Below are 115,343 nucleotides of genomic sequence, written 5' to 3' on the forward strand. Positions count from 1 at the left end.
GTCCAGCACAAAGGATAGCGTCAGCCAGTAGTCGGTTCGATCCTGCACCTGCTTAGGCAAGGTATACGGAACAGCTACATTGGTACGACTTCCTGCTTCTGTATGTGGCAGAGACAGTGTTCCGCTCTGCACCACTTGTCCGTCTGCTGTCACACTCCAGACCATTCTCACGTGCGCAAGCGTACGGAAATCATAGCGATTCGTAATGGTGACAATCCCGCTTTCTAGATCAGTGGCTTCTACGACGATCGGCTCAATCACTTTTTTGTATTCGAGTAATCCAGGGGATGGGGTTCGATCCGGACGAATCAGTCCATCGATGACGAAATTGCCATTCGTCGGGTAATCCCCGAAGTCGCCTCCGTAGGCATAATACTCTCGCCCATCCGGCGTATACTGGCGCAAGCCGTGATCAATCCATTCCCACACAAAGCCTCCCTGCAAGCGTTGATATTTGTCAAACACATTGGCGTAGTCGCGCAAGCCACCGGGTCCATTTCCCATGGCATGAGCATACTCGCACATGATATGCGGCTTTTGCAAATGCTCATTTTCACCGTGCTGGATCATTTTTTCAACCGAGGAGTACATGGTGGAAAATACGTCGCACACTTCTGCTTCGCGATCCTCCTCGTAGTGGATGAGACGAGTCGGGTCCGCTTGTCGGCACCAAGCGGCCATTGCCCGGAAATTGCAGCCGAAGCCGGATTCGTTGCCAAGCGACCACATGATGATCGACGGATGGTTTTTGTCCCGCTCAACCATGCGCTCCATGCGCTCCACGTATGTCTGCTCCCACTCTGGATCATCGCTCAGCTGACTGATGTTGCCGGTTAACTGGAAGCCATGTGTCTCCAAATCGGTTTCGTCCATGACATACAATCCGTACTGGTCGCACAAATCGTAAAAACGCGGATCATTCGGATAATGCGCGGTACGAACGGCGTTGATGTTGTGACGCTTCATCATGAGCACATCTTCACGCATCGTTTCATACGGGACAGCACGCCCGAGATCGGGATGATGATCATGGCGATTCACGCCGTTCAGGCGAATCGCTACACCGTTCACGTAGAAGTTGTTTCCTTTTACTTCGATCCGTCGGAAGCCCACGCGAATCGGGATGATTTCTGTCTTTTCGCCCGACTCCTGCTCAATCGCAAGCAGCAGGTGATACAGGTTCGGCTCCTCCGCCGACCATTTTTTCGGCTCTTGCACGGGAATCTCCAAGGTCACGACCTTTTCCTGTCCGGCTGCCAGCTCGCCTGCCTCGGTGTTAGTTAGCGAAGCGATCAGCGTGCAGGATTGATCCAGCAGCTTTGCGGTCACACTCACCCCGTCATAGGCAGCTGCGGAACTGTTTTCTACATGGACACGTACGCGCAGCACACCATGGCGGAAATCCTCATCCAGATCAGTCACAACTGCCAGATCGCGTACATGCAGCTTCGGTCTGGCAATCAGGGAAACATCCCGAAAAATTCCGCTCAAGTACCACATATCCTGATCCTCTACATACGTACCGTCCGACCATTGGTACACTTGAACAGCCAGGCGATTCCTGCCTTCCTGCAACAGCGCCGTCACATCAAACTCAGATGGCAAGCGGCTTCCTTGGCTATAGCCGACTTCCTTTCCGTTCAGCCACACATGAAAAGCGCTGTCGACCCCTTCAAACCGCAGGATCACCTGCTGATCTTTCCACCCAGACGCTACGGTAAACTCTCGCAAATAGCAGCCTGTCGGGTTATCTGACGGGACATGCGGCGGATCGACTGGAAACGGATAGTACAAGTCCGTGTAATGCGGTTTCCCGTACCCTTGGAGCTGCCAATGCCCCGGCACCTGAATTCGCGCCCACTCCGTCGCATCGTAATCGGCGGCAAAAAAGTTTTCCGGCATACGCAGTGGTGATTCTGCGTAAGCAAACTGCCAATGCCCATTCAACAATTGAAACCACGGTGTCGCGCCTCTTTCATACGTCCGTGCTCCCGATTCTTCCGGGTAAGACAAAAAGTAAGCCCGCGCCGCCAAGCGGTTTCGCTCTAGCAGCTGATGATTTGCCCAGTCATACCGTTGATGCATCGATGTACACTCCTCTTTTTACAATTTCACGGTTCCTTGTTCCCTGTTCGTTGCTTGCAGGGCCAAGGCGCCAGCACCGAGCATTCCTGCATCTGCACCGAGCTCGGCCAAGACGATCTTTGTCTGTTGGTGTACGACATCCATGGCGTACTTTTGTACACTCGCTTGAACCGGGGCCAGTAAAATCTCCCCAGCCCGGCAGACGCCACCGCCGATCACTACCAGTTGTGGGTTGCACACGTTCACCAACACAGACAGAGCCCAGCCCGTTACTTCACACGCTTCGTTCCATGCGCAGGTGGCTACGGCATCACCTTGTTCCACTGCCGTAGCCACCTGCTCAGCCGTAATCCGCTCAAGCTGCCCATCGCACAAAGTAAACAGAGGAGAGGTTTTTGCTTGCCGCGGATTTGCATCGAGCTCCTTGTCCAAGCGTTCACGGGCCAATCTGGCAATACCTGTAGCAGATGCGACCGTCTCCACACAACCGAGCTTGCCGCAATTGCATGGAGCAGTAAGCCCTGGATAACGCACATGACCAATCTCTCCCGCGAATCCGTGACTGCCCCGAACCAGCTTGCCTCCGTTTACAATCCCTGCCCCCACCCCTGTACCAAGCGGCACAAAAATGAGGTGACTTACCTTCCGACCCGCACCGAATGTGGCTTCTCCGAGCGCAGCTGTCCGTAAATCGTTTTCAAAAAAAAGCGGCAGCTCCACCAGCTTCGCGAGCGGTGTCCGCAAGTCTGCCTGATGTAATTGAAAGTTGGGCGAGTGAACCGATATCCCATTTTCCGCATCAAAAGGACCAGGAAATCCGATCCCTACTGACTCTATGGGAACGGGTGATTGATCCCGCAGTTCTTTAATCAAGGCAGCCATTCGCTCGATCAAGATGGGCAAGTTGTTATGGACTTTGGTCTCCTTGGCAGCCCGGAGGAGAATTCGCCCATTCTCGTCCATGACCGCCCCTTTCATTGTCGTACCACCGACATCGAGGCCAATTACATGGCGCATGCTACTCCTCCCTTCTAAACCAGCTATTTTACTCGACTCGCTCCACATGCATCGGTTGACTTCTCAACCTCTGCACATCGTCGGGCGCGATCATACCCGCTCCAAACGACCGTGTATTCGCGGCGCCGCATGCCATCCCCAGCCAAATTGCATCTGGCCAAGCCAAGCCTCGCAGCCTTCCGACAAGGACACCCGCAAGCATGGAATCACCGCAACCCACTGTATTTTTCACTTCGGCATCTGCTAACGGGATCGCGGAAATACGCCACGTCTCCTTTCCATCGCCAAACCACGCGCCCTCCTCCCCTAACGAGAGAAGGACTCGCTGAGCACCGCGCTCACGTAGCTCTCGTATCGCTCTGCATCGTGCCTCCTCGCTATCCAGCGAAAATCCGAGAATCGCTTCCGCTTCCGGTCGATTGGGCTTGATGAGCGCGGGTGTTGCTTTTAATCCTTCCAGCAGGCCCGAACCGCTCGTATCGAGCACGCATGCGGTTCCTTTCCCGGCGATGCTTCGGATGAGCGCAGCATATGTTTCCGCTGGAACGCCACCTGGCAAGCTTCCGGAAAAAACCATGTACTGTGCGTGGTCCGCAAGCTCGATCAAACGCGTTTGCAAGCGAATGATCTCCTCTTCACTGGGTTCAGGTCCCTGCTCAAGCACTTCTGTCACTGTTTTTTCCTGTTCATCGAGAAAAGCGAGACACAATCGGGATTCTCCGCCCGTTTCGATAAAGGAGGACGTAATCCCCTCACTTTTGCAGCCTTCCTCGATGAACCTCCCGTTGTGACCGGCGACAAAACCGCTTGCGACAACATCCTGTCCCAATGCTTTTGCTACACGCGCTACATTTATCCCTTTTCCTCCGGGCAAGCTCAGTACATCAGCCGTGCGATGCAGCTCCCCAGAACGAAAATGTGAGAGGCGATACGTCTTATCGATGGCCGCGTTCAGTGTTACCGTTACGAGCATGCTATCTCACCTGCACAGTAACGAGCGGCTGCCCCATTTTTTGTTTGAACAAATTGATCACTTCTACCGGGGTTGGATCGACGCCGCGAATTAGAGCAGCGTACAGCGATACGAAGTCAGCCAAGTACACAATCGAAAACAAGCGAGCCATTCGGGACACGCCGTGGGAATGAACTACCCTTACCCCACCAGCGCGCTCACGCAAAATGTCAGCACTGATTTCTACACGTTGGGTCGTCTTCTCGCTGTCCTCCTGATCGCGAATGAGTGTAAAATGAACGCCCTTCAGCAGCGCGGACGGCGAATCCCACCCCACAGCCTCGTCGTGGTGAAGGCTCGGTATGGCGTTCCAAAATGCCATCAGCTTGCTGTTTTCCCCGAGCTGGTTTTTCCAACGCCATGCAGGAGCATCGAAAAACGGTAGCGTTCCGTACACGACAGGTATCAGTCCATCCATCTCGATGGCGATTTGTTTGGCTGCATTTTTCTCGATCGGAGAATCGGTTCCGTAGATGTGCTTCCACTCCTCGAACAGGGTAATCGTCTCCTCTACCTCCGCACGCTTGTCGGAAATCAGCCCGAGCTTCGTCAGGATGGCGAGAATCGGCAAGAAAATGTAGCCCAATACGATTCGCGGCATCATTCCACCTGGAACGAGCAAGCACGCATGATTGTGTTCACGAGCCATCTCCAATACTTTTCCGCCCGCCGTAATGACGGCGATCTGTGCTCCTTTGGCAATAGCCGCTTCGTAGCCACTGACGACTTCTTCTGTATTGCCGGAGTGGCTAACGACAATGACAAGCGTTTTCGCATCCACAAAAGCCGGAATGGTGTAGCCTTGATTTAACTGAAGTGGCACTTGCAGCTCGTCAAACAAATACGACTTGATCAAATTGACGCTCGCAGCCGAACCGCCACCAGTGCCAAGCACGACAATATTTTTGATTTTAACAGAAATATTCGATACATCTAAATCATCAGATAATTTTAAGCCTGTTTTAAACTGTTCATCGTAGCTTTCCGTATCTTGCAGGGCAGAAATCGTGTCCAGTTCGCGCAACGCTTTGGCATCATCGAGGTTTATACGCATGTAAAATCGTCCCTTCCTGTCTTTTTTTCGTTAACGTACATTCGCTTTTCCGATACAACCACACATCTCCATCTTGGCGAGCGCGACTTCTTTGACCGCCTGCTTGGCCTGCTTCATATAGGTGCGCGGGTCGTTTTCCTGCGGGTTGTTGTCAAAAACGCCCTTGATCGCTTGCGAAAACGCGATACGCAGCTCTGTCGCTACGTTCATTTTTGCCATGCCGAGCTGAACCGCCCGCTTCACCTGCTCCTCGGGAATTCCCGAGCCGCCGTGCAACACGAGTGGTACAGAAACACGACGGGCAATCTCCTCGATGCGAGCAAAATCAATGCGCGGCTCCCCCTTGTAAATCCCGTGAGCCGTACCAATCGCCGGTGCCAACGTATTCACGCCAGTCAACTCGATAAATCTCTCGCACTCGATCGGGTCAGCCAGTGCAGCATCTGCATCATCGACGACAAGATCGTCCTCCACACCCCCGACCTTGCCGAGCTCTGCCTCCACATTGACACCGCGCTCCCGAGCCAGCTCCACTACACGCCGCGTCATCTCCACATTTTCCGCAAAAGGATGCATCGATGCATCAATCATGACCGATGTGTAACCCGCTTCGATACATCGCATAATCAGTTCCTCTTCATGACAATGATCCAAATGCAGGGCAATCGGCACCCGGGCCTCCTCTGAGGCTACCCGGGCAATTGCTGCTACATACTCCGGTCCGAGATGCCGGACCGTACCGACTGTAGTCTGTAAAATGAGCGGTGCGTTTGCTTCGCAAGCCGCCTCCACTACTGCTTGGAGCATTTCCATCGTGTGTACGTTGAATGCCCCCACACAATATCCTTGCTCCCTTGCTGTGCGCAGCATCTGTGTCGATGATACCAACGCCATATCGATCCCTCCGCTTCCTTTCTGATCTGGTAGTTACCTGCTCACAACCTGCAAGCTCGCCAGCTCCAGGTTGATGCCCAGCTCCGCATACTTACTGACAAGATGCTGTGCCGCCGCATCCGTAATAATCCGATCGACATCGGACACCCCGGCGAATTTTGCCAAATGCGTCTCTCCGAACTTGCTATGGTCAGCGAGCACATAGACTTTTCTGGCGCGTTCCATCATGACTTGGTTAATTTGCGCTTCGGCCAGATTGAGCGTCGTCAGTCCATTTTCCGGATGAATTCCATCTGCTCCGATAAAGCATTTGAATACAGAAAGTCCTCGCAAATTGTCCGCTGCGACAGAACCAACGAGCGCAAAGGATTTGTGGCGCATCTCTCCACCGATCAAGATGACGTGATGCTTACCTTGACTGTTCAGCTCCATCGCGATGTTGACCGCATTCGTCACGACCGTCAGATCATTCAGGCCGCGCAGCAGCTTGGCGAGCTCCATCATCGTGGTCCCTGCCCCGAGAATAACCGTGTCCCCCGGCTGTATGTGCGATAGCGCCTGATGGGCAATCGCTTGCTTTTCTTCACTTCTCTCTTCCAGCTTCTCTGTAAAACTGCGCTCCAATGGCAAGAAATTCGTAATCGTCGCGCCTCCATGAATGCGCGTCAGCAGACCATCGTTTTCGAGCTTGATCAAATCTTTTCGGATCGTTACTTCCGACACATCCAGCGCCAGACTCAATTGGCTGACGGTTACGCTCTGTTCTGCTTTCAATTGTTCGAGGATTTTGTTGTGCCGTTCGGCTGCCAGCATATGACTTCACTTCCTTACGATATTAAAATATATAGTTTCGTTTTATTTCTAATTACCTTTCGTTTACTTTCATTTCGATCTTAGCATTGTAGAAAAACGAATGTCAAACAACTTATGAAATTTTCCAAAAATAAAACCAACCTGCTCTGGTTCTCGACCAAAACAGGCTGGTTGGTTGGTTGCCTCTTTACCCGATATCTCGACTTTCCAGCATGAGATCAATAAACTTCTTATGCGCACGTGAAAGCCATTTGTTTTTATGGTAGGCAATTTGCGCATAGAACAACAGCTCTTCCTCGCACGCTATCATTTTCACTTTTTGCTCATTCAACAAGGCTTCGACGCTAATATACGGCATCAAGCTCACGCCTAGCCCGTTCGCCACACTCTGCTTGATCGCTTCCATACTGGAGAATTCCAGGTGATGCTTCGGCTTGATCTCCCTTTTTTCCAAGAAGCGTAGGAAAAACCGCCGCAGAGCACAATGCTCTCCGCTGAAAATCATACATTCCTCGCCAGCATCCTCTATTTTTTCAAACGAATGATCGCGCCCACCGATAAAAACCAGTCGCTCGGTAGAGAACAGCTCCACGACCAGATTCGGATCATCGAGCTTTGGCTCCAGCGTGATCACGATATCCAATAGACCATCATGCAGCTTTTCCCGCAGTCGACTACAGTCGTCCATTACAAATGAAATATTCACCCCCGGGTAGCTCGCTCTGTACTTGGACAAAATGTCACCCAGCCGATAGATCGTAATCGTCTCCGAGGCACCGATCCGTAACTCACCTTGCAACGATTGCTCATTCGCCGATATATCCTTGATCTTGGCATAGGAAACCAGCAGCTCCTCGACATACGTGTACAGCTCCCGGCCATAGGCGGTTAACTGAATCTTCTTTCCCAGTCGATCAAACAGAGGGACACCCATCTCTTCTTCCAGCTGTTGAATATGGGAGGTAATCGTCGCCTGTGAATATTGCAGCGCTTGTGCCGCCTTCGTAAAGCTGTTGAAATCGACGACTGCCTTAAAGGTTTGAAACTGGCGAATCTCCATCCTCGCTCCCCCTTGCCCGCATGTTTTATTATTAGAAATCCTGAAGATCATCTTCAGAACTTTCATTTTTACTAATAACTAATGATAGCATATGATTCTTGGTAAGTACCGGTACGGCTTGAACGATTCGAACAGGGGAGCTGATTTTCGATGAAAAAAGTGTGCTTGTTATTACCGAATGGCTTTGAGGCAGTAGAGGCTAGCGTATTTACAGACGTAATCGGCTGGAACAAGGAAGAGGGCGACGGAACAACAGAGCTGGTGACGGTGGGCACGCGCAAGGAGTTGAAATGCACGTGGAATTTTACCGTGATCCCCGAAATGGTGATCGACGATGCGGATGTAAATGACTTCGATGCACTGGCACTGCCTGGCGGTTTTGAGCAGGCGGGGTTTTATGAAGATGCTTATCGCGAGGACGTTCTCGCTTTCATACGTGAATTTGAAAAGCAAGGCAAAGTGATCGCCTCCATCTGCGTTGGCGCATTGCCCCTCGGGAAAAGCGGGATTTTGCAAGGACGAAACGCAACGACCTACAACCTGAACAACCAGTTGCGGCAAAAGCAACTAGCTGCGATGGGCGCCAATGTCATCCCTGACCAATCCATCGTCATCGACAACAATATCATCACCTCTTACAATCCATCGACCGCTTTTGATGTGGCATTCACCTTGCTGGAGTCGCTGACATCCCGCGAAAACACCGACCACGTGAAACGCTTGATGGGGTTTCTTGTATAACCGAGTGTGAGAATAAGAACGCTTTATCCATCACACCCTACTGGCAAAAGGAGTGGTGAATCATGGAGAAAAAGCAAGGTTCTGCCGAGCACGAGCCAACAGTAGCGCCAAGCATGTACGGTCATGATCCTTTGGAAGAAAAGGCGACGGAAACAGAAGTGGAAAAAGGGGATTACACAAAGGTAACGCGGCTGTTCCTGGATCGAACGCCGGAAGAGTAAAGACGGGATTTCTCCCGTCTTTTTGTCATCTATAGGATATTCTCGGTTCTCGCCAGCTCAATTGCTTCTTCCCGGTTGCTGACACCGAGCTTCGAGTAAAGAGTGGAACAGTAATTCCGTACCGTTCCCTCCGATAAATATAGTTTGGTGGCAATCGATTTGTAGCGAAGCCCATCCGATAAAAGCTGTAAAATCTCCCTTTCCCGTTTCGTCAATCCATACGGATCATTCGGGCTGTACTTCTCTAATTGCTCACGTTGGCGCTTCATCTCTTCGAATACGCGCGTAGCGATCAACTGATCAAGCCACGTTCCCCCGCTATAGATGAGCTTCAGCGCTTCCATCATCTCTTTTGGACGAGTAGACTTCAGCATATATCCTTCCGCCCCGTGCTCCAACGCTGATGCTGCCTGTACCGAATCCTCGAACGTTGTCATGACCACAATCTTCATGTTCGGCCAGCGTTCTTTCATTTGAAGGATGGCCTCCAGTCCGTTCATCCCTTGCATGTGCACGTCCATTAACACGATATCCGGCTGGTGTCGCTCACACTGTTCTAAAGCTTCTTGCCCATCACTCGCTGTACCCACAACGATAAAGTTGTCCTGCTGGCTTAAAATTTGCTGTAAGCTGTCGGCAATCATCACCTGATCATCAACAATAAGCAGGCGGATACTTCCCTTTCCAGCTTCTGCCTGTATGGGAACATTCCAAATGACAACGGTTCCTTGCCCCGATTGTGAATGAACGGACAGCGTACCTTGCTGTTGCTCAAGCCGTTCTTTTATTCCCTTTAGTCCTAAGCCGAATTCGATGGACTCTAGTCCGTTTCCATTATCTTCAATTTGTAAACGAAGTTGCTGACTTTCGAAATACAGATCAACAGCTATCACACTTGCTTGGCCGTGACGAACCGCATTTGTGAGCGATTCTTGCAGGCAACGATATAGACAAATACTCATTTTTTGCATAACGAGCGTCTCACTGCCGATCACACGGAAGTTGACCGTTACACCTGTTGACTTCATAAAGTCTCCCGTCAGTTCCAGGAACGCCTCACTTAATGACTGGTTGAACCGAGCACGAGCATGAGAAAGCTGATGCAAATGCTTTCTGATATCATCCAGGCTGCCCTGTGCTATGGAGACAAGTTTATCAACTCGTTCGACCTGTGAATCAGGAACCGAGGATCGGAGCGACTCAACGCCAACAATCAGAGAGGTTAGCGAATGGCCAATCGTGTCATGTAACTCATGTGACAGCCGATTACGTTCCTCGATCAGTGTCAGCTCCTCGATTTGCTTAATATGCTGCTCCAATAATCCCTTCTGTTCTTGAATGATACGACCTTGCTTATGAGACTCAATTAATATGCTAAATGCCATCCCAATCGCAAAACCAAAGCTGCAACTAAACATGAATTCGTACGGGGGACGATTGGTAATCAACCCGTTTAAAACCGGAAAAATAATCCCACTAGAGATTCCCGTCCACATATACGTTCGGCGACTACTGGCCACACCAATAATGATTACTAGTAAAACGAAAGGCCAAGTCAATCCAGGCGCTACAAAAGCCACAAATAGATAAGAAAAGCCTGTCATTACGACTTCGACTGCCAGATACCAATCTTCTTTTCTATATTGAACGATCAATGGAATGGCATAAACCAAAAGGGCAATAAGGATGATGACTCCGAACGGAACGGCTATCATTGCCGGATACATAATATCTGCGATGACGATGATGACTAGCCAAATCGTTCGTAAGGCAAAAATCACCCAATTGTACCAGAACCATTTTTTTATGTTGAATAACATTTTTCATGTACTCCTGCTCATTTGAATGGTAAGGAATTTCCCGAATGTTTCTGACTCATCATGCCTCACCAATTCCCGATCCGTCAAGAAAAATGCGCCGTGTCATATAGCCTTTATGACATTCTATCATGCCGTAAATATGATCAGTTAACACGATGTCATATATAGATCGAACGGTATTGTCACTATGTGATTTTACAGCCCTGAGAATAAGGTGGATGTGTAAAGACAACACATTTCAACTTACAGGAGCGATGAGAAATGAAACCATTCCCTATGCAAAAAGGAGCGTCCCTTACGTTATCTGCACTATTAATAGGGACACTAATACTTCCTACTTACGGTTGTGCGGAAGCAAGTGTGGATCAGGCAATCACGCAACAACAGGAAACGGATCATACAAAAAAACCATCCACCCCGGATCAAGCAGCTCAAAAACATGGGGAAGAAATGAAGAACTTCATTGATGAGAAAGCAAAAAGCGAGGCAATCCCTGGAATAATTGCTGCTGGGTTAAGAGACGGAGAATACTGGTCTTATGCAACGGGTGTAGCCAACCTCGATCATAAAAATCCGATGGAACCAGACTTTACTTTCCGTATTGGCAGTGTCACAAAGGCGTTTGTTGCTACCCTTGTCTTACAGTTGGCTCAGGAGAAAAAGCTGAATCTGGAAGACTCGGTAGAAAAATGGCTCCCAGGTGTGGTAAAGGGTAATGGGTATGATGGCAACAAAGTCACGATTCGTATGTTATTGAACCAAACGAGCGGGATTGCAAGCTATACGAGTACAGACATGCGATACGCTACCTCATTCCCTCAATATACCGTTAATGACCTTGTACGTATGGGATTGGCTAAGCCGCCAGTATTTCAACCAGGGGCAGGCTGGGACTATTCGAATACAAATACCGTACTAGCTGGTCTTGTTATTCAAAAGGTGACAGGAGAAACATACGATGTGCAGATGAAGAAACGGATCCTCGACCCGCTTCACATGACAAATACCTCCTTTAGTGGTAGTAATCCAAAAATCCCGGGCCAGCATGCCACAGGCTATAACATGAATAAGGAAGGTAAACTGTATGATTTCACAGAGTATAATCCTTCATGGGCGAATGCTGCGGGGGAACTGATCTCGACAGGGAAAGATTTGACCACCTTTTTTAGTGCCCTTTTGAGTGGGGAACTATTAAGTGACGAGATGATGAAGCAGATGACAACAGGTGTGGAATCGCCTATTGGCAAATATGGACTCGGACTTTATGAGGTGACACTGCCGAACGGAAAGACCTATTGGGCTCATGGAGGCGGCATACATGGGTTTGAAACGTTAGCGGGTGGTACCTTAGGCGGGAAGGATATTTTGGTGACGAACATCAATGCGGTCGGTCCAGAACCTGTCGTCGCTAATAAAGCCATGTTCGAAAAGGAATTTAGCCGTTGAGTTAAAAAGGAAAAATGATAGAAGGCTTTTGCTTTTGGAAATCCAAGAGCAATAAGCCTTTTTCCTATTCAATTATTATCTATAAATTTATTTATGGTTATGCTTTTAAAACATAATTTGTTTTATCGATAACTCGACCTTAGAATATCAACTGTACCCCAATCAAAAAATACAGGAGGCAATATAGATGGCAAAACAAATCTTGATGGTAGTCACCAATCATACAGACATGCAGGAAGGCAAAAAGACAGGAATCTGGCTGTCCGAGTTTGCGGAGGCTTATCTGGCCTTCGAAAACAAAGGCTTTGAAGTCACCGTAGCAAGTCCATTGGGCGGAGTTGGTCCGATTGACCCTGGCAGCGTGGACGACCAAACACCTCAAGAAATCTTGGACGCCGCCAAGCATCTGGAAAACACCAACAAGCTGGATGACGTAACAGCAGACGGCTTCGAGGCCATTTTCCTTCCTGGTGGTCATGGCACGATGTTTGACCTGCCAGATAACCAAAAGCTCCAGCAATTACTGCGAGATTTTTATGAAGCAGGAAAAATCGTAGCCGCTGTTTGCCACGGTCCTGCCGGGCTCGTGGGTGCGACCTTGTCAAATGGTCAGCCGCTGGTCGCAGGCAAGCGCGTGAATGCTTTCACTGACAGAGAAGAAGTAGCGACAGGCTTGGGGTCCTACCTTCCGTTCCTTTTGGAGAGCAAAATCCGCGATCTCTGTGCCATTTTTGTGGCGGCACCAAACTGGAGCACCCATGTAGAAGTCGACGGCAACCTGATTACTGGGCAAAATCCCCAATCTACACTCGCTGTCACAGAAGCAGTAATAAGCAGATTAGGTGAATAATACACGTGAGGCTGATAGACGAAACACATATCAGCCTTTTCTTTAAACGAAAGGAGGGCTACTTACAGTGGCAACAGAAAATATGACCCGTCACTATGAACAGGCACAGGCTACTCGCAAAGGGTCAACTCTCGCCTTGTACGCTCTGACTCTTGGAGCATTTGCGATCGGGATGACAGAGTTTATCATTATGGGGCTGCTCTCTGAAGTGGCCACCAGTCTGAACGTTTCCATCCCGATGGCTGGATTCCTGATTACCGGATATGCATTGGGTGTCGCTATCGGCGCTCCCATCATCACGATGGCAACACACAGAATGCCGCGCAAAGCACTTTTGCTATTTCTTATGATTCTATTTATCGCGGGAAATGCGTTAGCCGCTCTCGCACCGAACTATACGGTTCTGATGCTGGCTCGCATCCTGGCTGCTCTTACTCACGGATCGTTTTTCGGTGTGGGTTCGGTCATTGCCGCTGAGCTGGTTCCCAAGGAAAAACGCGCGGGTGCCATCGCGATCATGTTTACCGGACTGACACTGGCCAATATTTTGGGTGTACCGATTGGAACATTTCTGGGGCAAGCGTACGGCTGGCGCTCTACCTTCTGGGCGATCACGATTATCGGGATCATTGCATTAATCGGAATCGTTATGCTCGTTCCGAAGGTCACCAGTGCAACAGCTAGTCTGCGGCAAGAGCTCGGCGTGCTCAAACGCCCAGCAGTTCACATCGCGCTTTTGATGACCGTATTCGGATTTGGTGGCGTATTTACTGCGTTTACGTACATTTCGCCAATCCTGGTGGATATCACGGACTTTTCCCCTAGCTCTGTTTCGTACATCCTCGTCCTGTTCGGCGTAGGGATTACGATCGGGAATATTTACGGAGGAAAATTGGCAGACCGCAGGCTGTTTCCTTCCTTGCTCGGGATACTTGTCGCACTGGCGCTCGTTCTCGCCGTGTTCAGCTTTACGGATCAAAATAAGATCCTCACCTTGATAACCGTATTCCTTCTGGGGATTGCTGCATTTGGTACAGTTCCTGGCTTGCAGCTCCACATGCTGAACACAGCCAAGGAAGCACCTACGCTCGCCTCGACACTGAACATCGCGGCCTTCAATCTGGGAAATGCGCTTGGTGCCTATATTGGGGGCGTCGTGATCGATTTTAACTTTGCAGGAGGTCTTTCTGCCGTTCCTTGGGTCGCTTCACTCGTGACGGTCATCGGAATTTTGTTTACGATATGGGGAGCGCAGCACCAGAAACGTCACAGGTAAGAAAGGATAGCCAACATGGTGGACTTTGAATGGTACCGAAGCTTTATCAGCATCTATAAGCATAGCTCTGTATCGGAGGCTGCCAGAACGAGGATGATGACACAGCCAGCCATGAGCCAACATCTGGCCTCCCTTGAAGCAGAGGTTGGGGAGCCATTATTTACACGAGCTCCTCGAAAAATGATTCCTACCGAGAGAGGAAAAGCGCTCTATACACAGGTAGTTCCGCTCATCGAAGCTTTGGAAGAAACCACGCAAACTCTCAAGACGAACGCGGCTACAGCTCTACCCGTTATTCGGATCGGATCGGCGCATGAGTTCTTCCGGGAGAAGCTAGCTCCGCACATCGGAAGCTTCCAAATGCGTGTCATCGCCTATCTCGGTGTCGCTTCGAAGATACTCGAATTCCTGCTGGAGGAAAAAGTAGACCTCATCGTCATGTCGCAAAAGCTTTCCGCGCCAGGCGTCGAATATATTCCGTACATGCAAGAGGAATTTGCTTTGGTGGCACCTCCCGATTTCGGGGAACCAACGTTTGACGACAAGGATTCTTTTGAAGCGTGGTTATGCTCCCAGCCATGGATCAGCTATGATTTGGATTTGCCGATCATCCGCCGTTTTTGGCGCGAGCATTTCCAAAAGCGTCCACAAACGCATCCGACACACGTCGTACCCGATTTGCACGGTGTACTGAAGGCTATTGAGCACGGCGCAGGCATCAGCCTGTTGCCTACGTTCATGCTGGATGACCATTTATCCAGAAACAAAGTAAAGATCATGTACCCGTCCTATACGGTTCATAATGACCTATACTTGGCCTACCAGGTGAAAAACCGGAATCTGCCTCATTTGAAAACATTGATTGAAGCGCTGAAAAAGGCGGTTTAATCTACACTTTCGTCCAAGCTAGAAAACAAGGCTGTCGTCCTTTCCTGGATAACAGCCTTCTTTTTATCTCTTTTCTTCAGACAAACGAAACGCTTGCCTTTTTATCAATTGAGTAGTAAAGTGATAATAAGCTCAGCGAAGGGAGGCAAACTAACATGCGTAATAACACCATCGGCTCATTAATCTGGTTACGCTTGATGCGGTTTACCACCCAAAGCAACCAGCTGTCAAATGAGTTTCTCAAACGCTTCGACTTAACAACAGCGCAATTCGATGTTCTGATGCAAATAAGCGTCTACCAGCCTCTCACCCAGTCGGAGTTAGCTGAGAAGGTAACCGTTACACAGGGTGGTATTTCCCGGATGCTCGTAAGACTTGAAAAAGAGGGCTACATTGTACGCAAGCAGGATTGGAAAACGAAAACGATCAGCCTTACCGAAAAAGGGGAAGCCGTACTGGAACAAGCCTTTCCTGAACAACTAGCGTTTCAGTCGTCATTCTTTGATGAGGTACTAAGTGAAGAAGAACAAAAAACGCTTTACTCCCTAATGACACGCGTCCATAAGCATAGCCAAAAAAAGGAATTACCGCCTGAGTAATTTTTTTTAATCATTCACTTGATTAGTCAAGTTAAACGAGGAGGAACTGCCATGCACACCATTCCAGGCCATCACCATGTATCTATGTTAACCAAACATGCTCCATCGAATAATCACTTTTACCAAAACGTATTGGGACTGCGCAGAGTGAAGAAAACCGTCAACCAAGACGATCCGTCGATGTATCACCTGTTTTATGGAGATTTGACAGGCGGTGCCGGAACAGAGTTGTCGTTTTTTGAAATGCCGATGGTAGGAAAAACCGTACGCGGCACGAACGCGATCACTCGAATCGGACTGCTCGTTCCGTCACTGGAGAGCTTGACCTTTTGGAAAAAGCGCTTCGAGCAACTAAATGTTCACCATGGCGACATTACCAAGTACGCTGGCCGCGATGCCTTACATTTTGAAGACCCGGAAGGCCTGCGTCTGATTTTGATCAATAACAACGGCGAAGGAGTTCCATCGAATTGGGCTCCATGGGACGAATCCGTGGTCGAAGAAAAGCATCGCATCTTGGGAATCGGCACGGTTGAGATTACCGTCCGCTCCTTGGACAAATTAGCCAATCTGTTAACAGATACATTCGGTTATACCGAAGTATCACGCTCAGAACAAGAAGCCATTTATCAATCCGTCCCAGGGAAATCCTTTGGAGAAATTGTCATCAAGCAGGAAGATGGCTCACCTGAAAAACCCGGTCGAGGAAGCGTTCATCACTTGGCGATTCGTGTGAGCAACGATGACGAGCTGCAATACTGGGATGACGCCGTTCGAAATCGCGGTTTCCGCTCAACAGGGATCGTGGATCGCTTCTACTTCAAAAGCTTGTATTTCCGTGAGTCAAACGGCATCTTGTTCGAAATTGCAACAGACGGTCCTGGCTTCACAGCAGATTCAAATGTCGAGGAGCTCGGAAAAGCTTTGGACTTACCTCCATTCCTCGAAGAACGCCGTGCAGAAATTGAAGCGAAATTGACACCGATAGACTAAAAGGAGTGAATCAACATGGAACAATATCGTATCGACGCCAAAAAGGGACTTGAATTCGGCTTATATTCGATTGGCGACCATGTCCCGAATCCACACACAGGCTCCAAGATTTCTCCTGAACAGCGCATCAAGGAATTAATCGAGGCAAGCAAGCTGGCAGATGAAGCAGGACTTGATGTATTCGCTGTCGGCGAAAGCCACCAGACGTATTTTACGACGCAGGCGCATACCGTCATTCTGGGTGCGATCGCACAAGCTACGAAGAACATTAAAATCGCTAGCTCCGCCACTGTATTGAGCACATCCGATCCGGTCCGCGTGTATGAGGATTTTGCTACCTTGGATCTGATCTCCAATGGTCGGGCAGAAATTGTTGCGGGACGCGGTTCCCGAGTAGGAGCATATAGCCTCCTCGGCTACGATGTGCGCGACTATGAGGAATTGTTTGAAGAGAAGATGGACCTTCTTCTCAAGCTAAATAACGAGGATCGCGTGACCTGGGAAGGGCAGTTCCGTGCACCGCTACAAAACGCTACCATCCTGCCTCAGCCTTTACAAGGACGTCTGCCCATCTGGCGTGCAGTAGGAGGACCACCTGCAAGCGCAATTAAAGCCGGTCAAGCTGGCGTGCCTATGATGCTGACCACACTTGGAGGTCCAGCCATCAACTTCAAAGGCTCCGTCGATGCTTACCGAGAGGCTGCGAAGCAAAATGGTTTTGACCCAGCTACCTTGCCAGTAGCAACAACGAGTTTGTTTTATACAGCCGACAAAACTTCGGATGCGCTTCGCGAGTTCTATCCGCATCTAAATGGTGGGTTTATCGCATTGCGTGGCGGTGGCTATCCGAAGCAACAGTTTGCACAATCAGTCGATTATCGTGATGCATTAATGGTAGGCAGCCCTGACGTCATCATCGAAAAAATGCTTTTCCAATACGAAATGTACGGACAACAACGCTTTATGGCACAAATCGATTTCGGCGGTGTACCTGTTGATAAAATCGCGAAAAACATTGAACTGATCGCAACGAAAATCTTGCCAGAAGTGAAAAAGCATACCACCAAATCGTAGTAAAAAGCCTATGAAAATCGTCGTCTTCAGTGACGGTTATCTCAAATTAGAGACACTCGCGAAATCTTCCAAGACGCAGCTCTTCTTCTCACAAGGAAAGAAGATCTGCGTCTTTTTTATTTTTCCACGATAGTTAAAATTATCCGCAGTGGATTATAATCATGAAGCAACAGATGAATCACACGTAAAAGGTGGCGTGACGACTTGTGAATATTTGGAGGATACTGGACATTGATCCTACCGAAGATATTTCGACGATAAAAAAAGCCTATGCGAAAAAGCTAAGGCTGCATCACCCGGAAGATGATCCAGAGGGTTACCAACAACTGCGAGAAGCATACGATCTGGCTATTAAAATGGCGAAGCAGGGCCAGGGAAAACCGCGGATGGAGCCAATTCTGGTCGATCCTTCTTCACCAGCCGAAGAGGAAGTCGAAGAAGTGGTGCCCACCCAGACTGTTAAGCGCGTATTGTCCATTGACGACGTTCACGAACAACTTGATCGTAATGATCATCAGGTGGACTCAATCGACAATTTTATAGAGCAGGTACAAGCTTTGTACGACGACTTTCCCGCTAGAATCAATCCCGAAAACTGGACGAGACTGCTTCATTCTGATCTGGTTTGGGATATCCAACAGGGTCGATTTGTACGTGAGCGCCTGTTTGACTTTTTAGAAGAGCATCATCATTTGCCAAAAAGCGTGTGGGTGAAGCTCGAGGAATGCTTTCATTGGCGAGAACTCATTGAAAAACCTTACTATATGGACGAGCATTCGGAAGAATTTTGTGCTTATTATCGAAAACAGCTAGACGAGCCCGGATTGCGTTTTGACACTTTACTACAAGCAACCGATATCGATCACGATTTATTTCTATCTTATCGCGATACAGCTTATCAAGCATTGAAAGAAAATCAACTGGAGCTTGCTAACCCCTCACTCAACGCGGCTATTGCTTTATTTGCCGATGATCCCGATTTGCTTCGACTGCTGGGGGAGTATTGCCAGCGCATCGGCGACATGGATGGTGCGATAGACGCTTTTTCCCGTATCATCAGCCTTCAGCCTGACACTATCGACAACTACGTGGCTCGAGCCTATATCTGGTACAATCATCAGCACTTCACCGAGGCTCTGAATGAATGTGAATACATCTTATCGCAAGTCCCAAACCACGCAGAAGCACTCAGCCTGCTTGGAAAATGTCAATTGGAGCTGGGTGACGCCGCTTTGGCCAAAGCCACTTTTCAGCAGCTATTGGCAGCCAATCCACACGACTATCAGGCGCTTATCATGCTCACGCAGCTTCGTGCAGACATGGTAAAGCAGGCGAAGAATCTGCCAGCAAAAGAACGGGACCTTGCCTTGCAACCGCTGATTGCTGAGCTGGGAGAACGAAAAGGCCTGCACAAACAAACGAAGCAAGCTCTTCGCTTTCAAGTAATCTACACAACGGTGGTCCTTGCCCTCATCGTGCTTTTCCATTCTCTTTTCTCAGGGGCGTTTGAGGATCATACGGGATTGGGGCCCATCTCCTACGTTAAGCATGTTGTGAATGGACCTCTCCACATCACATCGGCATACGAATTCGACCGAATGGAGCCTGACCAATTCATCACTACCAGGATAACGGATGCCCATCCTCTCGGTATTTTTCAGTATCAGCAAAAGGATGCAGACGGAAACAGCACCACTACGTATGAATCGTACATGTCGGTCGCCAAAAAAGGCTCTACTGTTGCCCCCTCAGCCTGGGCGTACATTGGCCACTTGGATGGAGCACCGGTCATACTCTTGGCTACAGCAGAACAAGCGGTAAAGATGAATGAAACCAAGACGCTTGAGATCGTGCAGGGGAAGATACAAGAAATGCCAAAAGAAGTACTGGATGACGCAGAGGAGATTCTACAACAGCCTGGCCTTAATTCTACATACGATGCCACATCTCTCGTAACCGATCATCTAATCGATGCGAAGCAGCATAAGCTCGCGTGGCCGCCGTTTTCCGCCGCTTTCTGTGGGATCATTCTTCTGCTCTTGTATCGCGTCTTCTTTCGTACCCTTTACAAGATATACCTCCTCACTCGATTCTGAAAAACAAGGAGTGAACTTTTCACACATGTTCATCTTTACCAGTAAGAAGGAAAAACAATTTACTCTATTTACCCACAGTATGCATGCGGCCATTACGATCGGAGCTGGAACTCGTTTAATAGATATAAAGGATAACTACACCAAATGGGGTATGAAGGACGCAACAAGCCAGAGATCCAGATTGACATGGATGCTGCAAGAAGGGGAGCGAAAAGAGTTTGCCCGGCTTCACCATTTCATGACTGCCTTATCGGAGTCAGGGCGAAAGGAATATATCGACTCCTTGGAATCAGACCAGGAACGCATCGCCAAGGCGAAGGTTGTTCAATTTTATATGCGTAGGCTGCCCGCAGAAGGGATAGCCGCCTACGATTATACCTGGGCTTCTTTTCTAAGTCGTCGGAAAGGGGACTACGGCTATATCAGCAAAGAAGAAGCGAGACAGTTTAAGCTACAAGCCACCCGACAAACCCAACAAGCCTATAACAATTGGGGCGAGTTTTTCACGGGATATATCGCTGGCTATCAATTTATGACTGCTCAGACATCGCTGGATTACCTGCGCGAAAATGAGTGGGAATTTACCCGCTACTTTGTTTCCAAGCACAGCTCGATTGTAAAAACGGATTGGCATACAGACTTTTCCGATCTTTAAATCGAGTAGGAGGGAGTGACTAACTCCCGTCCTCTCACACCACCGTACGTACCGTCCGGTATACGGCGGTTCATCAAGCTTGACGAAGAACAGAATATCGTTGTACTAAACTTTTCAGCCCTTGTTGTTGCCAGTATGCAACTCCGAGGGCTTTGTGTATTTGAGGAGTCTTTGTGGAACGCCACGCACCCTTTCGGGTGTTTGCAATTTCTATTGCTTGGACGTGTGATAAACCCAGAGAACGAAGTTCTCGATATCGGGTTTTTATTCGCTTCCACTGAGACCACAAGCAAAGTCGGAGTCTGCGCCGTATCCATTCTTCGATGGATTGTAGAATTTTCTTTGCATCTGCAAGGGCGAAATATCCAACCCATCCCATGAGATACTGGTTTAGCTTCCCAATCCTTTCATCCATAGAGATGCTCCATACCGGATTTGTGATGAAGCGGATTTTCTCTTTCAACTTCAGAAGTGATTTTGGATGAAGCCGAATCCTTGCTTGCTTTGCGTTAGTGAAACTGAAACCGAGGAACTTACGTTTCCAAGGTCGATCCACTGCACTTTTCTGCTCATTTACTTTTAGCTTAAGTACCTTCTCCAAGTAGTTTTGGATACTCTCTTTTACCCGTTCTCCCGCCCGCTTTGTTTTCACGTAGATGTTGCTATCGTCTGCATATCTACAAAAGCGATGTCCTCTCTTTTCCAGCTCTTTATCCAAGTCGTCAAGCAGGATGTTCGCCAATAACGGACTAAGCGGGCCACCTTGTGGTGTGCCTTCTACTGCCGAGAGGCAGACTCCATTGATCATGATGCCTGCTTGTAAGTATGCGCGAATAAGTTTCAACAAAGCTTTGTCTTTTACTTTTCGGGCAACCCGACTCATTAAAATATCGTGATTTACCCGGTCGAAGAATTTCTCTAAGTCCATATCTACGACAAAGCGATATCCTTCGGAAATATAAGATTGTGCCTGTCTCATAGCGTCATGCGCACTGCGATTCGGTCGGAATCCGAAACTCGATTCTGAAAAGTGGGGATCGAATATGGGAGTAAGAACTTGGAGAATGGCTTGTTGGATTAAGCGATCTATCACGGTAGGAATACCTAATAACCTTACCCCTCCGTCAGTTTTCGGGATTTCGACTCTGCGGACAGGGGAAGGTTTATAGGTTCCTTTCATAATCTGTTCTTTAATGGTTAACCAGTGTTCACGGATATAATCGCGCAGTTGTTCGGTTGAAACACTGTCGATTCCCGCCGATCCTTTGTTTCTCTCCACTCTTTCGAGCGCCACTAATAGATTTTCCCGTGATAGGACTTTCTCCAACAACTCCATGACGATACCCTTTCCTTCGCACGCATCCTTCTAGTCTTGTCGGTCAATACTCAGCCCTCTCTTGTACCCTCAGGGCTTCACCCTTATTCTCCAAGAGTAGTTCCTTACGGAATTCTGCTTCACAGTATGATCACGAAAGTGATTAGCGGATGTGTTGACTTAATGTTCAGCCCTTCCCCGTTCAAGCGTCCTTTATTTGGGTACTATGGCTTCTGCTGACTTCTGCATGTTCAGCGACTCCTTACGGAGACGGTTACCAACATTTGAAGGCACTTCATGCAGACCTCCCCAGGTAAGAGCGATAACTTTCATCCCATGTACCTGCCCAAGTTTACTGCTGTATTCCTTGGCTGTATAGGGCTTCGTCTTGTTCAGCAGACTCGCCCGAATACAACAGCCTCAAATTGGATTCGTGTACCTCAGGTCGGGACTTTGCCGCCGGCTTCCTCCAGATTCCACCTCACGGTAGACACCCTTGCCTTGAGCTAACGGTTGGTACAGCCAACCCCCGTTCGGGACTTACACCCTAGAGTTATCGCCCATGCTGGGCGCACTGAAAGAAAAAGCTCTTCCCATTTTGGGTGAAGAGCTTTTTTACTTTCGTCCTACTTCTGCTTCTGCCCCACCAGCCCAAAGAAAAACATATCCACCCATTGCTCCATACTTAGCGTTACTCGCTCACGATCCGATGCTTCCCAATGACGTCCCAGCTCATTTTTGTACATCGTAAAGTACATCATCATCATTTCTTCTGTCAGATCACCCTGAATATAACCTTCCTGCTTCCCAAGCGCGACAAACTTCGTAAAAAAATGCCTGATTTTTTGCTCGTATTCACTTTCGATTCGTTGCAGCAAACCACTTAGTTCAGAAAAGGGGGCGTTCTGAAGCTCGTCCGTGAGGGTATGCAAATTCTTGGATTCCAACAGCATGATGTCCTTTGTCTTTTCAGGAAAAGAACTCCCCGAATCGAGAATCCTCTCGTACTGCTCCAACTGCTTGTCCATCCAGTTCATTAGCATGTCCGCGTAGAGCTGTTCTTTTGTCCCAAAGTAGTTATAAATGGTCGCCGGAGAAACCTTCGCGTTCTGCGCAATTTCATTTACGCTGACTTTTTGGAAGCCATGCTTGGAGAACAATTGAAAAGCGGCGCTGTATATTTGATCGATTTTGTTCTGTTTTCGTCGTTCGAATCCATTCATCTTCTCCACCTCTTTCTGTAGTGTAGTTCAGGTTTTAGAGTATTTCAATAAATTAACTACAAAATGATTGAAATGGGGTGGTTTTGATAGTTATAATTATTTTGTAGTAAATAAGTATATTCACTACATATTTTTAAGGGATAGGAGTGAATTTATCATGAAACAAATACGGATCCCCGCTTTTTTGCATGACGTCTTCGGTGAAAAGCAGAGCATTGGCTCGATCGCAGCCATCCTGCTGTTCGGCGGAGTGCTGACCACTGCTCTCTATTTGCGATTCCCAGAACTCACGGAGAGCTTGCCCATTTGGCGCAGCACGCTGGCACTGTTGCTTGTATTCGATATATTTTCTGGCTGCCTAGCTAATTTTACGATCTCAACCAGCAATTTTTATGCCGCACGTAAAAAAAATCGCATCGTCTTCATTGCCATTCACGTCCATATCATCCTGGTTGCCCTTCTCTTACAACAAAACCTCGCGTATTCCATAGGGGTATGGGCTTATACGATTGTAGGAGCTTTTGCTGTGAATGCTCTTTTTGGGAATCGTTCGCAGCTGTTTGTCGCAGGCATTCTCCTGTCCGTTGGCCTTGGCTGGATACCATTGCTCCCGGGGATGCATCCGTTTCTGTTGATCACCTGCTTATTCTTTATGGTAAAAGTCTTATTTAGCTTTGCTGTCAATCATTATGGGAAAGTAATCGATGACACAGGTACAGAAAAATGAAGACTTCCTACCGCCTTTCCAAACTCACAAAGTCGGATAAACCCGCATTCGTATCACTCATGAGCAGGGCATTTTCGCGTGATCCTTTCTTTTTGCACGTATTTGGGGATTCAGAGCTCGATCATACAGCAAGAAAAAGCGTTACAGCCTTTCTATCTTTTCTGTTTGATAAGAGCTTTCTGTTTCACGAGGAAGTGTGGGGCATTTTTGACGAGGACAGCTTGCTAGGCACTTACGTCGTCGAGAAACCACAAACAAACAAGCATTCGAATATAAAAGGGGGGCTCCTGTTAATCGGTAGATTGATCCCGTTAGTATTTCAACTTTCTGGAAAAACGCTGATACTCCTTAATTCCTATATGCGCATCACACGTTCTGCCGCTCCTCCATGGAATCATCACTACCTCATTATGATTGGCGTAAAACCGGAGGCTCAAGGCAAGGGAGTCGGCAAAACCCTGATGCAACACCTGTTTCAAACCATAGAGGCTGACCACGAATCGCAGGGAATCGCACTGGATACGGAAAAGAAAGAGAATGTGGGTTTGTATCAAAAGCTCGGATTTACGTTACAAGAACAAACCAAAATCGATGATATACCTGTGTATTGTATGGTCTATCAAAAAAATCGATAGAATGACGGATACATGCTGCCGCCACTTCGCATTATGTTACAATTATTGTAAGAAGTATGCACATCGATGGAAGCGAGTTGATCTTATGAAAAAGAAAGTGATCCTGGCTGGCGGCACTGGCTTTATCGGCAAGTATCTGACAGACAAATTCAATCAACTTGGCTACGAAGTAAGGGTCATCGCAAGAACTTCCCCTCATATCACATGGCACAATCACGCGAAAATCGTAGAAGCTTTGGAAGATTCCGAGCTGCTCATCAACCTGGCGGGCAAATCCGTCAACTGTCGTTACCATGAGAAGAACAAGGAAGAAATCCTGAAATCCCGGACAGAGACCACTCACATACTCGGCGATGCTGTTTTGGCTTGCAAAAACCCGCCCTCGCTCTGGCTCAATTCCAGCACAGCCACCATCTATAGGCATGCGGAGGATCGTCCCATGACGGAAGAAGGCGGAGAGATTGGAACAGGCTTTTCCGTCGATGTCGCCAAGGAGTGGGAATCTGCCTTCTTTTCCTTTGATTTGCCGAATACGAGACAAGTAGCCTTACGCATGGCGATCGTGCTGGGCGAAAACGGTGGGGTTATCGATCCATACAAAAATCTCGTTCGCTTTGGACTCGGGGGTGTACAAGGGTCTGGGAACCAGCGTTTTAGCTGGATTCATGTCGAAGATATCTTCCAGATCATTCTCTTTTTGAAAGAGCGAACTGACTTAAGTGGCGTATTCAATTGTTCGTCTCCCCATCCCGTCACAAACCGTGAATTCATGCAGCATTTTCGCAGCGTGATGAATCGGAGCTTCGGACTTCCTTCTCCCAAATGGATGCTGGAAATGGGGGCCATGATGATCGGAACGGAAACAGAGCTGGTGTTAAAAAGCCGCTGGGTCATTCCAGAAAGACTTGAGCGTGAAGGATATCAGTTCCGTTTTGCCCATATCGATAAGACGTTGCAGGATATCGTGAAATGACCGACAAGCCTTCCAGGAATTATGTTCTTCACGCAAAAAGCAAGCAATTTTACTGGGAAGGGGACGGGCAGCTTTCCATTAAAACATTTCGTAATGGAAGGGCACATTACAAGACGAGTAAAGGCTTTTTTGCTGTAGATGAGGGTAGGTATCTCTTGCTGAACGAAGGGGAATATACCATTTCCATTGACGAAGATGAGGATGTGGAATCGCTTTGTATTTTCTTCCGGCATGGTTTTGGCGAGGAGATTTTAAGCACGTTCGTGGATTCAACCGACCTCCTTCTCAGTGATCCGTATAAGGAAACGGCTTCGATCGGTTTCTTTGAAAAAACCTATCATACGAGCCATACACTGGCATTTCAGTTAGCGGCTTTGAAAGAGCGTCTCACCATCCTTGATCCGGAATCCATCGGTTATGAAGAACAATTTCACCAGATTATGCGGACCTTATTGCTCGGGCATCTCGATGTAAGAAAAGAAATGGACGCTTTGCACGCGCTTCGGCAATCAACGCGCGAGGAGCTATATCGAAGAATCAGTACCGCCCACGATTATATACGGGCTTTTTATGATCAACCAATCAGGCTCGATGAGATCGCACAGATTGCTTGTTTATCCCCCAACCATTTATTGCGAGCGTACGCCCAAGTGTATGGAAAAACGCCCCACCAGCATATTTCGGAATACCGGATACAACGAGCCAAGCAGCTGTTAGCCAAACTGGACTTCAGTATGACCGACATCGCCTTTGAGGTTGGATTCAGTAACCCTGTTTCCTTTAGCAAAATGTTTAAGCAGCATGTCGGGATTTCTCCTCTATCATTCAGAAAAAAAGTGATTTTGGATAAGAAATAATCATTGGATTCGTTTATGCTGATAAGGAAACGCGAACAAAAGGGGGACTTTATCATGCAAACGAACCTGATTCAAAAAGTAGGGCAAATCGGCATCCCTGTCAAAAACCTAGAAAAGGCCGTCCATTTTTACAAAGAGCAACTCGGGCTCCCTCTTTTGTTTCAGACAGGCAATATGGCGTTCTTTGAATGTAACGGCCTTCGCCTCATGCTGAGCCTACCGGAAAAAGAGCAATTTACACACGCCAGCTCCGTCCTTTACTTTCAAGTGGATGACATTCAATCCACTTTTGAAGATTTTAAAAAAAGGGACGTTACGTTTATCGACGAGCCACATCTCGTAGCCAAAATAGGGCAAACGGAAACGTGGATGACCTTCTTCAAAGACACAGAAGAGAATACGCATGCCTTCGTGAGTGAAGTACAAGGAGAGACCGTTTCATTCTGAACGGTCTCTTTTTTCTTAACAAGAAGAAAAGCCTCCGAATGCTCGGAGGGGAGGTTCCTATCTACCCTTTCACTGTAGCAATCGGCGCCACTTCGGCCACAATCTCAGCCATCCCATGATCCACATGCGACTGAATCACCGGAGTAATATCTTTATAGGCATACGGCGCCTCTTTTTTCAGCTCTTCTTCCCATTTCTTCAAAATATCGCTCCGTCCACGCAAGTCCGCCCGCTTCGGGTCAATCGGATTGATCACGCGGAAGTTGGCAAGAAACTCGCGAAACCGGTCATCGTCCACTTTCACAGCATCGCCCCGAGAAAGCGCACGACCTGCGCCATGGCTTGCGCTATACAAGCTGTCCCGATTGCCTAGCCCCGCCAAAATAAAGCTGTGCGAGCCCATCGAACCGGGAATAAACACAGGTTCGCCCGTATACTGAAACGGCGTGCCCATCATTTGCTCAGCCGATTTCGCCGTACACGATCCTTTTCGATGCAAAAATCCGCCCACCTGCTCGAGCTGTTCTTCCCACAAATAATTGTGGGGCGCATCGTACAACAGCCTGTGTTCAAAATCGCCCAACACATCGGAAATCGATTTGTACATCATCAGCCCCAGCATCAATCGATTGGCAAATGCAAAGTTCGCCGCATTGTGAAGGAGGCTCCAAAACATTTTCCACTGTGGAAGGGAACGCTCCGAAAGAGGCAGTGGATACATGCCGTTATCTGGATGCTTCAAGGACGTCGGGTACATCTTTTTCAGCATCTCTTTGATCCATGCCCCGCTGTGATAACCAATGGAAACAGAGCCAGTATGAATCATGAGAACGACTTGCCCTTCTTTCAGCCCCCATTGACTGGCGATAGAGCCCTGATGCACTTTTTTGACCACCTGAATTTCAAAAAAATGATTCCCGCCGCCAAGCGATCCGATTTGTGCATCCCGGGAAAGCTCGGCAGGACCGAGAAAGTCATCAAGTCCAATCGTCGATTCCGCGATAAAGGACCCCATTTTATTGACATGGTTCAAATCGAGCTCCTGCTGCTTCTCGTTGTAATAACGCCAAATTCCCTCGCCATTCGCTTCCTTGTGACTGTCCAGTATGCCGATCAGGCCTTCCTTGAACATTTTTTCGCGCATCTGCCGCGTCATGGGAATATTGCGGCCCCCTTCGAAAAAAACATGGCGCACATTCCGTTCAATCGCATCCAGATTTGTGCGAATCTGCTCCTCGGACAAATCCGTGACATACAGACGCATCCCGCAGTTAATGTCGTTGCCAATCGCTTGCGGCAGTACAAACCCACGTGTAAACAGCGTCGTGCCTACAGGGATGCCGCTTCCCTTGTGAAAATCGGGCGTAATGGCTACTTCCAAAACCCCGGTATTGGGATCGTCAAAATAATCGGGTGAATGCTTTTGCAGCGTTGCAATTGTTTCATTCACCTCTAAAAGTCGATGAAGCTCCTCTACCGCATTGTTTTCCACTTTTACTTCCGGATTGATGAAATATTTGATCGGCGTGTTGCTCAAAAGAAGACCACCTTTATTTGTTTTATAGGAACGTATGTTCTTTGTTTTTCAATAGAAAAAGCCGCTTTTATGCTCATTCCTTCCGTCTGGATGAAAAAATGCAGCATGGTATCGCAGCCTTTACGCTTGGGGCTATTCAGTTATCGTAGGGGCGTTATCCGCAGTCTATGGGAAACGGAGTTGGCTCACCCTTCAACAGCGCAATTGCGTAAAAGGCATACCTATGGAGTTGGATTTTATCGCTACATTGTTTGTTTCAGGCTTGATTACGTATGCGAACATGTTTAATCCTCCTCCTTTCGTTTCTTGCTCACGATCTTACCATTGGATAAATTTTACTGTCAAGCCCCCGAATTATCGAGGGCCCTTGTGATCTTTTCCTTTTACATCGAATCTAATTCGCCTTCCATAAACTTGATCAGGTACACCTCCGGCTGCGCAAGAAATTCCGTAAAACTGCACAAGTCCGCATACTCCTTATGCTCCTCATCATAGCAGCCGATGCTCCCTTTTTTCTTCGGATTCCACACAAGATGCAGATGGGAGTAGTTGTCGATTTCGGCAGACAAACGCAGCAGCTTTTGCCGACCGATTTTCATCTCAATCGTATCGGTCAATGTGAAAAAGTCGATATACGCGATGTCATACTCATTGTCCGCCAGCTCAAGACGCAGCTCTTCTCTGGTAAGTAAGCCCATCAGTTCTTCGGTCAGTTTATATTTTTGCAGCTCGTACTTTTTGTTCTCCACATCATGCAGCTCGGCAGGTTCCATCGATTTCAAATACGTAGCCAACTCCGTATTTTTATTGCTGACCGCGATGGTATAAGGCCGCTCGCCACCCTTTTCCGCAACCATAACGTCCGCACCGCGTTCAACCAAATACTTAACCATGGCGACATTCCCCAAGCGCGTAGCCACTGTTAATGGGGTCGCTTGATACGGATACACCATATTCGGTTTGTTGTAATTGATGTCCACCCCATGATCGAGCAAGTAGGCCGTGGTCGTAAGGTCATGATCCGACACGGCTTCACGCAATACATCGCCGCCATGCAGTCTTATATCCAGTCCCAGCTCTTGAATGAGCGGGATGTTCTTTTTGTTGCCGTAGTAAGCCTCCGAATATGCGCCGGAGCGGACCTGATTGACCATGTCTAGCTTGGCTCCTTGCGCTGCAACATAACGAACGAGCTCTTCCTTGCCATAACGTACGGCCTTCAAAAAAGCCGGTTTATTTTTGACATTCAGATTAACGCCATGCTCTACCAGCAGCTTAACAACTTCTAGTTTCTCCGATACAAGTGCCAGATCTAACGGACTTATCGTCGTATATTCGCTTAGCACGATGCCCTTTTCTATATCCCAGCCTGCCGCAATCGCATCTTGCAAAGCCGGGACATTTCCTTGATAAATATGCATCGCGATTTCTGGCAGCTCTTCGAAACTCCCGATATCTTTCAACTTGATCATCGATTATCCTCTCCTGACCTATGTCTTATGAAAAATATAGAAAATAAATTGGCAAAAAACAACAAATTTCTACTATATTCTCCTTGATTAGATTGAAAATACAGTTTGTTTTGTCGATTTTTGACGAATTTACCCGATAAAAAGCTTTTTCTCAATAAAAGGAATAGTCTTACGAGAAGAGAAATACTTATGCAAATCGTCTTATACATATTTTTTAAGGAGAGTGGACTGATGAAGAAGATGCGTACTCTCGCTTCTCTTACGCTTGCAGCAGCACTCATGCTGAGTGGCCTTCCTTACAATGCACTGGCAGCGGCGGAGTTTAGTGAACAGGATTGGGAAAAAGTAAACGAGTATACCAATGCGGAAGTAGAGATTGGCTCCGAAATCTCGAAAATCTCCCCCCTGCTGAACACCAGTTCTAGCAAAAACGTCAGTGTCATTATTGAGCTGCAAAGTGAACCTTCGATCACAGCTAAACATAGTGAAGGTTCAGAATCTTCCGTTATATCGTTGCGAGCGAAAGTAGAGGATGAACAAGCCTCCTTCCTCGATGAAGCAAAAGACAACAAGGTCAAATTGAAGGTAAAGCGCAAGTTTGAGCATGTATTCAACGGAATGGAAGTAACGGTGTCAGCCGACGAGCTGGAAGAGCTGGCTGCACTGCCACAGGTGAAACGCATTTATCAAAATACGTATTATGAGCTTCCCGAAATTGATGCCGTCAGCGAGAAAGCATCGTCCACCAAATGGGATCAGGCCCCTCTCCAACAAATTGGCGTGCTCGATATGTGGAAGGAAGGTTTGACAGGGAAAGGATTGAAGGTCGGCGTCATCGATACGGGTGTCGATTACAAGCACCCTGATCTCAAGGATGCTTATAAAGGCGGATATGACTCCTTCGACAATGACAAAGATCCTTATGAACAAGCGCCAATCCCTGTGGAAGAGGACCGCGATGGAAAAGGATATGAAGGCTCCAGCCATGGAACTCACGTATCCGGCACGATCGTAGGACGCGCCAAAAACAAAACCTCAGATGTACAGGTAAAAGGGGTTGCCTACGGTGCAGACCTCTACGTCTACCGCGTATTGGGCCGAGGCGGCGGTAGCTCCGCTCAGGTCATCGACGGTATCGAAAAAGCGGTGAAAGACGGCATGGATGTCATTAACCTGTCGCTTGGCTCCGCTTTGGAAAAGGACTCTGACTCTCCAGATGCCATCGCTGTGAATAACGCGGTGCTGTCTGGTGTGATTACGGTTGTATCGGGTGGGAATTCGGCCGACGATGAGCGCGGCAGACATTTCTACACGGCTGGCTCCCCTTCTGGTGCGAGGCTGCCGATAACAGTTGCAGCGGTAGACTCCCCTACCGTGCAATATGACGGCTCAGCAACCTCTTCCTTCGGAGCTAATTACGAATTTCCTGTGATGGCATGGCAGGTCAGAAAGGATAACTTCGCCTCCATCATTGGAACCAAACCGCTGCCAGTCGTCTATGCCAACCTTGGCTCTCGCAGCGATTTTGAAAAGGCAAATGTAAAAGGCAAAGTCGCTCTCGTTTCCCGCGGTTCTCTCGGCTTCACGGAAAAAATCGAAAACGCCCGAAAAGCTGGTGCTGTCGCTATCGTGGTCTTTAACGGTAACGACATCGACGGGGATGGCGTAGCTGACCTGGATATCCGTGATCGCGAGGGCTACGTCAGCACGATCCTGGGTGACCAGATCGAAGCAATCCCTACCTTTGACATGAAGGGTCTGGAAGGCCGTACACTGGCAAAAGAGCTACTGGCTAACCCTGAAAAAGCGAAAACACTGACGTTCACGTTCTCAGAAAAATACCCAAGCACAAATGACCCGGGCGACCGCATCGCCGGCTTTAGCTCACGCGGTCCAATCATGGGCGACGATTACAGCATCAAGCCGAATCTGGCTGCGCCAGGTGTAGCCGTTCTTTCCAGCTATCCATCTTGGAGCAAGCTGATCCCTGACGCCAAGTACGACAAGGCATACGCTCGTCTAAACGGTACAAGCATGGCGGCTCCGCACGTTTCCGGTCTTGCCCTGCTGATGAAACAGGCACATCCGGACTGGACACCTGCCGATATCAAGGCAGCGCTCGCGAATACCTCAAAACCACTGTACAGCCCAGATGGCACACTGTACGATGTGTACTCCCAAGGTGCAGGCCGCGTAAACGGCCATGCCGCGTCGAAAACACCTGCTGTTCTGACAACAGTAGAGCAGCTCACCATTTTGGGCGAAGATTTTGAACCGAAGACCATTCCGTATTATGCGGATAACGTTTCCTTTGGCTTGCTGAAGGCTGGTAGCAATACCGTTACGAAAACACTCCAGCTGAAAAACCTGTCCAAAAAGGATGTTTCTTACGATGCAAAAGTGATCATGCATCCATCCGTCACGACAGATCCGTACAAGCCAGGCTCCAAAACGCCAGATGTGGATGACATCGATGTGGAAATCTCCGACAATTCCATCTCCGCTAAAAAAGGCGATGCGACCACATTTGAGCTCAACCTGTCCGTTGACTCCGATGCAAAAGACGGCGTGTATGAAGGGGAAGTCCTGCTGACAGCGAAAGGAAACCCTGACCTGCGCCTGCCGTTTGCTGTACACGTGGGAGACAAGCGTGAGGATACCAACTTTGGTTTCGACAACCTGAAGCTCTCCGATACGACAATCACGCCTGATGGCGATGGCAATGAGGATTCGTTCACACTCGAAGCCGAGCTGCAAGCCAAAGACGTGAACCAGATCTCTGTTGAGGCATGGAGCTTGGACGATAAATACGTCGGTACGCTCGCATCCGTGTTCAACAATTACGCGTTGATCACGCCAGGCCCTATCACCTTCTCTAATCTCGATGGTACCTACTACGATGGTGGCCAAGTAGCGAAGAAGCTCGATCCAGGCAAATACAAGCTGAAGCTCGTCGGTCGAGTCGTTGACCAAAGCAAGCCGAAGGGTGAACAGATTGTAAAAGAATACGAGGCTTGGAAATCCTTCATGATTAAGGCATCTAATAAAAACGCGGTCTTGTCCAAGGTTGTAGAAGAAGCCGAGGAGCAATTCGAGTTTGAGGTTGCGAACATTACAGAGCTGGATCATCCAGTGCTTGCCCTGCCGAAAGAAAGCGATGATGTGACTTATCAGGTGACGAAGAGCTCTGATGAGGCGCTTATCGACGATGAGGGGATTTTGAAGGAGCTGCCTGCCGAAGGTGAAGAGACCGTTACGCTGTATGTAACGATTACTTCTAAGGAAGATGAGTCGGTTACGCGGACTGTGAAGGTGGATGTGACATTAGAGGCGGTAGTAGAGTAGTGTTGGTTTAACGTTTTTAGATAGATGAATGAAAGGCTCCGCCACACATCATGGCGGAGCCTTATCATTTTGCCAACTATACCGGCCATTACAGCTTGTTTAAAATTTCCTCTTTGATAAAGGCTCTGATCTCTTCGCCGCTCTCCAGAGTGAGGACGTGTTGTGCTGTTTCCTGTAGCGACTTGTAATCCAGCTTTCTCAGCAAATCGCGGGCCCGGAGAACGGAAGTGGCACTCATGCTGAATTCATCCAGTCCCAACCCCAGCAGAATCGGGATCGCCAATTCCTCCCCGGCCATTTCTCCGCACATGCCGACCCATTTGCCTTCCTGATGGGCTGCCTTGATTACCTGATTCACCAGCCGTAAAATGGCGGGATGGTACGGATCGTACAAGTAGGCGACCTGCTCGTTCATTCTGTCCGCTGCCATCACATACTGAATCAAATCATTGGTCCCGATGCTGAAGAAATCGGCTTCCTTGGCGAGCTGGTCTGCGATCATCGCGGCAGCTGGCACCTCGATCATGATTCCTACTTCCAAATGATCGTTAAACAAAATGCTTTGGTTGCGCAGCTCTGCCCTCACTTCGTCCAGGATCTGGTTCGCTCGACGCAGCTCAGCTATAGTGGCGATCATTGGATACATGATTTTGATATTGCCGTATATACTTGCCCGGAGCAAAGCTCGTAACTGCGTCTTAAACAGTTCCACGCGGTCCAGGCAAAGCCGGATGGCTCGATAGCCTAGAAACGGATTCAATTCTTTCGGCAGATCGAGGTAGGAAAGCTCCTTGTCCCCGCCGATGTCCAATGTTCGAATGACAACTGGTCGATCCTTGCCCATGGTTTCTGCAACTGCTTTGTAAGCCGCAAACTGCTCTTCTTCCGTAGGGAACTGCTCCCGCCCCATATAGAGAAATTCGGTACGAAACAGTCCGATCCCCTCGGCGCCATTTTCAACGGCCTGCACGGCGTCCCGCGGATTCCCGATGTTGGCTGCCAATTCCACGCGGTGCCCATCGGCGGTAACACTTTCTTCATGAACCAGACGAGCCCAGTCCTCTTTTTGTTTCCAATATGCCTGCTGCTTGGCTTCATAGGCTGCGACGACAGCTTCGTCCGGTCGAATGTGCACCTCGCCCTCAAGGCCGTCGACGATGACCAGATCCCCGGTTTGCAGCTGCTCTGTAATGTCCGACATGCCTACCACCGCCGGGATTTCCATGGTGCGTGCCATGATGGCGGAGTGAGACGTGCGGCCGCCTATATTCGTTGCAAATCCTTTTACCTTTTCCCTGTCCAACTGTGCCGTATCGGATGGCGTCAGATCGTGTACAACCAGCACCACCGGCTCAGTGAAATCCGCTTGCAACTGATCGTGTATGCCGAGCAGATTCTTCATCAGACGCTGGCTGACATCGCGCAAATCCGCCGCCCGCTCCCGCATGTACTCGTCATCCATGCTCTCAAAAATGGCGACAAAGCTGTCACGAACCTCCTCCAGAGCTGCTTCCGCATTCACTCTTTCGCATTCCAGCTTCTCCTCAATGGCACCAATAAACTCCGGGTCCTGCAAAAAAAGCTGGTGGGCTTCAAAGATTCTCGCTTCTTCTTCGCCCATCTCGTGGCGGACCTTCTTCTTGACTTGCTCGAGCTCCAGATCTGCCGCTCTCACACTTTCCCGAAATCGCGCAAGTTCTGCGGCCACCTCATCTTGGTCAAGAATGCGTCGTTCATACCGAACCATCTCTTCCTTTTGTACAACAGCTCGTCCAATCACGATTCCGGGAGCTGCAGCGATCCCTTTTTGCAGCATTACAATCGCTCCTTATCGAAGCCGCACCCCCTGGTGTCCAGAGGGGGCTTCCTGTCATGTTACCCGTGAACGGACATGAGCAATTTGCCAAGCTCCTCCATTGCTTGCTCTGCCTGTTCTCCAGTGATTTCAAGGGTGATTTGCTCCCCCAACTTCGCACCCAGTGTCATCAAGCCCATGATGCTTTTGCCATTGATCTTTTTCGTGCCCTTGATCACGTTTACCTCACAAGGAAACGAGGTAGCCTTTTGTACGAATAACGTTGCCGGACGGGCGTGCAGTCCAGTCGGATTTTGAATGGTGAAAGTTTTGGTCAACATCTGGTTCCAGCTCCTTTTACTCTACCGCATCTTTTTTCAGAACTTTTAGCATGAGTGCCGTAACCATTGTTCCGGCAAGAATGGAAACAAGGTAAAGCGGCCAGTTGCCGATTACCGGCAAAACGAATATTCCGCCATGAGGGGCTGGCAATGTGCACCCAAACAGCATCGATAACCCGCCAGCTACGGCAGAGCCAACTACGAGCGAAGGAATGACGCGTGTCGGATCAGCCGCCGCAAACGGGATCGCCCCCTCCGTAATGAAGGATGCTCCCAGGACGTAAGCGGTTTTACCCGCCTGCCGTTCTTCCATGGTAAATTTCTTCTTGAACAAAGTAGTCGCCAAAGCGATTCCGAGCGGTGGAGTCATCCCTGCCGCCATAATGGCTGCGTGAGGGGTATAGTTTCCCTCAGCAATCATCGCAATCCCAAACGTAAATGCTGCTTTGTTGACAGGGCCACCCATGTCAAAGGCCATCATTGCACCCAAAATCACACCAAGGATGACGGCGTTACCAGTGCCCATGTTTTTCAACCAGTCACCCAGCGCTGTATTGGCGGCAGCGATTGGGTCAGATACTACGTACACCATGACAAAGCCTGTAAGCAAAATCCCAAACAGCGGATACAACAGCATCGGCTTGATACCCTCTAACGATTGGGGTAGTCCAGCCAACACTTTTTTCAATCCGACCACAATATATCCGGCCAGGAACCCTGCGATGATTCCTCCGAGGAACCCCGAGCCGGAAGTAGCCGCCAACAAGCCTCCTACCATACCGGGAGCAAAACCCGGGCGGTCAGCGATGCTCTTGGCGATAAACCCAGCCAATACCGGGATCATCAGCTTGAACGCAGTTCCTCCACCGATATCCATCAGGACTTTAGCCAGCGGATGGAAGGACGGATCGTTTGGATCAAACGCCTTGATCCCAAACATAAAGCTTAGGGCAATGATAATCCCGCCACCCACGACAAACGGGAGCATGTTGGATACACCGTTCATCAGGTGCTTGTAAAAAGCAGGCTGCTTCGCTTTTTTCTCCGCCTTTGCTTCTTGGATATCGTCCTGATAGCTGGTCCCGCCTCCGCGGTAAATGCTTCCCTTTTGCTCTACTGCGCGCTGAAGCAGTTCTTCGGTATTGCGTATCCCTTCCGCAACCGGCACTTCAATGACGATCTTGCCAGAAAATCGCTCCATCTCCACTTGCTTGTCAGCAGCTACAATCACCGCTGTCGCTTCCTCAATATCCTGCAAAGAAAGCTTGTTTTTCACACCCCCGGAACCGTTCGTCTCTACCTTGATGGCAATCCCCAGCTCTGCTGCTTTTTTCTTCAGCGCATCGGCGGCCATGTAGGTATGGGCGATCCCGGTCGGGCAAGCGGTTACCGCAACTACTTTTATCGGCTGTTTCTTTGAGGTCTCTTGTCTTTCCTGTTGCTCTTCTAGCTCCTTGCTCTCTACAACGCTTTCATTTTCGCCCTGGATTTCTTTTTCTTTGCGCGTGATAATCTCGAGAACCTGTTCCTTGGTTTCTGCGCGCGTCAGCTCCTGACGAAATGCTTCATCCATGAGCATCTGAGAAAGCAATGCCAATGTTTCGAGATGGGCCTGGTTGGCGTTCTCAGTAGCCGCAATCATGAAGAAAAGATGTGCTTTTTGGTTATCCAACGAGTCAAAATCAACACCCTCTTTGGAAAAACCGTACGCAATGCTAGGAGTTTTGACCGCTGCTGTCTTGGCATGCGGGATGGCGATTCCTTCTCCAATTCCGGTGGAGCCTTGTGCCTCGCGGGCGAGAATGGCCTGCTTCATTTCTTCCTTGCTGTTGAGCCGTCCAGCTTCGTCCAATTTTTCAATCAACTCATCTAAGACCGCTTCCTTGGAGGAAGCAGACAGAGGGAAAAGAATCGTTTCAGCTTTTAGCAAATCGACAATGCGAATCTCGTTATTCATCGTTGAACCCCCTTTATCAAATGGCGGTTATTGTGATTTCCGGAAGAAATGCTTTTATCTTTTCATGTGTACAGAAGTCTTCCGACAGGGCAGTCGTGCTCCCCGCGGCGACGGCAAAACGAAACGACGCTTCCGTATCCATTCCCTGCCTATAGCCATAAAGGAATCCGGCAACCATCGAGTCTCCGGCACCGATCGAATTGACTGGTTTGCGCTGCGGAATCTGGGCGACATAGGCCGCTTGCCGATTGACAAATACAGCACCCTGACCAGCCATCGAAACGATGACGTTCTGTGCGCCCATTTGCAACGACTTACGCGCCATGTCGATCGCCTCTGCTGGTGTGGCAATCGTCACCCCAAACAGTTCCCCCAACTCATGATGATTGGGCTTGATGAGAAACGGCTCTTCCGACAAACCGGTTTCAAGCGCTTTCCCCTTTGCATCGAGGAAGATACGTACGCCCTTGCCACGCAGCCGCTTCATGATCGTCTGGTACATATCAGACGGCAAGCTTTTCGGCACGCTTCCCGCGAGTACCAGATAATCGCCGCTCTGCAAGCTGTCGATCTGTTGCATCAGCCTTTGGAGCGCTTCTTCCGGGATGTCCGGTGAGACACCGCTGATATCCGTTTCGGTCTGCGCCTTTATTTTTAAATTGATTCTGGAATCCTGTCCGATTTGAATCAAGTCATGAGAGATGTCGGCTTGCTCGATCTGCTGTTGAATAAACGCTCCCGTAAACCCACCGACAAACCCCAGCGCCGTGCTGTTTTCCCCGAGTACGCGGAGAACCTTTGATACATTTATGCCTTTTCCGCCAGCGACCTTCCACTCTTTTTGGGCCTGATGAATAGTTCCTTGCGACAGAGCAGTAATCCACAAGTGGTAGTCAATCGATGGGTTCAGGGTTACTGTGTAAATCATGCTTTCACCACTTTAAGAGTTGATAATCTGCCGTAAACTTGTTGTTCCTCTTCGCTCAATCCGTCATCCGTGATTACCGTGATGCCTTGCAGGTCTCCCACTTTGGCAAAGGTGACCCTGGAAAACTTGTCAGAGTCGGTCAAGACAAATCGCTCGTCAGAAAACTGCAAGGCCAGCTGCTTGACGTATGCCTCATCCGGGTCAGGTGTGGTCAGACCGTGATGCTGGTCAATGCCGTTGGTCCCGAGAAAGCATTTGTCGAATCGGTATTGACTGAGCGCAGTGATCGCATCACGCCCCACCATCGACAGTGTAGCCGCTTTCAATTCTCCGCCCAGCAGGATCGTCCTGATATTTCGCTTGATAAGCTGAAGGGCAATGTCCACCCCGTTGGTAACGACCATGATATTTTCGTAAGGTAAATAGGGCAGCATCTGATACGTCGTAGTTCCCGCATCGATGAAAATAGAGTCGTGTGGTTTTATCAAACTGGCGGCATATTTGGCGATCGCCAGTTTCTCCCGCTCATGTTTGACCGATTTTTCCAGAATCGTCGGCTCTTCGATTTTGCTCTGTAGCACAGACGCCCCTCCGTGCACGCGTTTAAGCAAGCGCTGTTCTTCCAATTCGCTTAAATCTCGCCGGATCGTCGATTCCGATGCCCCAGTCGCTTCCACAAGCTCATGAATGCGCACAATATCTTTTTCTTCCACTAAAGCTACTATCAGTTGATGACGTTCAGGGGTTAGCATCGTATCCTCCCTTCTCCTAGTTGCACCAGGATTGATTTTGATTATACATTCAAATTCAATCAAAAACAATCATTAATAGTCATAATCAGTCAGTGATCGTTCACTCCTTCGGATAACAGACAAAGCTACCTCAAATCATCGGAGTGGCTTCCATATGAATCTATCCTAAACTTAGCTTGCCGAATGAACGCGACCGCGACTTACTCTGCTTTCATTTTTTCAAGGACAAGCGCTATCGATTTCTCCTTGATGTGGGGGAAATCACTGATGATCCAGTGAGGAACGACATATACATGATTGTTTTTGACTGCTTTTAACTGCTGCCATAAAGTGCTGTTAGTTAACTCTTGGAATCTCTTATCGGATTCTTCGTCTGGACCCTTGGCTGGATTTCCAACCTGAATGAAAATATGATCTGGATTCAGCTCCGGCAATTTTTCCATAGAAATAACTTCAAACTTTTTCATAGCTTCCATTGAGGGAGCGGCTTCAATCCCAAATCGCGGGCAATCGTCGCGGCAAACAGTTGATTCGGTCCGTGAACCCGATATTCTTTTGCCATGGCATAGGGCTTGATGCCAAGAGCGTAAAGAGAGTCAGCCGGCCGATAATCAAGCACTGCAATTTTCTTCGGCTCCCCTTTTATGGTGGTTTTTCCGGAATAGTGTTCAATGACCCGCTGTGCGGATGATTGATTGTTACGTGCAGTAGACATTTGTTCCTGGCTAGCACCGCAGCCGATGAGGAACAAGCAGCTTACCAGAATGAAAAAAAGAACCTCCAATCCAAAAACGGATCGAAGGTTCACTGTAAGATTGCCATTAACTAATTAACTATAAGCCAGTTCCTTCTCGCTTAGACCCAGCGCCTCGTCAGTCGAACGTTGAATCTCGTGGAGAAGCTCTTGGTTTTGCATGAGTGACACGCCATAAGAAGGAATCATTTCTTTGATTTTCGGTTCCCACTCTGCCATACGTTGTGGGAAGCATTTTTCTAATACCTCAAGCATAACCTGAACAGCTGTAGAAGCACCTGGAGATGCGCCGAGCAATGCAGCTACGGAGCCATCAGCGGCACTAACTACTTCTGTACCAAATTGAAGGGTACCTTTTCCTGCTGGTGTATCCTTGATAACCTGCACGCGTTGGCCCGCTACCACGATACCCCAATCCTCGCTTTTCGCATTCGGAATGAACTCCCGTAGTTCTTCCATGCGTTTTTCATGCGATAGCATAACTTGCTCGATCAGGTATTTGGTCAATGCCATTTCTTTTACGCCTGCCGCCAACATCGTGATGACGTTGTTCGGTTTTACAGAAGTGATCAAATCCAAATTGGAACCTGTTTTTAAGAACTTTGGCGAGAATCCCGCAAAAGGTCCAAACAGCAAGGATTTTTTGTTGTCGATGTATCTGGTATCCAGATGCGGTACCGACATTGGAGGAGCGCCGACCTTTGCTTTACCGTACACTTTTGCATGGTGCTGCTCTACCACTTCCTGATTTTTACAAACCATGAACAATCCACTTACCGGGAAACCGCCGATATGTTTGGACTCTGGAATACCAGTTTTTTGGAGCAGATGCAAGCTACCGCCGCCACCGCCGATAAAGACGAATTTGGCAATATGCTCTTCGATGTTGCCGGTGCCCATATTGTACACTTTTAATTTCCACATGCCGTCGCTCGTACGTTTGATATCCTCAACAGCATGTTTGTAGTTAATCGCGACGTCTTTCGTCTTCAGATAATCAAACAACATACGTGTCAAAGCACCAAAATTGACATCCGTACCAGAGTCTATTTTGGTTGCAGCTATTGGTTCATTCGTTGCGCGGCCTTCCATGATGAGCGGAATCCATTCCTTCAGTTTTTCAGGGTCATCGGAGTACTCCATCCCTTGAAAGAGAGGATTGTTTGCCAGCGCTTCAAAACGCTTTTTCAAAAAGCTTACATTCTTTTCACCTTGCACCATACTCATATGAGGTATTGGCATAATAAAGTCTTGCGGATTTTGGATGAGATTGTTTTTTACAAGGTAAGCCCAGAATTGTCTGGACAGCTGAAAATGTTCATTGATTTTAATCGCTTTGCTAATATCTATAGACCCGTCAGCTTTCTCGGATGTATAGTTCAGCTCACAGAGTGCCGCGTGGCCAGTACCCGCATTATTCCATTCGTTCGAGCTTTCCTCGCCTGCTTTTGCGAGTTTCTCAAAAACTTTGATTTCCAACTCCGGTGCCAATTCTTTTAGTAATGCTCCCAGAGTTGCGCTCATGACACCTGCACCAATCAAAATAACGTCTGTTTTTTGCTGTATGGAGCTCATATTACCCTTCCTTATCTACTGTTTTTGTAAAAAAGAAGTAGTAGCTCCTTGCCCCGTTGCAAGACGCTACGAAAACATCTTACCTTTCACAACTATAACTATATCATAGAAATTATTTATTGATTCAATTATCTATTATAATTAGAGGATTAATAACTATTTAATGTTGGTAAAACAGGGAGGATTCCGCAAACGGTACCTGAGGAACCCATAAAAACCATTGTCTTATCTCAATTTCTTGCAGGGATGAAGGATTTGGTTTGTTATTACCAGTGAGGAGATTAGCATATAAATTCCGCTATGACCATGGTATATACTGGAAATATCTCATATCTAAGGAGAGATGGAGATGAACTCTTTGACCCACCTGACAAACAACATTCCGTGGCAACGTTTGACGACAGCCTATGGCAGAGGGACGGACATTCCGCAGCTTATACAGACCGGGCAATATGAGGAATTGGCCAATCTAATCGAGCACCAAAGCACCTTGTGGCAGACGACGCCTTGGGTGCTGCTGATACTCCTGCAGAAGCTTTCCAAACAAAAACCAGAGCAAGTCTCTTTGCAGGAAATTCAGTTGTACACGGCTGTAGCTTCTGCTATAAACGTGGACGAAATGGATTCACAAAATGCGGTTGAGACCATGAACGAGCTACTGGACGAAAAGTACTTGTGGCCAGAGGACGAGGAAGACGATGAATTATGGTGGGAAGAAGAGGAGCCGCGGGGTTATGAGCAGGAAGCATTTTTCAGCTATTTTTCTTACAGTTATTTGCTGCTAAAAGACGCCATTCCCGTTTTCACTGCGATTATGGAAGAGAATGAGAAGCTCGCTCCCGCTATTCAAGAGCTGCTGCTTATGCTCCAGTCAGAAGGGGAACGTGCTGTCGAATAGGCATCGGTGTCTCCTATGATAGTCCGTACCCACCCACGTCTCCTTATGACGGGGCGGGTATTCCCAACTGCTGTACGTAATATCGATGGGCAACTTCTGCAATGCGATCCTGGTCTTCCCAGAAGCTCTGATCAAGCTTATCCAGCCGTTCTGCCTCTTCCTCAGTAAGAAACTGTGGAATATCCCAAAGTTGGGTGAGGCGGTTGTCCTCTGACAAATGCTCGATGCAGGCATATCCGGACTGGACGATTTCGAGTGCATGGACTGCCCCGATGGCTTGTAAGGCCCGTACCGCGTAGATATATGCCTCTTCTCCCCAGTTGCAAAAAAACTGCAAAAACCCGCCGTTATATACATCAGCTTCCAACAACCATAATGCGGCAATTTCTTGTTCCTGTGAGGTCAGTGTGTTCCAGCCCGAAGCATTCTTTTTCTGTACAAAGGCTGCGGCAAAATCGAACCATACATCATGGATATCCATCTTACTCAATCCCCTTCTAGATCAGCTATGCACAAACAACACGAAATAAATTAATCTTATATGAATACATAGTCGTTTGGTAGATGGTGGTAGCTTCGCGTGGCTGGCATCTAAGAAAAAGAATCGTTTAGGAGGTTTGCAATGGATCAGGTACTTATCGAACAATTGAATCGCTGGCATGAAGAAGACGAACAGCAGCGAATTGTGGACTTGCTGTTAACCGTTCCCGAGGAGGAACGAGAGTATGAGGCGGTCAGCCGACTGGGCAGAGCTTATAACAACCTGGGACTTTACGATGAGGCGCTCAACCAATTGAAGAAAATTGCTGAAGCAGGTCAACAAGATCCAATCTGGCACTTTCGAGTAGGTTTTGCCCTCTATCATTTGAAAAGATATGAAGAGGCGACTGAGGCATTCCGCACCTCAGACAAGTTAGAAACCGGCAATCAGAATACTGAATCATGGTTAAAGTGGAGCTTGCAAAAAGCGGAAAAGCAGCAAAGACAGGAGCTTCGGATGGCAGCCAAAAGGGCAGCGGCTGTTGAGGGTTCAGCATCGGAGGAAGTTCCTTTTTCGAACATGTCGTTTGAAGACTTTTGGGACGACAGCGAGTACGCGAAAAAGGCATATCAATCCGCGCCACCCACGGATGAACTGATCGCATCGATCGAGGAAGAGCTGGGATACAAGCTCCCTGCCTCCTATCTTGCACTCATGAAGCAGCAGAATGGCGGCATTCCGAAGAACACGTGCTTCCCAACAGAGGACCCTACCTCCTGGGCTGAGAATCACATTGCCATTACGGGTATTTTAGGCATTGGCCGCGAGAAAAGCTATTCGCTCTGCGGAGATCTCGGCAGCCAGTTTATGATTGAAGACTGGGGCTATCCCGACATTGGAGTCGTCATCTGCGACTGTCCTTCAGCAGGTCATGACGTAGTGATGCTAGATTATCGGGCATGCGGGAGAGATGGTGAACCCGAAGTCATTCACGTCGATCAGGAAAGCGATTATGAAATTACTTTCCTGGCTGAAAATTTCGAGGCGTTTATCAGAGGCTTGGTGAGCGAAGAAGAATACGATACCTCCGAGGAGGACAAGGAAGTGGCTCTTTACAAAGTAGCCCACGGAAAGTTTTCTTCCTTGCTGGAGGAGCTGTGCACGCCCGTATCGGAAGTGGAACAAATCGATCAGAAAATACGCAGCATTTGTACACGAATTGTAGAGGAAAAAGGCTTTTTCTCTTTTCATGCGGATGAACTCTCGTATCTGATGTACGATGTGCAGTTTTGGCTTTACACGAAGTCATATCCCGATACCACTCGCGAACAGTACCTGGCTGTCTATGAGAAAATGATCGCCTTTGGCGGAGAATTCGGGCAAGGCGGATATGCTCCAGGATGGATCAGCGAGTGGCTGGATCGTCGCAAGGAGGAAGGTCGGATCGTACAGGAAAATGGACACATCCGGTTTACAGATCAGTTCGCATCAGAAGTGATTCAGCAGCTTCGAGAAGCCTAAAAAGCATGCAAGCAACAAAGAGCCCACGTCGTCGCGGGCTCTTCTTTTATTCAATTGACTGCTAGGCCGTACTACTCATGAAAATCGAGTCCCGATCTGACTTCTTTCACATACCCTGCCCGAATGACGAAATCTCCGAAGTGTTCGCCTTCTTCGCGTTCCTTCGCATACCGATTTAAAATTGGCCGCAGTTCATTCAATATTTCTGCTTCTCCGATGTTTTCACGATACAGCTTGTTCAATCGATTGCCAGAGAAACCGCCGCCCAAATACATGTTGTATTTACCGACAGCCTTCCCAATAAAAGAGATTTCTGCAAGTGCAGGTCTTGCGCATCCATTTGGGCACCCTGTCATACGAATGACGATCTCCTCATCGCGCAAACCCGCCTCATCCAAGATCAACTCGATCTCATCCAGCAGTGTAGGCAAATAACGTTCTGCCTCAGCCATCGCGAGTCCGCAAGTCGGCAACGAAACACAAGCCATGGAGTTTCTCCGGAGTGCAGAATAGGTAGCTCCATCGGTGAGCCCGTATGCTTGAATGATCTGTTCAATTTCCGGCTTCTTTTCACTGGTGACATTCCCGATGAGGAGATTTTGATTCGGCGTCAGGCGGAAGTCCCCTGTATGCACCTTGGCAATCTCTCGCAAGCCGGACTTCAGGAGGTAGTTGTCCTCGTCTTTTACACGGCCATTCTGAATGAAAAGGGTAAAATGCCAGTTATCGTCGCTCCCTTTTACCCAACCGTAGCGATCGCCATTATGCTCGAAGTGATAAGGTCGTACCTGCTCCAATTCCCAGCCCAGTCGCTGTTCCAGTTCATGGATAAACCATTCGATTCCGCGGTCGTCGATCGTATATTTGAAGCGAGCATGCTTCCGCACCGCACGATCTCCATAATCTCTCTGGATCATGACCGTTTTCTCGGCGACTTCCAGTACTTGTTCCGGTGTAACGAAGCCGATCACCCGCGCCACCTGCGGATACGTCTTCGGATCACCGTGGGTCATTCCCATTCCGCCCCCGACCGCTACGTTGAAGCCCAGCAGTCGACCTTCCTCATGAATGGCGATAAAGCCCAAATCCTGCGAAAAAACGTCAACATCGTTGGCAGGAGGTACGGCGATGCCGATTTTAAACTTGCGCGGCAAATAGACAGGCCCATAGATCGGTTCTTGCTCTACTTCATCCCGACTGTCGACGACTTTTTCTTCATCCAGCCAGATTTCATGATAGGCGCGAGTCCGGGGGTCCAGATGATTGCTTATTTTTTTGGCCCATTCGTACACCTCTTGATGAACTTCCGACTCGTACGGGTTCGGGTTGCACATAACGTTGCGGTTGACATCCCCACAAGCAGCTAGTGTACTTAGCAAGGCTTCGTTTACTTCTTGAATCACCTGCTTCATATTCCACTTAATCACGCCATGCAGTTGAAAAGACTGACGAGTCGTCAGGCGAATCGTTCCATTCGCAAACTGCTGGGCGATATCGTCCATCATCAGCCATTGTTCTGGTGTGACAACGCCACCAGCGGCACGCACGCGGACCATGAATTGATAGGCCGGCTCCAGCTTCTGTTTACTCCGTTCATTGCGAAGATCCCGATCATCCTGCATGTAGCTGCCATGAAATTTCATCAGGCGGTTATCATCCTCAGGGATAGAGCCCGAAATCCTGTCTTCCAGCGTTTCCGCCAGACTTCCCCGCAAGTAATCGCTTTTGCGTTTAATGTCCTCTACGTCGCTGTGAGGAGCACTGTTTGACGAAAGCAAATGATTTTCTGACATGGTTCCTATCTCCCCTCTCATTCTTTCTCGAAAATCAGTAGACATCTCGCTGATAGCGTTTTTCCTGCTGCAACCGTTTCAAGTACGCAACGACCTCCTCTGAATCAAGTCCACCCTCTTGTTGGAGAATGGTGACCAGAGCTGCGTGAACGTCATGCGCCATCCTTTTCTCATCTCCGCATACGTATACGTGCGCCCCATCCTGTAGCCATTGATAAAGCTCCTTACTCTTCTCAAGCATCCGGTGCTGAACATACACTTTTTCGCTCGTATCTCGAGAGAACGCGACATCCATATGCGTCAGTACGCCCTGTTTGAGCCAACGCTGCCATTCGAGCTGATAGAGAAAATCTGTGGAGAAATGCTGGTCGCCAAAGAAAAGCCATGTCTTGCCCGTCGCCCCAAGCTCCTCCCGTTCCCCCAAAAACGCACGGAATGGAGCGACACCCGTTCCGGGACCAATCATGATCAACGGGGTGTCCGGGTTGGCTGGAAGCTTAAAGTTGGGGTTATGCTGCACAAATACTGGCAGCGTATCCCCCGCCTCCAAACGATCCGCGATATAGCTCGAACAAACGCCGTACCGATCTCGACCATGAGCCTGATAGTGAACATTGCGAATTGTAAGATGAACTTCGTCTGGGTAGGACTTCAAACTGCTTGAGATCGAATAGAGACGAGGCGGCAGCTTTCTAAGGATGGAAACAAATTCTTTGGAAGACACGCCCTTCAAATCGTAGTCCTCCACCAGGTCTAGCAAATCCCGATTTCGAACATACTCGCGAAGCTTTTGCTCCTGTCCTTCCGCAAGCAGTTCCCGCAACCCGTTTCCTGATGATAGCTTTACGGCTTGTTCCAAGAGAGGCTTGGTGAGAACCGTGATTTCAAAATGACTGGATAAGGCCTCTTCCAACGTGCGCTCTTCCCCGCTTTTATGAATGGGAACAAGTTCTTCCGGCTTCCAGCCCATCGCGTCTATCAGCTCACGGACAAGGTCAGGATGATTTTTAGGATAGATCCCCAAACAGTCACCCGGTTCATACTCGAGACTGGAACCCTCAAGGGAGATTTCCAGGTGGCGAGTTTCCTTATCTGATCCCCGTCCGTTCAGATTCAAGTTCTCCAAGACCACAGCCTGAAAGGGATTCGACCGTGAATATTCGGTCTGTGACGCTGACCCGATCACTGCGCCGCCCACGATTGCGCTTGCCGCAGCAGCCTGGGTTGCCGAAGTTTCACTGAGAGAAGCCAGGACCTGATTCATCCATTCGGAGGCGTGCTCGTCGTAATCCACATCGCAATCAACCCGGGGAGTAAGACGCTTGCCGCCTAACTCTTCCAACCGCTTGTCGAACTCCTTGCCAGTTTGGCAGAACCATTCATAAGAGGTATCGCCCAATGCCAGCACAGAAAAACGCAGGCCCTCCAATTGCGGTGCTCTTTTGCTGTGTAAGAATTCATGGAAGGAAATGGCGTTGTCCGGTGGTTCACCATCTCCGTGTGTGCTTACCACAACAAGCAGGTTTTCAACCTTTTTCAACGCATTCGTCTTGAAGTCGCTCATAGAGGAAAGTGTTGCGTGGAAGCCGTGCTCCTGAAGCTTTCCGGTCAGCACCTTGGCAAGCTTTTGGCTGTTCCCGGACTGAGATCCGAAAAGCACTGTCACCTCTTTGGAAATGACTGGCCCATTCGTAGCTGAAGTGGCTTGAAACCCAGCGGCCATCGGTGCTTCCACTTTGTGAAAAGCTGCAAGATATCCGCTCAGCCAAACCTTTTGCACTTCTGAAAGCGTGGGCAGCAACTGATTTAGGAGCTCTACTTGTTCCTGACTAAAAGGACTGTCTGTCACCTTAAGTACCAACGATATGCACCTCACACGAGAAAAGTTAATTCCGAGTAATCTTATATGATTATTTACTTTAAGCTACCACAGTGAGTAGAACCCGAGCAATTGGAATTCGTTATTGTCATCATAAGTTTTCCTAATCGTTGGAAAACAACAAAGAACCCCGATCCTACGATAAGGAATCGGGGTATTTTTCACTCAAATTCTTACTATTCAACTTGTTGCGTACATGAAAAGTTACCTTTGTCCCTGTACCTTGCGTACTTTCGATATGAAGCCCTGTTCCGAAATGCCGTTTTAAACGCTGATCGGTATTGATCAATCCGACTCCTGACCTGCTATCTGCTTTTCTTTCTAACAGTCGTTGTATTTGATCTTCGTCCATTCCAATCCCATCGTCTTCAACGGTTATTTCCACATGCGTTTCCTGAACAGAAATCCGAATCGTAATTTCCCCCCCACGAATGCGGTTCATCACACCATGTTTGATCGCATTTTCAACGAGAGGCTGGATCGTAAGAAAGGGGATTTTTACGTCCTCACAGTCATCTATCTCCCAAACAACTTGCAGTCTTTCTTCAAACCGAACCTTTTCAATATACAAGTAAGAGCGCACCAGACTTAGCTCCGTTTCGATCGGAACAAGCCCGTCCATATCTTCAAATTTGAATTTATTCCTCAAAAAATTGCTAAACTCGTAAAGCAAATCGCGCATCTTATCCAAATTAATGTCACTTAAAGCTGTTACCGCGCTCAACGCATTAAATAAAAAATGAGGCTGGATTTGCGCTTGTAGCCATGCAGCTTCTAATCGCAGTTGTTCCCGGACAGATTGTTTAATCGTAGTGAGCGCCTCGATCCGCGATTTTATTTCCATTCCCTCTATTGGTTTGGTCACGTAATCGTTTGCTCCCGCTAAAAAACCACTTTGAATATCTTTTGGTTGGCTTCTTGCGGTAAGGAGCAAAACAGGGAGCTCTGTGAGTGTAAACCGCTCGCGGATCATTCTTGTCAGCTCATAACCGGACATCTGCGGCATCATAATATCGGAGATGACCAGATCCCATTCCCCTGTACCCAATATGGCTAATGCTTCCTTCCCACTGGTCACCATTGTTACCTCATATTCGTCTGGAGGCAGTATGGCTTCCAGCACCTGAAGGTTAACAGGGTCATCATCCACAATTAACAGGCGCGGACGATCGCGATTTACTTCCAATAAAGTTGTTGGTTTCGTAGCCCAAGAGCTCTCCGCTTTATCCTGAATCGGCATAGGTTGTACGACTGACGGTTCGAATGACCGAGAAACAGCTACCCCTTCCTCCGCTTCCATATGTGCCCATTGTAACGAAAAGGTAAATGTCGAGCCTTCCCCTAAAACGGAGGACACATCAAACGTACCTCCATGGAGCTCAACCAGCTGCTTGCTTATACTAAGACCCAACCCAAAGCCACCTTCAATCATGGTCTCGCTCGTGCTGGCTTGTTCATACGGGTGGAACAGGCGCTTTTTCATGTCCTCGTCCATTCCGATTCCTGTATCATGAATCTCAATAAAAGCTCTTCCGTCCTTGGCAAACGCTTGAATGGAAACGATCCCTTCATTCGTATATTTCACAGCATTGTGAAGTAAATTGAAAACGATTTGAATCACCCGGTTCTCATCCGCGTGTACGGGTGGAAAATCTTCAGGGATTTCATTTACGATTTTTACAGACTTCACATCTGCGTTAAATTGCAGCATATCAAGTACCCCAGTCACGATGGGCTGAATCCATATGGCTTTTTTCTGTAAGCGCGGGTTGCCTTCCTGTAAACTCATCACATCAATTAAATCATTTAATATCAAGGTCAGCCGTCTTCCTACAGATAAAACCGTTTCAAGCTCCTTGATACTCCTTTCCTGCAACAAATGTCGCTCCCGATTTAAAACGGATTGTGACATATTCAGAATGCTATGGAGTGGATTTTTAAATTCATGTGAAGTGTTGGCCAGAAATTGATCCTTATGGTCATTCATTCTTTGCAAGGTTGCAGCAATTTCTTTTGTGTTGGCATGCATGATGAAATAACCCTTAAACCATACAGTGGCTAAGCACCCCATCGAAATAATCAGATCAAATGGATAGTAGACAAGACTCATACCGCTTTCCCGCCAGATTAACGACCAAATAAAATGGTGAAGCAACGCAAGAAATGAAAAAAGCAGTAAAAGATTGCCCTTGATGTCTTTGATCAATTTCCTAAGGATGGTTATCAACGTGATCACTGCAGCAATACCGGCCACCAGAAAATAAACTGGAAATAACATCGTCACCTGATCAGGGTCTAAAAACAACGTAATGCCAGCAATCCCAAAATTCATCACCCTGTATACAGGATACACCCTGCTCCAATAAGGAAGTTCGCGATGATTCATACACTCCAACAAAGCATAGGCCCCAATGACGAGGGCGAAATTCGTTAATCGAAAATCCCACTCAATGCCGATGTAAAATAATTGGTGGAACAGCTTCTCATCATTGCTTAACACGCTAGTTAGCGCTATACAAAATGTCAGCAAAGAAAAATACAGCAGATTCTTTTTCTTATCTCCCAGTAAAAATAAAATAAACGCATAAGCAGAATGTATGAGAAATATCATGGCTGCCAGAAGCTGCGTAGAAACGGAGACTTTTATTTCCTTTGCAATGGCTTCTTCTGAACCAAATTTAATGGATCGAACAATGCCGCTGCTTCGACCATCCACATAATTTGCCGCCTGAATGACGATGTCGATTACGCCGTTTTCATCTGCCGTAAAGGTTGAAGAATAAGGCAGATTCTTCGCAATATATTCATCCTCCGACTCGCCCACCTGCCCGGATTTCGCAAGCAAACGACCGTTTACATATAATTCCGATGCCGTGCGCACGCTGGGTACACGAATGCTATAATTCAGGTCCTTTTCTGGATCCACATACAGACGCAAGCGATAAGAAGCAAATCCATAGGGAGTTGACTTGTCTGTATGCAAAGCTTCATTCCATCTTCCCGGAACCTGAATAAGCGATGGCCCCTTCTCGTTTACACCTTGTTGCCGTCTGCCATCCATCAGCCATTGAGAGGGATAAAACTCCCACTCTCCATCTAGCAAGAGAGTGTCGCCACCTTCTGCATTCCAATCACGCAAATCGAATTGCCCATTCTTAATGTCCGCTTGTTGATCACGAAACGATTCCATCCACAAAATCCGCGCACCGGATAAGATGATAAGTAATAACCCGAGTAATAGTAGGATATGGCTCTTTTTTATTTGGTATTTGGGTGAATGATTTACCAAGAAGTATTCCTCTCCTAGTCAGTTTCTTCTCTGACATTCAAATAGAATCTTTCCATAATTTAGCATATAGATTATGACAGAGAAATACAGTTGCCATAGAAAAAGCTACGTTTATCTGAAAGACAACGTAGCTTATCAATAGAAGTTATCACTCTATGTAGTGGCTATCAGGAATTCTTCTCCGCTTGGCAGCGAAAGACCATCGGTGCGGCCGGTAAAGTAGCGCTGGTTAAGTTCTGCCGAGGATACATGCTGGACTTTTCGGAAACCAGCTTCGCGGGCCAATGACAGCATCTCCGGCGGTGTGAAAAAGCTGATGAAAGGCGTGCCGCTTGACCGCGCTCCCTTTTCTGCCTCTTCAACTTCGGGACGTTTCTCCGTTTCTGTAAAGGTAAAGGGGAGCAAAAACGTCATAGCCAGCGTGGAGCCTGGAGCAAGCGTCGCTACTTGGCGCAGCGTAGCCATAATCGCATCCTTCGTAAGGTACTGGGTGACGCCAGTGGATGCTACCACCGCTGGTCGGCTAGCATCAAAACCGGAGTCCTTTAGTTGCTCCCACCAGGACCAGCCTGCCTCGAAGTCAACGGGTACGAGTCGTAACCACTCGGGGATGCCAAAGCCCAGCTCGTTCAAGCGTTGCTTCTTCCAACCCTGCGTGTCTGGCTGATCGACCTCGAAAATCCGCATCTGAGAGGCGATTTCCGGTCGTCGCTGAGCAAAGGTGTCCAGGCCAGCGCCGAGGATAACGTACTGGGTGACGCCTTGTCCGAGCTGTTCGGTGACCAAATCCTCAATAAAGCGAGCACGAGCCACGATAGATGCTCGAAACCCGCTGGTGCTCTTTGGGTCCATGTCGGGACGTTGGCGCCAGTCGTCTTCCGGAGCCACCAGTCGCAGACCGATCTCGTCTTCTAGTACATGCGGTGGAGAATCGATCTGTGCGTGCAACGCCCGCCACAACGCGACCCGCACCGCCGTGTGGTCTGGCACCGTAGTTTGCTTATCATGCATGGCTGCTCTCTCCTCTCGATTCGTTTCCTTCTCGTTTTCGATACAAAATGACTTCATTTTAATATGCTCCCATTTAATAGGACCATCCTGACAAATAGCAATTCAATACTTCTAGACCACTCTCCTCCCTAGACTTAGCTTCACCTAGTCTCAGTTGCATCGATGAAAGGTACTGTCCGCACCATCACCTTCACAGGAGTTCCCGTTTTTAGTCCTTTCCTGCACTGCCTTTTACACGCTGTTTTATGTGGCCTCTGGAAGGTTAAGACCATTTCCGAAAATGAAAAAAGGCCATTCCCCCGGCCGTTTGGCCGATGGGGAATAACCTTCTTAGATAAAAACCTATTCTTCACAACCAACTGTACCTGCAGGAGGAATTGCAATTTGTTGTGTAGCAGCAATTAATAACTGTTGTGTTTGTAACACTTTTACAGTAAGGTCTAGGACAATTTTTTCAGTCAGGCTATTAAACGTTCCCTCAGGTGTTGCTATAACCGGTGAAAAATCAAGTTCATAGAAGTTAGCAGCTACCAACTCACCAAATGGTTGTTCGTTGTATTTCACAAGATTTTGGAAGAAATTTTTATCCAAACGTGGAACCTGGCCATCCGTCTCATTAAGGAAAAATGCTTTACTCGCCTCAGAGATACCAATAATTGGCCTTGTTAAAAATGTTGTGATATCAGCAAAACCTGTAAAAGGAACATCCGCAATTGTATCTAAAAGTGCTCCAGTACATGCAGCAGAAGCATATTCAATATTTTTGCGAATGAATCCTCCTACAAATAACTTGGCTCTTGTAACATTGAAAAAGTCTGTAGTACCAATACGCGTAAATGCGACAGGAACAAGTTTAACCTGATTGAGGAATACATTTTTTACCACTCTCTTAATCTCAGTTGCTGGTGGGTTAAGTGGAATATTTGCTTCTACAACGATTTGAAGAGTTGGCTCTACAAGTACAACTGGAACTTTAATGGTTGGTACAGCTGCTTGAGAAATGATCGTAGTTGGTTCGACGGTTAATGGAATTTGTTCTGTCGAAATCACTGGACATGCGGGGGTCACTTGCTCTGGTTTGATGACGCTCATAATTGGAAATCAACTCCAATTTTAAAATTTGAGTGTTTTAAACTCACTATCACTATATTCCGCATTCCTTTTTTAGTAAGGGCAATTCTCTTAGATAACATAACCATTTTACATGAGTAGGTGTTTGATTACGTTATCACTTAAATTTTAGTGCCATCACAACTAATTCGAACTGATTGAATTTGTAGTATGTGAACAACTAATTTTCATGCTATTTTTTGACGTAATTGGTAAAAATTCATTACTGCCTCTTTTTGAATTGTAGTACCATTTGCTTTGTCAGCGACAGAATACTCGATATTTTGATGCATATATCCCTCCAGGAACAAATTCCCCCCGGGCCTTTCTTGTTTTTCCCCCTAATAATGGATGCAATTAGGTAGGATAGGATATATTAGCACCGGTTCTGCTACTACCTGTTCACGTTTTTTTCCATTGTCTGTTCATCAACTTCTTATTTTTTGCATACAAAAAGACTCACTCTATCTACAACAAATAGAACAAGCCTTGATTACAGCATTGTTATTCCTTGTTAGAAACCGATGGTGTAGAATCAGCTTCTTAAATAGTCTTTCGTCCCTGTTAATTCCGACCATCTGGCTGAAAGAAACTTCGCATAGTTTAAAGGAGCGATTCCATATGTCCCTAAAGAATGACCATCATTAATCTCCACCAGCTTCATATTCCCATCTCGATCAATTCCAAAATCTAAACCATAGGCAGCTGGCGCATCAATAAAATCATTAACCGCACTTTTTATAATACGTAGATCTAATTTTGAATCCCAAACACCTTTGTACTGCCTAATATCAAGTATTTCTCCATATCGTATGAAGCAACGCCATTCTGTTACAAAATTAACGATTTCCGAACACCAAATTCTCGTATCCTCATCCTGTTCAATCAATCCGATAAAATCTTTATATTCTTTTACCACTTTTCCAGCAAATTTTTTTGTTATGTCTTTCGGTTTTATAAAAACGTTCCAATCCTGTTTATTTTCAAAAAGCTGTTGAATCGTTGAAGTCCATATTTTCCTGCCAAAATAACTAGATAAAGAATCTGGGTAATCTATCTCTCCTTGGCTTCTTTCTATCCCCAATATTTCAAGACGTTTTCTCACGTTGCCAATACCGCCAACTACTATGTCTTCTGGATTCTTTTCTTTTATTTCATGAATATCATGGAACTTAATGATCTCCCATCCTAATGAACTGAAACCTTCAAAAGCAATAAATGCATTTACATTGTAGAATTCTCCACTTTTGTTTGCCTGTATATACGCTCTCATTCATATCACTCCATCATTTCATACGGGTTTTTCTTTCTCCATCGCCTGCTTGAGCCATCAACTTCGTTTTCATAATCTGACCATTCCATAATGTCATTTTCGAAGCCAGCAATATCAAACAACTCACTTTCCATCCTAATGCGCTCTGATACGCCTTTGCATACTCCGCACGCTAAGGCAACGAGCTCTTGTTCCATTTGCTTCACCCCCATCCTTTCATCTTGCCAATCCCGTCTCTATGAAATAGCGTTGCTTCATGCTAAACGAGACTCGTCTATCAGATCTTTTAACTGTTCATCAGTCCCCGTGTTCTCGATTGGTGTATATACTCTCATCACGAAGTCACCACTTTCGGGCAAGGCAAAAGAATGGTAACGAAAACTCAACAGGCCAGCTTTAGGATGCTGTATCACTTTTTCCCCTTTCGAAGTCCCGGATACATCATGTCTTCGCCACCACACTCTAAACTCCTCACTCTGTTCACACAATTTGTCAACGAATTCCCGATACCACGAATCATTCATGTACAAAGCGTATCGGCTTCTAAAATGAGCCAACAGCATCGTGGCGACGTTTTCCCAATTCACAATGCGAGCCTCGGTCTCCTTCATCATGAAGACTCTCCAAAGTATATTTCTCTCAATCTCTGCTATCTGATTAAAGTCTCCGCAAAGCGTACTTGTCATTTTGTTCCACGCTGTTACGTTCCAGTGTCTATCGATGACATAGGCAGGGTAGCTCCCCATCCTGTCGAGAATTTGTTGCAGGGCTGGAGAATTTGATTCGCCTACTGTGACGTATGGAACTACAGAACTATTTGCCAATACAAACAAATGATTGCGCTCGTCATGGCTGAGTTGGAGCGTCCGCACCAAACTCTCCAGCACTTGTTCTGATACCTGAATATCCCTCCCCTGCTCCAGTGCCGTGTACCAAGGCAAAGAAATCCCTGACAGAGTCGCCACTTCTTCCCGCCTAAGACCAGGCGTACGACGACGTGCATTTTCAACAGGTATTCCCGCCTCTTGCGGGGAAAGACGGGAACGACGGGTCCGGAGAAAATCAGCTAGCTCCCTTCGCCTTCTTTCATCATTCATACGATCATACACCTCAATATCCTACTAGGATTTATACTACTTTTCCGAATCGTACTGTAAATACAGAGCTGTTTGTCAATTTATGAAGCTGATTATAATCGACTCATCACCTATAGAGAAGGAGGACGATCTTATGGGAAATCTGGAACTTTGCAGCAGTTTGAAAGGCAAGCGTGTTATCCTGCTCGGAGGAACTTCTGGAATGGGATTTGCGACAGCGGAAGCCGCTGCGCGTGAAGGGGCATATGTTGTTGTAGTATCCAGTCGAAAAGAGAGAGTGGACGATGCTGTCTCGCGTCTCCCCAAAGGTACGGAAGGATATGTGGTTGATCTATCGAATGAGGAGCAGATTCGCGTATTTTTCAGCCGTATTGGTGAATTCGATCACTTGGTTTTCACCGCTGGAGAGCCATTTCAGCCCGAAAATCTCAACACGGTAGACATGGACAAGGCACGCCAATTCTTTACCATCAGGTACTGGGGTGCAGTTATGGCAGCGAAATATGGCTCAGAGAAAATCAGGCAGAATGGTTCCATGATTTTTGCTTCCGGCACCGCTTCAGTTCGGCCTCCAAAAGGATTGACGATCGCAGCCAGCATTTGTGGTGCTATCGAGTCTCTGACAAGGGCGCTAGCCGTCGAACTGAGTCCACTTCGTGTCAACGCCATACGTTTCGGATTCATGCGCACTGAGTTATGGGACAATATTCCTGAAGAAGAACGAAACACCATGTACGAGACTGTCGGGAAATCCCTCCCCGTTGGCCGAGTGGGCGAACCCGAGGACGCGGCCGAAGCGTTTCTCTATTTAATGCGTGAGAAATACTCAACCGGTCAGGTCATCGTCGTAGATGGCGGTTCTTCGCTGGTATGACAACGAATCCATTCAGCTTTCATCGGCGAAATGCCCTCTTATCGAGGGCATTTTCCATGTCGGTCATCCCCCCTTATGATATGGCTCACTGGGTTGTCTGTAACAACAGCACTTGAAAAAAAGAGTCTCCGGTTTGGAGAGCCGTGCAAAATACTCTCTATCTTGAAAAGAGACGTTCTCTTTTGGAAATTTTCGGTCCGTAGAACCTAAAAAATGGAGGCTACCTCATGCTGAGGTGGCCTCCATTTTGGCTTGGAGTTTTATCATTCGCTTTACATTTACTGTAAAGGCAGTTAATATGGCTTGGATTTGCATACGAAAGAGACCACGGTACTTGGCCCTGGTTAATCCATGATACCTTTTTAACTCAGCATTTTTATGTTCAATAATCGGTCTACGACGGATACGCTCTTGGAACACTTCGCTGTTCTCAAATTCGATATGCTCCTTGTAATGTTCCGCCATAATCCTGAAGGAATAGGTCTTGTTCTTTGCACCCGGTTTTAAACAGCCTTCTTTCAGCGGACATGCTGTGCATTTGTGTATATCAAAGTAGAACACGAGAGAACGACTATCGCCACTTTTTTTGCTGCCTTGCACAGCTTTACGGACACTGTTTTGTCCTGCCGGACAAATAACAAAATCTGCATCTTTGTTGTATGTAAAACCCTCTTGCCTTGATCCGCCATTATGGACGACAGGGTTTAAAGGAACTACGGGTTGAATCTTTTTAGATTTCATTTCAGCTAAGTTGTCTTTACCTGAATATGCAGTGTCAGCAATGATTTCATGGACTTCTATTCCTGTGGATATCGTTTGACTTAGAAGCTCTTTGAATTGCTTTCCATCATCCGAACTTCCCCCAGTAACTTCTACAGCCGTAATGATCTCTTCCTCCGTCATGGCGATATGTTCTTTGTAACCAAAAAAAGATTTCGTATAGCTTTTCCATCCAAAGCGTGCGTCTGGATCAATAGCCGACAGAATCCCTTTTTGGGAAAGAAGGCGCTCGTCTTCTACAATCCTCTTGGCGATCTGAAGTTTTTCTGAGATAGAACCCTCATGATCAGGTATTAGCGTCTCGACAGCTTCTCCCAGCTCCGCTAAGTAATGTAGCATGACTTTTTCCGCATTTTCCTGTTCTTTCTTTATCACTGGCATCCGAGGAAGTTTCTTTTCAAGTTTGGAATGCTTTTTTACAACGACACGAAATAGACGTTTTGCCGCATCTCGTAAAACGCCAAGTGGCTTTTGTTTTTGCGAAGCTGCCAATGTATGAGTAGAATCCATGATAATCGTCTTCGACTTGACGAGTCCTTTCTCGATGCACTGGCGCACAACTGATCGAAGCACCTCATCCACACCCGCTGCTCCCAATCGATGGTTACGAAATCGGGATAATTGAGAAGGGGCTGGTAGCGTGTCTTCTGGATTAAGGCCAATAAACCACTTGTAAGCAAGATTCACCTGAGCTTCTTGAATCATGCGCTCATCCGAAAGATTGTACAGAACTTGCAAGAATAACAAACGAAACAGAAGCTCTGGCTCGTTGGCAGGTCTACCGTAATATTCACAGTACGAAGAACGAACCAGATCATGAATGAACGTGAAGTCGACGACTTCATTTATTTTACACAATGGATGATCTCCTGGAATGAGTTTGTATAATTCGGCATGGAAGGACGCCGTCAATTGTTTGGCAGGCTGTAGCACTAGTCCCAGCTTCTTTCGTTTTATGTTTATTATACAACGAGACCCAGTACCTAACGGTACTGGATCAGTCTTTTTACATATTATAGGAGTCGTTTTGCACGGCTCTCGGTTTGGAGACCTCTTTTCGCTTCCCATACTTTTCTCGGGTCCAATTATTCGCTTCTCAAAATGTGCTCGATTCGCTTTTCCGGCACGACCCAAATCGCGGCAACGAGTACGTAAAAGAAGCCGGATACCCATGGACCCACATACGCGGTCAATATCGCGAGCAAATAGAGAACAGGCGATATTTTCACCTTCCAGTCTCTGCCCATTGACTTCACGAATGCAGAATCTCCAGAATGCTGGCTAATGATTGCGAGCTGAAGCATTCTGTAAGAAATCGCTGCAAGCAGAAGGATAATCCCGTACAATGCCATCGGAGTGGGCGCAAACTGGCTTTCCCCCATCCACGCGGTCGTGAATGGAATAAGGGATAGCCAGAAGAGCAATTTCAAATTCAGCCACATGAGCCGCCCGTTCATTGTGCGAACCATATGCAGCAGATGATGATGGTTGTTCCAGTAAATGCCGACATAAACGAAACTGAAGATATAACTAAGAACTTTTGGGCCTAGTTCGATTAACGAATGCCAATCGTGGCCTTCTGGTACTTTGAATTCCAGTACCATAATCGTAATGATAATTGCCAGCACGCCATCGCTAAACGCTTCCATCCGGTTTGCTCTCATTTGGTGATCACCTATTTCCCGCTTCTCGCGCTGAATTGATCGAATAGATATCCATAGTTTATTCTAACTTTTCTTCATACTGTCAAGCACAACCTTTCCCTCATTCGGGATCGTTTTAATGGACCTAATGGATTCATTTATTATGGGAACTAGAACATTTACATATTATGTATCTCTTTTGCCAAAATATATCTATTGATGTAAGATTGTAGAATAAACGTATAAGTGAGAAATTTGTCGATGGAGGTAATAGAATGTCATTTTCTGGCACATTTACGAATTGGCTTAAAAACACACAAGCATCCTTGCGAGACCAGGTAAAGAAGTTTCAGAATCGTGACTTCATGGATGCAGTCGTTGCCGGATGCGCATTGGTTGCCGCCGCTGATGGACACATTGAATCCTCTGAAAAGCAAAAGATGGCCTCTTATATCAATCGAAGTGAAGAATTGAAAGTTTTTGATATGAACGATGTAATTAGCCGCTTCAACCATTTTGTCAGTGGATTTGAATTTGACCACGGCGTCGGGAAGATGGAAGCACTCAAGGCAATCGGCAAATTAAAAAATAACCCAGAAGCAGCGCGAATTCTTATCGGCGTCTGTTGCGCAATCGGTGCCGCTGACGGTGACTTTGACGAAAAAGAGAAAATAATCGTTCGGGAAATCTGCCAGACCGTTAATTTGAATCCAGCTGATTTCCAGTTGTAACAAGCGAGATTGCCTCGGGCCAAGGGGGCAGTCTTGTTTTTTATCAATGGCGAGTTGGGATGAAGAGGGGAGCCGTTTCTTTTATGAGGCATTTTGATTACTTGCTCGAGAACGAAAAAGAAGAATTATTCAGTGTACACCCCCTTCCTATCAATCGAAACACCGAGAAGGAAGTGCTAGCCCACGCGTTGGGAGCTACACTCTACATGCCCGCCATACGAACCACCATCTCTCATGATGTAATGACGCAAAAGCACGAGGGCTTGGTCTCCATGGTCATCTGCCTGGAAGACGCTATCGGCGATCATGAGGTTACTGAGGCAGAGCAATCGCTGATTCGGCAGGTCCGTGATATTTCCAGCCGTCTACGAAACGGCTTGATCCAGCAGGACGATATACCGATCATGTTCGTGCGTGTCCGGGATGTCCACCAAATGAACCGGCTTGTGGAAGAACTGCAAGAAGATTTGATCAGCCTGACTGGGTTTGTGTTCCCGAAGTTTACGAGCCGCAACGCTGAGGAGTATCTGGAAGCGCTGCAATCGTGCAACCGATACGTTCCTTTCCCTGTGTACGGCATGCCGATTCTGGAGTCCGCCGACATTATTTACAGAGAATCCCGAACAGCCGAGCTGCTCTCGATCAAAAAAATTTTGGACAAATACCGGCACCTCGTCCTGAACGTGCGCATGGGAGCAACCGATTTTTCCAGCCTGTTCGGATTGCGCCGTGGACCGGATGTGTCTATTTATGAGATTTCCACGATTCGCGATTGCATTGGCGACATTGTGAACATGTTTACACGACAGGGCAGTGAATACGTCGTATCTGGTCCAGTCTGGGAGTATTTCAGCAACGGTGAAAGGTTGCTCAAACCACAGCTCCGCCAGTCTCCGTTTGAACAAAAGCTGGGCGGCGCATCAGGGCGCAGACTTCGCCAGCAATTGTTGAATCAATGGCAAGATGGGCTGATCAAAGAAGTCTTGCTGGACAAGGAAAACGGCCTGACCGGCAAAACGATCATCCACCCAAGCCATATCAAAATTGTCCACTCACTTGCCGTGATTACACGTGAAGAGTACGAGGACGCCAGGGCAATCCTGCAAAGCCAAACAAACGGAGTAACGAAAAGTCACTACGCTAACAAAATGAACGAAATCAAGCCACATACGAGCTGGGCGAAAAAAATAATGATCAAATCAAAAGTGTACGGGGTGTTCCATGAGCATAACAACTTTATCAACCTGCTCGCTCGAACAGCAAATATCCAGTTTCAATATTCTCGGTGATTTGAATATCACCATCCACGTTCGACAAAATCCGTACCATCTTCCATTGGAAGCGCTATTCCAAATGGCTGCCCGAATCAATAAGAAACGAAGCTTCCTGTTTGTCAGCAAGGTTCTGGGAAAGCATTTGCCCGTGCGGCCGTCAGCGTCTGTGCTAAGCGGTATGGCATTGGCGGCACGTCTCCTTGAAGAGTTTTATTCTCATGAAGTCAGTGATCTTCCAGAGATCGTGCAAGGTATCATTCAGCAGGAGAAGAGCGAAGAGATTCTTCACAAACTGCTGCAACATCCCCTCGAATTACCCGAGCCCTTGTTATTCATCGGATTTGCCGAGACTGCCACTGCACTTGGACACAGCATGTTCAGCGCTTTTGGCACCAAGGCAGAATACATCCATACAACAAGAGAACTGATCAAAGAGGTTCCGTCAACAATTGATTTTGAAGAAGAGCATTCTCACGCAGTAGCCCATCACTTTTATCCATTGGATAAAAACTTGCTACATTCTGCGTGTCCGATCGTATTAGTAGATGATGAGATTACGACAGGGAAAACAGCGCTTAACATCATTCGCGAGATTCAGCAGCATTTTCCGAGAAAGCAATACATCGTTGCTTCCTTATTGGATTGGCGCTCGCCTGACGATCACCGCAAGTTTCTGGAGCTTGAAGCCGAGCTGGGTATCGAGATCACAGCCATCTCTCTAATTAAGGGAGAGATTGAGGTGAACGGCGTTCTTGACGAACAGCAGGCTGAGCAGACGAAGCCTGCCTTTGTCGAACCAGAAGCTGAGCCGACTGTCATCACGCTGGAGACCGCTGCGCTAACCAAACTGTCCTTTTCTTCCATCGATCAGACAGGCTTTGTGAATACCTTGCCGTATTTGCAGCAAACTGGACGCTTTGGCATGACTTCCGAGCAGCAGCTTCAATTGCATGACACACTTCGGGAGCAGGGCCAGTTTTTGCAGCAATATCGTAAGGGTACGACCTTGTGTATGGGAACAGGCGAGTTTATGTACGTGCCGATGATGATCGCCGCTTCTATGGGCGATGGGGTTTGGTATCAATCAACGACGAGAAGCCCGATTCATCCGGCAACAAAGGAAACATATGCCGTTCAAAATGCATTTGCGTACGAAAGTCCGGATGATCCCACTGTTCGCAACTTTATGTACAATATCCCGGAGCAACGGTATGACGAGCTGTTCCTGTTCCTTGAACGCGGGACAAGCGTGGAGCGGCTCAATAGTCTTTATGCGGCCTTGGCCCAACTGCCGATTCCGAACAAGTATCTCGTAATGTTTCGCTAACTGCAGAGAGGGGTAAACCGAATGGAGCAAGGCTCATTATACACAGCAGAACTCATGCAGCCGATTAAAATGGGGAGCTACCCTGCAGAGGATGTTACATTCCTGTTGAAAGAAATCAGCGGATTGATGGAAGAAACCAACACGGAGGACCGGGAAGAATTGATTCAGGCGGGGACACATTACTCCGAGATGCTGCCTGTTGAGTATCAGCCCTCCGCCGAGTACATCTCATTGTTTCATCAGGCCTTGCAGACGACAGCACGAAAAGTGGCGCTTGCGTCAGGAGTAGTGGCTGAATCCATCCTTGCACGCAAAGGCAAGGGGGTTGTGCTTGCCTCGCTTGCAAGAGCAGGAACGCCGATCGGTGTTTTGATCCGCCGCTATTTGAGACAAATTCACCAGCTGGATACGCCGCATTACAGCATCTCCATCATTCGCGGCAAAGGTATTGACGAGAATGCCCTGCGCTATATTCTTGAGCATCATCAGGGCAAAGGAATTCAGTTCGTAGATGGTTGGACAGGCAAGGGCGCTATTACATCGGTCTTGCACGAGTCGATCTCCCGCTTTAACCAGAAATTCCATACGCGGCTTGATGCCGATTTGGCTGTTCTCGCTGACCCAGGGCATTGCGTGCAGACGTTTGGCACTCGCGAAGATTTTTTGATCCCGAGCGCTTGCCTGAACTCGACCGTGTCCGGTTTGATCAGTCGTACCGTGCACCGTGACGACCTCATTGCGGCTGGTGAATTTCACGGAGCCAAATTTTATCGGGAATGGGCTGACGAAGATGTTTCCAACCTGTTCGTCAATACGATTTCGGCGTATTTTACGGATATTGCCGACGAGGCAAAGGTAAAAGCAGCTGAATTGATCAGCCACGAGGACGACCACGTGCCGACCTGGAAGGGAATGCGCGATATTGGGCGGATTCAGCAAGAGCTGCAAATTGATGATGTGAATCTAATTAAACCGGGAGTTGGCGAAACGACACGCGTGCTTTTGCGCAGAGTCCCCTGGAAAATTCTTGTCGATTCAGTCGAAAACCCTAACCTTGCTCATATCATCATGCTTGCCAAGGATCGTGGTGTATTAGTGGAGGAACGTTCGGATATGAGCTATTCCTGCTGTGGTATTATCCGATCGATGGGAGGGGAAAAACAATGATTTTTGCAAGTGACCTAGACCAGACCCTCCTATACGGGAAACGATTTCTCACGGACGAAATGCAGTCGTTTCAGGTAGTCGAAGTGCTTGAAGGCGAACCAATCTCGCACATGTCTGACAGGGCAATCGAACTTCTTCATGAAGTCCATCAAAAGTCTCTGTTTATACCCGTGACAACAAGAACGATTGAGCAGTATCAGCGAATTTTGATTTTCCAGAATGAGCTTTTACCTCGCTATGCAATTACCAGCAACGGCGGCAATGTAATCCGTGACGGACGAATAGACGAGCAGTGGAGTCGTCAGGTACATAGCCGAATGGTCAACGAATGCGCGCCGTTTCCCGACATGCTGGCCGGTTTCGCCCAGATTAGCAATGACAGTTGGGTGATTCGGGAGAGAATGGCAGAGGATCTGTTCTTCTACAGCATCATTGATCGAGAAAAAATGCCTGTCGACGAGCTGCGCGACTTCGAGCGCTGGGTGGCGCAACAAAACTGGAGCATGTCCATTCAGGGCCGAAAGCTCTACCTCGTGCCCCAGGCGGTCAACAAGCGCGATGCGACCTTGTACGTGTGCGAGCTGGAGCAGGATGAGCAGCTGATCGCAGCTGGTGATTCGCTACTGGACCTTCCTCTGCTGGAAGCAGCGCAACTGGCGATCGTTCCGCCGCATGGGGAGATTTATCAGATTCGTAACCATGGTGGCGCTGTGGGCAACTTCCACTTTACGCAGGCGTCGGGAATCAGCGCTGCAGAAGAGATTTTGCAAACCGTTCTGTCATGGTATCACCAACTGGTCAAAGCAACATAAAACGAGTGGAGAACTTGCGGCACTTTGATCCTGAGAAATGAAAAAACACTCCCGCTCATAAAAAGACACAAAACTGATGTAATTTGTTGTTTTTTGCAAAAAAATGTAGATTTTATTGGATAGCAATGGAATAATCGAATTGTAATCTGCAAAATACTGGGGTATAGCCCGGACAGAGTAGGAGGGTGACATGTCAGTTATCAGTTTGCAAAAAGGGCAAAAAATTGACCTGACCAAAGGAAATGCCGGCTTGAGCAAAGTGCTGGTTGGACTTGGCTGGGACCCGGTAAAAAAATCCGGCGGACTACTTGGTGGACTGTTTGGTGGTGGACAAGCCAACATCGATTGCGATGCGTCCGTAATCATGCTGAACGAAAATGGAAAATTTACAAAAGAAACAAATCTCGTCTATTTCGGAAATAAGCGAAGCGGTTGCGGAAGCGTCAATCACTCGGGGGACAATCTTACCGGTGAAGGGGAAGGCGACGATGAGCAGATATCTGTCGAGCTTTCACGTGTCCCTTCCGATGTTCACAAGCTGATTTTCGTGGTCAATATCTACGATTGTGTCAGTCGCCGTCAGGATTTCGGAATGATTGGCAACGCATATATCCGCATCATGAATCCATCTTCTCGTCAGGAACTGTGCAAGTTCAATCTGACGGAGAATTACTCAGGGAAAACCTCACTGATCGTGGGTGAACTGTATCGCCACTCAGGTGAATGGAAATTTGCTGCTATTGGTGAAGGAACAACCGATACGTCGATTTCCCAGCTGGTCAGACGCTACACATAGCACCTATCAGATTATCCTTACTACAATAAAAAATCCAAACTTCGGGAGGAATAACACATGGCAGTATCTTTGCAAAAAGGACAAAAGGTTGATTTGACAAAAACGAACCCTGGCTTGACCCAAATCAAGGTAGGTCTTGGCTGGGATACCAACAAGTATGATGGCGGCGGCGAATTCGACCTGGATGTGTCCGTATTCCTGCTGAACGACCAAGGCAAAGTGGAAGACGACAAACATTTCGTATTTTTCAACAATCCATCCAGCCCTGACGGCTCCGTTGTTCACTCCGGTGACAACCGCACTGGTGATGGCGACGGTGATGACGAAGTGATCGAAATCGACTTGTCCAAAGTTTCCGCGAATATCCAAAAGGTTGCTTTCACCATCACGATCTACGATGCGGCTACCCGCAACCAAAACTTTGGTCAGGTTTCCAATGCGTATGCGCGTGTACTGAGCGCAGGCACTGGCGAAGAACTCATTCGCTACGACCTTGGAGAAGATTTCTCCGTTGAAACCGCTGTTGTAGTTGGCGAACTGTATCGTCACGGCAGTGAGTGGAAATTCAGCGCAATCGGATCAGGCTACAAAGACGGTCTTGCTGGTCTGGCGCGTGATTTTGGTGTTAACATCGGCTAATTAACCAGTACGAAACGTGGAAAGGATGAACTTACCATGTCAGTAATCAGCTTATCCAAAGGTCAAAAAATTGATCTGACGAAAGGCAATCCGAATCTGACCAAACTGATCGTTGGACTCGGTTGGGATACGAACAAATATAACGGTGGATTTGATTTTGACCTCGACGCAGCGGCGTTTTTGCTCCATGCAGACGGCAAAGCAACTAACATTCAGCACTTTGTTTTCTACAACAACCTACAAGGCGGCAACGGTTCCGTTATTCATACTGGTGACAATCTGACGGGTGAAGGCGATGGCGATGATGAACAGATCAAGATCGACCTGACCAAAGTACCGTCCGAGATTGAAAAAATCGCCATTACGATTACGATTCACGATGCAGAAAATAGACGCCAAAATTTTGGACAAGTCTCCAACGCATTCGTTCGTGTCGTTGATGAAAATACGAACCAAGAAGTTCTTCGTTACGACTTGGGCGAGGATTTCTCCGTTGAAACCGCTATTGTCGTATGCGAATTGTATCGCTACCAGGGCGAGTGGAAGTTTGCTGCGGTGGGCAGTGGTTTTTCCGGCGGCCTCCAAGCGCTTTGCAATAACTTCGGATTACAAGCAGGTTAATTCGTACAAGCCAAAGGATGCTAGTTTGATAGTAGGGACTAGCATCCTTCCTTCATTTTTTCGGCAAGACGCAACCAAGGCAACGCCACGGACTTGGCGGAACCGAGTTTTCTGAAATAGGTGATAGTGATGACGATGATGGTTGTTAAGGGACAAAAGGTTGATGTAACGAAGCAGTTTCCAGGGCTGACCAAGGTGATTGTCGGCCTTGGCTGGCATACCGGTAGCGAACTTGATCTGGATGCATCGGCATTTCAGTTGGGCGCAACCGGGAAAGTGAATCGTGAGGAGGATTTCATATTCTACGGAAATCCTAAATCAACGAACGGAGCTGTCTCCCTGCGGGACGGCACTGGAGATAAACAGCAATTCGAACTGGAACTTTCCGCAATTCCGCTTAACGTAGAAAAGATCGCCTTTACGATTACCATTTACGACGCCATTTCACGTGGCCAAACGTTTCGACAGGTTTCCGATCTTTATTTGCGAATCTTGCATCCTGTCACATTCACTGAAATGATCCGATTTCCATTAGTTGATTTTTCTACAGAAAATTCGATCGTGACAGGTGAATTATACCGCTACAATGGCGAATGGAAGTTTAATGCGATTGGAAGCGGCTTTAACGGTGGACTTACTGCCTTATGCGGTAATTTCGGCGTAGAGGTGGCACAGGAGCAAGCCTCTTCACCACAACCGAGTCCAACCACTCCTGCGCCACCTCCAAAGGTTGAGCAACCACCGGCACCGCCGATCAATCTATCCAAGGTTGAGCTGACGAAAAAAGGTGAAACGATCAGCTTGCGAAAATCAAGCGGGGCGTTGGGGCAAATCAGTGTGAACCTAAACTGGAATAGAAAAGCCAAGAAATCAGGCGGTTTTTTGGGCTTTAATAAATCCGATGGCATCGACCTTGATCTTGGATGTTTGTATGAGATGTCAGACGGGAATAAAGGTTGTATCCAAGCGCTGGGCCGACTTTTTGGTGAATATCTCCATTTTCCGTTTATCGAGCTGGACGGTGATGACCGTACAGGATCCAGAACTGATGGGGAAAATCTCCGCATTAACGGCAACCACTTGAGAGAGTTTAATCGTGTCCTTATCTATGCCTATATCTATGAAGGTGTAGCAAAATGGGCCGAAACGGATGGCGTTGTCACGATCAAACAGGCCGACAACCCGGAAATTGTGGTCCGCATGGACGTGCACGACCCTCGGAAGATTACGTGTGCCGTTGCCATGATCGAGAGAAAAGGAGATACCTTCGAGATCAAGCGTCTGGTTGAATATTTCAACGGACATGTACAGATGGATCGCTACTACGGTTGGAACATGCGTTGGGGCGCAGCAGGCAGCAAATAACCTAGGAGGAAAAAAGAATGGAGTTTTTGAATGGGCTTATTGAAACCTATTCAAGTTTTTTTTCATGGGAGGTTTTGCAGGGGGTACTGACCAATCCTGCTAACTGGACAATTATTCTCTCATTGGTCATCCTGGAAGGATTACTTTCAGCTGACAATGCACTGGTATTAGCAGTAATGGTAAATCATTTGCCAGAAAAGCAAAAGAAACGCGCATTGTTTTACGGCTTGCTCGGTGCCTATTTATTCCGTTTCCTGGCAATCGGTTTAGGCGTTTTCCTGGTCAAGATGACCGCGATCAAAGTAATGGGTGCACTCTACCTGCTCAAGATTGCAGCAGACCACTTCTTTGGCCATAATGAAAAAGCGCAAAAAGCAATCGATTTGCTGCTATACCTGGGAATGGCAGCGTGCTTGTACTTTATCCCAATCCCGGTTGTACAAATTCTCGGTGGATTGCTTATCGTCTGGCTGCTCTACCGCTTATTCAAGTCTGGTGGGGAAGAAGAAAACGAGACCGAGAACAAAGGAAAAGGCTTCTGGCAAACTGTACTTGCAGTTGAAATGATGGATATTGCCTTCTCCATCGACTCCGTTTTAGCTGCATTTGGTGTCAGCAACCAAGTCTGGGTTCTGTTCCTGGGCGGAATTCTCGGTGTCCTGATGATGCGGGGGGTTGCTCAAATCTTCCTGAAACTGATCGAGCGAATTCCGGAATTCGAAACAACCGCATTCGTACTTATTGCGCTCATCTCCGTGAAAATGTTCTTGGGCGCAGCAGGCATCCACATCGAGTCATACCTCTTCTTCGGCGTTCTGGTTCTCACCTTCCTTGGTACCTTCATCGTGCATAAGATGAAAAAAGGAAAACATGGGGAACAAGAAGACTCGAAGGAAAACGTTGCGTAAATAGCATGAGGTAAAGGAAAGCGAGGTCGAACAGACACTCGCTTTTCTTTTCGAATAAAGGAGGGCAACCAATGAGAAAACGGATTTGGTTCAATCGAACGTTCGCTACGGCTTATCCAATCGTCGAAATGATTCGCAATAACCCGGATAACTTCACTTTCGAGATCTATGTAACTCACCCGAAACGTCATAGTGTGATGCTACAAATCGCCGACTATGCTGAACTGGAGCCCACGCTGGATGTGCCAGAATACATCGACTATTGCCTGTCGTTTTGTAAAAAACACCGGATCGACGTATTTCTCCCCAACTATCGATTGGTGGAAATCTCCAGGCATATCAAAGAGTTTGAGCGGCAGGGCACGCAGGTTATGATTGCTCAGGAACATCAGTTGCTGGAGGATATTTCGGATAAGGGGAAGCTGTTTCAACTGTTTCAGGACGTACCGGAAGTACCGATACCCGCCTATGCGATTGTGAATACAGCTGAACAATTCCAAATCGCATATGAACAACTGAAACAAGACGGAAACAAGGTTTGCTTCAAGCCCGCCCGAGGCGAAGGCGGAGCAGGCTTTTATATTGTGGAGGAGCAGCTTGATCCGATTGACCGACTGTTTCGATCAACCCACCAGCAAATCACGATAGAAGAAGTAGTCCGCACACTGTCCACACGGGAGACGTTTGAGGATATAATGGTCATGGAGTATTTGGACTCGTATGAGTACAGCATCGATTGCCTCGCCTATGAAGGGCAGTTGCTGGCAGCGGTGCCCCGCAAGAAAGTAGAAGGGCGTATTCGCGAGCTTGAGGACAACGATGAACTGCTACGAATTGCCGAAGCCGTGCAGCAGCGGTTGCAGCTTTCCTATTTGTTTAATGTGCAAATCAAATACAAGGAAGGTATCCCCAAGCTGCTGGAAATCAATCCGCGAGCTTCCGGTGGCATGTATATCTCTTGCCGGTCCGGAGTGAATTTTCCTTACTTGGCACTAAAACTGCTATTGACTGGAAAGGCGGACGTTCCTGTTCCAAAGCTTGATATTTTAATGACCCACGTTGAACGAGAGAGAGACTTGACTAGAATATTGTAAAATATAGGAAAAAATAAAATTTATCAAGGGAGAAACCCTCCCTGCCCATGTGTGGGGAAAGTACAAAAAACGTTGCCTAGTATATTATGAAGGGGTAGGGTTTCGTTGAAAACAGCGAGTGAGATACTTTCGATAATCAGTCATGACAGTTTCTTAGAGAATGTCTTCCATAAAGACGATGATTGGGACGCTAAATTAGACGCTAGGGATGCTGTTGAATTTGATGTAGCCTGGATTTCTAGTTACAAAAAAGTTGATCAAATTGCCCCCTCTGAAAATACGGTGATCAGAGAAATTAGGGAATTTGTGTTCAAAGAAACTTTTCGGATAACCCAGAATTCGGAAGTAGCAGGGTATGCATCGGACGACTTTGGCCTCATTTCCAAGGCGTTTGAAAACAAGATCAATATTGAGTTTATCAATAAACTATGGGATTCCTACCTGCAAGGGGAATTCCCCGACTCCAGTATATGTGAATGAATCTTCATACGTTGCGATTATGAGAGTAGTCGAAAAAGACCGGAGAAGCATATAAAATATGCACTCCGGTCTTTTTGGATTAGGAAAGAGAGTTCCCTTTACTTTTTGGTTGCTGCTTCAATATCTTTGTACGCCCAATGGGTTGGAGGTACTCCGGCCAGCTTTGTCCAGTTACCGGACTTAACTGTTCATGGTTCAGCAAACGATTGATAATAGTGACTGTTTCTGCTCGAGTCAATGTCTTTTGGGGATGGAATGTACCATCTGGATAGCCGGCCAAGTAGCCATCTTTACTTACTGCCGCAATAATCTGAGTTGCCCAGTGATCTGCTGGTACATCGTAGAAGTTGTTCGGCATACCGTCTCCATTTAATCCCAAATACTTATATACAATGGTCGCCATTTCCGCGCGCGTGATTCCGCCTCCCGGATTGAACGTGCCATTCGCATAACCGTTCATCAGACCTGCTTCATTTGCTCTTCTAATCGCAACTGCCGCCCAATGCTGGTCGGCTACGTCCATAAACATTCCGCTTGCGGATGTAGTCTTGACCATTCCTGTGTTTACAAGAATCATGGCCATTTCTGCACGAGTCACTTGGCGATTTGGATCGAAGTTTCCGGTTGGATAGCCGTTCATGTAGCCTGTTTGGTCGTTTTTCTCTTTTGCTGGCTCACTTGGCTTCGGTTCTACATAACTGGAGCTGCCTCCAGTAAAGAACGGATTTTGAACTTGATGAGTGTTTTTCCGATCTTTTTTCCGTTCTTTATCTCGGTCTCTGTCTCGTTTATCGACAGATTCTAAATCTCTTCTTGCTTTTTTAAGCTCAGCCAGTGCTTCGTCTACCTCTTCTTGGGTTGCGTCAGGATCTTCTAGTACGTCTTTTGCTCGCTTCAATGCTTTTTCGAGCTTTCTCCAACTTGAAGATGTATAGTCATCTTCATCCAAATCTTCATCGTCGATTTCATCTACTTTTGCTTGCAGCTTTGATTTGTCGACGGTAGGTGTAGGCTCAAGAATCAACCGCCTGCACGCCTTCTGCTTGCACTAGCGCTAACAAAAGCATGAGCGCCAGTGGGACGCTTCCACCAATTTTGTAGCTTCGCAATTTTTTATAGCCCTTTCTTCCTCTCCCCTCGGATTCTGGATATTTTGTTGAAACTATCTATTTTTCAATAGACTTCCATCCAATATGTCATCTTAACAGGGACACCTCTACATAACCTCTACAGCTTCCCTAGTCTACCTTGATATATTCTTTTTAAGAGGTGTCCTGAATATCTTGTCGAAGAGTATTCATTATGAAAAAATTGATATTCTTCGGATTTGTGAACTAACAATCTTCTTACTACTATTCATTGAGGGTAATCATTAATATGAAAACAGTCGCCTGGAAATGGACGAAAATGATCGTTGTTGCTCTACTAGTGGTAACAGCCGTTCGCTTACTCTGGATGAGTTTCCTTACCACCTTTGACTACGCTGAAAAACCAGTGGCTGTACAAGGTGTGCTTGATTTACGCGGATGGGAATTCTCGGAATACCAAACATTACGGTTGGATGGGGAGTGGGAGTTCTTCCCTTCTCAGTTCATAGAGGGAAACGGTCTAAAGAAACCTGAGGGACAGACATACCTTCAAGTACCCAATAAGTGGGATGAGGCATTTGTTCATGAGCAGGGTTTATCGGACTCTTTCCACTTCGGCACCTATCGACTACGCATCTTGCTTGATCCGGAACAGGAACAGACACTTGGTTTCAGGATCAATGAGCTTCGAACTGCCTCGACCGTCTATGCCAATGGGAAATTAGTGGCCCAGGCGGGACAACCGGCAACCAGCAACATAGAGCATCAAGCACGCAATATTCCCTATACTGTCAAACTGACACCACAACAAGGCCAAGTAGAGTTGCTTATCCATGTTTCCAATGATGCCGGGGCAGGAGGAATTACAAAACCTATTCGCTTCGGTACGATAGAAGCTGTACAGATGCGGACGATCCTCTCCATCAGTTTGCAACTATTATTACTCGTCGTGTTTCTGATCCATAGTTTATATGCCTTGCTCCTGTACTTCTTGGGTGCCAGAAATAAAGGCTTGGTATATTTCTCATTGGTCATGGTTTGTGGAATATTTACCGTGGTGACAGCCGATGACAAGTTATTATTTGTCTGGTTGCAGTTCGATTATGATTGGACAGTTAAGTTGACGTATCTCGTCTATGTTGGTGCAGTCGCCTTCATCCCTCCCTTGTTTCATCATCTGCTTCCTGCTTATCTAAACAGAAGGATTTTACAAGGTTTCAGTGGCTTGTGCAGCTTATACGCCATCTTCATCCTCCTTGTACCTGCTGGAACTATCTTAGCGATGATCAGAATGCTCTCTATCGTGCTGCTCCTATCCGTCATTATTTCTGCTTACATACTCTGGAAGGCCATTCGGGACAAGGAAGACATTATATTTCTCCTGCTAGCTTGCTTGTTTGTAGGGGTGAATGTGATCTGGACGATCGCTTATAGCATATTAGGATGGGAATTTATTCACTACCCCTTCAACCTGATCTTTGCCGTACTTGCTTTTGCGGCATATTGGTTTAGACGATTTTTCCGGGCAACGACTGAGACGAAACATCTTGCTGAGAAATTACAGCAAGAGGATAAGCGCAAGGACGAATTTTTGGTGAATACTTCCCATGAACTGAGAAATCCATTACATGGCATCATCAATATCACACAAGCGATTATCGAGGATACAAACAATCCCCTTCATGAAGAACACAAAAAGCGTCTGGATATTCTCCTGCATGTCAGCAGACGTCTGACACTCATGCTAGATGATTTGCTGGATGTAACCCGATTAAAGGAGAACAGCATTCGCCTGCATGAGAAAAAATTAAACCTGCAGTCTATCTTCGCTGGTGTTTTCGATATGGCGAAACTAATGCTGGACGGAAAACCGATTGCTTTACAAGTGGAAATAGACGATTCGTTTCCTGCTGTTCGGGGAGATGAAAACCGGCTGATTCAAATTCTTTTTAATTTGGTGCATAATGCCATTAAATTTACAGATGAGGGAACTATCACGATTCGCGCGACAACGTCTAACGGATTTGCGCAGATCCAAGTAGAGGATACTGGGGTCGGTGTCGAGGAAAAGGCTCTACAAACTATTTTTCAACCTTATGAACAAGCGGAACTGAATGCAATCAGAGCTAGTGGCGGATTCGGGCTTGGCTTACACATTTCCAAACAGTTAGTTGAGCTGCACGGCGGTACTCTATCGGTTCAGTCCACCCTGGGAAAAGGCTCTGCCTTTACTTTTACACTCCCACTTGCTTCAGATTCCGTTCTAATAGAAGAAAACAGCGCTCAGACATGGATGCAGACTTCACTAGAAATGGCCGCTGCAACGACTGATCGAATCATTACATCGACAGAAACCGTTTCTTCTATGAATAGAAGAGCAAGAATTATCGTTGTAGATGACGACAGTATTAACCTGAACATCCTTAGCAAAATGCTTGAATCAGATCAATACGAAGTAAGCACGGCAACCAGCGCTCAGCAAGCCCTGTCCATACTGGAACGTAACCCGGTCGATCTGGTCATCTCAGACGTCATGATGCCTCACGTATCCGGCTATGAACTTACACGCATCATTCGGGAACGATTCTCTGTTTTAGAACTGCCTGTCCTGCTCTTGACCGCGCGCAGTCGTTCCGAGGATATTATCGCCGGCTTTCAAGCAGGGGCGAACGACTATGTTAAGAAACCCGTCGATGCTTGGGAATTAAAAGCAAGGGTAAAAGCCTTAACAGAGTTTAAAATATCCTTCGATGAACGTTTGCGTATGGAAGGAGCATGGTTACAATCACAAATTGAACCTCATTTTTTGTTTAACGCATTAAATTCAATTGCCGCCTTGGGACTTCAGGACTTCACGAAAATGCAGACACTGCTTGAAGAGTTTAGCAACTATTTGCGTTTGAGCTTTGACTTTCATAATTCTGAACCCGTTATTTCGCTTCACGATGAACTTGATCTTGTTCGATCTTATTTGTATATCGAGAAGCAACGATTTGGCGATCGCTTGCAAGTGGAATGGGATCTGGACCCTGATCTCGATTTTTGCTTACCACCCTTATCCATACAACCGCTAGTCGAAAATGCCATCAAACACGGCTTAATGCAACGCACAAGTGGGGGAACTGTCTGGATTCACATCAAAGACAACGAGGAGTATTTCGAAATCTCAATCCAAGACGATGGGGAAGGCATAGCAGAGGAAGATCTGAATCAACTATTCAGCCAAACAAGGCATGGCAAGAAAAGAGCAAGCGTAGGTCTGCGAAATATTGAACGGCGACTAAGACAACTATATAACCAGGGATTAACGATTAATAGCTCACCTGAACAAGGTACGATCGTCACTTTTGGAATCCCCAAATAAGGAATAAGCCACTTGGTTTATTCCTTATTTTTCTGCTTCCAAAGTTGATACCATTCTGTAATTGCCGGATTAGGCTGTTCTTGCAATTCGTTCCATAACACACTCGTTAAATGATCGTATTGCTTATGAACCGAAGAGTGCCTACCCGTGTCAGCAAATATTTTCATAAGGAAAAAATAGGCTTCTTCCTCGAGCGGATAACGCTGACAAATGTCCAAACATAGCGTGATGGCTTTGTCCCATTCATCATTGGCGTAATACCAATCCACCATTTTCAAAGCGGTTTGCACCCATTGCAGTTGTAATCTTTGACGCTCGCTTTCTGCCCATATGTAATTATGCTCTTGCAAATAATCTCCTTTACACAGAGCCATGGCTTGTTCATACTCGTCAATTGTCTCCGCAGTTAAGGATAAGTCAGAGCGAAAAAAACGCTCAAACTGATCTACATCTAAGATGGTTTGTTCTAGTTTTACCTTGTACCCTTCTGATGTATTGCTAATTTGAAAGTATTTGCTAAATGGCGCCAAGGTTTTGCGAATATGATAGATAGCCGTATACAACTGATGATTGGCTTTTTCCGGTTCAAGCTCTGGCCAAAGCAACTCAATGATCGCCGTTTTATTAACCGTAGTTCCCCTGTGTTGAACCAAATATAAGAACAACTGCTGCACCTTGGCAGTTCGCCAACGAAGTGGGATTTCCTGGCCTCCATCTACAAACGTTACTTGTTGAAACAGACTCATTTGTAAATTCTCCGATTTCTGAGGGGAGAAGGTCTTATGTTCCTCCATCATCGATTGAATTCGTTTCATGGTATTTTGCAGACGTTTCTTGCCAACCGGCTTTAATACATAGTCAAGGGCGTTCAGCTCAAATGCTTTAATCGCATATCTCTCATATGCGGTGACGAAGACAATTTGCAATTGAGGTTTCACTTCCAAAAGCTGTTCGGCCAACTCGATACCGTTTAGCTTTGGTGTTTGAATATCCAAAAAGACAATATCAATCTCTTTTTTTTCAATCTCTCGTTTGCCGATCATCGGATCCGTAAACTTGCCAACAATTTCAAAATCGCCGATATTTAATAACTGATGCTCCAAATAATTTAATGCCAACTCTTCATCGTCGATTAAGATCGCTTTCATACTGTTCCCCACTTTAATATTCTATCTATTCTCTAAACTATTCCCTCCCTGAACATTTGCTCAAACATTCCCGCTCCACTACTTAGGTTACTACTCAACTTACCTTTAACTCTGCTCCCCTTGTATCGTTGGATTTTCATTAAGCCGCGCTTTATAAGACTCGCCCCATACTTTCATTGACATAATGACCGGTTCAAGAGTCCTTCCAAGATCAGTAAGGGAGTATTCCACTCTTGGAGGAACCTCTTTATATATTTCGCGATGAATGATGCCATCCCGTTCAAGCTCTCTTAACTGCAAGGTGAGCATAAACTGCGTGATTCCCGGATTGAGGCGCCTGAATTCATTGAATCTTTTCGTTCCGTTTAGGAGCTGATAGAGAATGATCCCCTTCCACTTTCCACCAATAACATCCAGCGTTGTTTCAACCGGACATGCTTGCATATCTGGACTCACTCCATATTTATTTCTTCGGTCTCCCATCAGCTTACCCCCAATGGTTTGATTTTTAATACTATACCATAAAAATATGCGTACTTACTTAAAGTAATTGAATCGTTTTACAATGCAACTGTACAACATTTCCTATTTGAGAGGATGGATACCCATGAATAATACTCACCAAAAGATGAAAGCTGTCGGTGCTTACCGATACCTCCCTATATCTAATCCGGAAAGCCTTATTGATTTGCACGTGGATAAACCGGAACCTACAGGCCGTGATTTGCTTGTACGTGTAAAAGCAATCTCCGTCAACCCTGCAGACGTAGGCGTCCGCGAAAGTCATAACTACGAAGCCGATTCACCGAAAATTCTTGGTTGGGATGCTGCTGGAATCGTAGAACAAGTTGGTCCTGACTGCCAATTGTTTAAACCTGGGGACAAGATCTATTATGCGGGCAGTGTGTCCCGACCAGGCAGCAACAGCGAATTTCACTTAGTTGATGAACGAATTGTGGGAAATATGCCGCGAAGTTTGGATTTCGCTGCCGCTGCCGCATTACCGCTTACCTCGATAACTGCATGGGAGGGTCTTTTTGATCGCTTAGGAGTTAGCGTAAATACAGGTGAAAACAAAAGCATACTGATTATCGGTGCAGCTGGAGGAGTAGGATCGATTGCTATTCAACTTGCAAAATTAGCAGGTTTGACGATCATCGGTACTGCTTCACGTCCAGAGTCAATTCAATGGGCTAAAGGTCTCGGTGCGGATTTTATCATAAACCACAACAACCCTTTTCTCCCTCAACTCAAGGAAGTTGGTATTGACGCCGTCGATTATATCCTTTGCTTGAATGATACGGTTGAACATCTTGAGAATATGGCAGAAGTCATTGTCCCCCAAGGTAAAATTTGCGCTATCGTTCCTGCAAATAAGGCTACCTGGGCAGGGAGCTTGAAAATGGACTTGCTGTTTTCTAAGAGTGTAACGTTTGTATGGGAGTTCATGTTTACACGGTCCTTGCTTCAAACCAATGACATGATCAAACAACACGAATTGTTGAATGAACTGGCGGATTTAATCGATGATGGAAAAATAAAGACTACGCTGACTGAACGACTGGAGCCCATCAATGCAGCAAACCTGCGTCTCGCGCATGAGAAGTTGGAATCTGGGCGGACCATTGGAAAAATTGTTTTAGAAAACTTCTGATACGATGAAGGCGAAGTAGGTATGTTTGGTTCCAAAAAGTGTTAATGTGAATAAATAGCTCTAAGGCCCCTGCTAATATGGGGCCTTTACATCCACGCCGTTCCTATTGTCCTATCAACCTGTTGCCTCTCCATAAATGTTCTGCTGCAAGTAAGCTCATGCTTCTCCACTTTCTAGATCGCGGTCCACTTGATATTCTGACTTCTCTATATCCATAAGAGCAACTCTGCGCTGGTAAGAGGATCCATATGCGCGCGACCTAGTCAACAATATTAACACCAGGAATTATTTGCAAGAGCGCACGTATTTCGCTTAAAGATAACCCGCTTTCCTTAGCCAACACACTCGCATCACCAATTATAGCGACACATTCCCGATCCGAATCCGTATAAATGTCCAAAGTCAGACCGATTTTTTTCGGCCATTGTTGTGAGATCACAAAATCCCGAGCTTCAGCCGGATTCAACAAGCAAAAGCATGGCCATTTGGGAATAAGAATTCCCTTCATGTCACAATTCAACAAACGGCAATCTTGCAAACGTGCAGATGAAAAATCGCACTCTGACACGGATGATCTGTCCATGTCTTCCCAGTCGCCAAAATCACAGCCAATATACTTGCCCATAAACCTGACGCGTAAGAAATGTACACCCTGAAAATGAAAGTTCCTTAAGGCTTGCTTTTGATCGAAAATACCTCCATGCATCCTCAATCCAGCAAAAACCATTCCTTGCCCATCGGTATCTGAAATGACGGTGCAATTATGCAGTTCCAGTTTCGGACCCAAAATACTTACCTGATCCCTTTCAAGCTCAATCGTTTGACTAGAAAGCACTTGAGAATTCATTTTCACCTTGTTATCTTCCTTTCAATAATCTTGCTCCTCTATTATTGGGATTCTAAGAAGAAAAGTCAGCCACACAGATTTCGTTAAATATCAAATCGAGTGGCATATGCTCCACAGCATCAGCAATTTCGTCATAAGGCTGAGGAATTACAAAAGAAAATTCAAAGTCATCATCAATGATCAGCGATCCATTAAAAATACGCTGCCTGGATGTCAGCCCGATTATATCCCTCATGGATTGCCCGGCAAACAAGCACTCCTTATAGCGCCCCGTATAACTTTGATTGCAACCAATCGAGACAATCAGGCCACTAGAATCCACTACAATTGTCAAAGTGCCATCCAATGTATACGCAGATCTTACCTAAGGTCGGCTTATGCGCGCGATTAGAAGCGCGCGAATGCTCTCCGACTACACCATTTTTCAGACAATAAGTAACAGTTTTTCGCCGTCACTTATACTACGGTTCCCCGCATTGACTGTAACGGCAAGCAGAATGGGCTCCAACTTTCATCCCACGCTCTGGTCCGTCTGAGGAAACCGCAGGACGATTCGTGTTCCCGATCCCTCCCTGGATTCCACTTCAATTCCACCCTTATGAGCAATACTAATCGCCTTGGCGATACTCATGCCAAGTCCCGCGCCGTCCGTTCTATCCTCCGTATGCGTGCCCCGGTAATATCGTTCGAACAAATTGCGCCTCGTCTCTTCATCCATCCCGATCCCATTATCCTCCACGATAATGAGAGCATCGTCTCCTGCAGTTTCCGTTCTCACCGTAATCACTGTTCCAGGGGGATTGTGCTTGATTGCATTCGAGATCAAGTTGTCCAACATCCGCTTAAACCATTTCACACTCGCTTTCACAACCAATTCTTCTTTCGACTCCTCAAATGCAAAAGTCACATGCTGGATCGTCACATCGTTCACATAACGCAGCACGACCCTGCGCACAAGCTCATTCAACTTACTATTTTCTAATGAAAAGCTGATGGCGTTATTTTTCAATTGGAACGTGAGGGAGAAATCCTGCAGCAATTCAAGCATGTAGTCCCCTTTTTCCCGAATCATCTTGCCCATCCCCTGAAGCTCCGCGCCGGTCCACTCGTATTGACTGCTCTCAAGCAGATGCCCATACCCATGAATCGTAGAGAGCGGGGTTCTAAGATCATGGGAGATTCCCGTCATCCATTCCTCCCGTGTACTCTCCAGGCGCCTCCGTTCCTGCTCTAAAGCATCGAGCCTTGCAGCCATTTCGTAAAATTCGGCAATTACTTCCTTATACAGTCGGTAACGCAAGCGGATTTTGCCGTTTTTGCGGAACACCTTTTTTCGTTCTTTCTCCGTTAAAGCCTCATCATAACGCCCTTGTCCCATTCGATCAAACCAATCGACAAACAGTTGCAGTGGCTCACCATACCGATATCCATGCCAAAGCGAGAAAGCAAATGTCAGCAGCAGCATGACAACTCCCGTAACAATGAGCACTATGATGAATTCATGAAGAATCGGCTGGTTAACAAAGACGATTCCTTTCTTGGTCGTATGTAGAATCCATGTATTTCTGGATGCCGGCTCATAATTGATGAAAATATCATTCGGATAAATGCCGGGCTCCATTCGCATTGCGATCATTTCAAGCGGACGGTATTGTTCCTTGGGCGTAGAATTACCGATAGACTGGACTATCCGCCCGTTTTCATCCATTATCTCCAGGTATTCCTTTGATCGTTCAAGCTGCTGTTCCAGCTCTTTCACTGCAGTTGGACGGATCAACCCTTGTGTTCCTAGGGAGCGATTCCATTCCTTCAACCGGACCGCCCCGCTGTCTTCAACTCCCAGCATATAAAAGAGAGGCGTCTGATCCGTCGTATCCAGCATCGTTATTACTCGAAAAGATTCATAGCGTCCAGTTTCCTCAATCTGCAGCAGTTCGTTCGCACTGTAAGACGATTTCAGCAGGCTAGGGGCGTTCACCGAATAAACGACTTTTCCCTTGTCGTCCACAATCTGCAGCCAGTAGCCGCCTTCCGTGAGCTGTTCTATCCACCTCTGAGGTATCGTCAGAACCCCGTCTTCTTTTGTGGTTTCCACGGAAATGTTATCCAGGGCGCTTAGGGGGAAATTTTTTTTCATATCCTGATTCGTGAAATATTGAATGAGCAGAAACAGGACGGCAGCCAAAATAACAAAAATAAATACCCCCTGCAGGAAAAACCGATACGTGAAATGAACCGCAAGCCTTCGCCGAATTCGGTTCATGCGTCCTTCTCCTTGATCAGCTTATAGCCCAGCCCACGTACCGTTACAAGATAACGGGGTGCCCCCAGGTCCGATTCGATACGCTCACGGATTTTATGGATATGAACCATAACCGTATTATCGTCCCCCATGCCATCGATACCCCAAACCGCTTCATACAACTGCGCTTTGGAGAACACCATGTTCGGATTCTTGCATAAGTACAGCAGCAGTTGATACGCTTGTGCCGGACATGGCACCGCCTCCCCTCCCACCAACAGTTCGCCCTCGTACTCATCCAGCACAAACCCTCCGAAATCATAGCGGCGCCGGGTTTCCTCCGCATGCTGCACAGGCATAAGAACGCCGCGGCGCAGCCCGGCCTTGGTTCTTGCTACAATTTCAAGCGGATTGAATGGTTTGGTCACATAATCGTCTCCACCGATGGCAAACCCGGACAGCACATCCAGATCCGACGCTCTTGCCGTTAAATAAATGATATACGCAGATGAGATCTCCCGTATTTGGGGGCATAGGTCAAACCCCGACTGATCAGGGAGCATAACATCCAATATGATGATATCTACTTCATTTTTGGCTAGCAGCCGTAGCGCTTCCTGGGCCGTGCCCGCTGTGTAAATATGACGGAAGCCTTCTTTTTTCAGCACCGTTTCAAGCAATTGGATAATCGATTTTTCATCGTCAACAATCAAGATTTTCGAGTTATACATCCAATCCCCCCTTTTGCTATCGTAACAAATCAACTTTAATTCCAGCTAAACATTTCCAATTCCGTTAAGTAAACATTAAGGCAGACTTTAAGTGGATTTCAATCGTCGGTGCTACAATCGCTTTTGAGGTGATCGAATTTGGTTGGGCAACAACAACATTTGCACGACAATCTTTTATGGCTACGGGCTTGGAAGGTTCGGCAAGCTTGGCGTATTGGCCGGCTGCGGACTGACGCTTGTCATTTACACCGCGCAACTCTTCGCTAGCCACTGGTACTTTCGTGACCGAAGCACAGGCCACTTTGCTTTACTTGGGCTTAAAGAAGATCAGAAAAATGGGAGGTAGTTATGATGAAAAGCAGAGTCTGGATCGCGTTACTTATCTTTCTGTTTGCTAGCGTATCGGGAGCGGGTGCATACACTTCATCCAATGTGAACCAGGGGAAAGAGGCAAAGCCTGCCGTTGATGGTGCCAAGCGACAGCTTTGGCAGTCGAGAGGGTACGGGTGCATAATGGAGATAAACGGGAAGTCGGTTACTATGTACAACTACACGCGTGACAGCCTGCTGCTGTTTGCGATCGGTGATCTGGATGAGCAAGGGAACCTCAATCTGAAATTCCAGCTCGGCGACTCCAAACAGTTACCGGAAAGTGCGCGGGAGCGAATTTGGATGGGACGCTTTCAAAACGGCAGCCTGACCGACAAAATGGGTTATGTGAAACAGTTTAAGCAAATCAAGCAATTTCCCGCAGTGAAGGTAAAAGAGCTCAGCAAGGACCCGGTCGCCAATTTCGAGGTGTTCTGGCAAACCTTCGAAGAGAATTTCAGTTTCTTCCCGCTCGTAAAAGTAGATTGGAAAGAGGTATACAAGACTTACAGACCAAAGGTAACCGCGGCCACTTCCGAGAAGGAGCTGGAGAACATCTTCAAGGAAATGCTCGGAAAGCTGAAAGACGGGCATACCAATATGATTACCAACGAAAACTTTTTCTCTGCCATGCCTAAGATGGAGCGGGCAGAATTTTATGAAATCAATCTGAAAGCCATCCAGGGTACCATCGAATCAAACTATATGAACGGAGCGTTAAAGAGCAAGCTCGAGGGACGCATCCAGTACGGCCGGACGAAAAACGGTGACGCTTATATCCAACTGCGCGAATTTGACGTGTCTGACGAGAAGCTGATTGACGAAGCCCTTGCCGACATGGTGCAAGACCTGGCAGACTGCCGGAACTTTGTGATCGATATGCGCTTCAACAGGGGTGGCGATGATATCTTCGGGTTGAAAGTCGCCGGACTGTTCACGGGCGAAAAAAGGCTGGCGTATAACAAACAGGGCAGAATTGGCGGATACGATCAATTTTCCGAGCCGACAAAAATTTTTATCGAGCCGGGAGCCAAGCGTTTTACAGCCAACAAGATCATCGTCCTATCCGGGCCGTTGACGGTAAGCGCGGGAGAGACGGGCACGATGGCCTTGAAAAAACTGGACAAGGTGACGGTCATCGGCGAAAAGACAAGTGGATTCTTTTCCGACGTGCTGTTCAAAACGCTACCGAACAATTGGGTAATCATGCTCAGCAATGAACGTTATACTTCTCCCGAAGGCATCAATTACGAGCAGCTCGGTCTGCCACCGGACGAACAGATTATACTGAAACAAGCCGATGTGGATGCCCACAAAGATTCGGTAATCATCCGGGCTATGGAGCTATTGAAAGTGGCGAGTAAATAAGGATTCAACAAGGAAAGAGCATCCCTGCTCCTGGGAATCGAGGTGCGGGGTGCTCTTTCCTTGTTATTTTGGTCTGTTGCAGGAGGGGTATCAGCGAAAAATCCGTCACACACTTGGCTACCGCATGAAAACACAGTCAATTTTGACAAATAAAGTGAGTGAATGGTAGATTCTTCTTATATTAAATTCTTTCATTTGGGTGGGCTTATGAGAAAAAAATTACAAATATACATATCGTCTACTTATTACGATCTTATTGAAGAAAGACATACCGCTGTTGAAGCCGTACTTCAAGCCGGTCATATCCCTGCTGGAATCGAGCAATTTTTCAAGGAAAGTCCAATGAAAATGAGGAAGAGATGGATCGACGAGTCCGATGTATATATCCTGATTCTCGGAGGATTCTATGGTTTAACACTTCCTGATGAATCCATGAGCTATACGCATTGGGAATATGAGTATGCCGGAGAAGCAGGCAAACCTAGATTTGCTTTTGTTGTCACAGATGAAGCATTGAGACAACAGCCATACGACTTCACAGCAATTGAATACTATCAGAAGTTTCAAGAGTTTAAGCAATCGGTCATGGAACAAGTTCCCACCTATTATGTTGAAGATGTACGGCACATTAAAATGGTACTTCGTGATCAATTGCCGGAGTATGCAGCAAGAGACGATTTGTATGGCTGGTTTTCCGGCAAGGATGTCCCGGACGTTCAAAAGCTGTTGGAAGAGAATGCAAGATTAAAGGCGGAGTTGGAGAAAAAGAAATGAAAGAGGGGCTGGCACAACCAGTCCCTTTCTTCCGTCTTCCATTAATATTCTCCTTGAATGACAATATTGCGGGTTTTTGGGGTAGTGGATATAATTACCGATCAACCTGCTAACGAGACGATACGGTACACCATGAATAGGGACTTAGATTAGATTTCAAGCAATTCCGCTATCGTTTCACCGAGCACTCTTCTCTCGACCTCTTTGCTCGGTGCACAACGTTGAACTGCGATTTTTGCCAAGTAAGGATCGCCGTATGGATGGTCCGAACTAAACAACGTTCTGTCAGGAAGCTCTTTCATCGCAAGGCTCAAGGCAAAAACCGTATATACCGCTGAGGTATCCAAAAAAGCATTGTCTATGTCCTTCGTTAAGTTGATTGTATCCAACCAGTTCAAGCCACCCAAATGTCCGAAAATGACTGGCACATTCGGATTCTTTTGAACAAGATAGGCAAGGTCCCGAATATCTACCATTTTTAATGGTTCGAACGTATGAACCCAAATCGGGAGGCCATGCCACTCGTTCGCAGCCTTGAATACGGGGTCGAGCAATCCGATCTGGCCTGACCCCAACGTAAATTCACCAAACCCTCTCAACCCGTTGTTGACGATTTTGGTTTCCACCCATTCCATCGTTTCCGTCTCGGAAAAACCGAGCGGTACGCTTCCGAAACCGATAAAGCGATCGGGATATTGCCGCACCGTCCGAATCAATTCGTCCATTGCCTTTATACGTGCCTCTGAGCTATTTATCCGATTGGCCAATATGTTTGACAATTTTCCCATCTCTTCAACAAACTCAGAATACGACTCGCTTTTTTCCGGATGAACAAGCGTCGAGAACAAAACTGTTTTATCGATGTTCGATTCGTCCATGATATTCAAGTGAGATTCTACTGACGAATGAACGTGTGAGTGGCTGTCAATAATCATTCGGAGCCCCCCTTATTTGATTTTGTTTTTCGTTCTGCAAACACTTCTGCAGCAACGGTCAGAATCGAATTTAAAGCAACAGGAAAACCAGCGTAAATTAACATTTGCATCATGCACTCCACAATCTCTTCTTCCGTCCATCCAAGGTTTAATGCTCCGTTAATATAAAACCTCAACTGCTGCGTATTTCCCATCGCCGTCAGACCTGCCACTGTAGCGAGAAGCCTAGATTTCAAATCGAGACCTGGACGGGAAAATATTTGGCCGTAATTGAATTCTACAGCGAGCTGTCCCAAATCTGGGGCCACTGTGTCTTTAAAACTATCAACAATGCTCTGGTAATGCTCGCTATCTATTTTTTTCAGGATTTCCATTCCTTTATTATAGGTATCATCATGAATTTGCATTTGTATTTTTCATCCTTTCAATTTTCGTATGGTTTACATTTTTTATGCCCGCCGATGTACTCATTCCGACAAAGACCATGATCAATCCAACCACGCAAACACCGGACCACTGCCAGTTGCTCCATGCCCACACTCCCACATAGGACCCAAGTGCACCCCCTATAAAGGTGAAAACCATATACAACCCGTTCAATCTGCTTCTAGCAGCAGCAGAAAGTTCGAATATTTTCGCCTGACAGGCAACCTGATTTGCTTGTGTGGAAACCGTTAGCAACAATGCGCTGCCAATCAATCCCGGCAGCCAATTAGCGGCAACCGCGGAGATCAGGAACGAAGCCATAGCTGCAAGCATGCAAATTTTATTGGCGAGTGCTGCCCCTTTCCTGTCAATGATCAGTCCAATCAATGGAGTTGCGACAGCGCCTCCGATTCCGACCAACCCAACCAATCCAACAACGGCACTGCCGTATTCGTACGGGGGTGATTGAAGCAAGAATCCTATAGTAGTAAAAAAGACACTAAACGATCCAAACACCATACCTTGACTCAAACAGGCGCTCTGGAGTGCTTTTTGCTTCACGAACAGAGGCCCCAACGAAAGCAACAACTGGCGGTATGGTAATGCTGTCTCACCTTGGCTTTGGGGAAGCCGAAACCGAATTAGGAGAGTAAGCAACAACATGAAGCCAAAGGAAATCCAATACATCACTCTCCAGCCCCATATGCTATCAACAATGCCGCTAACTATCCTCGCCCCCAATATTCCGCAGACAAGACCGATCGCCACTGTCCCTAGTAACTTCCCCCGATTGCGATCATTTGCCATACTGGCAGCTAATGGAACGATAAGCTGCGGTATAATCGTCGTTATGCCTATCGCAAAATGACTCACGATTAACCACGTTAAAGAACTAGATAATGCGGCCGATAAGAGCGACAATGAAACCGCCAACAACAAGAAGACAATCATTCGACGTCTTTCAAACATGTCTCCCAAAGGCACTAGCAGGAGATTCCCGATTGCATAGCCTACCTGGGTAAGAGTCGTCACACCTCCTATCTCTGCTACGGTTGAGTCGAATGTTTTCGCCATATCGACTAGTAAGGTCTGGTTTAAATAAACGTTTGCCACGGTAAACCCGCAGGTTATCACCATAAGAGCGATCAGACCTTTCGATGGACCAGATCTGATTAAGTCCTCCAGAACGATCACCTCCTTGTCTTTATTCGTAAACCTTACAGTTGTAAGATTAAAGTGCGAACAAACCTACAAATAGAAGCCTATTAATCATAGTATTAAAAGTAACAGGATTAGGCGGAGGGATTAGATGAACAACGATAAGGACAAGCGAAAAGAATTGGGGTTGTTTTTAAAATCGCGGCGTTCCCGGCTTTCTCCAGAGCAATTTGGCTTGTCCAAAGGTCCAAGAAGGAAGGTCCAAGGCTTACGGAGAGAAGAATTAGCGCAGATTGCTGGGATCGGGCTTACGTGGTATACGTGGCTGGAGCAGGGAAAAGACATTCAAGTATCGACCCAGGTGCTTGATAGTCTTGTGACGGTAATGAAGCTCGATACTGAGGAGCGAAATCATTTGTTTATGCTCGCCCACGGGCAACTGCCTGTTGAACAAACAACCTCATTTGAAGCAGGAATTACAAAGATCATGCAAAACTTCATGAACGATTTCGAAATGTGTCCGGCTTATGCAACGGATCAGCGGTGGGATATATTGATGTGGAATAAAGCTGCACAGTTGGTGTTCGGGGATTTTGAAAAAATGAATAAGAAAGAACGTAACGCAGTCTGGCGATGTTTCGCGTCAACCGACTATCGAAAACTTATGGGCGATTGGGAAAGCCACGCCAAACGTCTTCTAGGGCAATTTCGTTCTACCAGTACACCGTTCGTCGGGGAGGACTGGTTTAAAGAGCTCGTCGGCGAACTGATGGAACTCAGTCCTGAATTCAGAGAATGGTGGCCGCGTTACGATATACAGGGTACTCCCATCGGGACAAAACAGATCAATCATCCGACTGCGGGTACAATGACGATGGAGCATATGACATTTCGGGTGTACGATGCCCCCGAGTTGAAATTAACCATTTATCGCCCTTTGAAAGAGAACGATTCAATAAATAAATTGAACCTCTTGATGAATGGTGGGTAAAGTCTGTGCCTCACCAAAAGATCGGTGAGGACATCCAATTTGGTACATTGTAACAATTAATTCAAATTTTACACAAAAAAGTCTAATTTTTGTAAACCCTTATACCGATACACTGAAATATAAAGATAAATAAACAAATCTGGATGGAGAGAATTCATTATGGCTGGAGTGGACATTAAAAAAGGGTTTCAGTGGAAAATCGGTCAAAAATTATTTGCGGTTTTTCTCATTTTGGTTTTGGTCCCAAGTATTCTGATTGGCTACTTCTCGTATCGTTCAGCTACTCAAACATTAGATGTTCAACTACTCAATTCAGCTAATAAACAGGTCGAAAACCTCAGCACGATTATTGATCGTGTAGTTGTGCCCATCATGAAAGACACAGATGTTCTAGCAAGATCACTGCCTCAAAGCGTTTATCAAGACATGATAAAGGATGAAAAGACGAATTTGGCGTCAAATCAACAGGTGCAATCGACCCTTAAGCAGTTTAAAGCTGTGCATACCGATGATACCGAAGTGATTGGACTTGCCACCGAAGATGGACGCTTTGCGATGGAGCCGCAAAGTCCATTATCAAAAGAGTATGATGCTCGCACGCGAGAATGGTACACAAAAGCGATGGAACAGAAGGGTCAAGTGATTATTTCCAAACCCTATGTATCAGCCGCCTCTAAAAATATTGTGGTATCGGTAGCAAAAACTACGGACGATGGCCATGGAGTTGCCGTAGTAAATTTATCGTTGAAAAAGTATGTGACTGATACCGTTAATGCGGCAAAAGTAGGGACGCAAGGTTTCGCGTTTATCCTGGATGAGAGTCAGAAGGTTATTACCCATCCAACCATTGCTGCTGGAGAAGTGCCTCAAGATGACAGCTACAAATCATTTTATGAGCAGCAATCGGGAGTACTGTCAGCCCAAATCGACGGAAAACCTTCCCGGATCGTCTTTACCACGAACAAGATAACCGGCTGGAAAATAGCCGGCGTGCTTTATGACAGCGAACTTGACGAGCTGAAGAAGCCAATTATTACACAAACAGTTGGGATGATTATCAGCTCCGTTTTATTGTCGCTTGTCATTTTGTACGTGATCAACCGGATTTTTGTACACCCGTTAAAACAAATGACGCGTTTATCCAAGCAATTGGCAGCAGGGAACCTTGCAGAAACCCACATTACTGTGAAAAACAGAGATGAGTTGGGAGATTTGGCGCAAGCCTTCAACTCTCTTGCCCTCCAATTGCACCAACTCATCGAAGACCTGCTGAAAAATGCGCAAAATCTTAATCAAGTTACGGACGTGTTAAATTCGGAAGTGACTGAGGTTGCCAATGCCTCCTCAAAAATCGCTGAAATGAACAGCCGGGTTACCAAGGGTTCGATGGATCAGGCCCAGGGAATTTCGGAGATATCCCGGACGATGCAAGAAAGCGTGCTTGCTGTGAGCAATTTTGCCGAAGTAGCTTCAGAAATCGGCGAAATTACGGAACAAACGCATCAGAGAGCAAAAGAAGGAACTTCGATTGTCTCAGATTCACTGAATCAAATGAGGACAATTAATTCGGCTGTTTTGCACTCTTCCAATCTCGTGGAAACACTCATGCAAAAAACAATGGAAATTGATAATTTTGCCACTGTCATTAATGAAATCGCCAATCAAACCAATCTCTTGTCTCTCAACGCCAGCATAGAAGCAGCGCGTGCGGGAGAACATGGCAGAGGTTTTGCCGTTGTTGCTGAAGAAGTGAAAAAGCTTGCCGTACAATCCGCTGATTCTGCTACACAAATTACCAATCTGATTTTGGAGATCAATAAAGAAACCAGAAAATCTGTGGAATCGTTGACGATGGTGCAGCAGGAAGTTGAAGACGGATTGAACCTAAGCTCCAAAGTGGAAACCCTGCTTTCCGATATCATTGAAGATATGGCTAAAATCAATGATGAAATACAAAATCTAAGCAGCATTTCGGAAGAGGTTGCAGCGGGTTCCGAGGAAGTGAGCGCATCGGTTGAAGATCTTTCGAATATTGCCAATTCCAACTCCAGAGATTCCAGCGATACTCTGTCCAATATTGAAAAACAACAAGAATCTTTGCATGAATTAATGGAACAAGTGAAAATTGTCCTGGATACCGCACAACAAATCAGGAATAATGTGCAAAACTATAAACTTCGTTAGCAACAAATTTTATATATAAAGGTGGAGTGAAAAACATGAAAAAAAATATCATCACTTCTATCACATCTCTGGCTCTCGTTGCCGGGCTGTCTTTGACTGCTTTTGCAGCTACAACGGCTACTGTACCAGCACCACCTGCCAAGCAGGAATCCAAACCTGTGGTTGCCGCTAATCCGGCACCAAAAAATGTACTGTTTCAATACTCAACGATCAATGCACTCATGCTTGGACAGTTTGAAGGGGACTTGACTTTGAAAGACCTGAAGCTACGAGGCGATATGGGGCTTGGTACCATCAATGATCTCGATGGAGAGATGATTCAGATGGGTACAAAATTCTACCAGATCGACAGCACCGGAAAATTATCCGAGCTGCCAGAAAGTGTGAAAACTCCATTTGCGGTTACTACACATTTCGAGCCGAAAGAAAAAACTACATTAACCAATGTGCAAGATTACAATCAATTAACAAAAATGCTTGAGGAGAAATTTGAAAACAAGAACGTCTTTTATGCCGTAAAGCTGACCGGTACCTTTAAGATGGTAAAGGCTAGAACAGTTCCAAAACAAACCAGACCTTATCCGCAGCTGACTGAAGTAACCAAAAAACAATCCGAGTTTGAATTTAAAAATGTTAAGGGAACCCTGATTGGCTTCTATACGCCAAATTATGCAGCAGCCCTGAATGTTCCCGGATTCCATCTCCACTTCATCACAGAGGATAAAACAAGTGGCGGACACGTATTAAATCTGCAATTTGACAACGCGAATCTGGAAATTTCTCCGATCCATGAGTTTGATGTACAATTGCCGCACACAGATGATTTTGCCCACTCTGATCTGACACAAGTTACTACTAGCCAAGTACACCAAGCTGAGTCAGAAAGAAAATAAAGCAGCCTCATGCGAGAAATTTAGCGAGGACATGAAAAAGCTGGCCTATTATAAGTGCCAGCTTTTTCATATCTAGGAGTCCCCGACTTCTGCCTGGTAATTGGTGCTCTTTCCTGTACCAATAGTGTTTTTCTAATCCTGAAACTTCAAATCTCTATTTTTGTCTCCAAAAACTCAAGGTATTTTGGGTCATCTTCCATAAAGATCGCAATCCCGGCACCCATGTAAGCCCGGGTCAGCTCGTCTGCCGCTTTTTCAAGGTTGTCCTGTTCGTAATACAATTGCCCTAACCGAAGATGAATGTAAGGATTCCCCAGCCCCTCCGGACACTGTACAGCATTAAAGAAACACTTGAATGCCTTATCGTAATTCTTCATTTGAAAATGGACATCCCCAATAGCCACATATATCCACGTTGCGGCCTCCCATTCTCGATGATTTTCCGGCAATAATCGGAGAGCCGCGACGTACTTATTCTTGCCCTCCTCAAGATTGCCTGCTTTCACCAAATCATCGCCTTGTTTACACAGCACGGTAATTTCGGCATGGGTGGAATCTGAAAGTTGCATTGTCGATCTCTCCTATCCTTCTGCGATTTGACGCCGCCGTAGGTATTCGCCTCTTTACCAGCCACGCACTATTGTTTTTTGACTTTCATCAAAAATGATTGCGCTTGGTATTTCCGCCAAATAGTCTATCGCCCAAATGATATGATTCGTGAATTCCCGTCCTTCATCAGGCGAGAATACGAAGCGGATGCGTTCGGTACAATCTGTGATTTCAGGCGGGCAATCCTTGATGGTGCTTGCAATGTAATTTACATCTGCGGCTACATTACTGCCAGTTTCAAAATGAGCTGTAAAATTCCATCCCGGCCAACGGAGAATCAAGTATTTCTGTTTCGTAAACGGATTTGCTGATGCTCCTATTTCCAGTCCATTCTTTGTTTCAAAATCAAAGTAGGCGCTTAACTCAGAAGCAAGACGCTCATGGGAGTAAGGATCGGACGACTTCGCAAGGTAGGCATGTATTACGGACATAATATCTCCCCAATCGTATTGGATGTTCTCAACCGCCAATCCAATTCTGAAATTCTTGAGCAAGTTCATTTCGGTTCAATCGGGCAATCCAATCACATTCCAGTGCATTTGTATCATCCGATACAGTAAAGACTAATACTCCCGATTCGCTCATATCGGAGAAAAAACCTTCCTTTTTCAGTGATTCAAGAGCAGCCACGCAACACTCATAAACCTTCTCTTTATAGTCCCTGTGTCTTTCCGCCGACTGCATACTCATCACTTCGTTATACAATAGATTGGATATATCTTTAAAACATTCAGCACCTTCAAATTCATGATCCCATTCCCCTGGACTCCAGCGATAATAAATCGCATCATCAGGGTCTCCGGCAATCATTTTGTTCAAGTGATCGGTAGAGTTTACCGCCGGACATACGGTGATTGCATCCGAGTCGGAATACAAGGCGTAACCGCAAAAGCTTTGTCCTGCATATTTGTTTCTTACTTGCTCGAATGCAGCCCTCGCAGCCGCCTCGATTTTTAATTGCAGCACTTGAAAATCCATGTTCTCTCCTTTGTCCTACTTTAGTCGAGCATGTAACGACAGGATTGGAGGAGACTTCCCCCTCCGGCTTCGAGGCAACTCTCGCGGTTAAGGATAAAAATTTCGCTATTACTTGTGGTATGGTCAGCTTAACGGTGCCAGCTCATCTGCGATCATTTTTTCCTTTTCCGCAAGCTCTTTCATATCATCCACCGGAACAAGCTCGGCTAATTCGTAAGCCAGCGGATCACGGGAAAACTTGTACAACTCATCCCGAAGCAGGTTCCTTTTTTCTTCGGAGGCATCTATATAAAGTTTGCGCGACTTCCTATCCTCATCCAAATCATGCAAATCGACATAGCCTGATTTTTGAGATTCCAACACAATGGCTGAAAGATCGATTAGAGCTGAGCAGGCAATATCAAGTTCTGCTCGAAACGTACCGTTAGCATTTTTGATATCAAATCCAATACTTCCACCGCTTTTCAAGTCTCCCTCGGAAAGCAGGACATCCAGACCCAAGTCCTTTAAAATCTGATTGAGCGTCACATTCGTTGAGTCCAATTGTTCCAAATAGTCGACTAATGCCAGCGAATCATCGGACCCGCCAATTAAATCTCCCCACCATTTGCTTATGTACATGTTCTTCTCCCACTTTCTTTTAAGCATGGTAATTATGCAAATAAGATCGTTTCACTCAAAAGCATACTTATCAATGCGGCTTTCACCGAGCCACCGTCAGGCTATCCCCACCGACTTTTGCAGACGAATGATCAGCTCCTTGCGCGATCCCTCCGCCTTTCGAGCCAATACAGCCAGCTTCTCCACCTTGCCCCAGATCGGGTACAGTACCCGCTCGGCCTCGTCATCTGACAGAGTCTCTATTTGCTGTACGAATAACGATAGCTTGTCTTCGCTTTCCAGCTCCGGCTGAATCTTCAGCTTTAGCGAATCGTGGGAGCGCAGCAGGCAGGCGATCAAGGTGGGAGTCGAGCGTTCCGTTATGCCATAGGTTTCGGCAAAAACGGCTGTGAACTTGTCATGCACCAGTTGATGCTCATCATCCACTAGGTTCATGTAAGCTTCAACAAGCGGAAAATACCGTTCGGACGAAAGCCCCAGCCCGAACACAGCATAGCTGCCCGGCATTACGCTTTTTTCGCTTTCCGTATCCTCGTACCATTCAAACTCTTTCATCGCCTCACGAGCATATTCCTCCAATAAAGGATGTAGCTCGGGATAAGCCAGAGCATTTGCAAAAAAACGGTGCGTGTCCGATTTGGCTAGCCCTTTGATGGGCAAATACTCCTTCACGCTGGATTTCAACTTGATTTTGTAGCTTTTCGGGAAGTCCTTTCGGAGCAGGGAGAGAATAAACGAAATTGCCCGCTCGTACGCCCCGGCTTCTTCCTTGCGAATAACGATTGTGAAAAGGGAAAAAACATCGTTAGCCTTGCATTCGACCAATTCATGGCGCAAATGGACGTCTTCTTTCGAGAAGCTATCGCTGCCATCCTTCAGCATACGCGCGGCTTTACCGCTGCCAAGCTGCTTCGCCATCTCCAAAAAAGTCTGACCCTTGAGTTTGTTGAAGTCCGGCTCGTAACGAATAATCATTACCGCTCCGTACAGCAAAAGGTCAATAGGCTGATTCGGCTCATCCTTGTCCTCAAAAACAGCATCTGGCTTGATTACATACTCATTGGTCCTGTATTCAGAACGAGTGACATCATAGTAACGCGGCAAAAATACATTCTCGACCCAGTCAGTCAAAGCCCTAATGATATCTCTTCGATGCTCCGCGAGAGCCTCAACCTGCTCTTTATTCAACTCCTGAATCCGGTCAAATAAAGCTATCGTCTTTGCGGCTTGCAGTTCGGGGAACAAATGCGGATCGAGTAGATGACGCGCCAAAAAGAAGGTTTCCAGTCTGTTTGTCGGGTTAGACCCCTTCTCCAGTTTTTCCTCCATATAGGACTGAATTCGCTCCAAAAGCTGCCGCTTTTTCTCTTCATATACAGTCTCCAACACCGTTAATTCCACAAGCCCGTCCGTCGTTGCGAAGGTTCCTTGGAAGGTAAAACGGTAGTTGATCAACGGTGACGTTTCCAGCTTGTCCAGCCTCTCCCTAACGATTTCCACCAGCAGGGGCTGAACCTCATGCAATATCTGCTCCTGGGTAAAGGGTGAGGCTTTCATCGACTTTTTTCCTGCGGCACTTCCCACAGATTTCGAAGTTTCAATCCTAGTCCTGCCCGGCCGATAATCTAGCGTGACAAAGTTAAAGATGCCTACTTGCAGCGTGGTGCGTAAGACTACGTCCTCCGTGTCCTTTCTATTTTCTTGTTCGTCAAACCATTTATGAATCGCCGTTTTCATCTCTTCCAGCGCTTCTATTTGTAATTTGTTCATTGTCTCCCGCCTTTTTGCTGATCCATCTTAGCTCAATATAATCATACTATGAAAATGGGAAAGCTTGTTGGAATTGTATACGTCTGCCTGAAATCGACCAAAGCAAGCCTTAGCCCGTTCCTTTATACGAATATGCGAAGAAACTTAAGAGCGCAATGCCACTCATATGACCGTGGAATCAATTTGCTTGGGTGAGGCTTATGCACAAACGGAAGATAAGTGGGGCTATATAATAAGAAGAATCGGGATTGAAAAAAACACATTATCATCCCCGCAGAGCAAAAGGGAGAACGCCATAGAGGCCGTTCTCCCTTTTACGATTTTCCAAGCCTTGTATTCGCTCAGAAAAAGCTGTGTTAGACTTTGCAATAAAGCAGCTTTCGGAAAGAATGAATTCAATGTCTTCCAGTCGCAAACTTGTTCAATTTCGTCTCTGCAGCAAGTATGACAGCGGCAAGAACATTTCCGCGGCTTCCCTGTCCTCTTCTGAAATAGAGACTACGCAGAAAATTTTTACTATTCACACGGGCGATCGTCTGAACGTAGTTTCTCTGCCAGTCGACGCATTTTGTCAAACCGCTTATCCAGTCAGCAATCTCCTGCTGTGGAAGCAAACCCTCTTCAATCATGGTATCCACGATACTGGCGATCCGCTCATCATCCTCATCGCTAAAAATTTGTTTCCCATTATGGAGCATCCCCTCAATAGCAGCAAGTACTTCAAGCTGTACCGCTGTATCGCTCTCCGGACACTTGACCAGCTCCAGCAAAGCATCCGCACCGTGTGACGCACCATGAGCCCAGCCTCCTTCAGGCAGATAGCCGCGCAGATCCTTTTCCTCCTTATAATAGCGGAGCAGTGAATGCTTGAGATTTTGGAATTCAGCATAATCCAGAAAAGGCTTCTTGCTGTGAAGCCGTACTATTAAAGCAACTGGTAGAACAGAGAACGTCCTTGTAAATACAGACTGGTCACCTTCGCTACCAATATGATAGAACAAATGATGCTCATCGGTCAGAATGGCCAGAAGATTGCTCAATTCCGTTTCCGTAAACCGATTGTCTTCATAAATCCATGTATACAGTGTCGGATAGATCAGTCCATCCCGTAATTCCGGTTGAGGATCCCCGATAAATTGCAGCATGAGAGTTAAAAAATCCTGAGTCCGCTCACCTTCACGAAGCTGGTAATGTTCCTTCTCAATTCTTTGCAGGTCTATCATGAGTTTCGTCCTTGTATTGCTCACTATCTCATCCCCTTGAATAAACGCTATTTCCGGACTACTTACACCCCTACTATAAAACAAAATGACTGACACCTGTATGTCAGTCATTGTATGGTAGTAATATTGTTTTTATATATTCTTGTAATTCATTTCTCAAATAACAGGGCTCCACTATCTCGCATTCCTTACCAAAGCTTAAAATAAATTTCAGTAATCCCTCCTCATATGGAAATTGATCCACAACGATATATTGATTGTTAGGTGTTTTAGTTATTTTCTCTTTTTGAAAATACTCCGTTAATTGCTCTCCCATTTTATGAGTAAACTTTAAGGTAACAGTTATGCCTCGCGTAAGATAGCTATTCCTAATGACTTCCTCGATTTCTTTATTTGAGATATCCTTTTTTTCGAAGTCCTCACCCATTTTCAAATTCTTGATCCGTACTAGTTTGAACCTTCTGTAGCCATTTCTTTCTTTGCAAAAGCCCACTAAATACCATTGACCGGCGGAAAATGTAATTTGAAACGGTTCTACTGTTCTTTCTAGATACTCCATACTTCTGTTGATATATTCGAATACCACTAGCTTATTTTTTTCAATAGCATTGTTTAATAGAAGCAGGTATTCCTTTAATTCATTTTCCATACTGAAATGAGACAGATTAATGTCTAACTTGCTTGTATTCTTTTCTTGTTTAAGCGTATTCTCGATCTTTAAAACAATATCATGAAACGTTGTATTTTTCCCAAATAGAAAACTTAGATTATTCATTATCGCCATGAAAGTAGAGGCTTCATCTTTGTTTAAAAAAAGATTGTCCACATTATAGTCTTCCATAATGTAATAGCCCCCACCTTTACCACCAATGGATGCGATTGGGATACCTGCTTCACCTAACTTTTCTATATCTCTGTAAATTGTTCGTATGGACACCTCAAAATGTTCCGCAAGCTCTTTGCCTGTAACCGTACCTTTTTTTGAGATAATCAGTAACATGGATAGTAATCGATCTACGCGCATTTATATATTACGTTGATTTGCAACGTATCCTCTCTTATTCTTTTTTACAATGGTGTTAAATGGCCAATTCATATTATGTATTCAAATGACCGAACGGAGTCTTCCTTGCCCACCTCCGGTCATTTTGTTCTTTTCTCAAGTAAATACTACTTTCTTATCTGATTCAACTGTACTTCTAGCTCGATCCACTACTTTACCACTATTTGTGATAAGGTTCAGCTTAACGGGTCTATCAGCGAATTTATTAGGAAAACCTGACAGACTCCAACCCTCTGAGCAAGCATCGTCGGAGAAACACCCTTTTCATATTTACAAATCTATAAAAATAGATATAATGATCTATATGGAACCTTCATTGATTTATAAAGCTTTGTCTAACGAGACTCGTAGTCAAATTATGCAATGGTTAAAGAATCCAGAGGAATTCTTTGATGAAAAGCTCTATTTACAACAAGGCCTCAATTTTCGGATTGGTGTATGCGTGGGAGATATTCAGGCAAAATCGGGACTTGCACAATCTGTTATCTCGAGTTATTTGTTGACTATGCAAAAAGCTGGTTTGCTAGAATCCGAGCGAATTGGGAAGTGGACGTACTATCGTCGGAACGAAAAGATAATACAGGAATTTTCCGAGTACATCAAAACGAAACTATAAACGGAAAGGAGCTCTTTTTTTGTTTATTTATATCTATAATTCTATATATATGAATATAATCGGAGGCTTACATTTAACATGAAACAGGTTAACCCTTTGCTTATTATGATTCTGGCTTTAGGCGTATTCGGCATTATTACAACGGAAATGGGAATTATAGGTGTTTTACCCCAGGTCACTCAAAAATTCAATATTTCGACCGCGCAGGCCGGATGGCTTGTAAGCATATTTGCGTTAGTTGTTGCCATTTCAGGTCCATTCCTGACATTACTCGTTTCTGGTATTAATCGTAAAGTCATTTTATTAACCGCTGTGCTTATTTTTGCGATTTCAAATATTGTTTATGCCTTCACAACCCGGTTCGATGTGATGCTAGTTTTCCGTATTCTCCCTGCTATTTTTCATCCCGTCTTTTTCTCGATTGCCCTTGTGACCGCAGCCAAACTTGTCCCTCCGGAAAAAAGCAGCAAAGCGGTCACAAAGGTTTTCGCCGGAATAACGGTCGGATTTGCTTTTGGCGTGCCTTTGACTTCTTATCTCGCGGACAAGATATCGTTAGAAGCTGCTTTCCTATTTGGAGCTGTTGTAAGCATGATTGCCTTTGTAGGAATACTAGCTTGGCTTCCTTCCATGCCTGTTACGGAAAAAATGTCTTACGACCAGCAGCTTGGTATATTACGCAAACCTCAATTGTGGTTAACGATCGCGACCGTTATTTTTATCTTTGCAGCTATGTTTTCTGTGTACAGCTACTTTGCTGAATATTTAGGACAAGTAACACATATGAACGGGTCATGGATTAGTATCATGTTGATGGCCTTTGGAATCATCATGATTTTCGGAAATTTTTTATTTGGGGGCTTTTTGCATAAAAGCATTACAAAGACCGTTATCTTGTATCCTCTGCTCTATGCGGTCATTTACTTATTCACTTATTATTTAGGTTCTTCTTTCTTTCCAATGGCTGTTATCGTATTCCTTTGGGGGACAGTGCATTCCGGAGGGCTTATTGTCAGTCAAGCATGGTTAACAATTGAGGCAAAAGAAGCTCCTGAATTCGGCAACAGCTTGTTTGTCTCATTTTCCAATCTTGGAATTACTGTAGGGACTTTTATCGGCGGTTGGTTTATTTCTCACTGGGGCATACATCAACTCATGTGGAGCGGCATTACGTTTTCACTTCTAGCTTTCTTATTGATCATGGTAAAAATAAAAATTTCCAAATCGAACGCAGAGGAAGTAAACGTTCGTTAAACGAGCGGAATCGATCAATATAACGTGGCAGTCTAGAACATTGTTTCCGTGTTCAGGACTGCCAAACGGCAAACAAGGTACTCCAAGATCATTCCCTCGGCTAGTTGCCGCACTGTGCCAAGCCGTTTATCCAGTCAGCGATCTTCTACTGCGGAAGCAGACCTTTGTCAATCATGGTATCCACGATGCTAGCGATCCACTCATCTTCCTCCGCTAAAAATTTGTATCCCGATATGAAGCATCCCTTGAATAGCGCCAAGAACCTTGAGTTGCACCGCTGCACCACTCTCCGGGCAATGCTTCAGGTGCTGGAAATCAGCTTGATCCAGAAAATGCTGCTTCCTGTGATATTGCATAATCAAAGCATGTATGTTTGTTCGTACTAAAACTGTTGCCATCACTTATGATAAGGCTCAGCTTAACGGAGCCATCGGCGAGAAATGCGAAAAGAGCTGCCGCGGCGCATAGTCTCTCCTACATTTTCCGCTTGGCCCAAGAGCTATGATTATGCCTTTATAAACATGCAAAGAAGGCCACCAAAGTATTCGGCGGTCTGATTGTCGGTGATTCAACTATCGTACCCGTTAGCAAAAACACGAATGCAGCCTGGCACCTACTCCACAATCGATTTTAGAGCTTCTGCGGCAATTATCTTAGCTGCCTCGTTGTCTTGCGGTGAGCTTTCCACAATAGTTTGGAGCGCTTTCTTTGCGATCTCCAGCTGTGTGGTTAAACGGTCAGCCATTTTGGCGATATAGACGGTAAAGTCGTCTGTTGACTCGCCATTGCCTATTAAGACGACCGCAATAAATTCAAATCTATTCTTCACTTTTGTTCACCTCCCTCAGCTTGATTTCATTGCGGTGAGGTACCCTACCCCAATTATTTATTATCTCTTCACGTGTAACACTGGGCTTGTTCAAATCATATTTAGCATTGAAATGACGTTTGCAAGCCCAACAACATGGCACCCCCAGTCAAATCCCCTCTTATCCAACCAGTCCATCCAATGTTAATCTGGGTTTTTGTTGGCATAGTTTTTGAAGTGTCAATCATTTGCTTGCCTCGTATCTTTCTTTCTCCGCTTCGACATAAGCCTCCAATAGCGGCCATATATCAAAATCGATATAAAGGTATAGACTGCCAGCCAGTTCGTCTATTTTCTCACTGTCAAGGTCACTTTGATAGATTTGGTATATTTGAGCCAGGGTTTCAGCTTCTTTATCCGCTGAAATATGGCGCAACGCGTCGATCATTTTGTCAGCATAGCGCCCGGTGCTGTTTTCCAACAGACCGCCAATCCCATTCATCGCCAACTCGGTGTCCATGTCGATGATCCAAATAATATCCTGTATGAATTGTGGATAGGCGGACAGCGCGTCACGGTCAACCGGTTCATCGTAAATCCGGGACATAGACTGTATCACATCGTTCGCACTCATGACACTAATATTGCTCAAAACTTCGTCAATAAAGCTCATGTGGTGCTCCTTTTGTTATGCCACGCTCTCAATCCAGCTGGCGCAACGCTTTTTCGATTGATTCCCTAACATCATTATTTTTCAACTGGGGATAAATTGCTTGAAGCTCAGAACGGAAGGATTCCGTCTGTACATCCGATAACCCTTGTGGATGATATGCAATGCCCATCTCATTAAGAAATCTATCAAGTCGCTTCTAATTTTTTGTAGAGTTGTATCTTTGGTCTTTTTTTCGTTATTTTTCACACGACTTCTTGATTGCGAACTTCACTAACAACCAACATTTTTCGCCGTCACTTATGATAAGGCTCCCCCCGACTAATCCGAAACGCTCGATAAACCTGCTCCAACAACACCAACCGCACCAACTGATGCGGAAACGTCATCTTCGAAAACGACAACAACGCATCTGCCCGCTTCAACACCTGATCAGCCAACCCCAACGATCCGCCAATCACAAATGCCACCTGACTGCGCCCATGCAAAGCCAGTTTGTCCATCTCCGCAGACAGCTTCTCCGATGACCACATTTGCCCATCAATCGCCAGCGCGATCACATACTGATCCTGCTTGATCTGCGCCAGGATACGCTCGCCTTCCTTGCGCTTCACCTGCTCCATCTCCGCCGCACTCATCTCTTCTGGCGCCTTTTCATCATTGACCTCGATCACTTGAAGCTTGCAATAAGCAGACAGACGCTTGCTATATTCATCAATGCCCTCACGCAAATATTTCTCCTTCAGCTTCCCTACTGTAATAATCGAAATTTGCATGCCCTACATTCCCTTCTCTTTCAAAAGCGCAATCTGCGCTGGCTCTCCACATTCCCGACAACGCTTGTCTACTCCATCGCCCTCAACCGCCTGTGCCGCATACGTATCCGGGGCGGCCTCAAAATCGTTTACGTAATCATCCAACTCCTGCTCCAAATGCTCCATGCAAGCAAACCGCACCGGATATTCCGCCAACAACTCAACTTCTTTCCCTTCTATTTGCAAGCTTTTCATCTTCATGTCCATATCAAATGCCTCTTTTCCGTTCATAATTGTCGCTTCTATTCTACCCCAGAACCGCAACAAAACAAATGAATCCACCAAAAAGACCTCGATGAGTTTACAATCATAAGCCTTTATATTTTATAGCTTTTATTTTGAAAACCTCGTCGGACAGTGAAAGCTGTAGAGAGAAAAAAGAAGAAAACGGCGAAAGTCTTTGGGATACCATCCGAAGCGCAATGGAAAAAGGGAAACCTGCCTTTAGCGTCCACCTCTGAGACACTACGTAGCTGCGCGACTTTGGACGCGGGTTTCACTTTTTCCACCGTGTAGGAAAGTTTAACTACTTCATTGTGAACACGCTGTTATGCTTAAACTTTCTGGAACGCATAAAAACTTTCCTCTAAAACGCGGTCGCTCCTCCGTGAATTAGCTTCGTATAGGAGTTTTTTTATGGAGCTGGGCAGAACCACCTCCAGCAGGTATCCCAAGAACTTGAGCGTTTTCTTCTTTTTTCTCTCCTCCACCAAAGCCCAGTCAACGAACAAAAAAAGAGAGCGCCGTATCAGCTCGGCGCTCTTAAGAAGGGATCTATTTAAAATAGATAGAGGGGGGGAACTTAGATACTGCATATATGCAAACGGGACAAAATGCATCCCGGAATTGCCCGTCAACGTTTGATTCCTTCACATGCCTGCCCACAAAATGGTCAGTGCTTCTTACTGCTGTGGCGGAGCGGTCAGCTTCACTTTGGCAGTCTTCAGGAGACCGTCACGATAGTACGTAACGTCCATCGTATCGCCCGGCTTTTTGTTCATCGTCAAATACTTCCGCAGCTGAGCGCTGGTGGAAATGTTCTTGTCATCCAGCTTGACAATGACGTCGAGTTGTCTCAAGCCCGCTTGACCCGCAGGAGAGAATTTGCCTACGTCAGTCTGAACGACAACGCCACTTTGCACTTGATCAGGCAGATTCAAGGTTTCTTTCCATTCGTTGCGCGGCACATTGGCCAAGTCGAGTGGCTGCACACCGAGGTAAGAACGTTGCAGCGTGCCTTTTTCCATCAGCTGGTCCACGATTACTTTGACATCATTGATCGGGAGGGCAAAACCTAACCCTTCGACACCTGTTTTGGAAATCTTCAAGGTGTTAATCCCGATGACCTGTCCCTCAATGTTTACGAGGGCACCACCGCTGTTACCAGGGTTGATTGCTGCGTCTGTTTGAATGACGTCCAGCTCCCAGTCGTCCTGGCCATCTTCGTTAAAGTCCATGGGCATGGAGCGTTCTTTGGAACTGATGATACCTTGTGTAACGGTCCGGGAGAACTGCATACCCAATGGGTTCCCGATAGCAATGGCCGGTTCGCCCACCTGTAAGGTAGAGGAATCCCCAAACTCAGCAACGTCCGTAACCTTGGAGGCGTCGATTTCCAGTACAGCCAGATCGGCGTAACCATCGGCGCCGACTACTTTCGCCGATACTTTTTCACCTGTTGGCAGGGCGACCTCCAGCTTTTGCGCTTTATCGATTACGTGGTAGTTGGTAACGATGTAGGCTTTTCCGCCTTTTTTCTGAAAGATGACACCAGAGCCTTGGCCCTGCTCTACATCCGTCGAGTTCTGCATCCAACTGTTTCTGCGCTGACCGATGTTGATTACACCAACGATCGCGTTTTCTACTTGTTTCACCGCCTCTACTGTACCCGATCCTACACTCACAGATACTGGCTTAGCAAACAGGCTAGAGGCGGAGGAGGCATTGCTGCTTATCGCATTTTCTGTTCCAGGCTTAACCATATTAATATATCCCGCATTGGAGAGAGTCGGCAGCGTGAGCAGGACGACCATCCCCCCAATTACCGCGGATGTTACCGACGTCACGACCATACGTCCAATGTTAGAACCGCGTTGTTTTTTTCGCTCCACGTGAGTGAAATCATCATAGAAACCCATGATTCATACCTCTCCTTTCTATCTTCTACTATTAATAGCTTTGCAGGTTTTTCATGCTCGTATACACAATGACATGCGCCGTATTTGGTTTGCATGATTGATTCCGTTGATGTCTGTTCCTTTTGACACCCTTAGTATACGACCCGCTTTCGGCAAAATGGCGTGAGAATTATGGAAAGGTTGTGGAATACAAAAAAGCTCCCGGAATATTTCTCCGAGAGCACGGATATGATAGATTAAAAGCTTTTAGAAAGGATTGATAGACTTGAAAGAAGTCCACCTCATCGCCAAACTGGCTGATCTTCAGGAAGTAGACTACCACAATACGCTTGTCCTGCATGCTTTAATCGAGCTGCTCGTAGCCAAAGGACTGCTGACACATGACGAGCTGACTGCCAAAGTGAATGAGCTCGATACACAATTAACTTTCCATATCGATACGTATGCGGAGCTCACAGAGCGCATCGCCAGTCGTCAAGCAGGGATCAAACCGATCTTATAGCTCTTCCAGCTTGGTAGGTCGATCCGGGTACGTATCGCGCAGATGCACATCGTTACCAACAGACAGCCCCCGCTCCTCCAAGATGTTTTTGACCGTCAGTCGGGCCAAATCAATCATGTTGTTTTCCTTACTCAAGTGAGCGAGGTATACACGCTCTGCTCCACCTGTTAGACAATCGAGCAAAGCATCGCCCGCCGCTTCATTGGACAAGTGCCCGACATCACTTAAGATACGTCGCTTGATGCTCCAAGGATACTGGGACATGCGCAGCAGCTCAACGTCATGATTGGACTCGAACACATACGCATCTGCTCCACGAATCGTCTCCTTGATCCGATCGCTGACATACCCCAGATCTGTTGCGACACTGAGCTTTTTCTTGCCATCATAAAAACAGAAGCCCATGGGCTCGGCGGCATCATGCGAGATTCCGAATGACTCGATGCCCAAATCCTCCAACTCTTTCTTTTCCCCCACAGAAAAGAAGCGTCGCTGATCTTCCTTGATCGTCCCGATTTGCCCATCCAGCTCCGACCATGTCTTTTCATTGGCGTAAATCGGCAATCCATATCGCCGCGCCATGACACCGACTCCTTTAATATGGTCGACGTGCTCATGGGTGACGAGAATGGCGCTAAGCTCTGCGGGATTGACACCAATGGTCTCCAGTGCCGCTTCTGCTTGCTTTCCAGTAATCCCTACATCGATCAACACGGAAACACGGTCTGTTGCCACATAAATGGCGTTGCCCGTACTCCCGCTTGCTAACACACTAAATCTCACCGAACATCCCTCTTCCCGTATCTATCCCAGGTTGTCTATCTATTCAGCGCTGCGTGACCATCGGACGCTCCAGAGCCCCTGTAATCGCGTTGACAAAATGCCATTTGCCATCGTGAACCACACGCCATACAGGCACCAGCGTCTGAATATCCGCATCGTAAGAACCGTAATAACCCAGGCTCACATTCTCAATCCGTTCCCCTGGTGTAATGATTTGCTTGTCCACCAGAGAGCGTAGGGCCGCATAACCAGAGATCACCTGTCGTTCCCCCTGCTGCTTGCGAAGGTGGAAAAAGGTCTGCCTGTAGCCAAGTACCGCTCCGTTGTCCAAATACATTTCTAACGGTGCAACGAATACTGGCATTTTATCATAGACCTGCCAATACAAAAGCCGCGCTTGATTCGATTGATACGGATCGGCTACGTATTGATCGGAATAAATCAGCCTCGGCCCAATTTGACGCAAGAGCTCCTGAGGATTCAACTGACCACGAATCTGCATCGGTGGGTTCAGCTTGGCAGCTAACGCCATCTTTTCTACCGTTGCCTGAAGCTCTGATATCTCATGCAAGGAAATCGGATTAATCCCGACATACTCCGCATCCAAATTGGACATTGCTGGTGTATCCTGCGGCACTTCTGTATCCAATGTGATATTTTGCTGATTCAAGTACAGCTCTGTATTCCATTTCTCACTTTGTGCGACTTCCTTATCATTCCACAGGCTAATGCGCGTCACATACACCTGATACAGGAGAAACAAATCGAGGAGAAGAAAGGCCCAGATCAGAATCGTCTTGGTTCTACTCCAATCCATGCGCCTTCCCTCCTCCCTGCTTGGTGTGCGCAGAAATATACAGGCTCGCCTGATTCGCCAATTCCACAACCCAGATTGGCATCAAGTCCACGTTTCCCTCGCCTACTTTGGTATGGTAAGCCAAATAAGCGTTCGTGATTTTTTCTGTGTCCGCCAGTTTTTTGTCACGAATATATTGATACAGCTCCGGACCAGACATGATCGTCCACTCTTTATTGTCGATATACTTGTCCAAATCCAGCAGCGATCGGCTCATCGTCACAACCTGGCCTGCCTCCGAGGTCATTTGGATTGTATCGATTTGCTTGGCTTCCCCCTCACTAATCAAGGGATACGCCCCCACGTACTGGCGGAATGTGATCAAGTCTTTTTCATTGTAGCTCTTCTTGATTCGTTCAAAATGATACTCATCAAGCCAGCCCAGGTGTTTATTCATAAAGGTAACGGCACTCTGCACTTTTTCTTCATCAGACAGCTGCTGATCACGCTGTTGATACGCCGGATCAGTAAACGTGAACGCCTTCTGTTCCGACCTTAATTGAATCGATCTGCTGCCATCTGTAAAAATAACCGTTTTGTCACGCTCCATGATCTGTCTGACGAGCGATTGATCGATAAAGTAAGACTCGATTAGTCTATCATTCGTAACAGGTACGTAGCTGTAGCGGAATTGCTGCATGCGCATCTGATTCTTGGGCAAATAGTAAGTGCTCCACATCAGCGCCGATCCTTCCAAATCTACGAAGCTTCGCTCTGGTTTGACGATTTTCATGATTTGCTCAGGCATTAAATCACCAGAAGCCAAATACGATTCTCGCAAATCCTTAGGGCTGATCGATGTTCGAGAACGCATCATGCGACCTTCCTCAGTCGACAAAAACAACGCGTAGACGACATCCTCGTCCTTCTCGTAATACAGCCACAATCGGTCAATCCCTTTCATTCGGTTGTCAAACTCATCCCGAAAGGTTACCAGCCGACCTACAATTGACAAGGGAACCGTGCTCCGAAAGCGCACTTCCAACCCCATCTTTTCCCGGGCAATATCTTCCCATTTCTCATTGGAGATGGTGAGCGGAGAAAAATCGAGGAAGATCCATTTCGACATTTCTCGCACGATCAAACTGTAAGGAGCATCGGTTGCGGATGCTTTCGTATGGCGATCTTCCCCATAGTGAAAAACAACGGATTCCGGCGTAACGAGCTGTTCGAGTTGTTTTTCCTGAACAGGCTTAGACTGCGTGTACTCTGCCGGTTCAATAAATTGAAGGTTGGGTTGATTCGACCACAACATCGCTGTCAAAACAAAGCTGGCTAGCACTAGCAGATTGAGTAAGACGGTCTTGGCAGGCTCTAGCATCCGCTTCATCCCGTTTTTCCTCCTTGGGCAAATGGCACCCAGAACGTGACTGTCGTTCCCACGTTCCATTCACTCGTAATCTCGATATCTGCACCGTGTGCCTGTACTAATTCGCGGGCAATCGCCAATCCCAGACCTGTTCCACCCTGACCGCGCGAACGCGCCTTGTCTACGCGGTAGAAGCGCTCAAAGATTCGCTTCAGATCGCGGCTGGGAATACCAATTCCTGTGTCGGTGATAGAGATTTGAACCCGCCTTTGCTTGTGGTTCTCTTTTGCCATGAGAACCACAGTGCCTCCTTGAGGCGTATACTTAATCGCATTGGACAAAAGATTATCCAATACTTGATTGATCGCATCCAGATCAATGTAAACCAGCGGAAGCTTGCTCGGCATATCCAGACTGAGCTGAACCTCCTGTTGCTCACTGAACATGGAAAAACGATCAGCAGCGTAGTGAAGCAATCGATTGAGGTCCGCTTCCTTGCAATGCAAACGGACCCCTTGTGAATCAAAACGCGATAGCTGCAACAAATCGTTTACCAAGCGAATCATGCGCTCTGTCTCCGACGACGTAACCTTCAAGAACCGTTGGGATAGCTCCGGCTCTTCCACTGCACCATCCAGGAGCGCTTCCACGTAGCTTTTAATGGTCGTCAGTGGTGTCCGCAGCTCATGCGATACATTCGCCACGAATTCACGGCGCTGCTGCTCCAGTCGCTGCTGATCCGTCACATCGGCTACGACAGCAATGATTCCACCCATTTTTTTGCTATCGTGCTGCAAGGGTGTAAACGTCACACGCAGGATGACTTCTTCCTTATTCGGCAGCGTCATCTCAATGATAAGCGGTTCTTCCTGCGCATAGAGCGACATCTCATCTTCTGGCGGCAGACCCAACAGATCGTACAAGGTGCGCCTCTTGAGAAGGACGTCAGCCATCGTCACCTGCAACATATCTTCTGCGGCTCGATTAAACAGGATGATCTGTCCATTTCGGTTAGCGGCAATAACACCGTCCGTCATGTTGCTCAAAATTCCTGCGAGCTTCTCACGCTCTTCCTCTTGCTGCAAGATGGCTTCCTGCAAACGCAAGGTCATATGATTAAAGGCCATACCGAGTTGGCCAATTTCATCATCGCTATAGATACGTACACTACTGTTAAAATCCCCGTCTGCCACCAATCGCGCCTGACGGGTCATCTCCTTCACAGGCTTGGTGATGGTGCGGGCCAATACGACCCCGAGCACCGCCGTAATGACCATCGCGATCATTGTACCTGTCCCCAAGATGCCGTTCATTTTACCAATCGTCGCATAAGTGCCTTCCATCGAAGCGACCATGTAGACCGCACCGTATACAATCTGATCGCCCTTAACAGGTAATGCCAATACTTTCACCCGCGCCCCCGTCTTCGGGTCGATCCGCATCGATTCACTGCGCGTCCCGAGCAAGGCAACCGTCACCTCAGGCTGCGAGGTTCGCTGTCCAATTGTACTTTTGTCCTCTGTCGTCGCGACCACCGTTCTTGTCTGATCGATGACCTGCACATTGGCTCCATTGATTTTTACCAGGTTGTTGATCAGGTTGTCGATGTACTGACGATTTTGTTCGGTGTTGGATTCCTTCCCGTCATGCGGGCGCAAATCGCTTTCCAGCAAACTCGCTAACAAACTGGCTTGTCCATTCAAGGCCTCGGAAAAGTTGTTGATGTAGTAACTCTCGACTTCCCGGGCAAAATACGCGCTAATAAATTGCATCGCAAGCAAAATTAACAGCATGTAAATGATGACCATTTTCCACTGAACAGTTTTGAACAGCCGCCTCATCCAGGCTGGCCTCCCATGCCGGGATTACGTAATGTATAACCCAAACCACGCCGCGTGATAATGTACTTCGGCTGACTTGGATCATCCTCGATTTTTTCACGCAAACGACGGATGGTCACATCTACCGTCCGCACATCGCCAAAATAGTCAAATCCCCAGACCGACTGCAGGAGATGCTCTCTCGTCAATACTTGTCCTTGATGGCGAGCGAGGTACACCAGCAGCTCAAACTCACGGTGCGTCAGCTCTAATGCTTCTCCCACCTTTTCGACGGTATACGAGTTCAAATCGATTTCCAGCTCATGCACGCGCAGTACATGCTGGCTATCCTTCTCTTCCACTTTCGAGCGGTTACGGCGTAAATGTGCCTTTACACGGGCTACCAGCTCACGCGTACTAAATGGCTTTGTCACATAATCGTCCGCGCCCAATTCCAGCCCGAGTACTTTATCCAATTCAGAGTCTTTGGCAGTCAGCATGATGATCGGAACATCATACGTTTGGCGAACGGTTCGGCATACGTCCATTCCGTCTCTGCCCGGAAGCATAACATCTAATAAAATCAGATCCGGTCGCTCATCCTTGACCACGACAAGTGCCTCATCACCATCGTAGGCACATACAACCTGATATCCTTCTTTTTCAAACGTGAATTTCAAAATATCTGCAATCGGTTTTTCATCGTCAACTACGAGGAGTTTTGCCATCCTGCGCCCTCCTTTTTCTGTAAGTACGTGTTCAACAATCTTTTGTTTCCTCTCAAACTGCCTCTTCAAGGATTCCACTTCGACCGTCACTATTCCTCTACAATACACCATGTATGCCACGTAAAGAAGGGCTTGGCATTCAATCCCTGCCAGCAAAAAAAGGGCCCCTCCTAAGAGTTGCCCTTTCCTATCCATAAATTACTAGTCTATTTTAAGTAACGAATTGGGTTTTGATTTCGTCCATTCTGTAGAACCTCAAAATGCAGGTGGACGCCGGTCGATTGCCCAGTAGAACCCTTTACGCCGATTTTCTTTCCTTGGCTAACAACATCGCCGGCCTTCACATTAATAACGCTCATGTGACCGTACAATGTCTTCATTCCATTGCCGTGGTCGATGATAACCGATTTTCCATAGTCACCATTCCAACCAGCGAATGTGACACGTCCATTGTCTGCCGCCATGACAGAACCAGCACCGGCAATATCAATCCCTTTATGCATGCTTCCCCAGCGTTGTCCGAAGCCGCTGCTAATATAACCGCTAGCAGGCCAGCTCAAACGACCTGTACCGCGCGATGGGATAACTTTTGTACCGCGCTCCATAATTTGGGTTACAGGCTGCACAGTTACATCTTGTTTGATGACTTTGCGATTAACGACTTGTCCATTTTCTTTCACAACTTCGTACTTAACTGTTTTACTGCCGTTTTTACCTTCTTGTACGACCTTCGTTTCGCCTTTAGGAACCTTGTCATTGTTTTTAATTTGGGTATTAAAAGCAATAACCTCTTGCTGATCTACTTCTTCTTTGACTTGTACAGTAACCAGTGGACGCACTGCGGTTACATTGATTTCTTGTCCTAATTTAAGGACGGTATTTTCCGTAACACCTGGGTTGTTCGCGTAAATATCTTTTGATGTAATGCCGTATTTCTTCGCGATGCAACCGATGCAATCGCCTTCTACGACCGTGTGCTTCATGTCCTTGAAGGTGCCTTTTACCAGCAACTCCTCGAGTTTTTCGGCAGACAAAATTTGAGATGCATCAACTGTTTCGGTTTGCATCTCTACGTTTTCTTTAAATGCGACTTCTTTTACCGGATTTGGTTTGACTGGGACTGTGGATGCTGCTGCTACAACAGCCTTATTCCCTGTCGTTGCAGGAACTCCGGAGTATTTTTGCTTCACTTCAGCCAGTACTTGATCAGCCGATTGCTGATCGGGCATGTAACCTACCACTTTGCCGTCAATCGTCAGCTTAACGCCCTGAACCTTGATATCCGCTACGGATGCCAGAGCTTGTACAGCAGCATCGTTATTGAACGGTGCCTTGAACTCACGCTCTTCTTCGAATGTGATATAGTCAGCCAATTGCAAGTTGAGACCTGTTTTTGCCTTTTCCTCTTCCAGCTTTGCTACTGTCCAGTTATGTATCACATTTGGATCATTTACCACGCCAATCTCTTTGCCGTTTACACTGACATGGTAGACAGAATTGACATTGCTTGTGTAATAGTATTGTGCAGATGCTCCAGCAGCAATCGTCAAAACTAGACCTGCCGCAATTGAAAGCGACTGTTTTTTATGTGACTGGATGTAAGAGCTTGTACGTTTCATTGTACGTTTCGCCAGATCACTGCAATCCCGAACGATTCGTGATGACCGTTCCTGCAGCTTGGCCTTCCATTCCGACCAATGCATAACTTGTCCCTCCTGAAAACAGATACAACTTGCTCGTTCCATTTCCTGAAAATTTTTAATTTATCGACTAGGTCGTAAATCCCAAAATTTAGTTTCCATTTATCTGCCAAATTGCCTAAAGAAACCAACTATGTCGACTTTACCATAAGATTAACGACAACATCAAGTGTAAATTGCTGTCGAATAAAAAAATAGACATAGAGTCACTATATGTACAAACAATTGGTAGTATTTATCATATCTGGAGGCTGATATACGTGAAGGAACGTAACATTCTTGCAGGATTTCACACCGAAGATGATGCCCAAAAGGCAGAAAAAGCACTTCGACAAGCTGGTTTTTCCACCATTCAGATCGACAGAATCGGACAATTCCCTGGAGACGGAAATGAACAGATCCTGAATCCCATATCCGGAGATTTTCCCAGCTTGGGCAACCTTACACTGGCAGCTGACTTCCCAAGTGGCAGGGATGCAAGTGTCATGGCCGCAGTAGATCCAGACGCCAGCGGCATGGCTGATCGAGGCGATGACAATTTGAATCGCAGTGTCTTGTTAACGGCAGTCGTACCAGAGGAACAAGGTGATCTTGCGACTGAGATCATCCGATCATATGGAGGCATGATCTAAAATAAATATAGCCATCTTCCCTTAACTGACTAGGAAAGATGGCTTATTTCGTTATGAACATCTGTGACTCACACCTCTTGCATCGAGGTAACGTCTTTTAACGCAAGTCTGCGTATTTTTGTTTTCTCGGCGTCATTTGGTTGTTTGTATGTGGTGATAAAGCATAAGTAACCATTATTGAAATGAGTCATGGTTCCCTTGATGACGACGCCATTGATCATCTTTACCTGTACATTTTTGCCCAGCAGCTTCATGGCCTTTTGGTCAAATCCAAAACCCATCATCATGATCACCTCTCCATTTCTCCCTATGTCTAACCATATGCCCAGAGGGTGCCGTTTCGTGTCTGTCCCTTGCAAAAAAAGAAAGCTGCCGAATACTCGACAGCTTTCTCTTCTATTATATAGCCGATAGCTTATCCGTAAATGCCACGAACAACGACTGTTTGTTCACGATCTGGTCCTACGGAGAAGATCGACATTGGAATACCAGTCAGTTGCGTAATGCGCTCGATGTAGTGACGAGCGTTTTCTGGCAAGTCGTTCAGATTGCGAATGCCTGTGATATCCTCTGTCCAACCTGGTAGTTCCTCATAAACTGGCTCGCATTTCGCCAGCAGGTTGAGGTTCGCCGGGAACGACTCGATGATTTCTCCATTGTATTTGTACGCTGTGCAAATACGCAATGTCTCAATACCAGACAATGTATCCAGCTTGGTGATCGCCAAACCGGTGATACCGCTGACACGACGAGCATGACGAACGACAACACTGTCAAACCAGCCTACGCGGCGTGGACGACCTGTTGTTGTACCATATTCGAAACCAACCTCACGAATATGATCGCCGGTTGCATCATTCAGCTCAGTCAGGAACGGACCGTCACCTACACGCGTCGTGTAAGCTTTTGCCACCCCGATTACTTGGTGAATCTTGGTTGGTCCTACACCAGAACCGATAGTCACGCCACCCGCAATTGGGTTGGAGGACGTTACGTAAGGATACGTACCTTGGTCAATATCGAGCAATACGCCTTGTGCACCTTCAAACAATACGCGGTTGCCGCTATCAATGGAATCATTGAGGACAACAGATGTATCGGTTACGTAAGGACGAATGATTTCTGCCAGAGCCAAGTATTCATCCAAAATTTCTTTAAGCTCAAAGCCAGTTGTATTGTACAGCTTCTCCAGCAGCATGTTTTTCTCTGCCAGGTTGCGCTCAAGCTTGCGAGCAAACTCATCGCGATCCAACAAATCAGCGATACGAATACCGATACGCGCAGCTTTATCCATGTAAGCAGGTCCGATACCTTTACGGGTCGTACCAATTTTGTTAGCACCGCGGCTATCTTCCTCTACGCCATCGAGCTTGATGTGGTATGGCAGGATCACATGCGCGCGATCACTGATTTTCAAATTGCTTGTAGAAAAACCGAAGCTGTGAATGTACTCCAGCTCTTTTACCAATGCCTTCGGATCGATTACCATACCGTTTCCGATTACGCAGGTCTTGTCACTATAAAAAATTCCGGATGGAATCAAATGCAGCTTATACTTGTTACCATCAAAAATAATGGTATGGCCTGCGTTGTTACCGCCTTGATAACGAGCCACTACCTCTGCACTTTCAGCTAGATAGTCTGTAATTTTACCTTTACCTTCATCGCCCCACTGGGTTCCGACGACAACGACTGTTGACATCGAAAAACACCTCCTGATATTATCATGTCTTTTCGGGCCTGAAACAATCTAAGTTTACTAAACGAGACTTCCTATGTCAACGCTAAATACGAACATTCATATAGTTAATTCTTAATATGTTCGGCAATTCAATATAGAAAAAAAAGCCGGAATTTCTCCGACTTTTTTTCCATTCCAACTATTAACCTGCTTGATTTCGAAAACGATGATCCAAGTTAACGAATTTGTTGAATTCCTTCAGAAACGCCAACTCTACCGTTCCAGTCGGACCGTTACGCTGTTTGGCGATAATGACTTCGATGACATTCTTGTTTTCTGATTCCTTGTCATAGTAGTCATCACGGTACAAGAAGGCAACGATATCGGCGTCCTGCTCAATCGACCCCGACTCACGGATATCGGACATCATCGGTCGCTTGTCCTGCCGTTGCTCTACACCACGGCTCAACTGCGACAGGGCGATAACCGGCACGTTCAGCTCACGCGCGATCCCTTTAAGCGTACGCGAGATCTCAGATACTTCCTGCTGACGGTTATCTCCTTTGCCTCGTCCATGAATCAGCTGAAGGTAATCAATCAGGATCAGGCCCAAGCCCCTCTCTGTCTGAAGGCGACGGCATTTTGCCCGGATGTCCTGTACAGTAACCCCTGGTGAATCATCGATGTAAATCGGCGCTTTCGCCAGCGTACCGATTGCCATCGTCAGCTTTTGCCAATCGTCTTCCTCCAGTGTACCGGAACGCATCCGGGACGCATCCAGATTGCCCTCCGCACAAATCATACGCTGAACCAGCTGAGAAGCACCCATCTCCAAGGAGAAGATGGCTACGGTCTCACCTGCACGGGCTGCTACGTTTTGCGCGAGATTCAAGGCAAAAGCCGTCTTCCCTACGGAAGGACGGGCCGCCAAGATAATCAGGTCACTGCGTTGCAATCCTGCTGTCATCTTGTCCAAATCAGTATATCCCGTAGAAATCCCGGTAATATCACCGCGTCGCTGACTCAAAAACTCAATCCGCTCATACGTTTCCAGAAGAGCATCCCGAATCGGTGTAAAACCGCCACTGTTGCGATTTTGGCCGATCTCCATGATGTACTTCTCCGCATCCGCGATGATCTGCGTGACATCATCCTCACGGGAGTAGCCGTCATTGGCAATCTTGGTAGCTGTATGAATCAATCGACGAAGCAGTGATTTTTCTTCTACAATTTTTGCGTAGTATTCGATGTTGGCAGCCGTTGGAACTGAACTGGCGATTTCCGTGAGATACGTAACCCCGCCGACTTCATCCAGCAGCTTGTGATCCTGTAGATCAGCTGTAACCGTAACCAGATCGACAGGTTCGCCTTTTTCATACAGGTCCACCATCGTTTGAAAGATGCGCTGATGCGCTGTCTTGTAAAAATCCTCCGGACGGAGAATCTCAATGGCCGTGATTAAAGCTTCCTTAGACAAGAACACGGCACCCAGTACCGATTGTTCCGCTTCCTTGTTCTGTGGCGGCACACGATCCAAAAACAGGTCGCTCACGTCACACCCCCCACAATTGAGACATTATTCTTCCACAACGTGTACTTTCAGAGTCACCGTTACTTCGTTGTGCAGTTTTACTTTGATTTGCGTCACGCCCAAAGCACGGATTGCATCCATTTCGAGCTTACGCTTGTCTACTTTGATTTTATACTGATCTTCAAGCGCTTGCGCTACTTGTTTGCTGGAAATTGCACCGAACAAGCGACCACCTTCGCCTGCTTTTCCTGTTACTTTCACTGTCAACTCTTCCAGCTTTTTGCCCAGCTCCTGAGCATCCAGCTTTTCTTGCTCCTTGCGCTTATCTTCGCTGCGCTTTTGAGCGTCGAGCGTTTTCACGTTGCTATCTGTCGCTTCTTTTACCAGCTTCTTTGGCAACAAGAAGTTGCGTACATAGCCCTCTGACAAATCCTTAACTTCGCCTTTTTTCCCTTGGCCTTTTACATCTTGAAGAAAAATGACTTTCATCATCGTTTCCCCCTTTATATTTTGGCCTATACGACCGAGTCAATCGCTTCTTTCAAACGACGTGTTGCTTCTTTAATTGATATGCCTTGAATTTGTGTCGCAGCACCAGTGAGGTGACCGCCTCCACCCAGCAGTTCCATGATCGACTGAACATTTATGTCGCCCAAAGAACGTCCACTGATCAAGATCGTATCGTCGGATCGCTCTGCAACAACAAACGACGCCTGGATACCTGACAAGGTGAGTAGCTGCTCAGCAGCTTGCGCCACCTGTACCTGCGTGTAATCCTCAGACGGATCGCCTATGGCAATCGCCATGTTGTCACGGTACGTTTCCGTATTCATGATAATTTTTGCCCGCTTCACATACTGGCCCAGATCTTCCTTCAACAGGCGCTGGACAGCCGCGGTATCAGCCCCGTTACGGCGAAGGAAAGACGCCGCTTCGAAGGTCCGTGAACCTGTGCGGAAGGCAAAGCTTTTGGT

108 protein-coding genes (2 of these 108 only partly in view) are annotated in these 115,343 nt (G+C 46.8%); 44 read left to right on the top strand and 64 right to left on the bottom strand.

The window, feature by feature from the left end; genetic code table 11:
* From ebgA to BBR47_RS29030, 7 genes are all read right to left on the bottom strand, one after another.
* Positions 1-2,085, bottom strand: the 5' portion of a protein-coding gene (gene ebgA, locus BBR47_RS29000; protein WP_015893970.1) for a beta-galactosidase subunit alpha. Its footprint begins 1,026 nt before the window's first position; the window shows 2,085 of its 3,111 coding nt (coding positions 1-2,085); the start codon lies at positions 2,083-2,085; its stop codon lies off the left edge, out of view.
* Positions 2,086-2,103: 18 nt separating this feature from the next.
* Positions 2,104-3,102, bottom strand: coding sequence for an ROK family protein (locus BBR47_RS29005; RefSeq protein ID WP_015893971.1), 999 nt, complete (start codon positions 3,100-3,102; stop codon positions 2,104-2,106).
* A 28-nt stretch (positions 3,103-3,130) separates the two neighbouring features.
* Positions 3,131-4,075 carry a 1-phosphofructokinase family hexose kinase gene (locus BBR47_RS29010; RefSeq protein ID WP_015893972.1) on the bottom strand — a complete coding sequence of 315 codons (945 nt, stop codon included), beginning with the start codon at positions 4,073-4,075 and terminating at the stop codon, positions 3,131-3,133.
* 1 nt (position 4,076) lies between these two features.
* Positions 4,077-5,168, bottom strand: coding sequence for a bifunctional phosphoglucose/phosphomannose isomerase (locus BBR47_RS29015; RefSeq protein WP_015893973.1), 1,092 nt, complete (start codon positions 5,166-5,168; stop codon positions 4,077-4,079).
* Positions 5,169-5,198: 30 nt separating this feature from the next.
* On the bottom strand, positions 5,199-6,062 hold the full coding sequence (gene fba / locus BBR47_RS29020; protein WP_015893974.1) for a class II fructose-1,6-bisphosphate aldolase: 864 nt from the start codon (positions 6,060-6,062) through the stop codon (positions 5,199-5,201).
* A gap of 33 nt (positions 6,063-6,095) precedes the next feature.
* Positions 6,096-6,875: a DeoR/GlpR family DNA-binding transcription regulator gene (locus tag BBR47_RS29025; RefSeq protein ID WP_015893975.1), complete on the bottom strand. Its 780-nt coding sequence runs from the start codon at positions 6,873-6,875 to the stop codon at positions 6,096-6,098.
* Positions 6,876-7,062: 187 nt separating this feature from the next.
* Entirely contained in the window at positions 7,063-7,935 is an 873-nt protein-coding gene (locus BBR47_RS29030) for a LysR family transcriptional regulator (RefSeq protein ID WP_015893976.1), read from the bottom strand.
* A 150-nt stretch (positions 7,936-8,085) separates the two neighbouring features.
* On the opposite strand from BBR47_RS29030, the gene BBR47_RS29035 reads away from it, so the two are divergent.
* A complete protein-coding gene (locus BBR47_RS29035; protein WP_015893977.1) occupies positions 8,086-8,676 on the top strand; it encodes a DJ-1/PfpI family protein in 591 nt (196 codons plus the stop codon).
* Positions 8,677-8,738: 62 nt separating this feature from the next.
* Entirely contained in the window at positions 8,739-8,897 is a 159-nt protein-coding gene (locus BBR47_RS31430) for a hypothetical protein (protein ID WP_015893978.1), read from the top strand.
* A gap of 29 nt (positions 8,898-8,926) precedes the next feature.
* On the opposite strand, the gene BBR47_RS29040 is transcribed toward BBR47_RS31430, so the two are convergent.
* Positions 8,927-10,717 carry a helix-turn-helix transcriptional regulator gene (locus BBR47_RS29040; protein ID WP_015893979.1) on the bottom strand — a complete coding sequence of 597 codons (1,791 nt, stop codon included), beginning with the start codon at positions 10,715-10,717 and terminating at the stop codon, positions 8,927-8,929.
* Between the two features lie 261 nt (positions 10,718-10,978).
* Between BBR47_RS29040 and BBR47_RS29045 the strand changes: the two genes are divergently transcribed.
* From BBR47_RS29045 to BBR47_RS29085, 9 genes are all read left to right on the top strand, one after another.
* Positions 10,979-12,163 (top strand): serine hydrolase domain-containing protein, encoded by a 1,185-nt coding sequence (locus tag BBR47_RS29045; RefSeq protein WP_015893980.1) that lies wholly within the window; start codon positions 10,979-10,981, stop codon positions 12,161-12,163.
* Between the two features lie 187 nt (positions 12,164-12,350).
* A complete protein-coding gene (locus BBR47_RS29050) occupies positions 12,351-13,013 on the top strand; it encodes a type 1 glutamine amidotransferase domain-containing protein (RefSeq protein WP_015893981.1) in 663 nt (220 codons plus the stop codon).
* A 67-nt stretch (positions 13,014-13,080) separates the two neighbouring features.
* Complete coding sequence (locus BBR47_RS29055) at positions 13,081-14,289, top strand: MFS transporter (RefSeq protein WP_041749732.1); 1,209 nt, start codon at positions 13,081-13,083, stop codon at positions 14,287-14,289.
* 15 nt (positions 14,290-14,304) lie between these two features.
* Positions 14,305-15,177 (top strand): LysR family transcriptional regulator, encoded by an 873-nt coding sequence (locus tag BBR47_RS29060; protein WP_015893983.1) that lies wholly within the window; start codon positions 14,305-14,307, stop codon positions 15,175-15,177.
* 155 nt (positions 15,178-15,332) lie between these two features.
* Positions 15,333-15,776: a MarR family winged helix-turn-helix transcriptional regulator gene (locus BBR47_RS29065; RefSeq protein ID WP_015893984.1), complete on the top strand. Its 444-nt coding sequence runs from the start codon at positions 15,333-15,335 to the stop codon at positions 15,774-15,776.
* A gap of 51 nt (positions 15,777-15,827) precedes the next feature.
* On the top strand, positions 15,828-16,769 hold the full coding sequence (locus tag BBR47_RS29070; protein ID WP_015893985.1) for a ring-cleaving dioxygenase: 942 nt from the start codon (positions 15,828-15,830) through the stop codon (positions 16,767-16,769).
* A gap of 15 nt (positions 16,770-16,784) precedes the next feature.
* Positions 16,785-17,843 carry an LLM class flavin-dependent oxidoreductase gene (locus tag BBR47_RS29075; protein ID WP_015893986.1) on the top strand — a complete coding sequence of 353 codons (1,059 nt, stop codon included), beginning with the start codon at positions 16,785-16,787 and terminating at the stop codon, positions 17,841-17,843.
* Between the two features lie 206 nt (positions 17,844-18,049).
* Entirely contained in the window at positions 18,050-19,939 is a 1,890-nt protein-coding gene (locus BBR47_RS29080) for a tetratricopeptide repeat protein (RefSeq protein ID WP_015893988.1), read from the top strand.
* Between the two features lie 25 nt (positions 19,940-19,964).
* The gene (locus BBR47_RS29085) at positions 19,965-20,594 is read left to right on the top strand and encodes a DUF1266 domain-containing protein (protein ID WP_015893989.1); all 630 of its coding nucleotides are present in this window, start codon (positions 19,965-19,967) and stop codon (positions 20,592-20,594) included.
* A 73-nt stretch (positions 20,595-20,667) separates the two neighbouring features.
* On the opposite strand, the gene ltrA is transcribed toward BBR47_RS29085, so the two are convergent.
* A complete protein-coding gene (ltrA, locus tag BBR47_RS29090; protein WP_012684507.1) occupies positions 20,668-21,930 on the bottom strand; it encodes a group II intron reverse transcriptase/maturase in 1,263 nt (420 codons plus the stop codon).
* A gap of 605 nt (positions 21,931-22,535) precedes the next feature.
* Entirely contained in the window at positions 22,536-23,132 is a 597-nt protein-coding gene (locus tag BBR47_RS29095) for a TetR/AcrR family transcriptional regulator (protein WP_015893990.1), read from the bottom strand.
* 157 nt (positions 23,133-23,289) lie between these two features.
* On the opposite strand from BBR47_RS29095, the gene BBR47_RS29100 reads away from it, so the two are divergent.
* The 5 genes from BBR47_RS29100 (at position 23,290) to BBR47_RS29120 (ending at position 26,771) form a co-directional block, all read left to right on the top strand.
* The gene (locus BBR47_RS29100; RefSeq protein ID WP_015893991.1) at positions 23,290-23,859 is read left to right on the top strand and encodes a hypothetical protein; all 570 of its coding nucleotides are present in this window, start codon (positions 23,290-23,292) and stop codon (positions 23,857-23,859) included.
* Complete coding sequence (locus BBR47_RS29105; protein WP_015893992.1) at positions 23,856-24,494, top strand: GNAT family N-acetyltransferase; 639 nt, start codon at positions 23,856-23,858, stop codon at positions 24,492-24,494. The genes BBR47_RS29100 and BBR47_RS29105 overlap by 4 nt, the downstream gene beginning before the upstream one ends.
* A gap of 85 nt (positions 24,495-24,579) precedes the next feature.
* Positions 24,580-25,467, top strand: a complete 888-nt coding sequence (locus BBR47_RS29110; protein WP_015893993.1) for a TIGR01777 family oxidoreductase — start codon at positions 24,580-24,582, stop codon at positions 25,465-25,467.
* Entirely contained in the window at positions 25,464-26,324 is an 861-nt protein-coding gene (locus BBR47_RS29115; RefSeq protein WP_015893994.1) for an AraC family transcriptional regulator, read from the top strand. Before BBR47_RS29110 ends, BBR47_RS29115 begins: the two co-directional genes overlap by 4 nt.
* A 54-nt stretch (positions 26,325-26,378) precedes the next feature.
* Complete coding sequence (locus BBR47_RS29120) at positions 26,379-26,771, top strand: VOC family protein (RefSeq protein ID WP_015893995.1); 393 nt, start codon at positions 26,379-26,381, stop codon at positions 26,769-26,771.
* 61 nt (positions 26,772-26,832) lie between these two features.
* Here BBR47_RS29120 and BBR47_RS29125 read toward each other — a convergent pair whose 3' ends face one another.
* Positions 26,833-28,308 carry an RtcB family protein gene (locus BBR47_RS29125; RefSeq protein WP_015893996.1) on the bottom strand — a complete coding sequence of 492 codons (1,476 nt, stop codon included), beginning with the start codon at positions 28,306-28,308 and terminating at the stop codon, positions 26,833-26,835.
* Between the two features lie 383 nt (positions 28,309-28,691).
* Complete coding sequence (locus tag BBR47_RS29130) at positions 28,692-29,780, bottom strand: ankyrin repeat domain-containing protein (protein WP_015893997.1); 1,089 nt, start codon at positions 29,778-29,780, stop codon at positions 28,692-28,694.
* Positions 29,781-30,011: 231 nt separating this feature from the next.
* Between BBR47_RS29130 and BBR47_RS29135 the strand changes: the two genes are divergently transcribed.
* A complete protein-coding gene (locus BBR47_RS29135; RefSeq protein ID WP_015893998.1) occupies positions 30,012-33,125 on the top strand; it encodes a S8 family serine peptidase in 3,114 nt (1,037 codons plus the stop codon).
* A gap of 88 nt (positions 33,126-33,213) precedes the next feature.
* On the opposite strand, the gene ptsP is transcribed toward BBR47_RS29135, so the two are convergent.
* The 8 genes from ptsP to BBR47_RS29175 all read right to left on the bottom strand — a co-directional run bounded on the left by ptsP (position 33,214) and on the right by BBR47_RS29175 (position 41,227).
* The gene (ptsP, locus tag BBR47_RS29140) at positions 33,214-34,941 is read right to left on the bottom strand and encodes a phosphoenolpyruvate--protein phosphotransferase (RefSeq protein WP_015893999.1); all 1,728 of its coding nucleotides are present in this window, start codon (positions 34,939-34,941) and stop codon (positions 33,214-33,216) included.
* Between the two features lie 59 nt (positions 34,942-35,000).
* The gene (locus BBR47_RS29145) at positions 35,001-35,261 is read right to left on the bottom strand and encodes an HPr family phosphocarrier protein (RefSeq protein ID WP_015894000.1); all 261 of its coding nucleotides are present in this window, start codon (positions 35,259-35,261) and stop codon (positions 35,001-35,003) included.
* A 16-nt stretch (positions 35,262-35,277) separates the two neighbouring features.
* Entirely contained in the window at positions 35,278-37,218 is a 1,941-nt protein-coding gene (locus BBR47_RS29150) for a PTS fructose transporter subunit IIABC (RefSeq protein WP_015894001.1), read from the bottom strand.
* A gap of 16 nt (positions 37,219-37,234) precedes the next feature.
* The gene (gene pfkB, locus BBR47_RS29155; RefSeq protein WP_015894002.1) at positions 37,235-38,146 is read right to left on the bottom strand and encodes a 1-phosphofructokinase; all 912 of its coding nucleotides are present in this window, start codon (positions 38,144-38,146) and stop codon (positions 37,235-37,237) included.
* Positions 38,143-38,898, bottom strand: a complete 756-nt coding sequence (locus tag BBR47_RS29160) for a DeoR/GlpR family DNA-binding transcription regulator (RefSeq protein ID WP_015894003.1) — start codon at positions 38,896-38,898, stop codon at positions 38,143-38,145. The genes pfkB and BBR47_RS29160 overlap by 4 nt, the downstream gene beginning before the upstream one ends.
* 200 nt (positions 38,899-39,098) lie before the next feature.
* On the bottom strand, positions 39,099-39,341 hold the full coding sequence (locus BBR47_RS29165) for an ABC transporter substrate-binding protein (RefSeq protein ID WP_162023136.1): 243 nt from the start codon (positions 39,339-39,341) through the stop codon (positions 39,099-39,101).
* Between the two features lie 20 nt (positions 39,342-39,361).
* A complete protein-coding gene (locus tag BBR47_RS29170; RefSeq protein ID WP_155801112.1) occupies positions 39,362-39,613 on the bottom strand; it encodes a hypothetical protein in 252 nt (83 codons plus the stop codon).
* A gap of 114 nt (positions 39,614-39,727) precedes the next feature.
* On the bottom strand, positions 39,728-41,227 hold the full coding sequence (locus BBR47_RS29175; RefSeq protein WP_015894006.1) for a malate:quinone oxidoreductase: 1,500 nt from the start codon (positions 41,225-41,227) through the stop codon (positions 39,728-39,730).
* A gap of 349 nt (positions 41,228-41,576) precedes the next feature.
* Between BBR47_RS29175 and BBR47_RS29180 the strand changes: the two genes are divergently transcribed.
* Positions 41,577-42,125: a hypothetical protein gene (locus BBR47_RS29180; protein ID WP_015894007.1), complete on the top strand. Its 549-nt coding sequence runs from the start codon at positions 41,577-41,579 to the stop codon at positions 42,123-42,125.
* A gap of 43 nt (positions 42,126-42,168) precedes the next feature.
* Here the strand turns inward: BBR47_RS29180 and BBR47_RS29185 are convergent, their stop codons facing one another.
* The gene (locus BBR47_RS29185; RefSeq protein ID WP_041749734.1) at positions 42,169-42,615 is read right to left on the bottom strand and encodes a DMP19 family protein; all 447 of its coding nucleotides are present in this window, start codon (positions 42,613-42,615) and stop codon (positions 42,169-42,171) included.
* Positions 42,616-42,747: 132 nt separating this feature from the next.
* Between BBR47_RS29185 and BBR47_RS29190 the strand changes: the two genes are divergently transcribed.
* The gene (locus BBR47_RS29190; RefSeq protein ID WP_015894009.1) at positions 42,748-44,127 is read left to right on the top strand and encodes an SMI1/KNR4 family protein; all 1,380 of its coding nucleotides are present in this window, start codon (positions 42,748-42,750) and stop codon (positions 44,125-44,127) included.
* A gap of 71 nt (positions 44,128-44,198) precedes the next feature.
* Here the strand turns inward: BBR47_RS29190 and cysI are convergent, their stop codons facing one another.
* From cysI to BBR47_RS29230, 8 genes are all read right to left on the bottom strand, one after another.
* Positions 44,199-45,920, bottom strand: coding sequence for an assimilatory sulfite reductase (NADPH) hemoprotein subunit (gene cysI, locus BBR47_RS29195; RefSeq protein WP_015894010.1), 1,722 nt, complete (start codon positions 45,918-45,920; stop codon positions 44,199-44,201).
* 34 nt (positions 45,921-45,954) lie between these two features.
* On the bottom strand, positions 45,955-47,781 hold the full coding sequence (locus BBR47_RS29200) for an assimilatory sulfite reductase (NADPH) flavoprotein subunit (protein ID WP_015894011.1): 1,827 nt from the start codon (positions 47,779-47,781) through the stop codon (positions 45,955-45,957).
* A 154-nt stretch (positions 47,782-47,935) separates the two neighbouring features.
* Positions 47,936-51,088, bottom strand: a complete 3,153-nt coding sequence (locus BBR47_RS29205) for a hybrid sensor histidine kinase/response regulator (RefSeq protein WP_015894012.1) — start codon at positions 51,086-51,088, stop codon at positions 47,936-47,938.
* A 153-nt stretch (positions 51,089-51,241) separates the two neighbouring features.
* Complete coding sequence (locus BBR47_RS29210) at positions 51,242-52,099, bottom strand: class I SAM-dependent methyltransferase (RefSeq protein WP_015894013.1); 858 nt, start codon at positions 52,097-52,099, stop codon at positions 51,242-51,244.
* Positions 52,100-52,441: 342 nt separating this feature from the next.
* Positions 52,442-53,191, bottom strand: a complete 750-nt coding sequence (locus tag BBR47_RS29215; protein WP_015894014.1) for a CsxC family protein — start codon at positions 53,189-53,191, stop codon at positions 52,442-52,444.
* Between the two features lie 553 nt (positions 53,192-53,744).
* Positions 53,745-54,482: an ATP-grasp domain-containing protein gene (locus BBR47_RS29220; protein WP_015894016.1), complete on the bottom strand. Its 738-nt coding sequence runs from the start codon at positions 54,480-54,482 to the stop codon at positions 53,745-53,747.
* A gap of 5 nt (positions 54,483-54,487) precedes the next feature.
* On the bottom strand, positions 54,488-54,679 hold the full coding sequence (locus BBR47_RS29225) for a hypothetical protein (RefSeq protein ID WP_015894017.1): 192 nt from the start codon (positions 54,677-54,679) through the stop codon (positions 54,488-54,490).
* A 57-nt stretch (positions 54,680-54,736) separates the two neighbouring features.
* Positions 54,737-55,579 carry a helix-turn-helix transcriptional regulator gene (locus BBR47_RS29230; RefSeq protein WP_015894018.1) on the bottom strand — a complete coding sequence of 281 codons (843 nt, stop codon included), beginning with the start codon at positions 55,577-55,579 and terminating at the stop codon, positions 54,737-54,739.
* 133 nt (positions 55,580-55,712) lie between these two features.
* Here BBR47_RS29230 and BBR47_RS29235 point away from each other — a divergent pair, with 133 nt between their 5' ends.
* The gene (locus BBR47_RS29235; protein WP_015894019.1) at positions 55,713-56,453 is read left to right on the top strand and encodes an SDR family oxidoreductase; all 741 of its coding nucleotides are present in this window, start codon (positions 55,713-55,715) and stop codon (positions 56,451-56,453) included.
* A gap of 225 nt (positions 56,454-56,678) precedes the next feature.
* On the opposite strand, the gene BBR47_RS29240 is transcribed toward BBR47_RS29235, so the two are convergent.
* Together BBR47_RS29240 and BBR47_RS29245 are read right to left on the bottom strand one after the other, a co-directional pair.
* Positions 56,679-58,166: an IS1182-like element ISBbr1 family transposase gene (locus tag BBR47_RS29240; RefSeq protein ID WP_041749735.1), complete on the bottom strand. Its 1,488-nt coding sequence runs from the start codon at positions 58,164-58,166 to the stop codon at positions 56,679-56,681.
* 152 nt (positions 58,167-58,318) lie between these two features.
* On the bottom strand, positions 58,319-58,897 hold the full coding sequence (locus BBR47_RS29245; RefSeq protein ID WP_015894021.1) for a TMEM175 family protein: 579 nt from the start codon (positions 58,895-58,897) through the stop codon (positions 58,319-58,321).
* Positions 58,898-59,151: 254 nt separating this feature from the next.
* On the opposite strand from BBR47_RS29245, the gene BBR47_RS29250 reads away from it, so the two are divergent.
* The 12 genes from BBR47_RS29250 to BBR47_RS29305 all read left to right on the top strand — a co-directional run bounded on the left by BBR47_RS29250 (position 59,152) and on the right by BBR47_RS29305 (position 70,090).
* Positions 59,152-59,607: a tellurite resistance TerB family protein gene (locus BBR47_RS29250; protein ID WP_015894022.1), complete on the top strand. Its 456-nt coding sequence runs from the start codon at positions 59,152-59,154 to the stop codon at positions 59,605-59,607.
* Between the two features lie 83 nt (positions 59,608-59,690).
* Positions 59,691-60,896: an HpcH/HpaI aldolase/citrate lyase family protein gene (locus BBR47_RS29255; protein ID WP_015894023.1), complete on the top strand. Its 1,206-nt coding sequence runs from the start codon at positions 59,691-59,693 to the stop codon at positions 60,894-60,896.
* Positions 60,829-62,208 (top strand): phosphoribosyltransferase family protein, encoded by a 1,380-nt coding sequence (locus BBR47_RS29260; protein ID WP_015894024.1) that lies wholly within the window; start codon positions 60,829-60,831, stop codon positions 62,206-62,208. The genes BBR47_RS29255 and BBR47_RS29260 overlap by 68 nt, the downstream gene beginning before the upstream one ends.
* Before the next feature lie 21 nt (positions 62,209-62,229).
* On the top strand, positions 62,230-63,375 hold the full coding sequence (locus tag BBR47_RS29265) for a cysteine protease StiP family protein (RefSeq protein ID WP_015894025.1): 1,146 nt from the start codon (positions 62,230-62,232) through the stop codon (positions 63,373-63,375).
* Positions 63,372-64,187: an HAD family hydrolase gene (locus BBR47_RS29270; protein WP_015894026.1), complete on the top strand. Its 816-nt coding sequence runs from the start codon at positions 63,372-63,374 to the stop codon at positions 64,185-64,187. Before BBR47_RS29265 ends, BBR47_RS29270 begins: the two co-directional genes overlap by 4 nt.
* A 190-nt stretch (positions 64,188-64,377) precedes the next feature.
* On the top strand, positions 64,378-64,983 hold the full coding sequence (locus tag BBR47_RS29275; RefSeq protein ID WP_015894027.1) for a TerD family protein: 606 nt from the start codon (positions 64,378-64,380) through the stop codon (positions 64,981-64,983).
* A gap of 57 nt (positions 64,984-65,040) precedes the next feature.
* Positions 65,041-65,622 (top strand): TerD family protein, encoded by a 582-nt coding sequence (locus tag BBR47_RS29280; protein ID WP_015894028.1) that lies wholly within the window; start codon positions 65,041-65,043, stop codon positions 65,620-65,622.
* 36 nt (positions 65,623-65,658) lie between these two features.
* A complete protein-coding gene (locus tag BBR47_RS29285) occupies positions 65,659-66,243 on the top strand; it encodes a TerD family protein (protein WP_015894029.1) in 585 nt (194 codons plus the stop codon).
* A gap of 129 nt (positions 66,244-66,372) precedes the next feature.
* Positions 66,373-67,608, top strand: a complete 1,236-nt coding sequence (locus BBR47_RS29290) for a TerD family protein (protein ID WP_015894030.1) — start codon at positions 66,373-66,375, stop codon at positions 67,606-67,608.
* Between the two features lie 17 nt (positions 67,609-67,625).
* Positions 67,626-68,516, top strand: a complete 891-nt coding sequence (locus BBR47_RS29295; protein ID WP_015894031.1) for a TerC family protein — start codon at positions 67,626-67,628, stop codon at positions 68,514-68,516.
* A 71-nt stretch (positions 68,517-68,587) separates the two neighbouring features.
* Positions 68,588-69,610 carry an ATP-grasp domain-containing protein gene (locus BBR47_RS29300; protein ID WP_015894032.1) on the top strand — a complete coding sequence of 341 codons (1,023 nt, stop codon included), beginning with the start codon at positions 68,588-68,590 and terminating at the stop codon, positions 69,608-69,610.
* A gap of 105 nt (positions 69,611-69,715) precedes the next feature.
* On the top strand, positions 69,716-70,090 hold the full coding sequence (locus BBR47_RS29305; RefSeq protein WP_015894033.1) for a hypothetical protein: 375 nt from the start codon (positions 69,716-69,718) through the stop codon (positions 70,088-70,090).
* Positions 70,091-70,169: 79 nt separating this feature from the next.
* Here BBR47_RS29305 and BBR47_RS29310 read toward each other — a convergent pair whose 3' ends face one another.
* Positions 70,170-71,114, bottom strand: coding sequence for an S-layer homology domain-containing protein (locus BBR47_RS29310; RefSeq protein WP_015894034.1), 945 nt, complete (start codon positions 71,112-71,114; stop codon positions 70,170-70,172).
* Positions 71,115-71,467: 353 nt separating this feature from the next.
* On the opposite strand from BBR47_RS29310, the gene BBR47_RS29315 reads away from it, so the two are divergent.
* A complete protein-coding gene (locus BBR47_RS29315; RefSeq protein WP_015894036.1) occupies positions 71,468-74,542 on the top strand; it encodes a hybrid sensor histidine kinase/response regulator in 3,075 nt (1,024 codons plus the stop codon).
* A 17-nt stretch (positions 74,543-74,559) separates the two neighbouring features.
* On the opposite strand, the gene BBR47_RS29320 is transcribed toward BBR47_RS29315, so the two are convergent.
* Together BBR47_RS29320 and BBR47_RS29325 are read right to left on the bottom strand one after the other, a co-directional pair.
* Entirely contained in the window at positions 74,560-75,690 is a 1,131-nt protein-coding gene (locus tag BBR47_RS29320; RefSeq protein WP_015894037.1) for a response regulator, read from the bottom strand.
* Positions 75,691-75,795: 105 nt separating this feature from the next.
* Entirely contained in the window at positions 75,796-76,173 is a 378-nt protein-coding gene (locus BBR47_RS29325) for a winged helix-turn-helix transcriptional regulator (protein ID WP_015894038.1), read from the bottom strand.
* A gap of 124 nt (positions 76,174-76,297) precedes the next feature.
* Between BBR47_RS29325 and BBR47_RS29330 the strand changes: the two genes are divergently transcribed.
* Positions 76,298-77,344, top strand: a complete 1,047-nt coding sequence (locus BBR47_RS29330; protein ID WP_041749737.1) for a zinc-binding alcohol dehydrogenase family protein — start codon at positions 76,298-76,300, stop codon at positions 77,342-77,344.
* A gap of 259 nt (positions 77,345-77,603) precedes the next feature.
* On the opposite strand, the gene BBR47_RS29335 is transcribed toward BBR47_RS29330, so the two are convergent.
* From BBR47_RS29335 to BBR47_RS29350, 4 genes are all read right to left on the bottom strand, one after another.
* On the bottom strand, positions 77,604-78,191 hold the full coding sequence (locus BBR47_RS29335) for a hypothetical protein (protein ID WP_015894040.1): 588 nt from the start codon (positions 78,189-78,191) through the stop codon (positions 77,604-77,606).
* A gap of 52 nt (positions 78,192-78,243) precedes the next feature.
* Positions 78,244-78,525 carry a hypothetical protein gene (locus BBR47_RS29340; RefSeq protein WP_231850535.1) on the bottom strand — a complete coding sequence of 94 codons (282 nt, stop codon included), beginning with the start codon at positions 78,523-78,525 and terminating at the stop codon, positions 78,244-78,246.
* A 177-nt stretch (positions 78,526-78,702) separates the two neighbouring features.
* Positions 78,703-80,454 carry a sensor histidine kinase gene (locus BBR47_RS29345; protein WP_015894042.1) on the bottom strand — a complete coding sequence of 584 codons (1,752 nt, stop codon included), beginning with the start codon at positions 80,452-80,454 and terminating at the stop codon, positions 78,703-78,705.
* Entirely contained in the window at positions 80,451-81,164 is a 714-nt protein-coding gene (locus tag BBR47_RS29350) for a response regulator transcription factor (RefSeq protein WP_015894043.1), read from the bottom strand. The genes BBR47_RS29345 and BBR47_RS29350 overlap by 4 nt, the downstream gene beginning before the upstream one ends.
* A 142-nt stretch (positions 81,165-81,306) precedes the next feature.
* Here BBR47_RS29350 and BBR47_RS29355 point away from each other — a divergent pair, with 142 nt between their 5' ends.
* The 3 genes from BBR47_RS29355 to BBR47_RS29365 all read left to right on the top strand — a co-directional run bounded on the left by BBR47_RS29355 (position 81,307) and on the right by BBR47_RS29365 (position 83,675).
* On the top strand, positions 81,307-81,510 hold the full coding sequence (locus tag BBR47_RS29355) for a DUF418 domain-containing protein (RefSeq protein ID WP_041749739.1): 204 nt from the start codon (positions 81,307-81,309) through the stop codon (positions 81,508-81,510).
* A gap of 2 nt (positions 81,511-81,512) precedes the next feature.
* Complete coding sequence (locus BBR47_RS29360; RefSeq protein ID WP_041749740.1) at positions 81,513-82,901, top strand: S41 family peptidase; 1,389 nt, start codon at positions 81,513-81,515, stop codon at positions 82,899-82,901.
* Between the two features lie 207 nt (positions 82,902-83,108).
* Complete coding sequence (locus BBR47_RS29365) at positions 83,109-83,675, top strand: DUF4062 domain-containing protein (protein ID WP_041749741.1); 567 nt, start codon at positions 83,109-83,111, stop codon at positions 83,673-83,675.
* A 149-nt stretch (positions 83,676-83,824) separates the two neighbouring features.
* Here BBR47_RS29365 and BBR47_RS29370 read toward each other — a convergent pair whose 3' ends face one another.
* Genes BBR47_RS29370 through BBR47_RS29380 form a run of 3 tightly spaced genes read right to left on the bottom strand, consistent with a single transcriptional unit; the run spans position 83,825 to position 86,173 of the window.
* Positions 83,825-84,610 carry an amidohydrolase family protein gene (locus BBR47_RS29370; RefSeq protein ID WP_015894047.1) on the bottom strand — a complete coding sequence of 262 codons (786 nt, stop codon included), beginning with the start codon at positions 84,608-84,610 and terminating at the stop codon, positions 83,825-83,827.
* Positions 84,607-85,017 carry a carboxymuconolactone decarboxylase family protein gene (locus BBR47_RS29375; RefSeq protein ID WP_015894048.1) on the bottom strand — a complete coding sequence of 137 codons (411 nt, stop codon included), beginning with the start codon at positions 85,015-85,017 and terminating at the stop codon, positions 84,607-84,609. The genes BBR47_RS29370 and BBR47_RS29375 overlap by 4 nt, the downstream gene beginning before the upstream one ends.
* On the bottom strand, positions 85,004-86,173 hold the full coding sequence (locus BBR47_RS29380) for an MFS transporter (protein WP_231850638.1): 1,170 nt from the start codon (positions 86,171-86,173) through the stop codon (positions 85,004-85,006). The genes BBR47_RS29375 and BBR47_RS29380 overlap by 14 nt, the downstream gene beginning before the upstream one ends.
* A 172-nt stretch (positions 86,174-86,345) precedes the next feature.
* Here BBR47_RS29380 and BBR47_RS29385 point away from each other — a divergent pair, with 172 nt between their 5' ends.
* The 3 genes from BBR47_RS29385 (at position 86,346) to budA (ending at position 90,262) form a co-directional block, all read left to right on the top strand.
* Complete coding sequence (locus BBR47_RS29385; RefSeq protein WP_015894050.1) at positions 86,346-87,185, top strand: helix-turn-helix transcriptional regulator; 840 nt, start codon at positions 86,346-86,348, stop codon at positions 87,183-87,185.
* A 159-nt stretch (positions 87,186-87,344) separates the two neighbouring features.
* Complete coding sequence (locus BBR47_RS29390) at positions 87,345-89,369, top strand: methyl-accepting chemotaxis protein (RefSeq protein WP_015894051.1); 2,025 nt, start codon at positions 87,345-87,347, stop codon at positions 89,367-89,369.
* A 35-nt stretch (positions 89,370-89,404) separates the two neighbouring features.
* Positions 89,405-90,262, top strand: a complete 858-nt coding sequence (gene budA / locus BBR47_RS29395) for an acetolactate decarboxylase (protein WP_015894052.1) — start codon at positions 89,405-89,407, stop codon at positions 90,260-90,262.
* A 146-nt stretch (positions 90,263-90,408) separates the two neighbouring features.
* On the opposite strand, the gene BBR47_RS29400 is transcribed toward budA, so the two are convergent.
* From BBR47_RS29400 to BBR47_RS29430, 7 genes are all read right to left on the bottom strand, one after another.
* The gene (locus BBR47_RS29400) at positions 90,409-90,831 is read right to left on the bottom strand and encodes a tetratricopeptide repeat protein (protein ID WP_015894053.1); all 423 of its coding nucleotides are present in this window, start codon (positions 90,829-90,831) and stop codon (positions 90,409-90,411) included.
* A 54-nt stretch (positions 90,832-90,885) separates the two neighbouring features.
* A complete protein-coding gene (locus tag BBR47_RS29405; protein ID WP_041749742.1) occupies positions 90,886-91,302 on the bottom strand; it encodes a hypothetical protein in 417 nt (138 codons plus the stop codon).
* A gap of 28 nt (positions 91,303-91,330) precedes the next feature.
* On the bottom strand, positions 91,331-91,849 hold the full coding sequence (locus tag BBR47_RS29410) for a DUF4303 domain-containing protein (RefSeq protein WP_015894055.1): 519 nt from the start codon (positions 91,847-91,849) through the stop codon (positions 91,331-91,333).
* Positions 91,850-91,972: 123 nt separating this feature from the next.
* Positions 91,973-92,470: an imm68 putative immunity domain-containing protein gene (locus BBR47_RS29415; protein ID WP_041749743.1), complete on the bottom strand. Its 498-nt coding sequence runs from the start codon at positions 92,468-92,470 to the stop codon at positions 91,973-91,975.
* Between the two features lie 96 nt (positions 92,471-92,566).
* On the bottom strand, positions 92,567-94,240 hold the full coding sequence (locus BBR47_RS29420; RefSeq protein ID WP_015894057.1) for a DUF6138 family protein: 1,674 nt from the start codon (positions 94,238-94,240) through the stop codon (positions 92,567-92,569).
* A 395-nt stretch (positions 94,241-94,635) separates the two neighbouring features.
* Positions 94,636-95,487, bottom strand: coding sequence for a DUF2785 domain-containing protein (locus tag BBR47_RS29425; RefSeq protein WP_015894058.1), 852 nt, complete (start codon positions 95,485-95,487; stop codon positions 94,636-94,638).
* 79 nt (positions 95,488-95,566) lie between these two features.
* The gene (locus tag BBR47_RS29430; protein ID WP_231850536.1) at positions 95,567-96,463 is read right to left on the bottom strand and encodes a helix-turn-helix transcriptional regulator; all 897 of its coding nucleotides are present in this window, start codon (positions 96,461-96,463) and stop codon (positions 95,567-95,569) included.
* A 367-nt stretch (positions 96,464-96,830) separates the two neighbouring features.
* On the opposite strand from BBR47_RS29430, the gene BBR47_RS29435 reads away from it, so the two are divergent.
* The gene (locus tag BBR47_RS29435) at positions 96,831-97,142 is read left to right on the top strand and encodes an ArsR/SmtB family transcription factor (RefSeq protein WP_015894060.1); all 312 of its coding nucleotides are present in this window, start codon (positions 96,831-96,833) and stop codon (positions 97,140-97,142) included.
* A gap of 78 nt (positions 97,143-97,220) precedes the next feature.
* Entirely contained in the window at positions 97,221-98,396 is a 1,176-nt protein-coding gene (locus BBR47_RS29440; protein ID WP_015894061.1) for an MFS transporter, read from the top strand.
* A gap of 613 nt (positions 98,397-99,009) precedes the next feature.
* On the opposite strand, the gene BBR47_RS29445 is transcribed toward BBR47_RS29440, so the two are convergent.
* The 5 genes from BBR47_RS29445 to BBR47_RS29470 all read right to left on the bottom strand — a co-directional run bounded on the left by BBR47_RS29445 (position 99,010) and on the right by BBR47_RS29470 (position 102,827).
* Positions 99,010-99,225: a hypothetical protein gene (locus BBR47_RS29445; RefSeq protein ID WP_015894063.1), complete on the bottom strand. Its 216-nt coding sequence runs from the start codon at positions 99,223-99,225 to the stop codon at positions 99,010-99,012.
* A 223-nt stretch (positions 99,226-99,448) separates the two neighbouring features.
* Positions 99,449-99,877, bottom strand: coding sequence for a DMP19 family protein (locus tag BBR47_RS29450; protein ID WP_015894064.1), 429 nt, complete (start codon positions 99,875-99,877; stop codon positions 99,449-99,451).
* A gap of 293 nt (positions 99,878-100,170) precedes the next feature.
* Entirely contained in the window at positions 100,171-100,650 is a 480-nt protein-coding gene (gene rlmH, locus BBR47_RS29455; RefSeq protein ID WP_015894066.1) for a 23S rRNA (pseudouridine(1915)-N(3))-methyltransferase RlmH, read from the bottom strand.
* Between the two features lie 3 nt (positions 100,651-100,653).
* The gene (locus BBR47_RS29460; RefSeq protein ID WP_231850537.1) at positions 100,654-100,920 is read right to left on the bottom strand and encodes a CxxH/CxxC protein; all 267 of its coding nucleotides are present in this window, start codon (positions 100,918-100,920) and stop codon (positions 100,654-100,656) included.
* A 671-nt stretch (positions 100,921-101,591) separates the two neighbouring features.
* Entirely contained in the window at positions 101,592-102,827 is a 1,236-nt protein-coding gene (locus BBR47_RS29470; RefSeq protein WP_015894068.1) for a S1C family serine protease, read from the bottom strand.
* Positions 102,828-103,092: 265 nt separating this feature from the next.
* Between BBR47_RS29470 and BBR47_RS29475 the strand changes: the two genes are divergently transcribed.
* A complete protein-coding gene (locus tag BBR47_RS29475) occupies positions 103,093-103,329 on the top strand; it encodes a hypothetical protein (RefSeq protein WP_015894069.1) in 237 nt (78 codons plus the stop codon).
* On the opposite strand, the gene BBR47_RS29480 is transcribed toward BBR47_RS29475, so the two are convergent.
* The 6 genes from BBR47_RS29480 to BBR47_RS29505 form a co-directional block, all read right to left on the bottom strand.
* The gene (locus BBR47_RS29480) at positions 103,324-104,112 is read right to left on the bottom strand and encodes an MBL fold metallo-hydrolase (protein WP_015894070.1); all 789 of its coding nucleotides are present in this window, start codon (positions 104,110-104,112) and stop codon (positions 103,324-103,326) included. The genes BBR47_RS29475 and BBR47_RS29480 overlap by 6 nt on opposite strands.
* A 43-nt stretch (positions 104,113-104,155) precedes the next feature.
* Complete coding sequence (locus BBR47_RS29485; protein WP_015894071.1) at positions 104,156-104,929, bottom strand: two-component system regulatory protein YycI; 774 nt, start codon at positions 104,927-104,929, stop codon at positions 104,156-104,158.
* Entirely contained in the window at positions 104,916-106,298 is a 1,383-nt protein-coding gene (locus tag BBR47_RS29490) for a YycH family regulatory protein (RefSeq protein ID WP_015894072.1), read from the bottom strand. The genes BBR47_RS29485 and BBR47_RS29490 overlap by 14 nt, the downstream gene beginning before the upstream one ends.
* The gene (gene walK, locus BBR47_RS29495) at positions 106,295-108,118 is read right to left on the bottom strand and encodes a cell wall metabolism sensor histidine kinase WalK (RefSeq protein ID WP_015894073.1); all 1,824 of its coding nucleotides are present in this window, start codon (positions 108,116-108,118) and stop codon (positions 106,295-106,297) included. The genes BBR47_RS29490 and walK overlap by 4 nt, the downstream gene beginning before the upstream one ends.
* On the bottom strand, positions 108,115-108,825 hold the full coding sequence (gene yycF, locus BBR47_RS29500) for a response regulator YycF (RefSeq protein ID WP_007720203.1): 711 nt from the start codon (positions 108,823-108,825) through the stop codon (positions 108,115-108,117). The genes walK and yycF overlap by 4 nt, the downstream gene beginning before the upstream one ends.
* A gap of 206 nt (positions 108,826-109,031) precedes the next feature.
* Entirely contained in the window at positions 109,032-110,528 is a 1,497-nt protein-coding gene (locus tag BBR47_RS29505; protein ID WP_015894074.1) for a LysM peptidoglycan-binding domain-containing M23 family metallopeptidase, read from the bottom strand.
* A gap of 173 nt (positions 110,529-110,701) precedes the next feature.
* Between BBR47_RS29505 and BBR47_RS29510 the strand changes: the two genes are divergently transcribed.
* Positions 110,702-111,157 carry a hypothetical protein gene (locus BBR47_RS29510; RefSeq protein WP_015894075.1) on the top strand — a complete coding sequence of 152 codons (456 nt, stop codon included), beginning with the start codon at positions 110,702-110,704 and terminating at the stop codon, positions 111,155-111,157.
* A gap of 68 nt (positions 111,158-111,225) precedes the next feature.
* On the opposite strand, the gene BBR47_RS29515 is transcribed toward BBR47_RS29510, so the two are convergent.
* From BBR47_RS29515 to BBR47_RS29535, 5 genes are all read right to left on the bottom strand, one after another.
* Positions 111,226-111,441, bottom strand: coding sequence for a hypothetical protein (locus BBR47_RS29515; protein ID WP_007720197.1), 216 nt, complete (start codon positions 111,439-111,441; stop codon positions 111,226-111,228).
* 131 nt (positions 111,442-111,572) lie between these two features.
* Complete coding sequence (locus BBR47_RS29520; protein ID WP_015894077.1) at positions 111,573-112,859, bottom strand: adenylosuccinate synthase; 1,287 nt, start codon at positions 112,857-112,859, stop codon at positions 111,573-111,575.
* A gap of 181 nt (positions 112,860-113,040) precedes the next feature.
* Complete coding sequence (gene dnaB / locus BBR47_RS29525; protein ID WP_015894078.1) at positions 113,041-114,390, bottom strand: replicative DNA helicase; 1,350 nt, start codon at positions 114,388-114,390, stop codon at positions 113,041-113,043.
* Positions 114,391-114,414: 24 nt separating this feature from the next.
* Positions 114,415-114,858, bottom strand: a complete 444-nt coding sequence (rplI, locus tag BBR47_RS29530; RefSeq protein ID WP_015894079.1) for a 50S ribosomal protein L9 — start codon at positions 114,856-114,858, stop codon at positions 114,415-114,417.
* Between the two features lie 26 nt (positions 114,859-114,884).
* Positions 114,885-115,343, bottom strand: partial view of a DHH family phosphoesterase gene (locus BBR47_RS29535; RefSeq protein WP_015894080.1) — the final stretch only. The gene runs 1,479 nt beyond the window's last position; only the last 459 of its 1,938 coding nucleotides appear in the window; its start codon lies off the right edge, out of view; the stop codon is at positions 114,885-114,887.

It is taken from the genome of Brevibacillus brevis NBRC 100599, from assembly GCF_000010165.1.
GTDB lineage: Bacteria > Bacillota > Bacilli > Brevibacillales > Brevibacillaceae > Brevibacillus > Brevibacillus brevis_D.

Excerpts from the sequence above, each read along its gene's own strand:
- BBR47_RS29015 (WP_015893973.1), bottom strand. The coding sequence starts at position 5,168 with ATGCGTATAAACCTCGATGATGCCAAAGCGTTGCGCGAACTGGACACG.
- BBR47_RS29265 (WP_015894025.1), top strand. The coding sequence starts at position 62,230 with ATGGAGCAAGGCTCATTATACACAGCAGAACTCATGCAGCCGATTAAA.
- BBR47_RS29405 (WP_041749742.1), bottom strand. The coding sequence starts at position 91,302 with ATGTCCGTAATACATGCCTACCTTGCGAAGTCGTCCGATCCTTACTCC.
- BBR47_RS29505 (WP_015894074.1), bottom strand. The coding sequence starts at position 110,528 with ATGCATTGGTCGGAATGGAAGGCCAAGCTGCAGGAACGGTCATCACGA.
- yycF (WP_007720203.1), bottom strand. The coding sequence starts at position 108,825 with ATGGCAAAACTCCTCGTAGTTGACGATGAAAAACCGATTGCAGATATT.
- BBR47_RS29100 (WP_015893991.1), top strand. The coding sequence starts at position 23,290 with ATGAAACAAATACGGATCCCCGCTTTTTTGCATGACGTCTTCGGTGAA.
- BBR47_RS29410 (WP_015894055.1), bottom strand. The coding sequence starts at position 91,849 with ATGGATTTTCAAGTGCTGCAATTAAAAATCGAGGCGGCTGCGAGGGCT.
- BBR47_RS29435 (WP_015894060.1), top strand. The coding sequence starts at position 96,831 with ATGGAACCTTCATTGATTTATAAAGCTTTGTCTAACGAGACTCGTAGT.
- BBR47_RS29180 (WP_015894007.1), top strand. The coding sequence starts at position 41,577 with ATGAACTCTTTGACCCACCTGACAAACAACATTCCGTGGCAACGTTTG.
- BBR47_RS29515 (WP_007720197.1), bottom strand. The coding sequence starts at position 111,441 with ATGATGGGTTTTGGATTTGACCAAAAGGCCATGAAGCTGCTGGGCAAA.
- BBR47_RS29010 (WP_015893972.1), bottom strand. The coding sequence starts at position 4,075 with ATGCTCGTAACGGTAACACTGAACGCGGCCATCGATAAGACGTATCGC.
- BBR47_RS29400 (WP_015894053.1), bottom strand. The coding sequence starts at position 90,831 with ATGCAACTTTCAGATTCCACCCATGCCGAAATTACCGTGCTGTGTAAA.
- BBR47_RS29315 (WP_015894036.1), top strand. The coding sequence starts at position 71,468 with ATGAAAACAGTCGCCTGGAAATGGACGAAAATGATCGTTGTTGCTCTA.
- BBR47_RS29360 (WP_041749740.1), top strand. The coding sequence starts at position 81,513 with ATGATGAAAAGCAGAGTCTGGATCGCGTTACTTATCTTTCTGTTTGCT.
- BBR47_RS29275 (WP_015894027.1), top strand. The coding sequence starts at position 64,378 with ATGTCAGTTATCAGTTTGCAAAAAGGGCAAAAAATTGACCTGACCAAA.
- BBR47_RS29115 (WP_015893994.1), top strand. The coding sequence starts at position 25,464 with ATGACCGACAAGCCTTCCAGGAATTATGTTCTTCACGCAAAAAGCAAG.
- BBR47_RS29250 (WP_015894022.1), top strand. The coding sequence starts at position 59,152 with ATGTCATTTTCTGGCACATTTACGAATTGGCTTAAAAACACACAAGCA.
- BBR47_RS29045 (WP_015893980.1), top strand. The coding sequence starts at position 10,979 with ATGAAACCATTCCCTATGCAAAAAGGAGCGTCCCTTACGTTATCTGCA.
- BBR47_RS29190 (WP_015894009.1), top strand. The coding sequence starts at position 42,748 with ATGGATCAGGTACTTATCGAACAATTGAATCGCTGGCATGAAGAAGAC.
- rlmH (WP_015894066.1), bottom strand. The coding sequence starts at position 100,650 with ATGCAAATTTCGATTATTACAGTAGGGAAGCTGAAGGAGAAATATTTG.
- BBR47_RS29215 (WP_015894014.1), bottom strand. The coding sequence starts at position 53,191 with ATGAGCGTCATCAAACCAGAGCAAGTGACCCCCGCATGTCCAGTGATT.
- BBR47_RS29390 (WP_015894051.1), top strand. The coding sequence starts at position 87,345 with ATGGCTGGAGTGGACATTAAAAAAGGGTTTCAGTGGAAAATCGGTCAA.
- BBR47_RS29290 (WP_015894030.1), top strand. The coding sequence starts at position 66,373 with ATGACGATGATGGTTGTTAAGGGACAAAAGGTTGATGTAACGAAGCAG.
- BBR47_RS29025 (WP_015893975.1), bottom strand. The coding sequence starts at position 6,875 with ATGCTGGCAGCCGAACGGCACAACAAAATCCTCGAACAATTGAAAGCA.
- BBR47_RS31430 (WP_015893978.1), top strand. The coding sequence starts at position 8,739 with ATGGAGAAAAAGCAAGGTTCTGCCGAGCACGAGCCAACAGTAGCGCCA.
- BBR47_RS29260 (WP_015894024.1), top strand. The coding sequence starts at position 60,829 with ATGAGCATAACAACTTTATCAACCTGCTCGCTCGAACAGCAAATATCC.
- BBR47_RS29075 (WP_015893986.1), top strand. The coding sequence starts at position 16,785 with ATGGAACAATATCGTATCGACGCCAAAAAGGGACTTGAATTCGGCTTA.
- BBR47_RS29065 (WP_015893984.1), top strand. The coding sequence starts at position 15,333 with ATGCGTAATAACACCATCGGCTCATTAATCTGGTTACGCTTGATGCGG.
- BBR47_RS29320 (WP_015894037.1), bottom strand. The coding sequence starts at position 75,690 with ATGAAAGCGATCTTAATCGACGATGAAGAGTTGGCATTAAATTATTTG.
- BBR47_RS29050 (WP_015893981.1), top strand. The coding sequence starts at position 12,351 with ATGGCAAAACAAATCTTGATGGTAGTCACCAATCATACAGACATGCAG.
- BBR47_RS29365 (WP_041749741.1), top strand. The coding sequence starts at position 83,109 with ATGAGAAAAAAATTACAAATATACATATCGTCTACTTATTACGATCTT.
- BBR47_RS29145 (WP_015894000.1), bottom strand. The coding sequence starts at position 35,261 with ATGTTGACCAAAACTTTCACCATTCAAAATCCGACTGGACTGCACGCC.
- pfkB (WP_015894002.1), bottom strand. The coding sequence starts at position 38,146 with ATGATTTACACAGTAACCCTGAACCCATCGATTGACTACCACTTGTGG.
- BBR47_RS29005 (WP_015893971.1), bottom strand. The coding sequence starts at position 3,102 with ATGCGCCATGTAATTGGCCTCGATGTCGGTGGTACGACAATGAAAGGG.
- BBR47_RS29380 (WP_231850638.1), bottom strand. The coding sequence starts at position 86,173 with ATGGTGATAACCTGCGGGTTTACCGTGGCAAACGTTTATTTAAACCAG.
- BBR47_RS29520 (WP_015894077.1), bottom strand. The coding sequence starts at position 112,859 with ATGTCAACAGTCGTTGTCGTCGGAACCCAGTGGGGCGATGAAGGTAAA.
- fba (WP_015893974.1), bottom strand. The coding sequence starts at position 6,062 with ATGGCGTTGGTATCATCGACACAGATGCTGCGCACAGCAAGGGAGCAA.
- cysI (WP_015894010.1), bottom strand. The coding sequence starts at position 45,920 with ATGTCAGAAAATCATTTGCTTTCGTCAAACAGTGCTCCTCACAGCGAC.
- BBR47_RS29490 (WP_015894072.1), bottom strand. The coding sequence starts at position 106,298 with ATGAAGCGGATGCTAGAGCCTGCCAAGACCGTCTTACTCAATCTGCTA.
- BBR47_RS29230 (WP_015894018.1), bottom strand. The coding sequence starts at position 55,579 with ATGAATGATGAAAGAAGGCGAAGGGAGCTAGCTGATTTTCTCCGGACC.
- BBR47_RS29225 (WP_015894017.1), bottom strand. The coding sequence starts at position 54,679 with ATGGAACAAGAGCTCGTTGCCTTAGCGTGCGGAGTATGCAAAGGCGTA.
- BBR47_RS29375 (WP_015894048.1), bottom strand. The coding sequence starts at position 85,017 with ATGCAAATTCATGATGATACCTATAATAAAGGAATGGAAATCCTGAAA.
- BBR47_RS29280 (WP_015894028.1), top strand. The coding sequence starts at position 65,041 with ATGGCAGTATCTTTGCAAAAAGGACAAAAGGTTGATTTGACAAAAACG.
- BBR47_RS29235 (WP_015894019.1), top strand. The coding sequence starts at position 55,713 with ATGGGAAATCTGGAACTTTGCAGCAGTTTGAAAGGCAAGCGTGTTATC.
- BBR47_RS29120 (WP_015893995.1), top strand. The coding sequence starts at position 26,379 with ATGCAAACGAACCTGATTCAAAAAGTAGGGCAAATCGGCATCCCTGTC.
- BBR47_RS29345 (WP_015894042.1), bottom strand. The coding sequence starts at position 80,454 with ATGAACCGAATTCGGCGAAGGCTTGCGGTTCATTTCACGTATCGGTTT.
- BBR47_RS29415 (WP_041749743.1), bottom strand. The coding sequence starts at position 92,470 with ATGTACATAAGCAAATGGTGGGGAGATTTAATTGGCGGGTCCGATGAT.
- BBR47_RS29295 (WP_015894031.1), top strand. The coding sequence starts at position 67,626 with ATGGAGTTTTTGAATGGGCTTATTGAAACCTATTCAAGTTTTTTTTCA.
- BBR47_RS29300 (WP_015894032.1), top strand. The coding sequence starts at position 68,588 with ATGAGAAAACGGATTTGGTTCAATCGAACGTTCGCTACGGCTTATCCA.
- BBR47_RS29335 (WP_015894040.1), bottom strand. The coding sequence starts at position 78,191 with ATGAATTCTCAAGTGCTTTCTAGTCAAACGATTGAGCTTGAAAGGGAT.
- BBR47_RS29135 (WP_015893998.1), top strand. The coding sequence starts at position 30,012 with ATGAAGAAGATGCGTACTCTCGCTTCTCTTACGCTTGCAGCAGCACTC.
- BBR47_RS29030 (WP_015893976.1), bottom strand. The coding sequence starts at position 7,935 with ATGGAGATTCGCCAGTTTCAAACCTTTAAGGCAGTCGTCGATTTCAAC.
- budA (WP_015894052.1), top strand. The coding sequence starts at position 89,405 with ATGAAAAAAAATATCATCACTTCTATCACATCTCTGGCTCTCGTTGCC.
- BBR47_RS29370 (WP_015894047.1), bottom strand. The coding sequence starts at position 84,610 with ATGATTATTGACAGCCACTCACACGTTCATTCGTCAGTAGAATCTCAC.
- BBR47_RS29130 (WP_015893997.1), bottom strand. The coding sequence starts at position 29,780 with ATGATCAAGTTGAAAGATATCGGGAGTTTCGAAGAGCTGCCAGAAATC.
- BBR47_RS29095 (WP_015893990.1), bottom strand. The coding sequence starts at position 23,132 with ATGAATGGATTCGAACGACGAAAACAGAACAAAATCGATCAAATATAC.
- BBR47_RS29270 (WP_015894026.1), top strand. The coding sequence starts at position 63,372 with ATGATTTTTGCAAGTGACCTAGACCAGACCCTCCTATACGGGAAACGA.
- BBR47_RS29060 (WP_015893983.1), top strand. The coding sequence starts at position 14,305 with ATGGTGGACTTTGAATGGTACCGAAGCTTTATCAGCATCTATAAGCAT.
- BBR47_RS29470 (WP_015894068.1), bottom strand. The coding sequence starts at position 102,827 with ATGGGTTTCTATGATGATTTCACTCACGTGGAGCGAAAAAAACAACGC.
- BBR47_RS29220 (WP_015894016.1), bottom strand. The coding sequence starts at position 54,482 with ATGAGAGCGTATATACAGGCAAACAAAAGTGGAGAATTCTACAATGTA.
- BBR47_RS29070 (WP_015893985.1), top strand. The coding sequence starts at position 15,828 with ATGCACACCATTCCAGGCCATCACCATGTATCTATGTTAACCAAACAT.
- BBR47_RS29245 (WP_015894021.1), bottom strand. The coding sequence starts at position 58,897 with ATGAGAGCAAACCGGATGGAAGCGTTTAGCGATGGCGTGCTGGCAATT.
- ltrA (WP_012684507.1), bottom strand. The coding sequence starts at position 21,930 with ATGGAGTTGTTGGAGAAAGTCCTATCACGGGAAAATCTATTAGTGGCG.
- BBR47_RS29460 (WP_231850537.1), bottom strand. The coding sequence starts at position 100,920 with ATGAACGGAAAAGAGGCATTTGATATGGACATGAAGATGAAAAGCTTG.
- BBR47_RS29175 (WP_015894006.1), bottom strand. The coding sequence starts at position 41,227 with ATGAGCTCCATACAGCAAAAAACAGACGTTATTTTGATTGGTGCAGGT.
- BBR47_RS29170 (WP_155801112.1), bottom strand. The coding sequence starts at position 39,613 with ATGTCTACTGCACGTAACAATCAATCATCCGCACAGCGGGTCATTGAA.
- BBR47_RS29105 (WP_015893992.1), top strand. The coding sequence starts at position 23,856 with ATGAAGACTTCCTACCGCCTTTCCAAACTCACAAAGTCGGATAAACCC.
- BBR47_RS29330 (WP_041749737.1), top strand. The coding sequence starts at position 76,298 with ATGAATAATACTCACCAAAAGATGAAAGCTGTCGGTGCTTACCGATAC.
- BBR47_RS29385 (WP_015894050.1), top strand. The coding sequence starts at position 86,346 with ATGAACAACGATAAGGACAAGCGAAAAGAATTGGGGTTGTTTTTAAAA.
- BBR47_RS29350 (WP_015894043.1), bottom strand. The coding sequence starts at position 81,164 with ATGTATAACTCGAAAATCTTGATTGTTGACGATGAAAAATCGATTATC.
- BBR47_RS29110 (WP_015893993.1), top strand. The coding sequence starts at position 24,580 with ATGAAAAAGAAAGTGATCCTGGCTGGCGGCACTGGCTTTATCGGCAAG.
- BBR47_RS29210 (WP_015894013.1), bottom strand. The coding sequence starts at position 52,099 with ATGCATGATAAGCAAACTACGGTGCCAGACCACACGGCGGTGCGGGTC.
- BBR47_RS29040 (WP_015893979.1), bottom strand. The coding sequence starts at position 10,717 with ATGTTATTCAACATAAAAAAATGGTTCTGGTACAATTGGGTGATTTTT.
- BBR47_RS29035 (WP_015893977.1), top strand. The coding sequence starts at position 8,086 with ATGAAAAAAGTGTGCTTGTTATTACCGAATGGCTTTGAGGCAGTAGAG.
- BBR47_RS29450 (WP_015894064.1), bottom strand. The coding sequence starts at position 99,877 with ATGAGCTTTATTGACGAAGTTTTGAGCAATATTAGTGTCATGAGTGCG.
- walK (WP_015894073.1), bottom strand. The coding sequence starts at position 108,118 with ATGAGGCGGCTGTTCAAAACTGTTCAGTGGAAAATGGTCATCATTTAC.
- BBR47_RS29285 (WP_015894029.1), top strand. The coding sequence starts at position 65,659 with ATGTCAGTAATCAGCTTATCCAAAGGTCAAAAAATTGATCTGACGAAA.
- BBR47_RS29165 (WP_162023136.1), bottom strand. The coding sequence starts at position 39,341 with ATGGAAAAATTGCCGGAGCTGAATCCAGATCATATTTTCATTCAGGTT.
- BBR47_RS29485 (WP_015894071.1), bottom strand. The coding sequence starts at position 104,929 with ATGGATTGGAGTAGAACCAAGACGATTCTGATCTGGGCCTTTCTTCTC.
- BBR47_RS29430 (WP_231850536.1), bottom strand. The coding sequence starts at position 96,463 with ATGTTACTGATTATCTCAAAAAAAGGTACGGTTACAGGCAAAGAGCTT.
- BBR47_RS29150 (WP_015894001.1), bottom strand. The coding sequence starts at position 37,218 with ATGAATAACGAGATTCGCATTGTCGATTTGCTAAAAGCTGAAACGATT.
- BBR47_RS29255 (WP_015894023.1), top strand. The coding sequence starts at position 59,691 with ATGAGGCATTTTGATTACTTGCTCGAGAACGAAAAAGAAGAATTATTC.
- BBR47_RS29440 (WP_015894061.1), top strand. The coding sequence starts at position 97,221 with ATGAAACAGGTTAACCCTTTGCTTATTATGATTCTGGCTTTAGGCGTA.
- BBR47_RS29420 (WP_015894057.1), bottom strand. The coding sequence starts at position 94,240 with ATGAACAAATTACAAATAGAAGCGCTGGAAGAGATGAAAACGGCGATT.
- ptsP (WP_015893999.1), bottom strand. The coding sequence starts at position 34,941 with ATGCTGCAAAAAGGGATCGCTGCAGCTCCCGGAATCGTGATTGGACGA.
- BBR47_RS29325 (WP_015894038.1), bottom strand. The coding sequence starts at position 76,173 with ATGGGAGACCGAAGAAATAAATATGGAGTGAGTCCAGATATGCAAGCA.
- BBR47_RS29085 (WP_015893989.1), top strand. The coding sequence starts at position 19,965 with ATGTTCATCTTTACCAGTAAGAAGGAAAAACAATTTACTCTATTTACC.
- BBR47_RS29160 (WP_015894003.1), bottom strand. The coding sequence starts at position 38,898 with ATGCTAACCCCTGAACGTCATCAACTGATAGTAGCTTTAGTGGAAGAA.
- rplI (WP_015894079.1), bottom strand. The coding sequence starts at position 114,858 with ATGAAAGTCATTTTTCTTCAAGATGTAAAAGGCCAAGGGAAAAAAGGC.